104 protein-coding genes and 1 riboswitch are annotated in these 109,038 nt (G+C 73.3%); of the genes, 31 read left to right on the top strand and 73 right to left on the bottom strand.

Annotation, left to right across the window (positions count from 1 at the left end; translation table 11 throughout):
• Positions 1-74 precede the first annotated feature (74 nt).
• From lgt to hisI, 14 genes are all read right to left on the bottom strand, one after another.
• Positions 75-1,097: a prolipoprotein diacylglyceryl transferase gene (gene lgt / locus SM793_RS13295; protein ID WP_320438350.1), complete on the bottom strand. Its 1,023-nt coding sequence runs from the start codon at positions 1,095-1,097 to the stop codon at positions 75-77.
• A gap of 199 nt (positions 1,098-1,296) precedes the next feature.
• Positions 1,297-2,160, bottom strand: a complete 864-nt coding sequence (locus tag SM793_RS13290; RefSeq protein ID WP_320438349.1) for a DsbA family protein — start codon at positions 2,158-2,160, stop codon at positions 1,297-1,299.
• A 55-nt stretch (positions 2,161-2,215) separates the two neighbouring features.
• Complete coding sequence (locus SM793_RS13285; protein WP_320438348.1) at positions 2,216-2,707, bottom strand: MauE/DoxX family redox-associated membrane protein; 492 nt, start codon at positions 2,705-2,707, stop codon at positions 2,216-2,218.
• Between the two features lie 94 nt (positions 2,708-2,801).
• Positions 2,802-3,104: a hypothetical protein gene (locus SM793_RS13280; RefSeq protein WP_320438347.1), complete on the bottom strand. Its 303-nt coding sequence runs from the start codon at positions 3,102-3,104 to the stop codon at positions 2,802-2,804.
• Positions 3,105-3,331: 227 nt separating this feature from the next.
• On the bottom strand, positions 3,332-4,141 hold the full coding sequence (gene trpA, locus SM793_RS13275; RefSeq protein ID WP_320438346.1) for a tryptophan synthase subunit alpha: 810 nt from the start codon (positions 4,139-4,141) through the stop codon (positions 3,332-3,334).
• 2 nt (positions 4,142-4,143) lie between these two features.
• Positions 4,144-5,424, bottom strand: a complete 1,281-nt coding sequence (trpB, locus tag SM793_RS13270; protein WP_320438345.1) for a tryptophan synthase subunit beta — start codon at positions 5,422-5,424, stop codon at positions 4,144-4,146.
• 64 nt (positions 5,425-5,488) lie between these two features.
• The gene (gene trpM, locus SM793_RS36400; RefSeq protein ID WP_413815946.1) at positions 5,489-5,638 is read right to left on the bottom strand and encodes a tryptophan biosynthesis modulator TrpM; all 150 of its coding nucleotides are present in this window, start codon (positions 5,636-5,638) and stop codon (positions 5,489-5,491) included.
• A 10-nt stretch (positions 5,639-5,648) separates the two neighbouring features.
• Complete coding sequence (trpC, locus tag SM793_RS13265) at positions 5,649-6,455, bottom strand: indole-3-glycerol phosphate synthase TrpC (protein WP_320438344.1); 807 nt, start codon at positions 6,453-6,455, stop codon at positions 5,649-5,651.
• Positions 6,456-6,641: 186 nt separating this feature from the next.
• Positions 6,642-7,088: a DUF2752 domain-containing protein gene (locus tag SM793_RS13260; RefSeq protein WP_320438343.1), complete on the bottom strand. Its 447-nt coding sequence runs from the start codon at positions 7,086-7,088 to the stop codon at positions 6,642-6,644.
• 91 nt (positions 7,089-7,179) lie between these two features.
• The gene (locus tag SM793_RS13255) at positions 7,180-7,437 is read right to left on the bottom strand and encodes an HGxxPAAW family protein (protein WP_320438342.1); all 258 of its coding nucleotides are present in this window, start codon (positions 7,435-7,437) and stop codon (positions 7,180-7,182) included.
• Positions 7,438-7,582: 145 nt separating this feature from the next.
• The gene (locus SM793_RS13250) at positions 7,583-8,137 is read right to left on the bottom strand and encodes a TIGR02234 family membrane protein (protein ID WP_413815948.1); all 555 of its coding nucleotides are present in this window, start codon (positions 8,135-8,137) and stop codon (positions 7,583-7,585) included.
• A 101-nt stretch (positions 8,138-8,238) separates the two neighbouring features.
• Complete coding sequence (locus SM793_RS13245; RefSeq protein WP_320438340.1) at positions 8,239-8,685, bottom strand: hypothetical protein; 447 nt, start codon at positions 8,683-8,685, stop codon at positions 8,239-8,241.
• Between the two features lie 66 nt (positions 8,686-8,751).
• Complete coding sequence (locus SM793_RS13240) at positions 8,752-10,266, bottom strand: anthranilate synthase component I (RefSeq protein ID WP_320438339.1); 1,515 nt, start codon at positions 10,264-10,266, stop codon at positions 8,752-8,754.
• 37 nt (positions 10,267-10,303) lie between these two features.
• Positions 10,304-10,675, bottom strand: coding sequence for a phosphoribosyl-AMP cyclohydrolase (gene hisI / locus SM793_RS13235; protein ID WP_320438338.1), 372 nt, complete (start codon positions 10,673-10,675; stop codon positions 10,304-10,306).
• Between the two features lie 200 nt (positions 10,676-10,875).
• Here hisI and SM793_RS13230 point away from each other — a divergent pair, with 200 nt between their 5' ends.
• The 3 genes from SM793_RS13230 (at position 10,876) to SM793_RS13220 (ending at position 13,193) form a co-directional block, all read left to right on the top strand.
• The gene (locus SM793_RS13230; RefSeq protein ID WP_320438337.1) at positions 10,876-11,559 is read left to right on the top strand and encodes a hypothetical protein; all 684 of its coding nucleotides are present in this window, start codon (positions 10,876-10,878) and stop codon (positions 11,557-11,559) included.
• A 30-nt stretch (positions 11,560-11,589) separates the two neighbouring features.
• Entirely contained in the window at positions 11,590-12,237 is a 648-nt protein-coding gene (locus SM793_RS13225) for a TIGR03085 family metal-binding protein (protein ID WP_320438336.1), read from the top strand.
• A gap of 170 nt (positions 12,238-12,407) precedes the next feature.
• Positions 12,408-13,193 (top strand): VOC family protein, encoded by a 786-nt coding sequence (locus SM793_RS13220; protein ID WP_320438335.1) that lies wholly within the window; start codon positions 12,408-12,410, stop codon positions 13,191-13,193.
• Between the two features lie 87 nt (positions 13,194-13,280).
• Here SM793_RS13220 and hisF read toward each other — a convergent pair whose 3' ends face one another.
• From hisF to hisD, 8 genes are all read right to left on the bottom strand, one after another.
• Positions 13,281-14,051, bottom strand: a complete 771-nt coding sequence (hisF, locus tag SM793_RS13215) for an imidazole glycerol phosphate synthase subunit HisF (protein ID WP_320438334.1) — start codon at positions 14,049-14,051, stop codon at positions 13,281-13,283.
• Positions 14,048-14,488, bottom strand: a complete 441-nt coding sequence (locus SM793_RS13210; protein ID WP_320438333.1) for a Rid family hydrolase — start codon at positions 14,486-14,488, stop codon at positions 14,048-14,050. The genes hisF and SM793_RS13210 overlap by 4 nt, the downstream gene beginning before the upstream one ends.
• A complete protein-coding gene (priA, locus tag SM793_RS13205; RefSeq protein WP_320438332.1) occupies positions 14,485-15,210 on the bottom strand; it encodes a bifunctional 1-(5-phosphoribosyl)-5-((5-phosphoribosylamino)methylideneamino)imidazole-4-carboxamide isomerase/phosphoribosylanthranilate isomerase PriA in 726 nt (241 codons plus the stop codon). Before priA ends, SM793_RS13210 begins: the two co-directional genes overlap by 4 nt.
• A 20-nt stretch (positions 15,211-15,230) precedes the next feature.
• Entirely contained in the window at positions 15,231-15,866 is a 636-nt protein-coding gene (hisH, locus tag SM793_RS13200) for an imidazole glycerol phosphate synthase subunit HisH (RefSeq protein WP_320438331.1), read from the bottom strand.
• Between the two features lie 85 nt (positions 15,867-15,951).
• Entirely contained in the window at positions 15,952-16,104 is a 153-nt protein-coding gene (locus SM793_RS13195) for a hypothetical protein (protein WP_320438330.1), read from the bottom strand.
• A complete protein-coding gene (gene hisB / locus SM793_RS13190; protein ID WP_320438329.1) occupies positions 16,101-16,694 on the bottom strand; it encodes an imidazoleglycerol-phosphate dehydratase HisB in 594 nt (197 codons plus the stop codon). Before hisB ends, SM793_RS13195 begins: the two co-directional genes overlap by 4 nt.
• 6 nt (positions 16,695-16,700) lie before the next feature.
• Positions 16,701-17,852 carry a histidinol-phosphate transaminase gene (locus SM793_RS13185; protein ID WP_320438328.1) on the bottom strand — a complete coding sequence of 384 codons (1,152 nt, stop codon included), beginning with the start codon at positions 17,850-17,852 and terminating at the stop codon, positions 16,701-16,703.
• The gene (gene hisD / locus SM793_RS13180) at positions 17,849-19,183 is read right to left on the bottom strand and encodes a histidinol dehydrogenase (RefSeq protein ID WP_320438327.1); all 1,335 of its coding nucleotides are present in this window, start codon (positions 19,181-19,183) and stop codon (positions 17,849-17,851) included. Before hisD ends, SM793_RS13185 begins: the two co-directional genes overlap by 4 nt.
• Positions 19,184-19,276: 93 nt before the next feature.
• On the opposite strand from hisD, the gene SM793_RS13175 reads away from it, so the two are divergent.
• The 3 genes from SM793_RS13175 to ybaK all read left to right on the top strand — a co-directional run bounded on the left by SM793_RS13175 (position 19,277) and on the right by ybaK (position 22,303).
• Entirely contained in the window at positions 19,277-20,857 is a 1,581-nt protein-coding gene (locus SM793_RS13175; protein ID WP_320438326.1) for an oxidoreductase, read from the top strand.
• Positions 20,858-20,987: 130 nt separating this feature from the next.
• Positions 20,988-21,716: an LON peptidase substrate-binding domain-containing protein gene (locus SM793_RS13170; protein WP_320438325.1), complete on the top strand. Its 729-nt coding sequence runs from the start codon at positions 20,988-20,990 to the stop codon at positions 21,714-21,716.
• Between the two features lie 92 nt (positions 21,717-21,808).
• A complete protein-coding gene (gene ybaK, locus SM793_RS13165) occupies positions 21,809-22,303 on the top strand; it encodes a Cys-tRNA(Pro) deacylase (RefSeq protein WP_320438324.1) in 495 nt (164 codons plus the stop codon).
• Positions 22,304-22,319: 16 nt separating this feature from the next.
• Here the strand turns inward: ybaK and SM793_RS13160 are convergent, their stop codons facing one another.
• The 6 genes from SM793_RS13160 to SM793_RS13135 all read right to left on the bottom strand — a co-directional run bounded on the left by SM793_RS13160 (position 22,320) and on the right by SM793_RS13135 (position 28,680).
• Positions 22,320-23,162 (bottom strand): hypothetical protein, encoded by an 843-nt coding sequence (locus tag SM793_RS13160; RefSeq protein ID WP_320438323.1) that lies wholly within the window; start codon positions 23,160-23,162, stop codon positions 22,320-22,322.
• An 86-nt stretch (positions 23,163-23,248) separates the two neighbouring features.
• Positions 23,249-24,061 (bottom strand): ABC transporter permease, encoded by an 813-nt coding sequence (locus SM793_RS13155; protein WP_413815945.1) that lies wholly within the window; start codon positions 24,059-24,061, stop codon positions 23,249-23,251.
• Entirely contained in the window at positions 24,058-25,056 is a 999-nt protein-coding gene (locus tag SM793_RS13150; protein WP_320438322.1) for an ABC transporter ATP-binding protein, read from the bottom strand. Before SM793_RS13150 ends, SM793_RS13155 begins: the two co-directional genes overlap by 4 nt.
• A 79-nt stretch (positions 25,057-25,135) precedes the next feature.
• On the bottom strand, positions 25,136-26,407 hold the full coding sequence (locus tag SM793_RS13145) for an NYN domain-containing protein (protein WP_320438321.1): 1,272 nt from the start codon (positions 26,405-26,407) through the stop codon (positions 25,136-25,138).
• A gap of 240 nt (positions 26,408-26,647) precedes the next feature.
• Entirely contained in the window at positions 26,648-27,694 is a 1,047-nt protein-coding gene (locus tag SM793_RS13140) for an aspartate-semialdehyde dehydrogenase (protein WP_320438320.1), read from the bottom strand.
• Between the two features lie 95 nt (positions 27,695-27,789).
• Positions 27,790-28,680, bottom strand: a complete 891-nt coding sequence (locus tag SM793_RS13135) for a dihydrodipicolinate synthase family protein (RefSeq protein WP_320438319.1) — start codon at positions 28,678-28,680, stop codon at positions 27,790-27,792.
• 72 nt (positions 28,681-28,752) lie between these two features.
• On the opposite strand from SM793_RS13135, the gene SM793_RS13130 reads away from it, so the two are divergent.
• Positions 28,753-29,640: a LysR family transcriptional regulator gene (locus SM793_RS13130; protein ID WP_320438318.1), complete on the top strand. Its 888-nt coding sequence runs from the start codon at positions 28,753-28,755 to the stop codon at positions 29,638-29,640.
• A gap of 56 nt (positions 29,641-29,696) precedes the next feature.
• Here SM793_RS13130 and dnaE read toward each other — a convergent pair whose 3' ends face one another.
• A complete protein-coding gene (gene dnaE, locus SM793_RS13125; RefSeq protein ID WP_320438317.1) occupies positions 29,697-33,254 on the bottom strand; it encodes a DNA polymerase III subunit alpha in 3,558 nt (1,185 codons plus the stop codon).
• Between the two features lie 192 nt (positions 33,255-33,446).
• On the opposite strand from dnaE, the gene SM793_RS13120 reads away from it, so the two are divergent.
• Positions 33,447-34,775, top strand: coding sequence for a DUF2252 domain-containing protein (locus SM793_RS13120; protein WP_320438316.1), 1,329 nt, complete (start codon positions 33,447-33,449; stop codon positions 34,773-34,775).
• On the opposite strand, the gene SM793_RS13115 is transcribed toward SM793_RS13120, so the two are convergent.
• Both SM793_RS13115 and SM793_RS13110 read right to left on the bottom strand, forming a co-directional pair.
• A complete protein-coding gene (locus SM793_RS13115) occupies positions 34,776-35,315 on the bottom strand; it encodes a hypothetical protein (RefSeq protein WP_320438315.1) in 540 nt (179 codons plus the stop codon). It lies immediately after the preceding gene.
• A 122-nt stretch (positions 35,316-35,437) separates the two neighbouring features.
• Positions 35,438-35,866: an ATP-binding protein gene (locus SM793_RS13110; RefSeq protein ID WP_320438314.1), complete on the bottom strand. Its 429-nt coding sequence runs from the start codon at positions 35,864-35,866 to the stop codon at positions 35,438-35,440.
• A gap of 164 nt (positions 35,867-36,030) precedes the next feature.
• Between SM793_RS13110 and SM793_RS13105 the strand changes: the two genes are divergently transcribed.
• A complete protein-coding gene (locus SM793_RS13105) occupies positions 36,031-36,909 on the top strand; it encodes a helix-turn-helix transcriptional regulator (protein WP_320438313.1) in 879 nt (292 codons plus the stop codon).
• Positions 36,906-37,133 carry a DUF397 domain-containing protein gene (locus SM793_RS13100; protein ID WP_320438312.1) on the top strand — a complete coding sequence of 76 codons (228 nt, stop codon included), beginning with the start codon at positions 36,906-36,908 and terminating at the stop codon, positions 37,131-37,133. Before SM793_RS13105 ends, SM793_RS13100 begins: the two co-directional genes overlap by 4 nt.
• Before the next feature lie 78 nt (positions 37,134-37,211).
• Here SM793_RS13100 and SM793_RS13095 read toward each other — a convergent pair whose 3' ends face one another.
• The 4 genes from SM793_RS13095 to SM793_RS13080 are packed head-to-tail and all read right to left on the bottom strand — an operon-like array spanning position 37,212 to position 39,888.
• Positions 37,212-37,760, bottom strand: a complete 549-nt coding sequence (locus tag SM793_RS13095) for a class IV adenylate cyclase (RefSeq protein WP_320438311.1) — start codon at positions 37,758-37,760, stop codon at positions 37,212-37,214.
• Positions 37,757-38,434 (bottom strand): class I SAM-dependent methyltransferase, encoded by a 678-nt coding sequence (locus tag SM793_RS13090; protein ID WP_320438310.1) that lies wholly within the window; start codon positions 38,432-38,434, stop codon positions 37,757-37,759. The genes SM793_RS13095 and SM793_RS13090 overlap by 4 nt, the downstream gene beginning before the upstream one ends.
• A complete protein-coding gene (locus tag SM793_RS13085; protein ID WP_320438309.1) occupies positions 38,352-38,993 on the bottom strand; it encodes a hypothetical protein in 642 nt (213 codons plus the stop codon). Before SM793_RS13085 ends, SM793_RS13090 begins: the two co-directional genes overlap by 83 nt.
• Positions 38,986-39,888: a radical SAM protein gene (locus SM793_RS13080; protein ID WP_320438308.1), complete on the bottom strand. Its 903-nt coding sequence runs from the start codon at positions 39,886-39,888 to the stop codon at positions 38,986-38,988. Before SM793_RS13080 ends, SM793_RS13085 begins: the two co-directional genes overlap by 8 nt.
• Positions 39,889-40,178: 290 nt before the next feature.
• Between SM793_RS13080 and SM793_RS13075 the strand changes: the two genes are divergently transcribed.
• Together SM793_RS13075 and SM793_RS13070 are read left to right on the top strand one after the other, a co-directional pair.
• A complete protein-coding gene (locus SM793_RS13075) occupies positions 40,179-40,949 on the top strand; it encodes a helix-turn-helix transcriptional regulator (RefSeq protein ID WP_320438307.1) in 771 nt (256 codons plus the stop codon).
• A complete protein-coding gene (locus SM793_RS13070) occupies positions 40,936-41,403 on the top strand; it encodes an NUDIX domain-containing protein (RefSeq protein WP_320438306.1) in 468 nt (155 codons plus the stop codon). Before SM793_RS13075 ends, SM793_RS13070 begins: the two co-directional genes overlap by 14 nt.
• Here the strand turns inward: SM793_RS13070 and SM793_RS13065 are convergent.
• On the bottom strand, positions 41,391-41,954 hold the full coding sequence (locus SM793_RS13065) for an HD domain-containing protein (RefSeq protein WP_320438305.1): 564 nt from the start codon (positions 41,952-41,954) through the stop codon (positions 41,391-41,393). The genes SM793_RS13070 and SM793_RS13065 overlap by 13 nt on opposite strands.
• A gap of 240 nt (positions 41,955-42,194) precedes the next feature.
• Here SM793_RS13065 and aspS point away from each other — a divergent pair, with 240 nt between their 5' ends.
• Positions 42,195-43,502, top strand: coding sequence for an aspartate--tRNA(Asn) ligase (gene aspS, locus SM793_RS13060; RefSeq protein WP_320438304.1), 1,308 nt, complete (start codon positions 42,195-42,197; stop codon positions 43,500-43,502).
• A gap of 76 nt (positions 43,503-43,578) precedes the next feature.
• Here aspS and SM793_RS13055 read toward each other — a convergent pair whose 3' ends face one another.
• A complete protein-coding gene (locus SM793_RS13055) occupies positions 43,579-44,205 on the bottom strand; it encodes a dienelactone hydrolase family protein (RefSeq protein ID WP_413815947.1) in 627 nt (208 codons plus the stop codon).
• Positions 44,206-44,356: 151 nt separating this feature from the next.
• On the opposite strand from SM793_RS13055, the gene SM793_RS13050 reads away from it, so the two are divergent.
• A complete protein-coding gene (locus tag SM793_RS13050; RefSeq protein WP_320438356.1) occupies positions 44,357-45,994 on the top strand; it encodes an alkaline phosphatase D family protein in 1,638 nt (545 codons plus the stop codon).
• Positions 45,995-46,076: 82 nt separating this feature from the next.
• On the opposite strand, the gene SM793_RS13045 is transcribed toward SM793_RS13050, so the two are convergent.
• The 6 genes from SM793_RS13045 to SM793_RS13020 form a co-directional block, all read right to left on the bottom strand.
• Positions 46,077-46,943: an ABC transporter permease gene (locus tag SM793_RS13045; RefSeq protein WP_320438302.1), complete on the bottom strand. Its 867-nt coding sequence runs from the start codon at positions 46,941-46,943 to the stop codon at positions 46,077-46,079.
• Positions 46,940-49,771, bottom strand: coding sequence for an alpha/beta fold hydrolase (locus tag SM793_RS13040; protein ID WP_320438301.1), 2,832 nt, complete (start codon positions 49,769-49,771; stop codon positions 46,940-46,942). The genes SM793_RS13045 and SM793_RS13040 overlap by 4 nt, the downstream gene beginning before the upstream one ends.
• A gap of 99 nt (positions 49,772-49,870) precedes the next feature.
• Positions 49,871-50,332: a GNAT family N-acetyltransferase gene (locus SM793_RS13035; RefSeq protein WP_320438300.1), complete on the bottom strand. Its 462-nt coding sequence runs from the start codon at positions 50,330-50,332 to the stop codon at positions 49,871-49,873.
• Between the two features lie 88 nt (positions 50,333-50,420).
• Entirely contained in the window at positions 50,421-51,359 is a 939-nt protein-coding gene (locus SM793_RS13030; protein ID WP_320438299.1) for an RluA family pseudouridine synthase, read from the bottom strand.
• Positions 51,360-51,440: 81 nt separating this feature from the next.
• Entirely contained in the window at positions 51,441-52,010 is a 570-nt protein-coding gene (lspA, locus tag SM793_RS13025) for a signal peptidase II (RefSeq protein ID WP_320438355.1), read from the bottom strand.
• Positions 52,011-52,427: 417 nt separating this feature from the next.
• The gene (locus tag SM793_RS13020) at positions 52,428-52,937 is read right to left on the bottom strand and encodes a TraR/DksA family transcriptional regulator (protein WP_320438298.1); all 510 of its coding nucleotides are present in this window, start codon (positions 52,935-52,937) and stop codon (positions 52,428-52,430) included.
• Between the two features lie 580 nt (positions 52,938-53,517).
• Here SM793_RS13020 and ileS point away from each other — a divergent pair.
• Positions 53,518-56,649, top strand: coding sequence for an isoleucine--tRNA ligase (ileS, locus tag SM793_RS13015; protein WP_320438297.1), 3,132 nt, complete (start codon positions 53,518-53,520; stop codon positions 56,647-56,649).
• A 157-nt stretch (positions 56,650-56,806) separates the two neighbouring features.
• Here ileS and SM793_RS13010 read toward each other — a convergent pair whose 3' ends face one another.
• The 16 genes from SM793_RS13010 to rsmH form a co-directional block, all read right to left on the bottom strand.
• Positions 56,807-58,189: a DivIVA domain-containing protein gene (locus SM793_RS13010; protein ID WP_320438296.1), complete on the bottom strand. Its 1,383-nt coding sequence runs from the start codon at positions 58,187-58,189 to the stop codon at positions 56,807-56,809.
• Between the two features lie 59 nt (positions 58,190-58,248).
• Positions 58,249-58,530: a YggT family protein gene (locus tag SM793_RS13005; RefSeq protein WP_030301231.1), complete on the bottom strand. Its 282-nt coding sequence runs from the start codon at positions 58,528-58,530 to the stop codon at positions 58,249-58,251.
• Between the two features lie 92 nt (positions 58,531-58,622).
• Entirely contained in the window at positions 58,623-59,225 is a 603-nt protein-coding gene (locus SM793_RS13000; protein WP_320438295.1) for a cell division protein SepF, read from the bottom strand.
• A gap of 227 nt (positions 59,226-59,452) precedes the next feature.
• Entirely contained in the window at positions 59,453-60,259 is an 807-nt protein-coding gene (locus SM793_RS12995; RefSeq protein ID WP_320438294.1) for a YggS family pyridoxal phosphate-dependent enzyme, read from the bottom strand.
• The gene (gene pgeF, locus SM793_RS12990) at positions 60,259-60,990 is read right to left on the bottom strand and encodes a peptidoglycan editing factor PgeF (RefSeq protein WP_320438293.1); all 732 of its coding nucleotides are present in this window, start codon (positions 60,988-60,990) and stop codon (positions 60,259-60,261) included. Before pgeF ends, SM793_RS12995 begins: the two co-directional genes overlap by 1 nt.
• Positions 60,987-62,216 (bottom strand): cell division protein FtsZ, encoded by a 1,230-nt coding sequence (gene ftsZ, locus SM793_RS12985; RefSeq protein ID WP_320438292.1) that lies wholly within the window; start codon positions 62,214-62,216, stop codon positions 60,987-60,989. Before ftsZ ends, pgeF begins: the two co-directional genes overlap by 4 nt.
• Before the next feature lie 410 nt (positions 62,217-62,626).
• Positions 62,627-63,403 carry a cell division protein FtsQ/DivIB gene (locus SM793_RS12980; RefSeq protein ID WP_320438291.1) on the bottom strand — a complete coding sequence of 259 codons (777 nt, stop codon included), beginning with the start codon at positions 63,401-63,403 and terminating at the stop codon, positions 62,627-62,629.
• Complete coding sequence (murG, locus tag SM793_RS12975; RefSeq protein ID WP_320438290.1) at positions 63,396-64,502, bottom strand: undecaprenyldiphospho-muramoylpentapeptide beta-N-acetylglucosaminyltransferase; 1,107 nt, start codon at positions 64,500-64,502, stop codon at positions 63,396-63,398. Before murG ends, SM793_RS12980 begins: the two co-directional genes overlap by 8 nt.
• 6 nt (positions 64,503-64,508) lie before the next feature.
• Positions 64,509-65,885: a putative lipid II flippase FtsW gene (gene ftsW, locus SM793_RS12970; RefSeq protein WP_320438289.1), complete on the bottom strand. Its 1,377-nt coding sequence runs from the start codon at positions 65,883-65,885 to the stop codon at positions 64,509-64,511.
• Between the two features lie 74 nt (positions 65,886-65,959).
• Entirely contained in the window at positions 65,960-67,432 is a 1,473-nt protein-coding gene (murD, locus tag SM793_RS12965; RefSeq protein WP_320438288.1) for a UDP-N-acetylmuramoyl-L-alanine--D-glutamate ligase, read from the bottom strand.
• Positions 67,429-68,490, bottom strand: coding sequence for a phospho-N-acetylmuramoyl-pentapeptide-transferase (mraY, locus tag SM793_RS12960; protein WP_320438287.1), 1,062 nt, complete (start codon positions 68,488-68,490; stop codon positions 67,429-67,431). Before mraY ends, murD begins: the two co-directional genes overlap by 4 nt.
• On the bottom strand, positions 68,490-69,890 hold the full coding sequence (locus SM793_RS12955) for a UDP-N-acetylmuramoyl-tripeptide--D-alanyl-D-alanine ligase (protein ID WP_320438286.1): 1,401 nt from the start codon (positions 69,888-69,890) through the stop codon (positions 68,490-68,492). Before SM793_RS12955 ends, mraY begins: the two co-directional genes overlap by 1 nt.
• A complete protein-coding gene (locus SM793_RS12950; RefSeq protein ID WP_320438285.1) occupies positions 69,887-71,452 on the bottom strand; it encodes a UDP-N-acetylmuramoyl-L-alanyl-D-glutamate--2,6-diaminopimelate ligase in 1,566 nt (521 codons plus the stop codon). The genes SM793_RS12955 and SM793_RS12950 overlap by 4 nt, the downstream gene beginning before the upstream one ends.
• Positions 71,453-71,545: 93 nt before the next feature.
• Positions 71,546-73,882 (bottom strand): peptidoglycan D,D-transpeptidase FtsI family protein, encoded by a 2,337-nt coding sequence (locus tag SM793_RS12945; protein WP_320438284.1) that lies wholly within the window; start codon positions 73,880-73,882, stop codon positions 71,546-71,548.
• Positions 73,879-74,460 carry a cell division protein FtsL gene (locus SM793_RS12940; RefSeq protein WP_413815944.1) on the bottom strand — a complete coding sequence of 194 codons (582 nt, stop codon included), beginning with the start codon at positions 74,458-74,460 and terminating at the stop codon, positions 73,879-73,881. Before SM793_RS12940 ends, SM793_RS12945 begins: the two co-directional genes overlap by 4 nt.
• Before the next feature lie 72 nt (positions 74,461-74,532).
• The gene (rsmH, locus tag SM793_RS12935; protein WP_320438283.1) at positions 74,533-75,507 is read right to left on the bottom strand and encodes a 16S rRNA (cytosine(1402)-N(4))-methyltransferase RsmH; all 975 of its coding nucleotides are present in this window, start codon (positions 75,505-75,507) and stop codon (positions 74,533-74,535) included.
• A 506-nt stretch (positions 75,508-76,013) separates the two neighbouring features.
• Between rsmH and SM793_RS12930 the strand changes: the two genes are divergently transcribed.
• From SM793_RS12930 to SM793_RS12915, 4 genes are all read left to right on the top strand, one after another.
• Positions 76,014-76,556 carry a beta-class carbonic anhydrase gene (locus SM793_RS12930; protein WP_045938197.1) on the top strand — a complete coding sequence of 181 codons (543 nt, stop codon included), beginning with the start codon at positions 76,014-76,016 and terminating at the stop codon, positions 76,554-76,556.
• A 306-nt stretch (positions 76,557-76,862) separates the two neighbouring features.
• Positions 76,863-77,909: an AAA family ATPase gene (locus SM793_RS12925; RefSeq protein WP_413815943.1), complete on the top strand. Its 1,047-nt coding sequence runs from the start codon at positions 76,863-76,865 to the stop codon at positions 77,907-77,909.
• Between the two features lies 1 nt (position 77,910).
• Positions 77,911-79,233 (top strand): DUF58 domain-containing protein, encoded by a 1,323-nt coding sequence (locus SM793_RS12920; RefSeq protein ID WP_320438282.1) that lies wholly within the window; start codon positions 77,911-77,913, stop codon positions 79,231-79,233.
• Complete coding sequence (locus SM793_RS12915) at positions 79,230-81,692, top strand: DUF3488 and transglutaminase-like domain-containing protein (RefSeq protein ID WP_320438281.1); 2,463 nt, start codon at positions 79,230-79,232, stop codon at positions 81,690-81,692. The genes SM793_RS12920 and SM793_RS12915 overlap by 4 nt, the downstream gene beginning before the upstream one ends.
• Before the next feature lie 87 nt (positions 81,693-81,779).
• On the opposite strand, the gene SM793_RS12910 is transcribed toward SM793_RS12915, so the two are convergent.
• From SM793_RS12910 to SM793_RS12900, 3 genes are all read right to left on the bottom strand, one after another.
• Complete coding sequence (locus SM793_RS12910) at positions 81,780-82,172, bottom strand: DUF3040 domain-containing protein (protein WP_320438280.1); 393 nt, start codon at positions 82,170-82,172, stop codon at positions 81,780-81,782.
• Between the two features lie 408 nt (positions 82,173-82,580).
• Positions 82,581-83,333 carry a methyltransferase domain-containing protein gene (locus SM793_RS12905; protein WP_320438279.1) on the bottom strand — a complete coding sequence of 251 codons (753 nt, stop codon included), beginning with the start codon at positions 83,331-83,333 and terminating at the stop codon, positions 82,581-82,583.
• 106 nt (positions 83,334-83,439) lie between these two features.
• Positions 83,440-84,033: an SAV_6107 family HEPN domain-containing protein gene (locus tag SM793_RS12900; RefSeq protein WP_320438278.1), complete on the bottom strand. Its 594-nt coding sequence runs from the start codon at positions 84,031-84,033 to the stop codon at positions 83,440-83,442.
• A 556-nt stretch (positions 84,034-84,589) separates the two neighbouring features.
• On the opposite strand from SM793_RS12900, the gene SM793_RS12895 reads away from it, so the two are divergent.
• A complete protein-coding gene (locus tag SM793_RS12895; protein ID WP_320438277.1) occupies positions 84,590-85,225 on the top strand; it encodes a DUF4126 domain-containing protein in 636 nt (211 codons plus the stop codon).
• A gap of 9 nt (positions 85,226-85,234) precedes the next feature.
• Complete coding sequence (locus SM793_RS12890) at positions 85,235-86,746, top strand: NAD(P)/FAD-dependent oxidoreductase (RefSeq protein WP_320438276.1); 1,512 nt, start codon at positions 85,235-85,237, stop codon at positions 86,744-86,746.
• A gap of 34 nt (positions 86,747-86,780) precedes the next feature.
• Here the strand turns inward: SM793_RS12890 and SM793_RS12885 are convergent, their stop codons facing one another.
• Positions 86,781-87,782 (bottom strand): hypothetical protein, encoded by a 1,002-nt coding sequence (locus SM793_RS12885; RefSeq protein WP_320438275.1) that lies wholly within the window; start codon positions 87,780-87,782, stop codon positions 86,781-86,783.
• 143 nt (positions 87,783-87,925) lie between these two features.
• Positions 87,926-88,840 (bottom strand): methylenetetrahydrofolate reductase [NAD(P)H], encoded by a 915-nt coding sequence (gene metF / locus SM793_RS12880; RefSeq protein ID WP_320438274.1) that lies wholly within the window; start codon positions 88,838-88,840, stop codon positions 87,926-87,928.
• A 219-nt stretch (positions 88,841-89,059) separates the two neighbouring features.
• Here metF and SM793_RS12875 point away from each other — a divergent pair, with 219 nt between their 5' ends.
• Positions 89,060-90,166 carry a polyprenyl synthetase family protein gene (locus SM793_RS12875; RefSeq protein WP_320438273.1) on the top strand — a complete coding sequence of 369 codons (1,107 nt, stop codon included), beginning with the start codon at positions 89,060-89,062 and terminating at the stop codon, positions 90,164-90,166.
• Between the two features lie 111 nt (positions 90,167-90,277).
• Here the strand turns inward: SM793_RS12875 and thiE are convergent, their stop codons facing one another.
• From thiE to SM793_RS12860, 3 genes are read right to left on the bottom strand one after another with little or no spacing between them, the layout of a single operon-like run.
• Positions 90,278-90,922 carry a thiamine phosphate synthase gene (thiE, locus tag SM793_RS12870; protein WP_320438272.1) on the bottom strand — a complete coding sequence of 215 codons (645 nt, stop codon included), beginning with the start codon at positions 90,920-90,922 and terminating at the stop codon, positions 90,278-90,280.
• Positions 90,919-91,284: an Rv2175c family DNA-binding protein gene (locus SM793_RS12865; RefSeq protein ID WP_320438271.1), complete on the bottom strand. Its 366-nt coding sequence runs from the start codon at positions 91,282-91,284 to the stop codon at positions 90,919-90,921. The genes thiE and SM793_RS12865 overlap by 4 nt, the downstream gene beginning before the upstream one ends.
• Before the next feature lie 54 nt (positions 91,285-91,338).
• Positions 91,339-92,565 (bottom strand): FAD-dependent oxidoreductase, encoded by a 1,227-nt coding sequence (locus SM793_RS12860; protein WP_320438270.1) that lies wholly within the window; start codon positions 92,563-92,565, stop codon positions 91,339-91,341.
• Between the two features lie 122 nt (positions 92,566-92,687).
• Positions 92,688-92,800: riboswitch (TPP riboswitch) on the top strand.
• On the opposite strand from SM793_RS12860, the gene thiO reads away from it, so the two are divergent.
• From thiO to pknB, 4 genes are all read left to right on the top strand, one after another.
• Positions 92,795-93,958 carry a glycine oxidase ThiO gene (gene thiO, locus SM793_RS12855; protein ID WP_320438269.1) on the top strand — a complete coding sequence of 388 codons (1,164 nt, stop codon included), beginning with the start codon at positions 92,795-92,797 and terminating at the stop codon, positions 93,956-93,958. (Overlaps the previous riboswitch by 6 nt.)
• Entirely contained in the window at positions 93,955-94,188 is a 234-nt protein-coding gene (gene thiS, locus SM793_RS12850) for a sulfur carrier protein ThiS (protein ID WP_320438268.1), read from the top strand. Before thiO ends, thiS begins: the two co-directional genes overlap by 4 nt.
• Before the next feature lie 3 nt (positions 94,189-94,191).
• Complete coding sequence (locus SM793_RS12845; RefSeq protein ID WP_320438267.1) at positions 94,192-94,989, top strand: thiazole synthase; 798 nt, start codon at positions 94,192-94,194, stop codon at positions 94,987-94,989.
• Between the two features lie 118 nt (positions 94,990-95,107).
• Positions 95,108-96,886, top strand: a complete 1,779-nt coding sequence (gene pknB / locus SM793_RS12840) for a Stk1 family PASTA domain-containing Ser/Thr kinase (RefSeq protein WP_320438352.1) — start codon at positions 95,108-95,110, stop codon at positions 96,884-96,886.
• 75 nt (positions 96,887-96,961) lie between these two features.
• Here pknB and SM793_RS12835 read toward each other — a convergent pair whose 3' ends face one another.
• Complete coding sequence (locus SM793_RS12835) at positions 96,962-97,591, bottom strand: sulfite oxidase-like oxidoreductase (RefSeq protein WP_320438266.1); 630 nt, start codon at positions 97,589-97,591, stop codon at positions 96,962-96,964.
• A 217-nt stretch (positions 97,592-97,808) separates the two neighbouring features.
• On the opposite strand from SM793_RS12835, the gene bfr reads away from it, so the two are divergent.
• Complete coding sequence (bfr, locus tag SM793_RS12830; protein ID WP_045938212.1) at positions 97,809-98,288, top strand: bacterioferritin; 480 nt, start codon at positions 97,809-97,811, stop codon at positions 98,286-98,288.
• A gap of 52 nt (positions 98,289-98,340) precedes the next feature.
• On the opposite strand, the gene SM793_RS12825 is transcribed toward bfr, so the two are convergent.
• Positions 98,341-98,634, bottom strand: coding sequence for a (2Fe-2S)-binding protein (locus tag SM793_RS12825; protein WP_320438265.1), 294 nt, complete (start codon positions 98,632-98,634; stop codon positions 98,341-98,343).
• A 153-nt stretch (positions 98,635-98,787) separates the two neighbouring features.
• Positions 98,788-100,125 (bottom strand): class II 3-deoxy-7-phosphoheptulonate synthase, encoded by a 1,338-nt coding sequence (locus tag SM793_RS12820; RefSeq protein WP_320438264.1) that lies wholly within the window; start codon positions 100,123-100,125, stop codon positions 98,788-98,790.
• 320 nt (positions 100,126-100,445) lie between these two features.
• Here SM793_RS12820 and SM793_RS12815 point away from each other — a divergent pair, with 320 nt between their 5' ends.
• The gene (locus tag SM793_RS12815; RefSeq protein WP_320438263.1) at positions 100,446-102,407 is read left to right on the top strand and encodes an anthranilate synthase family protein; all 1,962 of its coding nucleotides are present in this window, start codon (positions 100,446-100,448) and stop codon (positions 102,405-102,407) included.
• Between the two features lie 57 nt (positions 102,408-102,464).
• Here the strand turns inward: SM793_RS12815 and SM793_RS12810 are convergent, their stop codons facing one another.
• From SM793_RS12810 to SM793_RS12800, 3 genes are read right to left on the bottom strand one after another with little or no spacing between them, the layout of a single operon-like run.
• A complete protein-coding gene (locus tag SM793_RS12810; protein WP_320438262.1) occupies positions 102,465-103,163 on the bottom strand; it encodes a response regulator transcription factor in 699 nt (232 codons plus the stop codon).
• A 25-nt stretch (positions 103,164-103,188) separates the two neighbouring features.
• Complete coding sequence (gene macS / locus SM793_RS12805) at positions 103,189-104,409, bottom strand: MacS family sensor histidine kinase (RefSeq protein ID WP_320438261.1); 1,221 nt, start codon at positions 104,407-104,409, stop codon at positions 103,189-103,191.
• A 37-nt stretch (positions 104,410-104,446) separates the two neighbouring features.
• Positions 104,447-105,274: a lysophospholipid acyltransferase family protein gene (locus SM793_RS12800; protein WP_320438351.1), complete on the bottom strand. Its 828-nt coding sequence runs from the start codon at positions 105,272-105,274 to the stop codon at positions 104,447-104,449.
• A gap of 286 nt (positions 105,275-105,560) precedes the next feature.
• On the opposite strand from SM793_RS12800, the gene SM793_RS12795 reads away from it, so the two are divergent.
• The 3 genes from SM793_RS12795 to SM793_RS12785 form a co-directional block, all read left to right on the top strand.
• Positions 105,561-106,355, top strand: coding sequence for an alpha/beta hydrolase (locus tag SM793_RS12795; protein WP_320438260.1), 795 nt, complete (start codon positions 105,561-105,563; stop codon positions 106,353-106,355).
• A gap of 10 nt (positions 106,356-106,365) precedes the next feature.
• Positions 106,366-107,208 carry a hypothetical protein gene (locus SM793_RS12790; protein WP_320438259.1) on the top strand — a complete coding sequence of 281 codons (843 nt, stop codon included), beginning with the start codon at positions 106,366-106,368 and terminating at the stop codon, positions 107,206-107,208.
• A 342-nt stretch (positions 107,209-107,550) separates the two neighbouring features.
• The coding region (locus tag SM793_RS12785) for a hypothetical protein (RefSeq protein WP_320438258.1) at positions 107,551-109,038 on the top strand (1,488 nt) is incomplete at its 3' end.

Below are 109,038 nucleotides of genomic sequence, written 5' to 3'. Positions count from 1 at the left end.
GGGTGGCCCCAACTTCCGGCGGCCCCCCCCCCCCCGGGGGGGGGGGGGCGGCCGGGGGCCTGGATCGGCGCAGCTCAGGCGGGGTTCCTGACGTCCTTCTCCAACTTGTCGAGCTTCTCGGCGAGGGCGTCCTGGGCCTTCCCGCCCGGAGTCCCACCCGACTTCTCGTCCGGCTCGTCGGCCGTCTTGTCGGCCGACTTACTGGCTGACTCGCCGGCCGCCTTGCCGCCCGCCTCGTCGGCCGACGCCGACGCCCGCTCGTCCGCGTCGGCCATCGGGTCGATGCTCGCCGGGTCCTCGCGGCCGGGGTGCTTCCTCCCGACGATCACGAGGTACGCGACGGCGCCGAGGAAGACGAAGATCGCGACCCAGTCGTTCAGCCGCAGGCCGAAGATGTAGTGCGCGTCGTCGATCCGCAGCCACTCGGTCCAGAACCGGCCCACCGTGTACGCGGCCACGTACAGCGCGAAGGCCCGGCCGTGGCCCAGGGCGAACCGCTTGTCCGCCCAGATCACCAGCGCCGCGACGCCCACGCACCAGAGCGACTCGTAGAGGAAGGTCGGGTGGTAGATCCCGGTGACCACCTCACCGCCCGGCAGCGTCTTCTTGATCTCCAGGCCCCAGGGCAGCGTGGTCTCACGGCCGTAGAGCTCCTGGTTGAACCAGTTGCCCCAGCGGCCCAGCGCCTGGGCGAGCGCGATGCCGGGGGCGATCGCGTCGGCGTAGGCGGGCAGCGGGACACCCCGGCGGCGGGCTCCGATCCAGGCGCCGACCGCGCCCAGCGCGATCGCGCCCCAGATGCCGAGGCCGCCCTCCCAGATCTTGAAGGCGTTCCAGGGGTTCTTCCCCTCGGCGAAGTACAGCTGGTGGTCGGTGATCACGTGGTAGAGCCGGCCGCCGACCAGGCCGAAGGGCACAGCCCAGACGGCGATGTCGCCGACCGTGTGCTTGCCACCACCGCGGGCGACCCAGCGCTTGCTGCCGAGCCAGACGGCCACGACGACACCGAGGATGATGCAGAAGGCGTAGGCGCGCAGCGGGACGGGTCCGATTTCCAGGACGCCCCGCGACGGGCTGGGAATGTAGGCGATATCCATGGCAGCTCCGACGCTACAGGGTCGACGGCCCGTCCAGGACACCCCGGCGGGTCACAGTCGGTGCACAGATCCGTGCACGGACCGGTGCACAGACCGGCGCACGGACCGGTGCACCGATCGGCGCGCGGGCCGGAAGCACGGCCCGCCGCCCCCTCCGGCCGGGGAGGGGGCGGCGGCGGCCGTGGCGCGGGGGCCCGGCTCAGCCGGCCTTCGGCGAGGGGTTGTTGCTCTCCGAGGCGGTGCTGGTGGGAGCCGGCGACTGGCCGTGGGTGCCCGGGGTGCCCAGCGTCTTGCCCTGGTTGGCGGCGTCGACCCACTTCACCAGGTTGGCCGGGGTGATCTCCTCGTTGTTGTACTTCGGGTAGATCGGCTGCCCGTTGAGCAGCACGGTGGGCGTGGACTTGTAGCTCGACTTGTCGAAGTCCTGCTGGACCGCCGACACCCATCCGCCGTACGTGGAGTTGTTGACGCAGGACTCGAAGGCGGGGGTGTCGAGTCCGTTGACCTGCTTGCCGAGACTGATCAGGGTCGCCTTGTCGCCGAAGGCGTCGCTGGTCTCGTCCGGCTGGTTGCGGTAGAGCACGTCGTGGTAGTCGCGGAAGTGCCCGGCGTCCTGGGCGCAGGCCAGCGCGTTGGCGCCGTAGCGGGAGCCCTTGCCCGGCACCGCCCGGTCGATGAACGAGACGATGTGGTAGTTGGTGTAGACCTTGCCCGCGTCCTCCAGCTGGCTAATGGTGGACGCGAACTCCCGCTCGAAGGTGCCGCAGGCGGGGCAGCGCGCGTCCTCGTAGACGGTGAGGACGGCCGGCGAGTTGTCCGAGCCGACCGGGATCACCAGGTTCTTGTCCCCGATCGCGCCGGCCGGGGCGGCGGTGGGGGTCTCCGGCTTGGAGCGCTGGTCCTGCACCACCACGCCGGTGACCACGGCGGCGGCGATCACCGCGAGCGCCACCCCGCCGATGATCAGCTTCTTCTTCTTCCGGCCGCGGGCCTCGTCCGCGGCCCGGTCCGCCAGCATCCGCTCGCGGGCGGTGCGCTTGCCTTCTCGGTTCTTCTCGCTCATCAGCCTTTGGACATTCCAGATTCGGGGGCGGGGGTGCGGTGGGAGGACGGGGCGCTCAGCGCGCCAGCCAGCCGTCCACCGAGAACTTGGTGCGGGGCCACCGGAGCAGCCAGCCGGCCAGCAGCAGGAACCCGGTGTCGCGCAGGATCTCCTGGAGGTACTCGGTCTGCGAGGAGTCGACCGCCCCGCCGCCGCCGAAGCATCCGCAGTCGATCGAGATGCCGCGCGCCCAGGCGGAGGCGATCCCGGCGATGAAGGCGAGCAGCAGCCCCGCCGAGAGCGCCGCGACCAGGCGGGTGCCCAGGCCAACCACCAGCAGCAGCGCGAGCGCCAGCTCCAGGAAGGGCAGTCCGTGGCCGATCGGTTTGACCAGGGCCTCGGGCAGGATCTCGTACGCGCGCACCGCCTGGGCGGCCTCCGCCGGGTCGGCGATCTTCGCCAGCCCCGCCCAGCCCCAGACCACGGCCAGACCCAACCGGGCCGCCGTGCCGATCCACTCCGTCACCGGCCCGGCCATCCGGACCACCCCCTCGGGAAACACCGTCACGCCCTATGAACCGTCGACGGTGACGCCGGGTTCCTCCGGTTTCGCGAGTTAAGCCAAAAGAGTGAACATTGATATCGGTTGACCAGGTTTCACCCTAAGGAGTGACCGGGTCACAGCCGGGCGGCCACCCGAGCTCGTACCGGCCGACCTCGTACCTGCCGGGCTCGTACCGGCTGTCGCCGAGGAGCGCCGGCCGCCCCTGCGGATCCGAGCGGCCGGCCCGCGCCACCGCCTCCATCCGGACCGCCTCGGCGCACACGTACGCGTCCCGCTCGGCCCGCTCCACCCCCCGTTTGGCCAGGGCCGGGACGACCGCCGCCTGCGCCCCGAGCGCGGCGCCGAGGGCCAGCGCGGCCGCGGCCGCCCGTAGCAGCACGGCTCGCTGAAGACCGGGCATCGGCCGACCCCTTCCGCTCGCTCCCGCGCCCCCGGGGGCACGTGGTTCGTGCACTCGTCCCTCCACTCAACGCCGGTCAACCCCTGCTGATGCGCGCGCCCCGCACTGTTCACCCGTTCGGGTCCGACCGGCCGCCCGCACCCGGGGGAACGCCGACGGCCCGCCACCTCCGGAGAGGCGACGGGCCGTCAGTAACGCGACCGTCAGCAGTGCGATCGAAGGAGGGACTAGCCGCGGCGGACGCCCTGCGCGAGTTCGCCGGCCAGCTCGCGGACCGCCGCGAGCGCGGCTTCCTCGTCCCCGTCCGCGTCCAGGATCCGCTGGACGAAGGCCGAACCGACGATGACGCCGTCCGCGAACCCGGCGACCTGGGCCGCCTGCTCACGGGTCGACACGCCGAGGCCGACGCAGACCGGCAGCTCGGTGGTGGCCCTGGTCCGGGCGACCAGGTCCTCGGCCAAGTCGCCGACCTGCGCCCGGCTGCCGGTCACGCCCATCACCGCGGCCGCGTACACGAAACCGCTGCCGGCCGCGGTGACCTCCGCGAGCCGGCGGTCCTTGCTGCTCGGCGCGACCACGAACACGGTGTCCAGACCGTGCTCCTCGGCCGCCTTGCGCCACTCCACGGACTCCTCCACCGGCAGGTCCGGCAGGATGCAGCCCGCCCCGCCGGCCGCGGCCAGGTCGGCGGCGAACCGCGCGACGCCGTACCGGTCCACCGGGTTCCAGTAGGTCATGACCAGCACCGCCGCGGCGGGGTGCGCCGCGGCCACCTCCTGGACGGTGCGCAGCACGTCCTTGATCCGCACCCCGCCCTTCAGTGCGATGTCGTCCGCGGTCTGGATGGTCGGGCCGTCCAGCACCGGGTCCGAGTGCGGCAGGCCGATCTCGACGATGTCGCAGCCGCCCTCGATCAGCGCGCCGACGGCGCGGATGCCGCCGTCCACGGACGGGAAGCCGGCCGGCAGGTAGCCGATCAGCGCGGCGCGGCCCTCCGCCTTGGCGGCGGCCAGGATGCCACTGAGCTTGGAAGTCATGGTCACTTACCCCCGTGGGCGGAGCCGGCGCCCGGCTCGTCGTAGAGGCCGAAGTACTCGGCGGCGGTGTGCATGTCCTTGTCGCCGCGCCCGGACAGCGAGACCAGCACGGTGGCCTCGGGCCCGAGTTCGCGGCCCAGCTCCAGGGCGCCGGCGAGCGCGTGCGCGCTCTCGATGGCCGGGATGATGCCCTCGGTGCGGGACAGCAGGCGCAGCGCCCGCATGGCGGCGTCGTCGGTGACCGGGCGGTACTCGGCCCGGCCGGTGTCCTTCAGCCAGGCGTGCTCGGGGCCGACGCCCGGGTAGTCGAGGCCGGCCGAGATCGAGTGGGACTCGATGGTCTGGCCGTCCTCGTCCTGCAGGACGTACGTCCGGGAGCCGTGCAGCACCCCCGGGTCGCCCTTGGTGAGGGTGGCGGCGTGCCTGGGCGTGTCGGCGCCCTCGCCGGCCGCCTCGCAGCCGATCAGCCGCACCCCGGCGTCCGGGATGAACTCGTGGAAGATGCCCATGGCGTTGGAGCCGCCGCCGACGCAGGCCACGACCGCGTCGGGCAGCCGGCCGGTGCGCTCGAGCACCTGCTGCCGCGCCTCGATCCCGATGACCCGGTGGAAGTCCCGGACCATCATCGGGAACGGGTGCGGACCGGCCACGGTGCCGAACAGGTAGTGGGTGGAGTCGACGTTGGCGACCCAGTCGCGGAACGCCTCGTTGATGGCGTCCTTGAGCGTCCGGCTGCCGGAGGTCACGGACACCACCTCGGCGCCCAGCATCCGCATCCGGGCGACGTTGAGCGCCTGCCGCTGGGTGTCGACCTCGCCCATGTAGATGGTGCAGTCGAAGCCGAACAGGGCGCAGGCGGTGGCGGTGGCCACGCCGTGCTGGCCGGCGCCGGTCTCGGCGATGATCCGGGTCTTGCCCATCCGCCTGGTGAGCAGGGCCTGCCCCAGGACGTTGTTGATCTTGTGCGAGCCGGTGTGGTTGAGGTCCTCGCGCTTGAGCAGGATCCGCGCGCCGCCGGCCTCGGCGGAGAACCGCCGCACATCGGTCAGCGGGCTGGGGCGGCCGGTGTAGTCCTTGAGCAGCGCGTCGAGTTCGGCGGCGAAGGCCGGGTCGGCCTTGGCCTTCTCGTACTCCTCGGCGACCTGCTCCACGGCGGCGACCAGCGCCTCCGGGATGAAACGGCCGCCGTACGCGCCGAAGTAACCGCGCGCGTCGGGCACCTCGGCACCGGGCAGGTGGTCCCGCCCGGACTCTGCGGAGGACTTTTCGGACTTCTCGGACATGGTGGAGTCCCTCGGGATGATGTCGACGGATGTCGACGGATGACGTGACGTCTGCTGGCTGTGCTCAGCCGGACGTCGTACGCCATCGCCTCCCGGGTACCTGTCCGGGCTCGCAGCCGATGACGTACCGCACCCGCCGCCCCAGCACCCGGCGCGCGGGCGCGCGGCAGCCGCGCGGGCGGCAGCCGGGGGCGAGACGGGTGGCGATCTTCATGGCGGCGGGATCAGTCCTTGTGCCGGATCGCCGGGTGGGCGCCGGCCGCGACCAGGTCGGCCACGGCGGCCCGCGGGTCCTTGCCGGTCACCAGGGACTCGCCGACCAGGACCGCGTCCGCGCCCAGGTTGGCGTAGGAGATCACGTCCAGCGGACCGCGCACCCCGGACTCGGCGATCTTGACGACGCCGTCCGGAATGGCGTGGACGACATTGCCGAAGGTGTTGCGGTCCACCTCGAGGGTCTTGAGGTTGCGGGCGTTGACGCCGATGATCCGCGCCCCGGCGTCCACCGCGCGCTTGATCTCCTCCTCGTCGTGCACCTCCACCAGCGGCGTGAGGCCGATCGACTCGGCGCGCTCGATCAGCGACACCAGGGCCGGCTGGTCGAGAGCCGCGACGATCAGCAGCGCGAGGTCGGCGCCGTGCGCGCGGGCCTCCCACAGCTGGTAGGCGGTGACGATGAAGTCCTTGCGGAGCAACGGGGTGTCCACGGCGGCGCGGACGGCGTCCAGGTCCGCCAGCGAGCCGCCGAAGCGGCGCTGCTCGGTCAGCACGCTGATCGCGGCGGCACCGCCGGCCGCGTAGTCGGTCGCCAGGGAGGCCGGGTCGGCGATCGTGGCCAGCGCGCCCTTGGACGGGCTGGAGCGCTTGACCTCGCAGATCACCCGGATGCCGTCACCGCGCAGCGCGGCCACGCCGTCCTTGGCGTCCGGGGCCTTGGCGGCGAGCTCCTTGAGCTGGTCCAGCGGGACCCGGGCCTGTCGCTCGGCGAGGTCCTCGCGGACCCCTTCGACGATCGAGTCGAGCACACTCACTCGGGCGCCCCCATCATGATTTGCCGGTACTACTGGCGAGGAGCCGGCGACCAATGGGCCCCCGGCCCTCCGATGGTATCGGCACGGGGGGGCGCGCAGCGCATCCGCCCGGCGCGCGTCTCGTGGTACGGACACCGCGCGGGGGCTGCGGCCTGCGCCTTCACCGTTCCCCCGCCGCTTCCCGGCTCAGACCGACGGCGGGGCCAGACCGGCACCGACCGGCAGATTGCGGACCACCGTGAAGACCAGGACGAACAGCGCCACCAGCACCCAGCGCCGGGACCCGAGCGCGAGCCGGGGCCCGGGCAGGCCGCGCGACGCCGCCCAGAGCCAGCGCGCCCAGAGCACCGCCAGCACCGCGAACAGCAGCACCGCCACCGCGTTGTCGTGCAGGGCGCCGTTGAAGTCCCCGTGGGTCAGCGCGTGCACACAGCGCAGCCCGCCGCAGCCCGGGCACCACCAGCCGGTGGCCGCGAGGAAGGGGCAGTCCGGATAGTGCCCGGGACTGTTCGGGTCCACCGCGGCGATGTACCCGGCGGGGACGGCCACGGCGACCGCGGCGGCCAGCGGCGGAACCAGCCGGCGGGGGCCGGACGGCCGGGCGGCGGCGGTGGGAGCGGGGGCGGCGTTCACGCCCATGATTGTGCCCCTCCCGGCGGCCGGGCGGGAGAAACGAAACGGCGGGCCTGCCGCCCGCCGTTCACGTGAGGAGGTCCGGCCGGGTTCAGGCCGGGCTGGCGGCCAGCGCCGCCTGCTCCTCCGGGGTGTAGACGTGGGCGCTGGGCTGCGCGCCCATGCCCGCCATCGCCATGGCCTTGCCGACCACGCCGCCCAGGACCACGACCGCCAGGCCGCCCCAGACCAGCAGCACCGAAGGCAGGATCATCGCGACACCCGCGATGGCGAAGCCGATGAAGGAGATCGTCACGCCGGTCCAGGCGGCGACGGTGTGGCCGCTGGCGGCCTTCGTTCCTGCAGACATCAGATGGTGCTCCTACGCTCTCGGGGCCCCGGCCGGGCCTGCGGGCCCCTGGCGGGTTGACGCCTCCATTGTGCCGGGCCGTACACCGGCGGCCCAAAGCGGGTGGCGGGTCTATCGCGTCACAGTGCGACCGGGTCCGCCCGGCTCACCGGGCGGTCGGGTCCTCGCCCCGGTCCAGTGCCTTCCACAGGTCCGCCGGGGTCTCGGCCGCCGTCGCCCGCCGGACCGGCGCCCGGCCGGTCGGCGCCTCGTACCGGCTGCCCATGGCCGGCCAGCCGCGCCCGTACCGGACGGTCAGGAACCCGGCCAGCGCCAGCAGCAGCCCGCCCAGCAGCGCCACCCACGGCCAGGCGGTGTGCCCGACCCCGGTCGCGGCGGAACCGGTCAGCGCCAGCTTGCGGGCCGCCTCGGCGTCCAGCGCCGCGGTGTCCCCCGCGCCCACCGCGGCGGCCACGGCGGCGCCCAACCCGGCCAGCACCGTCAGCGCCCCGACCGCGAGCCGGCCTACGCCGCGCGCCGCGAACACCGCGACCGCCGCCGCCAGGGCCACCAGGGCCAGCCCGGCGGGCAGTTCGGAGATCCTGCCGCCGGTCACGGACACCTCCAGGGTGCCGGCCAGGCCCTCGGCCCAGACCCGCCCGGCGGCGGTCAGCACCAGCACCGCGCCCAGCGCGGTGAGCAGCAGCATCACCGCGAGCATGCGCCGCCCGGCCCGTGCGGCGGGCGCGGATGCGGCGGCGGGGTCGGCGGACACGGCGTCGGTACGGGCTTCAGCGCTCACCGGACCAGTGTCCCCCGCCCTCACCCCGCCGCCGCACCCGGGGTCGGCGGCTCGACCGGGAAGTCGCCCGTCTCCAGCACCAGCGTCCCCTCCTCCAGCGGCAGGAAGAGATCGTTCCCGAACGGCACCCGCTCCGCCTCCCGGTACCCCACCCCCGGCAGCGGCCGGCTGTGCACGGTGCAGACCGCCTCCCCCGGGTCCACCAGGACGTACAGCGGGACCCGCGCGTCCGCGTGGGTGCGGTGGCCCCCGGTCGGCCCGGGCACCGGCGCGACCTCCAGCACCACCAGCGCGTCCCCGGTCCGGTACCGTCCGGCGGCGTCCGACGAGGCCCCGGGGGCCAGCACCAGGAGCCTGGTTGCCGGCCCGTCCTCGCTCACCACCGAGCGCACCCCGCCGTGGCCGCCGGACTGCCGCAGCAGCTGCTCCCTGGCGGCGGCCACGATCCGCCGCTGCACGTCAGGCATGCTGTCGTCCCTTCCGCTGCGGCGGCCCCGCGACGTGCGCGGGGCCCAGGGCCCACGCCCTACGGCCTACGGCCTACGCAGCGTATTCGCGGTGGCGACCGCGCGCAGGACGGCGGCGGCCTTGTTGCGGCATTCGGTGTCCTCGCCGTGCGGGTCGGAGTCAGCCACCACGCCGGCGCCGGCCTGGACGTACGCCGTGCCGTCGCGCAGCACCGCGGTGCGGATCGCGATCGCGGTGTCCGAGTCCCCCGCGAAGTCCAGGTAGCCGACGCAGCCGCCGTACAGGCCGCGGCGGGTGGGCTCCAGTTCCTCGATGATCCGCATCGCCCGCGGCTTGGGCGCGCCGGAGAGCGTGCCGGCCGGGAAGCACGCGGTCAGCACGTCGAAGGCGGTCCGCCCCTCGGCGACCTTGCCGGTCACCGTGGAGACGATGTGCATGACGTGGCTGTAGCGCTCGATCTGCATGAAGTCGACCACCTCGACGCTGCCCGGCTCGCAGACCCGCCCGAGGTCGTTGCGGCCGAGGTCCACCAGCATCAGGTGCTCGGCCCGCTCCTTGGGGTCGGCGAGGAGTTCGGCGGCCAGCCCGGCGTCCTCGTGCGGGGTGGCGCCGCGGTGCCGGGTGCCGGCGATCGGGTGCAGCATCGCCTCGCCGTCGGTGACCTTGACCAGCGCCTCCGGGCTGGAGCCGACCACGTCGAAGCCGCCCTCGGCGCCCCCGTCCGGGCCGGGGAAGCGGAACAGGTACATGTACGGGCTGGGGTTGGTGGTGCGCAGCACCCGGTAGACGTCCAGCGCGGAGGCCGGGCAGGGCGCCTCGAAGCGCTGCGAGGGGACCACCTGGAACGCCTCGCCGGCCCGGATCCGCTCCTTGATCTCCTCCACCGCGGCCCGGTAGGGCGCCCCGCCGAACGGTGAGCGGACCTCGCCGGGGCCGGTCGGGGTGAAGGTGGCCAGGCCCGGGTCGACCGGCTTCAGCAGGTCGGCCTCCATCCGGTCGAGCCGGGCGACGGCGTCCGCGTGGGCCTCGTCCACCCCGCTCTCCAGGTCGTTGTGGTTGACCGCGTTGGCGATCAGCAGCACGGTGCCGTCGACGTGGTCGAGCACGGCGAGGTCGGTGGCGAGCAGCAGGGTGAGCTCGGGCAGCCGCAGGTCGTCCGGGTTGAGGTCGGGCAGCTTCTCCAGGCGCCGTACGACGTCGTAGCCGAGGTAGCCGACCAGGCCGCCGGTGAGCGGCGGCAGGCCGTCGTCGGGGTGCCGCGGGGTGTGAAGGGTCCGCAGCGCGGCGCGCAGCACCTCCAGCGGGTTGCCGGTGGTGGGGATGCCGACCGGCGGGGCGCCGAGCCAGCGGGCGTCGCCGTCCGGGCCGGTGGTCAGGGTCGCGGCGCTGCGGACCCCGACGAAGGAGTAGCGCGACCAGCTGCGGCCCTGTTCGGCGGACTCCAGCAGGAAGGTGCCGGGGCGCTCGGCGGCGAGGCCGCGGTAGAGGCCGATCGGGGTGAGGCCGTCCGCGAGGAGCCTGCGGGTGACCGGGATGACCCGGGTGTCGACGGCGAGCTTGCGGAAGGCTTCGAGGTCCATGCGGGCGGCACCTTACGGGGAGGGCGGAGCGGGCGGTTCAGCCGAGCGGGAGCACGTCGGCGTCGAAGCAGGTGCGGTCGCCGGTGTGGCAGGCCGCGCCGGTCTGGTCGACCTTGACCAGCAGGGTGTCGCCGTCGCAGTCCAGCGCGACCGACTTGACCAGTTGGACGTGGCCGGAGGTGTCGCCCTTCACCCAGTACTCGTGGCGGCTGCGGCTCCAGTAGGTGCAGCGGCCGGTGGTGAGGGTGCGGTGCAGCGCCTCGTCGTCCATCCAGCCCAGCATCAGCACCTCACCGGTGTCGTACTGCTGCGCGACGGCCGGGACCAGCCCGTCCGCGGTCCGCTTGAGCCGGGCGGCGATCTCGGGGGCCAGGGCGGTGGAGCCGGGAGCGGCGGGTGTGGTGGACATGGGGCCATTGTGACAGCCCGGTCCGGCCGCCAGGGTCGCCGCCCGGCTCGCGGCCGTGCCGGTGAGCGGCAGGTGAGCGGCCCGGGAGCGGCACGTGAGCGGGGGCGCGGGGCGCGGCGTCCGACCGGGAGGACCATCCGATCGAACGAGTTGTGCCAACCGCCTGCCGGGTGGCCCCGCTCTGCGCCATTCTCGTGCTCATGACCTCCGAGCAGCACTCCGCCGAGCCCGCCGAGCCGCCCGGCCGCGACCGGTCCGCGGCCGACCGTCCCGGCGGCGACCGTCCCGGCGGCGACCGTCCCGGCGGCGGTCGCCCCGGCGACGACGACGCCCGGCCGTCCCGGGGCCTGCGGGTCGGCGTCGCGGCGGTGCTGGTGCTGCTGCTCGCGGTGGTCGCCACGGTCCTGCTGTGGCCGGGGGACGACCCGGCCCCCGCGCCGCCCCCGCCCTCCCCCACCGCGACGCCCACCCCGACACCCACCCCCACGCCGACCCCGACCCCGACACCCACCCCGACGCCGACCAAGGTGGTCCCGTACAGCTTCTTCACCGTCGGCACCTGCCTGGACCACCCGCAGCTGAGCCGGACGGTCACCAAGCCGGAGGCCCGTCCCTGCGAGGGGAAGCACGACGGCGAGGCGATCGCCGACCAGCTGCTCCCCGACGGGCTGACCGGCGACTACGCGGTCGCCAACGCGATGCGGGACGGCTGCAAGGACGTCCAGGCCGCCGCCGAGGCCCGGCAGGGCGGCGGCGGGCCGTACTACAGCTATTCGGTGGGCCCGAGCTACGCGTTCTACCAGCAGGGCTGGCGCGACTACACCTGCGTCCTGACGGCGGGCAACCGGCCGGACACCGGCAAGCTCACCGGGCGCCTGCGCTGACTCCCCGTCGGCACTCGTAGGGTGGGCCGCATGTCTAACCACGCTCTCGCCGAGCGCCACCGTCTGGCCGAACTGCTGACCGCCGCCGGGCCGGACGCGCCCACCCTCTGCGCCGGGTGGTCCACCCGGGACCTCGCCGCCCACCTGGTGATCCGCGAGCGGCGGCCGGACGCCGCCGCCGGCATCCGGGGCGGCCCGCTGGCCGGCTGGACCCACCGGGTGCAGGAGTCCTACGCCGGGCGGCCGTACGAGGAGCTGGTCCGGATGTTCCGCGCCGGGCCGCCCCCGTTCTCCCTGTTCTCCCTGCCCGGCGCGGACGAGGCGGCCAACACCGTCGAGTACTACGTGCACGCCGAGGACGTCGCCCGGGCCGGCGACGACCCGGTGCCGACGGCGGTGCCGGCCGGCCGGGCCGAGGCGCTCTGGCGCCGGCTGTCGCTGCCCGCCCGGATGGAGGCCGGCCGCCGCTCCCCGGTGCGGCTGGAACTGTGCCACCCCGACGGCCGGAGCCTGGCCGTCGGCCCGGCCGGCCCGTCGACGGTGCGGATCACCGGCGAGCCCGGCGAGCTGGTGCTGCTCGCCTTCGGCCGGGGCGCCCGCGCCCGGGTCGAGGTCGACGGCCCGCACGACGCCGTCGAGGCCCTGCGGCACGCCCTCCCGCTCCCCGAGCGCGGGTAGCGCGGGTAGCGCCGGGAGCGCCGGGAGCGCCGCCGGATCCCGCCCCGGCTGCGGATGTCGGTGGCGGGGTGCAGACTCGCAGGTGGCCGGGAGGGGCGCCGCCGGGCCCACGGTGGCGGCCGTCCGGCCCCTGCCCGTCGTTACCGTCTCCCTCGAAGGGACGCGACACCATGCTCACCACCGACTTCCCGGCCGGCTCCCCCTGCTGGGTCGACCTCGGCAGCCCCGACCCGGCCGCCGCCGCCGCGTTCTACGGGGCGGTGTTCGGCTGGACCTTCCGGTCGGCCGGCCCGGAGGCCGGCGGCTACGGCTTCCTCCAACTGGACGGCCGGACGGTCGCCGCCGTCGGCCCGCTCACCGAGGACGGCGCGCACTCCGCCTGGACGACGTACTTCCGCGCACCGGACGCCGAGGCCGCCGCCGCGGCCGTCGAGCGGGCCGGCGGCACCGTCCGGGTCCCGGCCTTCGACGTGATGGACGCCGGGCGGATGGCCCAGCTGACCGACCCCCAGGGCGCGGAGTTCGCGGTCTGGCAGCCGGGCGCCGTCACCGGCCTGGACGCCGTGTCCGAGGACGGCGCGCTGATCTGGGTCGAGCTGCACACCGGCTCCGTGGACGCCGGCTTCGGCTTCTACCGGACGGTGTTCGGCTGGCGCGAGGAGGACTTCCCGGCGCCCGGCATGACGTACAAGGTGCTCTCCCCGGCCGAGGGCGACCTGCGGGCGACCTCCTTCGGCGGCATCGCCCCGGTGATGGCCGAGTCCCGGCCGCCGTCCTGGACGCCGTACTTCGGCTCCTCCGACGTGGACGCGGTGGTCGCCCGGGCCACCGGCGCCGGGGCGACCGTGCTGATGGGCCCGGAGAGCGTGCCGGACGTCGGCCGGATCGCCTGGCTGGCCGACCCGTTCGGCGCCACGTTCGCCCTGATCAAGGGCGAGCCGCCGAAGGACGCCTGACGGGTGCCGCACCCGGCCCGGCGCGCGACCGCTCGGCCGCGCGCCGGGCCGGGCAGCGCCATGCCGGGCGAGTGCCGGGCCGCGCGGTCAGCGGACCGGGTGCCCGGCCTCCCGCAGCGCGTCCTTGACCTCGCCGATCCGCAGGTCCCCGAAGTGGAAGACGCTGGCGGCCAGCACCGCGTCCGCGCCGGCCTCCACCGCGGGGGCGAAGTCGGCGAGCTTCCCGGCGCCGCCGGAGGCGATCACCGGGACGGACACGGCCGCGCGGACGGACCGGATCAGCTCCAGGTCGTAGCCGTCCTTGGTGCCGTCGGCGTCCATCGAGTTGAGCAGGATCTCGCCGGCGCCCAGCTCGGCGGCGCGGCCGGCCCACTCCACGGCGTCCAGGCCGGTGCCCTCGCGTCCGCCGTGGGTGGTGACCTCGAAGCCGGAGGCGGTCTCGGTGCCCTCGGCGCAGCGGCGGGCGTCCACCGACAGCACCAGCACCTGGCGGCCGAACCGCCGGGCGATCTCGCGGACCAGCTCGGGGCGGGCGATGGCGGCGGTGTTGACGCCGACCTTGTCGGCGCCGGCCCGCAGCAGCTTGTCGACGTCCTCGACGGCGCGGATGCCGCCGCCGACGGTGAGCGGGATGAACACCTGCTCGGCGGTGCGGCGGACCACGTCGTAGGTGGTCTCGCGGTCGCCGGAGGACGCCGTGATGTCGAGGAAGGTCAGCTCGTCGGCGCCCTCGGCGTCGTAGAGCCTGGCCATCTCGACCGGGTCCCCGGCGTCCCGCAGGTTCTGGAAGTTGACGCCCTTGACCACACGGCCGGCGTCGACGTCCAGACAGGGGATGACACGTACTGCGAGGGTCACGGCTGCTTGCCTTCCAGAGCTTCCAGGGTGGCGGCGAGCCCGGCGCGGTGGGCGTCGAGTTCGACCTCGACGAGCAGCCGCGAGTCGACCAGGCTCTGCACCACCACGACGGTGGCGACCGGGCGCACGGTCCCGAAGAGTTCCTGGTGGGCGCGGCCCGCCGCGTCGATGTCACGGGAGTGGGTGAGGTGCACCCGGGTGCGGACCACGTCGTCCGCCGTCAGACCGTACGCGGCCAGGGCCTCCAGCGCGTTGCCGAAGGCGGCCCGCACCTGCTCGTAGGGGTCGCCCTCGCCCTGCAGCACACCGTCCACCACCGGCCTGGCGCCGGCGACGTGGACGTGGTCCCCGGCGGCGACCGCCTGCGACACGCCGAGGATGTCCTCCCAGGCGGAGAACCCGCCGACCCGGCCGCGCGCGATCCGACGTTCCGTCATCCCGAAACCGCCTCCAAAGCCTCTCCGAGGGTGAACTTCTGCTCGTAGAGTGCCTTGCCGACGATCGCGCCCTCGACTCCCTCGCCGACCAGGCCGGCGATGGCGACCAGGTCGTCCAGCGAGGAGACCCCGCCGGAGGCGACCACCGGACGGTCGGTGGCGGCGCACACATCGCGCAGCAGCTGGAGGTTGGGGCCGGTCAGGGTGCCGTCCCGGTTGACGTCCGTGACCACGTAGCGGGCGCAGCCCTCGGCGTCCAGGCGGGCCAGCACCTCGAAGAGCTGGCCGCCCTCGCTGGTCCAGCCCCGGCCGCGCAGGGTGGTACCGACCACGTCCAGGCCGACGGCGATCCGGTCGCCGTGCTCGGCGATGACCTTGGCGACCCACTCCGGGCTCTCCAGGGCGGCGGTGCCGAGGTTGACCCGGGTGCAGCCGGTGGCGAGGGCGGCGGCCAGCGAGGCGTCGTCACGGATGCCGCCGGACAGCTCGACCTTGATGTCGAGGGTCTCGGTGATCCCGCGGACCAGCTCGCGGTTGGAGCCGGTGCCGAAGGCGGCGTCGAGGTCGACCAGGTGCAGCCACTCGGCGCCTGCGCTCTGCCAGGCGAGGGCGGCGGCGAGCGGCTCGCCGAAGGAGGTCTCGGTGCCGGAGGCGCCCTTGACCAGGCGGACGGCCTGCCCGTCCCGGACGTCGACGGCGGGCAGCAGTTCGAGGCGGCTCATGAGGTACACGTCTTCCGTGGTCAGAGGGTGTTGACCCAGTTGGTCAGCAGGGCGGCGCCGGCGTCGCCGGACTTCTCGGGGTGGAACTGGGTGGCCCAGAGCGGGCCGTTCTCGATGGCCGCCACGAACGGCTGCCCGTGCGTGGCCCAGGTGACCAGCGGCGGGTTGATCCGCGCGCTGTGCGTCTCCAGTTCCCAGTGGCGCACCCCGTAGGAGTGGACGAAGTAGAAGCGGGCGTCCGCGTCCAGGCCGGCGAACATCCGGTTGCCCTCGGGGGCGTCCACGGTGTTCCAGCCCATGTGCGGCACGACCGGGGCCTCCAGCGGCTCCACCGTGCCCGGCCACTCGTCGCAGCCGGCGGTCTCCACCCCGTGCTCGACGCCCTTCTCGAAGAGGATCTGCATGCCCACGCAGATGCCCATGACCGGTCGGCCGCCGGCCAGCCGGCGCCCGACGATCCAGTCCCCGCGGACCGACTTCAGCCCGCGCATGCAGGCTTCGAAGGCGCCGACGCCGGGGACGAGCAGGCCGTCGGCGTCCATCGCGGCCTGGTAGTCGGAGGTGACGGTGACGTTGGCGCCGGTCCGCTCCAGGGCGCGCTGCGCCGAGCGGAGGTTGCCGGAGCCGTAGTCGAGCACCACGACGTTCTTGCCCATGTTCAGGTGTCCAGTCTTTCGTTCGCCGAGCGGTTACAGGCGCCGGTCACAGGCTCCGGTCGCGGGCGGCGGTCACAGGCGCCGGTCACAGGCGCATCAGGCCGGCGCCCAGGCACATGACCGAGCCCAGCGCGAGGACGACGATGACGCCCTTCGCCTGCTTCTGCTTCCAGAACGAGATCACCCCGCCGGCCAGGAAGAGCCCGACGAAGATGAGGATCATCGCGGTGTTGCTCACAGTGCGCCCTTGGTCGACGGGAGGATGCCGACCGCGCGCGGGTCGCGCTCGGAGGCGTAGCGCAGGGCCCGGGCCAGCGCCTTGAACTGGCACTCCACGATGTGGTGGGCGTTGCGCCCGTAGGGCACGTGGACGTGCAGGGCGATCCGGGCCTGGGCCACGAAGGACTCCAGGATGTGCCGGGTCATGGTGGTGTCGTAGGCGCCGATCATCGGCGCCATCTGCTCCGGCTCGGTGTGCACCAGGTAGGGGCGGCCGGAGAGGTCGACGGTCACCTGGGCGAGCGACTCGTCCAGCGGGACGGTGCAGTTGCCGAAGCGGTAGATGCCGACCTTGTCGCCGAGCGCCTGCCGGAAGGCGGCGCCGAGCGCGAGGGCGGTGTCCTCGATGGTGTGGTGGCTGTCGATGTGGAGATCGCCGTCGGTCTTCACGGTCAGGTCGAAGAGGCCGTGGCGCCCGAGCTGGTCGAGCATGTGATCGTAGAAGCCGACGCCCGTGGAGATGTCGGTCTTGCCGGTGCCGTCCAGGTCTATCTCGACCAGGACGGACGTCTCCTTGGTGGTGCGCTCGACGCGTCCGATACGGGTCATACGGGGTTACAGCTCCTGACTGGCTGCGCGCGCGGAGCGCGGACGATCAAGGGTGGCGGCGGGCGACGGGAGGGCTGTGGCGACGGCGGCCAGGAAGGCGTCGTTCTCGGCGGGGGTGCCGGCGGTGACGCGCAGCCACCCGGGGACGCCGTTGTCCCGGACCAGGACGCCGCGGTCGAGGATGGCCCGCCAGACGGCGTGGGTGTCGGCGAAGCGGCCGAACTGGACGAAGTTGGCGTCCGAGTCGGTCACCTCGAGTCCGAGTCCGCGCAGGGCCCCGACCAGCCGGTCGCGCTCGTCCTTGAGCCGGCCGACGTAGCCGAGCAGGGTGTCGGTGTGCTCCAGGCAGGCCAGCGCGGTCGCCTGGGTGACGGCCGACAGGTGGTACGGCAGGCGTACCAGCTGGACCGCGTCCACCACCGCCGGGTCGGCGGCCAGGTAGCCCAGGCGCAGCCCGGCCGCGCCGAAGGCCTTGGACATGGTGCGGGTGACCACCAGGTTGGGGCGGCCCTCGAGCAGCGGCAGCAGCGAGTCGCGGTGCGAGAACTCGACGTACGCCTCGTCGACCACCACCAGGCTGGGCCGGGCGGCCTGCGCGGCCTCGTACAGCCGCAGCACGGTGTCGGCGGCGACGGCGGTGCCGGTCGGGTTGTTCGGCGAGCAGACGAACAGCACGTGCGGCCGGTGCTCGGCGATCGCCGCGACGGCGGCGTCCGGGTCGATGGTGAAGTCGTCGTCACGCGGGCCGGAGATCCAGCCGGTGCCGGTGCCCCGGGAGATCAGGGCGTGCATCGAGTACGAGGGCTCGAAGCCGAGCGCGGTGCGGCCGGGGCCGCCGAAGGTCTGGAGCAGCTGCTGGAGCACCTCGTTGGAGCCGTTGGCGGCCCAGACGTTCTCCCGGGCGACGGCGAAGCCGGTGGTCCGGGTCAGGTAGCCGGCCAGGCCCTCGCGCAGCTCGACCGCGTCCCGGTCGGGGTAGCGGTTGAGGTGGCGGGCGGCCTCGGCGACCCGCTCGGCGATCCGGGCGACCAGCTCCTCGGGGAGCGGGTACGGGTTCTCGTTGGTGTTCAGCTGGACCGGGACGTCGAGCTGCGGGGCGCCGTAGGGCGACTGGCCGCGCAGCTCGTCCCGGACGGGGAGGTCGTTGATCGTGGTCACGTGCCGGGAACCGTCCACTCGCTCTGCCAATTGTGTTCGTCTCCGACGAAGCGTGCCTTGATCGCGTCGCCGTGACCGGGCAGGTCCTCGGCGTCCGCCAGGGTGACCACGTGCGCGGCGATGCCGGCCAGCGCCTCGCGGTCGTACTCGACGACCTGCACGCCGCGCAGGAAGGTCTGCACGGACAGGCCCGCGGAGTGGCAGGCGCAGCCGCCGGTGGGCAGCACGTGGTTGGAGCCGGCCGCGTAGTCGCCGAGCGAGACCGGGGTGTACCGGCCGATGAAGATCGCGCCCGCGTTGCGGACCTTCGCGGCGACCGCGTGCGGGTCCCGGGTCTGGATCTCCAGGTGCTCGGCCGCGTAGGCGTTGACGACCGCCAGGCCCTGCTCCAGGTCGTCGACCAGGATGAGGCCGGACTGCCGGCCGCCGAGGGCCTCGGCCACCCGCTCGCCGTGCTTGGTCCTGGCGACCTGGGTCTTCAGCTCGGCCTCGACCGCGTCGGCGAGCGCCACCGAGGCGGTGACCAGCACCGAGCCCGAGGTCGGGCCGTGCTCGGCCTGGCTGATCAGGTCGGCGGCGACCTCCGCCGGGTCGGCGCTGTCGTCGGCGAGGACGGCGATCTCGGTCGGTCCGGCCTCGGAGTCGATGCCGATCCGGCCCGCGAAGTAGCGCTTGGCGGCGGCCACGTAGATGTTGCCGGGGCCGGTGACCATGTTCACCGGCTCGCACTCCTCGGTGCCGAGCGCGAACATCGCGACCGCCTGGGCGCCGCCGACCGCGTACACCTCGGTGACGCCGAGCAGCGCGCACGCGGCCAGGATCGTCGGGTGCACCCGGCCGCCGAAGGCCTTCTGCGGCGGCGAGGTCACCGCGATCCCGGCGACGCCAGCCTCCTGGGCCGGCACCACGTTCATCACTACGGAGGACGGGTAGACGGCCAGACCGCCCGGAACGTACAGCCCGACCCGGTCCACCGGCACCCAGCGCTGGGTCACCGTGCCGCCGGGCACCACCTGGGTGGTGTGCCCCTCGCGGCGCTGGTCGGCGTGGACCAGCCGGGCCCGGCGGATCGACTCCTCCAGTGCGGCGCGCACCTTCGGCTCCAGCTCCGCGAGGGCCTCGGCGAGCTGCTCGGCCGGGACCCGGGTGGACTCCAGCCGCACGCCGTCGAAGCGTTCGGTGATCTCGATCAGCGCCGCGACACCGCGATGGTGCACGTCCTCGGCGATCGGGCGCACCTTCTCCAGGGCGGCCGCGACGTCGAAGTCGGCACGGGGCAGCAGTCCGCGCGGGTCGTCGAGCGAGCCGCGCAGATCGATTCGAGAGATCACGCCTCCCAGTGTAAGGAGTGGCCGGAACCCGCGATCCCGCATTTCAGTCCGTGATACGAAGGGCGAGACGACCGGGGGACACGGGGGGACGGCATGGCGGAGCGGATACCGGACGGCTGGACGGCGGCCGAGCAGGCACTGTGGCAGGCGTTCCGGCACGGCCGGACCCTCGATCTGCGCACCGGCGAGGCCGCGGCGGACGACCCCTTCGGCGAGGCCGTCTGGGACGCCCGGCGGACGGTCCGGGCCGAGGTGCTCTCCCGGCTGCTGCTGGACGGGCCCGCTCCCGTACCCGGACGGGTCGCCTCGCTGAAACTGACCGGCGCGCTGGTCACCGGGCCGCTGCGGCTGGCCGGCGGCACGATCGGGCACTACGTCGAGCTCCACGACTGCCGGTTCGACCAGAAGATCCTGATGTCCGAGGCCGAGGCCGGCACCCTGCGCTTCATCAACTGCCTGGTCCCCCGGCTGGAGGCCTCCCGGCTGGTGACCTCCGGCGACCTGCACCTGGCCCGCTGCCGAATACGCCAGGGGGTCCGGCTCACGGATGCCCGGATCGGCACCGACCTGCTGCTCAACCAGGCCGTCCTGGGCGGCGACCGGTTCGGCCGGGCGCTGTCCGCCGACGGCATCGCGGTGAACCAGGACTGCGAGGCCGACCGGCTCACCACGGACGGCGAGGTCAGCCTGCGCACCGCCCGGATCGGCGGCCGGCTCTCGCTGCGCGGCGCCCAGCTGCACGCCGTCCCGGGCAACCGCAACGCCCTCAACGCCGTCCGGCTCACCGTCGGCCACACGCTGTACCTGAGCGGCTCGGCCGACGGCGGCTGGTACGGGTCGCAGACCTACTACGGCTCCGGGTACGGCGAGGTGCCGCCGCCGGACTCGCCGAGCACGCCGTTCCGCGCCTTCGGCCAGGTGCGGCTGTCCGACGGCCGGTTCGAGAACGCCTGCCTGCTCTCCGACGCCGAGTTCCACCTCGACGAGGGCGACGAGGTCACCCTGCGCCGGATCCAGACCCCGGAGCTGCGCTTCACCTGCCGCTTCCCGGCCGGCGGCACGGTCTCGCTGTCCCGGGCCCGGATCGGCAACCTGGTCGACGCGCCCGGCTCCTGGCCGCGGGGCGGCACGATCGGCCTCACCGGCTTCACCTACGAGTGCCTGCGCCCGGCCGTGCCGTTCCCCGCCCACCAGCGGATCGCCTGGCTGGAGGGCGCCACGGTGGAGTTCCAGCCCGAGTCCTACGAGCAGCTCGCCGCCGCGCTGCGGCGCGACGGCGCCGACGACGACGCGCGCGAGGTGCTCCACGCCAAGCAGCGCCGCCGCCGGCAGACCCTGCCGCTGCCGGCCCGGATCTGGGGCCGGGTCCAGGACGCGACCGTCGGCTACGGCTACCGGCCCGGGCGGGCCGCGCTCTGGCTGCTGCTCGCCTGGGCGCTCGGCAGCCTCTACTTCGCGACCCACGCGCTCCAGCCGCTGAAGGCCGACGAGCGGCCGCACTGGAACCCGGTGCTGTACGCGCTCGGCCAGCTGCTGCCGGTCGTCGACCTCGGCCAGGGCGGCTGGAACCCCGGCGGGGCCTCCCAGTGGGTCTCGGCGAGCCTGGTCGTGATCGGGTGGGTGCTCGCCACCACCGTCGCCGCCGGCGCCAGCCGGATGCTCCAGCGCGGATAGCCGCGAACGGCCGGCCCGGGACCGCCGCGGCCGGCCACGGACAGCTGGGGACAGCTACGAACAGCTACGGACGCGCTCCCGCGGACAACCCCGGAGCGCTCGCACCGCCCGGGGAACTACGCTGTCCGCCGTGACAGAACGGCTGCCGCTCTTCCCGCTGAACAACGTGCTCTACCCGGGCCTGGTCATGCCCCTGAACGTCTTCGAGGAGCGCTACCGCCGTCTCGTCGCCGATCTGCTCGACGGGCCCGAGGACCGGCCGCGCCGCTTCGGCGTGCTCGCCATCAAGGACGGCCGCGAGGTCGCCCCGGTCCGCCCCGACGACGGACCGGCCGGACCGCTGGACGGCCTCGGCACCGCCACCGGCGACCCGCTGGAGGCGCTGTACCACATCGGCTGTGTCGCGGACGTCACCTCCGCCCAGCCGCAGCCCGACGGCCGCTACGAGCTGCTGGTCACCGGTACCACCCGGTTCCGGCTGCGCTCGGTCGACGTCGGCGGCCCCTACCTGGTGGGCGAGGCCGAACCGATCGAGGAGCGCACCGGTGAGGGCTCCGGGGCCCTGGCCGCCGAGGTCGAGCGCGCCTTCCGCACCTACCAGCGGCGGCTCGCCGGCGCCCGGGAGGCCAGCACCGTCGGCCGCCCGGAGCTGCCCGACGACCCGCAGGTGCTGTCCTACCTGGTCGCGGCCGCGGCCGTGCTGGAGGTACCGCTCAAGCAGCGGCTGCTCGCCAGCCCGGACAACGCCCAGCGGCTGCGGGCCGAACTCGAGCTGCTGCGCCGCGAGAGCGCGGTGCTCGGCTGGCTGCCCTCGCTGCCCGCCGTCAACCTGACCCGCCAGTCCTTCAGCCCGAACTGACCCGGCCCCGAACGAACCGGCCCGGCCGACTCAGCCCGGCCGACCCACCCTGACCGACTCAACCTGACCGACCCAGCCCGACCGGAGGCCCCGTGGCCGCGAAACCGAAGAAGGGCGGCCGGGGCACACCCGCGACGGTCGCCCTGGAGACCGCCGACGTGCCGTTCACGGTGCACGCCTACGCGCACGACCCGGCGGCCGCCTCGTACGGGGAGGAGGCCGCCGAAGCGCTCGGGGTGACCGCCGACCGGGTCTTCAAGACCTTGGTCGCCGACGTCGACGGCGTCCTCACCGTGGCCGTGGTCCCGGTCTCCGGGCAACTGGACCTCAAGGCACTGGCCGCGGCGGTCGGCGGCAAGCGCGCCGCGATGGCCGATCCGGCCGCCGCCGAGCGGAGCAGCGGCTACGTCCGGGGCGGCATCTCCCCGCTCGGCCAGCGCCGGGCGCTGCGCACGGTCGTCGACGAGAGCGCGCTCGGCCATCCGACCGTCTACGTCTCCGCGGGCCGCCGGGGCCTGGAGGTCGAACTCTCCCCCGCGCACCTGGTCGCCCTGACCGGGGCCCGCACGGCCCCCATCGGCCGCTGACGGACCGCGCGGCCGGTCAGCCCTCCCGCCGGTCCTCCCGCCGGTCCTCCCAGCGGTCCTGCGGCCGGTCCTCCGGCCAGTCCGGCCGCCGGTCCTCCGGCGGGGCGGCCGGGTACCCGGCCGGAAGGCCCGCGCCCGCGCCCGGGACCGGCGGCCCCGGGACCCAGTACGGCGGCGGGTCCTCCTCGCGCTTGCCGAACGCCGCCGACAGCGCCAGCAGCAACACCATGGCGGCCATCGGCCAGGCCAGCACCGCGCCGTACGCCCCGAGGTCGATGTCCGCCGAGAAGTGCCCACCGTTGCCGACCCGCCGCGCCTGGGCCACCAGGTCCCCGCTCGGCCCGAGCCAGCGTCCGAGCCCCCAGGCGCCGACCGAGGCCAGCAGTCCGCCGACCGCCAGTCCGACCGCCACCGCGATCCCGCCGCCCCGCTTCCGGGTGAACAGGAACGCGCCCAGCGCGGTCAGGAGGCCCGCCCCCAGGCCGAGCAGCACGAAGACGCTGTCGGCCCCGGCCCGCTGCTCGCCCTCCGGGTCGGCGTAGAGGATCTTGTTGCCGTCCACCACCAGCGGCACCTTGGGCGCCAGCCAGACCCACAGCGCGCCCATCACGACCCCGAGCACCAGACAGGCCAGCACCGTGGCCGCCCCGACCCTCAGCTCGGGCAGCAGCCGCTGCGCGAGGGGCTCGACCGGCCGGTCCTTCCCGGCCGTCACGTCCACCCCGGGCGGGAGCCCGTACGGCTCGGACGCGGGCCCGGGCGCGGCGTACGGATCGCGGTCGGCGGCGTACGGGGCGGGCACGGCATCGGTGACACCGTCGGCGCGCGCGGGATCCGGAGGTGTGTTCGGTACGGTCACGCCCCCATCGTTTCACGCTCACGACCGCCGGGGCCCGGCCACCCACCGAACCACGGGCCCGACGGCCGGCGTCGCCCGGGAGATCTCTAGCGCCGGGTCGCCCGCCGGTACGCCCAGGTGGCCACGGCCAGCGAGACCACGCCCGCTCCCGCGCACACCCCGAGGTCCGCGACCACCGTCGCCCAGTCGGGGTCCGGCCGGAACGTCCGGGCGAACGCCTCCACCGCGTAGGTGGACGGCAGCAGGTCGCGCAGCCACAGCACCGGCTGCGGCAGGTGGTCGACCGGCAGGACGCCGAGCAGCAGCGCCGCCGACATGCCGAGCTGCCCCAGCATGGTGGCGATCTCCTGGCGGGGCGCGAGCAGCCCGCAGGCCGCGCCGAGCCCGGCCAGCGCCGCCCCGGCCAGTGGCACCACGGCGAGCAGCACCCACAGCTGCCCCACCGGCAGCCCGAACATGACCGCGCCCGCGGCGGCCGTGACCAGCGACCCCGGCAGGGTGAACGAGGCGAACGCGGCGGCCGTGCCGAGCACCACCGAGGCGGCCGGCACCGGCAGCGTCGCGTAGTGGTCCAGGCCCCCGCCGGCCCGCAGCCGCCCGAAGTACTGGGCCAGCAGGTTGAGCGCCACGAAGGCGACCACCAGCACGCTGGAGCCGGCCACCACGTAGCGGGCGGCCGAGGTCTGCCCGGAGTCGACGACGCCCCGCATCATCACCAGGATGCCGAGCGACTGGAAGGTGGCCACGAACAGCAGCGGGATCCGCGCCACCCTGGCCCGGGCGAGCTGCGCCCGGTAGACGGCCGCGAGGGCGGGCAGCAGCCGGGCGGCGGGGGCGAGCGGGGCGGGTCCGTCGGCCGCGGCCGGGGTGGTCCGCGGCGGTGCCGAGAGCAGCGTCACTTGGCCAGTCCTCCGTGGCGGCCGCCCAGTTTGAGGTAAGCGTCCTCAAGGCTCGGGGTGGCCAGGGTGAAGTCGTCCAGGGCGGCGAACGCCGGGCCGGTGGTGACGGCCGAGACCAGTTCGCGGGCCTGCTCGGGGGTGGTGCGGACGGTCCAGCGGCGGCCGGTGCGCTCGGCCCGCTCGGCCAGCGCCGCCACGGCGGGGACGCCCAGCGGCGCCTCGTCGCGCCAGACCAGGTCGAGCCGGACGTCGCCGTCGACCAGCGCCTTGAGCCCGCCGGGGGTGTCGCAGGCGATCACCCGGCCCTCGTCGATCACGGCGACCCGGTCCAGCACGGTCTCCGCCTCGATCACGTTGTGGGTGACCAGCAGCACGGTGGCGGAGCGTTCGGCCCGGCGGCGCTCGACCGCCGACCAGACGGCCCGCCGGGCGACCGGGTCCATGCCGGTGGTCGGCTCGTCGAGGACGAGCAGCGGCCGGTCGCCGACCAGGGTGGCGGCGAAGCAGGCGAGTCGGCGCTGACCGCCGGAGAGCTTGGCGAGCGGGCGGTGGGCGAGCGGTTCCAGGCCCAGTTCGGTGATCACCGCGTCCGTCGCCGCCCGGGCCTCGGCCCGGCGTAGGCCGCGCAGCCGTCCGGTGGTCTCGGCCGCGAGGGAGACGGTCAGCTCGTCGAGCGCGGTGGACTCCTGGCCGAGGTAGCCGAGCAGCCGGGCGGCGCGTTCGGGGTGCCGGACCACGTCGTGGCCGAGGATCTCGATGCTGCCGGAGTCGGGCCGCAGCAGGCCGGTGAGCTGGCGGACCAGGGTGGACTTGCCCGCGCCGTTGGGTCCGAGCAGGCCGAAGATCTCGCCCTGCCGGACGGTCAGGCTGATGCCGTCATTGGCCCGGACCGTCTCGGCGGCGCCGCCGCGCCCGGCGCGGTACGTCCGGACCAGGTCCCGTACGGCGCAGCACGGCGCGCTGTCCTGGGGTGCCCGCCCGGCCGACTCGCTCACGACCGAAGACTCTACGCGGTGCGACCGGCGAACCGGACAACGGGGCCCGTTCCGTCCCGGTCCCCGCCGCCTGCCGGGGTCAGTCGTCGACCACGACCAGGTTTCCGCCGGGGACCCGGGTGGCGAGTTCCTTCCAGAATCCGGCCCGGATCGCGTACCGGTCGTGCTCGTCGATCTGGTCGTCCTTGTGCGCGAGCAGCCCGAACCGGGCGGCGTAGCGCAGCAGCTCGCCGTCGACCCGGTGCGGGATCCGGGGGTAGTCGGGCCACAGGACGGTGAGCCGTTCGACGTCGCCGGCCCGGGTGGTCCAGCGGCGGGCGAAGACCTGGCCCACCTCGTGGGCGTCGCCGCCGATGGAGGTGATGTCCTCCTCGCGGTCGGCCCAGCGCTGCTCGGCCGTGGTGAGCTGGGCGAGGGTGGGCAGGCCGTCGCCGGCGGTGGCGGCGGGTTCCTGGGCGGGGCGCTCGATCCAGCCCCGGTCGGAGGACCAGCGCAGCACCGGGCCGCTCTGGTGGCGGTCGACGGCGGTGGCCTGCCGGTCGGCGCTGCGTCCGGCGAGGTCCTTGGGGGTGGGGACGACCTTGAGCCCGCCGGCGGTGGCCGGCTGGGGGCGTCCGTCGACGGCCGGGCCGGCGGCGGCCGAGGCGGCGACGGCCGCGGCGGGCGCCCCGGCGGCGGGACGGCCGGGCACCGGCTCGGCGGGCAGCGGGCCCGGCAGTCCGGTCGGGGGCCCGGCGGGCGGGGCGGCGAGGATCTTGGCGATGTCGTGCCGGGCGCCGGGGGCCGGGAAGACGCTGGAGGTGTCGCGCAGGCTGAACGGTCCTTCGATCCACTCGCGGTCCAGCACCCGGCGTTCGTCGGCCTCGCCGACCAGGTCCTCGGACTGGTTGAAGTCGCCGTCGGCGGCCTGGAGCGCCCACAGGTGGACGACGACGCCGTGCTCCTTGGCGGACATCATGCCGGGCAGCAGGTCCCCGTCGCCGGTGATCAGCACGACGTCGGCGCAGGCCCGGTTGCGGGCGAGTTCGGAGAGTTCGGCGTGCATCGCGGCGTCGACGCCCTTCTGCACCCAGCGCCCCTCGGCCCGGGTGAGCGCGCCGAGCCGGACGGTGACCCGGGGCAGTACCCGCAGCCGCCGGTGCTCGGGCATCGGGCGGCGCTCGGGCGCGGCGTCGAACCAGTAGATCCGCAGCAGCGGGAGGCCGGTCTCGGCCTCGGCGCGTTCGCGCAGGGCGGCGATCAGCGCGATGTGGTCGACGGTGACCTTGGAGCGGGACGGGTCACCGGCGAGCAGGCTGGCGGCGGCGCCCAGCAGGTATCCGGCATCCACGAGGACGACACAGCGGTCCATCGCGCACCTCTTTCCGCTCGCCCTCGGGTGGGGCTCCGCCGGGCCGACGGTGCCGGGGGTGGGCGCGGTCCGCCCGGCGCCCGGGCGGGGTGGGGTGAGGGGGTGCCCGCAGCCGCCCGATCGTTGGGTCACCTTTTCCCACTGACCCGCCCGCCGAACCTCGGGCTCCGCCGCTGTCCCGCGACAGGCCGAAGGGCCCCGTCCGGTCGTGGACGGAGCCCTTCGGCGCGATGCGGCAGGTCAGCCCCTGAGCTCGGCGGCGACCAGCTCGGCCAGCTGGACGGCGTTGAGCGCGGCGCCCTTGCGCAGGTTGTCGTTGGAGATGAACAGCGACAGGCCGTTCTCGACCGTCTCGTCGACCCGGATCCGGCCGACGTAGCTCGGGTCCTGGCCGGCGGCCTGGAGCGGGGTGGGGATCTCGCTCAGCTCGACGCCGGGGGCGCCGGTGAGCAGCTCGACCGCGCGCTCGGGGCTGATCGGGCGCTCGAAGCGGGCGTTGATCTGCAGCGAGTGGCCGGAGAAGACGGGGACCCGCACGCAGGTGCCGGCCACCTTGAGGTCGGGGATGCCGAGGATCTTGCGGCTCTCGTGGCGGAGCTTCTGCTCCTCGTCGGTCTCGTTGGAGCCGTCCTCGACGATCGAGCCGGCCAGCGGGACGACGTTGAAGGCGATCGGGCGCCGGTAGACCTTGGGCTCGGGGAACTCGACCGAGGAGCCGTCGTGGGCGAGCGCGGCGGCGCCGTCGACGACCTTGGCCGCCTGCTCCTGGAGTTCGGCCACGCCGGCCACGCCGCTGCCGGAGACGGCCTGGTAGGTGGAGACGACCAGGGCGGCGAGGCCGGCCTCGTCGTGCAACGGGCGCAGCACCGGCATGGCGGCCATGGTGGTGCAGTTCGGGTTGGCGACGATGCCCTTGGGGCGGTCGGCGACGGCCTGCGGGTTGACCTCGGAGACGACCAGCGGGACCTCGGGGTCGCGGCGCCAGGCGGAGGAGTTGTCGATGACGACGGCGCCCGCGGCGGCGGCCTTGGGGGCGAGCTCCTTGGAGGTGGAGCCGCCGGCGGAGAAGATCACGATGTCCAGGCCGGTGTAGTCGGCCGTGGCCGCGTCCTCGACGGTGATCTCGGTGCCCTGCCAGGGCAGGGTGCGGCCGGCCGAGCGGGCCGAGGCGAACAGCCGCAGCTGCTCCACCGGGCCGACGCCGCCCGGGAGGTCCGCGCGCTGCGCCAGGATCTCGCGGACCACGCCGCCGACCTGACCGGTGGCCCCGACAATGCCGATCTTCATCCGTCTACTCCTCTTGATGTCGCCGTTCACGGCCGCACTCCGCCCATCATGCCTTGTCACGGGCTTCGGACGGCCGGATATTCCACCCTGTGGTCTCAGTGGTCCAGACCACTGAGGAGTTCCAGCGCCCGCTCGACCTCCGCCGGCCCCGCCGGCAGCAGCGGCAGCCGCACGTCCGGCGTCGGGATCCGCCCCTGCGCGTGCAGCACCCCCTTGACCACCGCCGGGTTCGGCGCCGCGAAGGCCGCCGCCGCCAGCCCGGCCAGCCGGTGGCCCAGCGCCCGGGCCCGCGCCGCGCCCCCGGCCCGCCACGCCCCGGCCAGCTCGACCCAGCGCGCGGTGGCCAGGTGGGCGGAGGCCAGGATGCCGCCGGCCGCGCCCAGCGCGAGCAGCGGCGCGAGCACCGCGTCGTCCCCGCCCAGCACCGAGAACCCGGCCGGAGCGGCGGCCAGCAGCTCCACCGCCGCCTGGTCCACCCCGCCGGTCGCGTACTTCACACCCACCACCCCGGGCAGCGCGGCCAGTTCCAGCAGCGCGGCGCCCGACAGCTCCTGCCCGGTCCGGTACGGGATGTGGTAGATCACCAGCGGCACCGGACTGGCCTCGGCCAGCGCCCGGAAGTGCGCCACCGTCCCGGCCTCGCCCGGCCGGACGAAGGACGGCACGGTGACCAGCGCGCCCGCCACCCCCGGCACCCGCGCGGCCAGCCCGGCCAGCTCCTCGGCGGCCGCGGCGGTGCCGGTCCCGCCCGCGCCGACCAGCAGCGGCACGCCCCTGGCGGCGCAGACCCCGGCGCAGACCCCGGCCACCGCCCGCCGCTCGTCCGCGGTCAGCGCGGCCGGCTCGCCGGTGGTGCCGAGCGCGACCAGGCCGGCCGCGCCCTCGTCCAGCAGCGAGCCGGCCAGCTTCTCCAGCGCGTCCAGCGCCACCGAGCCGTCGGCCGCGAACGGGGTGACCAGGGGGACGAGAATGCCCGTGAGTTCCATGGCCACGATCCTGCGGCCGGGCGATCCCCCGGGTCCAGTTCATGTTTCCGACGCTTCTCGTAAGCTGGGCCGATGCTCGACGTCCGACGCCTGCGCCTGCTGCGCGAACTCGCCCACCTCGGCACCATCGCCGCCGTCGCCGAGGCGCTCAGCTTCAGCGCCTCGGCGGTGTCCCAGCAGCTGTCCGTGCTGGAGAAGGAGGCCGGTGTGCCCCTGCTCGAACGCACCGGCCGCCGGGTCGTCCTCACCCCCGCCGGCCGCAACCTGGTCCGGCACGCCGAGGCCGTGCTCGAACGGCTGGAGCAGGCGGGCGCCGAACTCGCCCACGCCCGCGAGGGCCTGGCCGGGCCGCTGCGGATCGGCACCTACCCGTCGGCCGCCCGCGCGATCGTCCCGGCCGTACTCGCCGAACTGGCCGGCTGGCACCCGGGGCTGGAGCCGATGGTCACCGAGGTCGACCCGGCCGAGGTCGCGGCGGCGCTGCGGGCCGGCGAACTGGACGTCGCGCTGGTGCACGAGTACGACCTGGTCCCGGCCGACCCGGAACCCGGCCTGGCGACGACCCGGCCCGTCTTCACCGAACCGATGTACCTCGCCGCCCGCGCCCCCGGCACCGTCGCCGACCAGCGCGCCGAACCGTGGATCGTCTCCCCGCCGGGCACCCTGTGCCACAGCATGGCCGTCCGGGCCTGCGAGAGCGCCGGCTTCGCGCCCCGGATCCGCCACCGGATCGACGACTTCGCCACCGTGCTCGCCCTGGTGGCGGCCGGTCAGGGCGTGGCGCTGGTCCCCCACCTCGGCATCGACCGGCCCCCGCCCGGGGTCGTCCTCACCCGGCTGCCGATGTACCGCCGCACCCGCGCCGCCTTCCGCGCCGGGGCCGGGGCCCACCCGGCGGTCTCCGCCTTCGTCTCCGCCCTGCACACCGCCGTCCCGGCCCCGCTGCGCAACTCCGCCTGAGCCGGGGCCGCCCGGCCCGGGCGCCCCAGCAGCGGGACTCAGCCCCGACCGCGGCGTCAGCCCGCCGCGCCGCCCGTCCCGTTGGCGGCCAGACAGCTCGGCCCGAGCAGCTGCTTGAGGTCGCCGAACAGCGCCGGGTCCGACTTCACCCGGTGCCGGTCCAGCCGCAGCACCGTCGTCCGGTGCTGCTCCTCCAGCCGGACCCGGACCTCCGTCGTCCCCCGGTGGCTGCTCAGCACCTCGCCGAGCCGCGCCACCAGCGGCGGCGTCACCTTGCCGTCCGGGATGATGATGACGATCGGCGCCTCGGCGTGCGCGTTCGACAGGTCGGGGGCGGACAGCTCCATCCCCATCAACCGCGGCACGTCCTCCCGCTTGTCCACCTTGCCCCGGACGAACACCACCGCGTCCTCGACCAGTTGCGAGGACACCAGCTGGTAGCTGGCCGGGAAGAACATGCAGTCGATCGAGCCCGCGAGGTCCTCGACCGTCGCGATCGCCCAGGCGTTGCCCTGCTTGGTCATCTTCCGCTGGAGGCCCGAGATGATGCCGCCGATGGTGACGATCGCCCCGTCCGGCCGCTCGGCGAGCTCCGCCACCGCGCAGTCCGCCTTCTCCGCGAGCACGTGCTCGATGCCGTGCAGCGGGTGCGAGGAGACGTACAGGCCCAGCATCTCCCGCTCCTGGGCGAGCAGGAAGGACTTCTCCCACTCCTCCTCGGAGAAGACGACGTCCAGCCCGAAGGTCGGCTCGTCGCTGGTCGCGTCGCCGCCGAAGAGGTCGAACTGCCCCTCCGCCTCCTTGCGCTTGATGCCCACCACGTTGTCGATCATCGGCTCGAACTCCGCGCTCAGGCCCTTGCGCGTGTGCCCGAGCGAGTCGAAGGAGCCGGCCTTGATCAGCGATTCGACGGTCCGCTTGTTGCAGACCACCGACTCCACCTTGTCCAGGAAGTCCGGGAAGGAGGCGAACTTCCCCTTGGCCTTCCTGGTCCGGATCATCGACTCCACGACCGGGCCGCCGACGTTGCGGATGGCGGTCAGACCGAACCGCACCGTGGTGTTCCCGTGCGGGGTGAAGTCCGCGTCCGACTCGTTGACGTCCGGCGGCAGGACGTTGATGCCCATCTTGCGGCACTCGTTGAGGTAGACCGCCGACTTGTCCTTGTCGTCCTTGACCGAGGTGAGCAGACCCGACATGTACTCGGCCGGGTAGTTGGCCTTGAGGTACGCCGTCCAGTACGAGACCAGCCCGTACCCCGCCGTGTGCGCCTTGTTGAACGCGTAGCCGGAGAAGGGGACGAGGACGTCCCACACCGCCTGGATCGCCGCGTCCGAGTAGCCGCGCTCCCGGCAGCCCTTCCGGAACGGGCCGAACTCCGCCTCCAGGATCTCCTTCTTCTTCTTGCCCATCGCGCGGCGCAGCAGGTCGGCCTGGCCGAGCGAGTAGCCGGCCAGGATCTGCGCCGCCTTCTGCACCTGCTCCTGGTAGACGATCAGGCCGTAGGTGGGCCGGAGCACCTCCTCCAGGGGGGCCTCCAACTCCGGGTGGATCGGGGTGATCTCCTGCTGGCCGTTCTTGCGCAGCGCGTAGTTCGTATGTGAGTTGACGCCCATCGGGCCCGGCCGGTAGAGCGCCAGTACGGCGGAGATGTCCTCGAAGTTGTCGGGCTTCATCAGCCGCAGCAGCGAGCGCATCGGACCGCCGTCGAGCTGGAAGACGCCGAGCGTGTCGCCCCGGGCCAGCAGTTCGTAGGTCGGCTTGTCGTCCAGGGGCAGCTCCAGGAGGTTGATCCTGATGCCCTTGTTCTTCTCGATCGCCTTGACGGCGTCGTCCATGATCGTCAGGTTGCGCAGGCCGAGGAAGTCCATCTTGAGAAGGCCGAGGCCCTCACAGGTGGGGTAGTCGAACTGCGTGATGGTGACGCCGTCGGTGTGCCGGGTCCAGACCGGGATGTGGTCGGTCAGCGGCTCGGCGGACATGATGACGCCGGCCGCGTGCACACCGGGCTGGCGGATCAGGCCCTCGATGCCGCGCGCGGTGTCGATCACCTTGCGCACATCGGGGTCGTTCTCGTACAGCCCGCGGATCTCGCCCGCCTCGCTGTAGCGCGGGTGGCTGCTGTCCGTGATGCCGGACAGCGGGATGCCCTTGCCCATGACGTCCGGCGGCATCGCCTTGGTGATCCGGTCGCCCATCGCGTAGGGGTAGCCGAGGACCCGCGAGGAGTCCTTGATGGCGGCCTTCGCCTTGATGGTGCCGTAGGTGACGATCATGGCGACCTTGTCGGATCCCCACTTCTCGGTCACGTACCGGATCACGTCACCGCGCCGGCGCTCGTCGAAGTCGATGTCGACATCGGGCATGGAGATGCGCTCGGGGTTGAGGAAGCGCTCGAAGATCAGACCGTGCGGGATCGGGTCGAGGTCGGTGATGCCCATGGCGTACGCGACCAGCGAGCCGGCCGCCGAACCGCGGCCGGGGCCCACCGCGATGCCCTGCCCCTTCGCCCACATGATGAAGTCCGCGACGACGAGGAAGTACGCCGGGAACCCCATCTGGACGATGGTGTCCATCTCGTACTCGGCGAGCTTCCGGTGCTCCTCGTCGTACCCGTTCGGGAAGCGCCACTCCATGCCCTGCCAGACCTGCGACCTGAAGAACTCCGCCTCCGACTCGAAGCCCTCCGGGATCGGGAAGCGCGGCATCAGATTGCGGAACTCGAACATGCCCGCGGTGTCGACCCGCGAGGCCACCAGCAGCTGGCTGTTGCGGCAGCCCTCCTGCCAGGCGTCCGACTGGTCCAGCGCGTACATCTCGGCGGCCGACTTGATGTAGTAGCCGGTGCCGTCGAACCGGAAGCGGTCCGGGTCGGAGAGGTTCTTGCCGGTCTGCACGCAGAGCAGCAGGTCGTGGGCGCCCGCGTCGGCCTCGGTGGTGTAGTGCGAGTCGTTGGTGACCACCGGCGGGATGCCGAGCTTGCGCCCGATCTCGATCAGCCCGTCCCGGACCCGCTTCTCGATGTCGAGACCGTGGTCCATCAGCTCCAGGAAGTAGTTCTCCTTGCCGAAGATCTCCTGGTACTCGCCGGCCGACCGGAGCGCCTCGTCGAACTGCCCGAGGCGCAGCCTGGTCTGCACCTCGCCGGACGGGCAGCCGGTGGTCGCCATCAGGCCGCCGGACAGCTCGGAGATCAGCTCCTTGTCCATCCGCGGCCACTTGACCAGCCAGCCCTCGGAGTACGAGCGCGAGGTCAGCTTGAAGAGGTTGTGCAGGCCCTCCTTGTTCCGGGCCCAGATCGTCTTGTGGGTGTAGGCACCGGACGCCGAGACGTCGTCCTTCTTCTGGTGCGGCTGGCCCCACAGAATGCGCTTGGTGTTCGAACGGGACTCCGGGGCGACGTACGCCTCGATCCCGATCACCGGGGTGATGCCCGCGCCGGTGGCCTGCTTGTGGAACTCCGCGGCGCCGTACATGTTGCCGTGGTCGGTCATCGCGACATGGGTCTGCCCGAGCCGCTCGACCTCCTTGAACATCTGCTTCAGCCGGGCTGCGCCGTCCAGCATCGAGTACTCGGTGTGGACGTGCAGGTGTGCGAACGGCTGATCGCTCAAGGCGGGGCCTCCGTAGGCTCGTACTGGCAGCTGGGGGAGCCGGCGAACGCGCAGGTCACAGAGGATGCCCGGAAACAATTGCGGCCCGAGCCACTCACCGGGCCCGGACCACCACTCACACGTTCACGCCCCTACTCTAGCCTCCTGGGGCAGCTCAGTTCCCGGCCACCCGCCGAGCCCGAAGGATCCCGAATGTCGCAACCGCCGCCCCCCGCCACCGACCGCGCCGAGGCCGTCCTCGGCGTCTTCGACACGGCCTTCGGCGACCTCCTCGCCCAAGACCCGGCGGCCTTCCGCGTGAAGTTCCGCAAGATGGCCGCCTCCGCGTTCGCCTTCTACCGGGGCACCGCCGCCCTCTACTACGCGGACCTCACCACCGCCCCGTTCGATTCCTTCGGCGCGTCCTTCCTCGACGACCGCACCAGCCGGGTCTGGATCCACGGCGACCTCCACGCGGAGAACTTCGGCACCTACCTCAACGCCGAGGGCCGGCTCGTCTTCAACGTCAACGACTTCGACGAGGCCTACGTCGGCGCCTTCACCTGGGACGTCCAGCGCCTCGCCGCCTCGCTCGCCCTGATCGGCTACGCCAAGGCCCTGTCGGACACGACCATCACCGGACTGGTCACCGCCTTCGCCGAGGCGTACCGGGCCCGGATCGCCGCCCACGTCACCTCCGGCGACGCCGACCCGTACACCCTGGACACCGCCACCGGCCCGGTCCTCGCCACCCTCCGGCAGGCCCGGCTGCGGACCCGGGTCTCCCTGCTCGACGGCGACACGGTGGTCGAGGACTTCGACCGCCGCTTCCGCCTCGGCGGCGGCGCGTTCGAGCTGGACGAGCCCACCAAAGCCGAGGTCCTCGCCGCCTTCGAGGACTACCTGTCGACCCTCCCGCCCTCCACCCGGGTCAGCCCCACCGCCCTGCGGGTCAAGGACGTGGTCGGCCGCCGCGGCATCGGCATCGGCTCGGCGGGCCTCCCCTCCTACAACGTCCTCCTCGAAGGGCACACCGACGCCCTCGAGAACGACGTGATCATCTACATGAAGCAGGGCCAGACCCCGGCCGTCTCACGCCACGTGACGGACCCCGCCATCGCCGGCTACTTCGAGCACGAGGGCCACCGCACGGTCATCTCCCAGCGCGCCCTCCAGTCCCACAGCGACCCCTGGCTCGGCTACACGACGCTGCGCGGCCGCGGCCAGCTGGTCGCCGAGGTCTCCCCGTACGCGACCGACCTCGACTGGCGGGATCTCAACGAACTCCCCGACCTGCTCGCCGTCACCCGCTACCTGGGCCGCGCCACCGCCACCATGCACGCGGCCGCGGATGAATCGTCCAGCGGCCACACCCTGGTCCCGTTCTCCACCGAGCACGCGATCCACGAGGCCATCACCCGCGACGAGGCGGGCTTCACGCAGATGCTCGTCGACTTCGCCCACGCGTACGGCGCCCGGGCCCGCGCCGACCACCAGCTCTTCGTCGATCTCTACCGCAACGGCCGCATCCCGGGCCTCTGATCACCCCTGGGTCAGGGCCGCCAACCGCCCCCGCGCGGCGGCCCTGACCTTCTCCGCCTCCAACTCGTTCTCCGCCAAGTACCTCAATCTCTCCCGCACCTCCACCCCGTCCCGAGTTCGCTCCACCCCCAGCAGCCGCGCGTCCTCCTCACAGTCCCAAAGACACTCCACGTAGATGCCGTCCAACCCCGCCGGTTCGATGGCCGCCAACGCCTCCAGATACCCCACCCGCTCGTGCGAGTGCGGCGTCCACAACCAGAACCGCCGCAGCAGCGACACCGCGCCCCTGGCCTCCGCCCCGTACGTCGCCAGCGCCCGCGCCGTACGCACCGGCCCGCACCACCGCTTCTCCACCCACTCCCGCTCCAACCGCTCCACCAACGCCGCGACGTCCCCCTCCACCTCGACGTCCTCCTCGTGCCGCCGCCCGTCCACCACCTCGGGCAGGTCACCCCCTACCCCGGCATCCCGCACCAACCGCGCCAGATACACCGCCCGCTGATCCGCGTCGTCCCACCGCCAGTCCCAGCGAGCACACATCTCGACCACCTCGGCCGTCCCCCGCGGATCCTCCGCCACCATCCGCGCCCCCAGCCCCCGCCCCCGCTGCACCAGCCCGACCAACGACCCCGCCGGCGCATACCGCCCATCACTCATCCTCGTCACACCCCCATCCTCCCCCGCCCCGGATTTCCCACCTCCACCAGCGCGCAGACCACCTTCCCCTCCGCCAACGGCTCCCACCACCAGCACCGCGCCAACTGCCGCACCATGACAAGCCCCCGCCCGTGCTCCCCGGGCTCCCGCACCACCCGCCGCCCGAAGAACCCCGGGTGCGCATCACTGACCCGAATCACCACCGCGCCCGCCTCGGCCACCTGAATCCCGACACCGACGACCAGCCCACCGGCGTGCGAGACCGCGTTGGTCACCAACTCGGTGACCACCAACTCCACCTCGAACGAGTCGGCGAGCTCAATACCCCAGGCCCTGATCTCCACCAACGCTCTGTGCCGCACGTAGCCGACAGCCTCCTCCCGCGAGGGGACGACCCATGAGACCTGTCGAGGTTCGGTCTTGATGGACAGCACCGGATGCCTCCTATGAGATCGCACACCGACACGTGCCGCGACGATGCCCTCACGTATCGCTACCTCCGGCAGCATGCCCTCGGACTCTGGAAGTGGGCAATATTCCCGCCCAATTTTCCCCCATTCGAGTTGCCCGAGGGTCTCCAGGTGGCACACTGCTGCCCATGGCATGGAAGAGGAACCCGGCACCGCCCTCGGTGTACCGACGCCAGCTCTCCGCTCGCTTCAAGGAGTTGAGAGCACAGGCCGGACTGACGCTGACCGAGGTGTCCGCCGTGGTGGAGGTCAGCCAGGGCTCGCTGAGCCGCATCGAGAACGGCGACCGTGGGACAACCCCGGTACTCGCGAAGGCGCTTCTGGACTGCTACGGCATAACCGACCCGGCAGCCCGCGAGGACATCCTCGACCTGGTCCGCGCCGACGCGGCGCAGCGGCAACCGTGGTGGAGGAAGTACTCCGCCGTCATCAACACCACGAAGTACGGCGGCTACCTGGCCCTGGAGTCCAGCGCCTCTTCCTTGCTCACCTACGAATCCGAACTGATCCCCGGGCTGCTCCAGACCGAGGAATATGCCCGCCACGTGCTGACTGTCATGCGTTTCGATCTGGAGCCGCCCCAGGTCGAAGAGCTGGTCAAGGTGAGAATGACGCGCCACGGCCTGCTCACGGGCGAGCAGGCCGTCAAGCTCTGGGCTGTCATCGACGAGGCAGCCATTCGTCGACTCGCTGAGACTCCCGAGCTTCTGCGCGGCCAACTGCAACACCTGCTGGACATGGGTGCGCGGACCAACATCACCGTGCAGCTCCTCCCGTTCAGCGCCGGCCTTCACCCCGGCCTGGACGGCCCCTTCGTCATCATGAGCTTCCCCGAGCCCAATCCGGATGTCGTGTGGGTCGAGAATGGACCCAACTCGGTCTACTTCGAGGGCTCCAAGGATGTGAAGCTCTACACCGAGGTCTTCGATCACCTCCGGGCCCGCGCCCTCGGACCGCCCGAAACCCATACCCACCTGCACGAGTTGCTCAAGGAGACGCGAAAGTGATCAACAAGCCCGACCCTGCCGAACTCGACTTCTCCGACGTCTCCTGGGAGAAGTCCCCGTTCAGCGGTGGCGGCGACAACTGCGTCGAGTTCGGCGTGATAGGCCAGTTCATCGCCATCCGCGACTCCAAGACCCCGACGCAGACCCCACTCGTCTACACCCGCGCCGAAATCGGCGCCCTCCTCGACGGCGCGAAGTCCGGCGCCTTCGACCACCTGCGCTGAGGCTCCCAACGGGCACGAATTCGGCCGCCTTCGTCGCACACGACGAAGGCGGCCGGAAGCCTGCGCTGTGTCGAGCCGCTACTCGTCCGCAAAGAGAAGCGTCGACTCGGCGAGGATGTCGCGACCTGCCTCGCTCTTGTAGATCTCATCGACGCTACCGAACCGGGCTTCGGAGTAGTCGAGTTCGAGCAGGGTCGCGGCCTGGCGGACGGACGCCTCGTCGGGGCCTTCGATCTCCACGAAGGTGGGGAGGTCGGGCCAGGTGTCGAAGTCGAACGCGACCTCGCCCAGGTGCCACTCCTCACGGTAGTTCTCCTGATAACGGACCTCCCGCAGTCCGAGGCTGCGCAAGATCTCGGCCATGGCCGGCAGATCGGTGACCTCGGTCTCGATCTCGGTGGTGCCGTCGATCGTGGTGGAGTCGGTGACCTGCTTGAGCGTCAGTGTGGAGCGGGTGCCCTCGTCGCGCAGACGGACCCATGCGCCGCCGTCGAGTGCGTCGTTCTCGAAGATCTTCCTGGTGAGCAGGGTCCGGGGGAACGCCTGGACGGCTCCCAGGGCGGTCAAGCGCGCCTGAAGGTCGGATACGTCGACGGCGAGGAACTTGGCCTCGTACTCGTGCTTCATGAGTTCTTCTTCTCGTGTAGGTGAGGGGGGCCGGGCGTGCGGGCTGCGAGAAGCAGTCCCATCCGGTGGGTGTGGTCCCTGAGCCGGCCGAGGTGGGCCCGCTCGGTGAACTCCGCCGTCCGCAGCGTCAACAACAGGTGCCAGGCGCTGATGAAGTGGCGGCTGAGCTTCTCAGGTGACGTGTAGTGCTCGACCAGGTGGTGGCGCGGCTCCACCGGCATCATGAACTCCGCGCCGAACAGGCCGCCGGGGCGCACCAGGAGCTGCATGCGGGCGACGAATTCGGCGAGCGGGCGGTGGTGGTTGGCGCTGTAGTGCCAGGAGCAACTGGTCCAGACTGCGTCGCAGAGCCTGTCGAGCGGCTCGGAATCGAGGAAGTCCTCCTCGACGACTTGGACCCGGTCGTAGAGCCCTTCGATCTTGAGACGGTCGATCAGGCCCATTGCTCGGGCAATGACGAAGCCAGGCAGGCGGACCTCGCCGCCGTGAAGTGCGAGCGGGTCGCGTTCGACGGCGATGACGCGGTAGCCGGCGGCGGCCAGCGGAAGGACGAACTTGCCGTCGCTCGCGCCGATGACCGCGACGGTGGCGTCAGGGGGTGCGTGCTCCTTCAGGGCCGCGAGGAACTGGGGGAAGAAGGTGAGGGTGTGCTCCCATAGGCTCTGCGTCTGCACGGCGATGGGCTCCTTGCGTGTCGGTGGCCAGGATGGCCCGGACGACCTGATCCGGCTCAAGGCCAGTGGTGTCCACCCGGTGCATCGAGAACTGCGCGTAGGCGGCGGCGATCCGCCCCGCGGCGTCCTCACCGAGGGCGTCCCACCGGGAGGTCGGCTTGTCCCGCTCGGCAAGGCGGCGCAGACGCTCCTCCTCCGTGCAGAACAGCTGGTATGTGACAGGGTGGGGCAGGTCCGGCGGCAGTGTGACGCTGAGGCGCGCTCCGAGGGCGTGGTGGTTGACCAGACACCGGGCAAGGAAGCTCTCCACGACGACCGGGGTACCGGCGGCGAGGTGGCGCTGTATCTCATCGACAGCGGTGAAGAGCGCGGAGAGATAGAAGCTCATCCGGGCCTCGACGTTGTCCCGCAGGTCGATCTCGCGCCGCAGGGGTTGGTAGAAGAGCGGCACGGTGGGGACGAGGACTGCCTCGCGGACTGCGGCAAGCATCGGCGCGACGGTCGACTTGCCGGTGCCGCGGAGCCCTTCGATGCTCTCGAACAGCGGGCGGTCAGACACGGGCGTACACCACATCCGGCACAGCGAGGGTGAGCTCGTCGGTCGCGGACGGTCGGTGGACGATGTGGCCGGCGAGCTTGTCGTACCAGAAGGCGTGCGAGTCCTTGCCGACGGCCTTGCAGGACATGGTGAGCGCACCGCGCGGGTCGGCCTCGATCCGCTCGATCTCCCGCGGTCCGCCGACGGGAGCGCAGACCTCCGGGGCGCCGTCCTCGGACAGGTCCTCGTCGACGATCACCTCGATCGCGAGCTTCGCACCCTTCAGCTGTTCGCGTAGGCGGGCGTAGACGGCGGGCTCGGTCACGAGCAGCTCGGGATGGTCGACCGCATTGCCGACCGGACGCATGCAGTGGAGCTTCAACTGCCGGGCGCCGAAGTCCTGGAGGGTTCGAGCCAGCGGCAGCACCTCGTCGAAATTGCGGGCGGTCACCGTCATGGTGGCCCCTGTGGCGATGCCGAGCTCCCGCGCCAGGTCGAGCACGCTCAGCGCGCCCTGGTAACTACCGAACTTTCGGATGTGGTCGTTGGTCGCCCCGATGCCCTCCAGCGACACCCTCAGCAGGTCGAGGTAAGGGGCGATCTCCGTGAGCCGGCGCTCGATGCGGTAGCCGTTGGTGCAGATCTCGACCTGCAGACCGAGCTCCTGTTTGGCGTAGCGGACGACCTGCGTCAGGTCCTTGTAGACGAACGGCTCGCCGCCGAGCAGGGTGACGGCCTCGGTTCCGTACTGGTCATGCATGAGAGTGAGAAGGTCGATGGCTTCCTCTGCGGAGAACGCGTCGGCGTGCTTGAGACGCTCGCCGTGGAAGCAGTGCAGGCACTCGAAGTTGCAGCGGTACAGCAGCTGCAGGTAGAGCATCCGGATCCGCTGGATCCCGGTCACTTCGCCGATCATGTGGGTCTCCGTCGGTCGGGTATCTGGTTGGTGACCTGATGGTGGCGGGGAGTGTCGGGACCGCGGCACCGCATCCCGGGACGGTTCCAGGACGTCCTGGGACGTTTTCAGTGCGTCGCGAACGACCGCAGGAGTGCCAGAAGACCTACGCTGTCCGCCAGATCCGGCAGCACGGTACTCGCGCCGGCGGCGACGAGGTCGGCCTGGCTGTCGACCCCCGTGGCCACGCTCTCCCGAACGTCCCGCGACGTCCTTGCGAACCCGGGCACGCCTCGGCTTGTATTGGATCCGTGAACGAGCGACTCCGCTCCGTACTCGCCCAACGAGGTGTCTCCCCCGAGTCCCTCGCCGCCACGTGCGAAGTGGACCCCAAAACCGTAGGCCGTTGGCTCGGCGGGCGCGTGCCGCATCCTCGACACCGCTTCGCTGCCGCCCAGCACTTACGAGTGGAGGAGACTTTCCTCTGGCCTGTGCCGCAGCCCCGGTCAGGCCGACCGGACACGGTCGGCATCGAGCTGGTCGGTACCTATGCCAACCGGGCGAGCGTGCCCGGGGAGGTGTGGCTGTCCCTGCTCCAGAAGGCCGAGACACAGATCGACGTGCTCGTGTTCTCCGGGACGTTCTTCGCCCAGACCAATCCGCACGTTGCCGGGATGCTCGCGGAACGGGCCGCCGCCGGCGTTCACGTCCGTCTCTGCTTCGGAGACCCGAACGGCCGGGCCGCCGCTGTCCGGGGCCGCGAGGAGGGCATCGGCGACTCCCTGGCCGCGAAGATCCGGGCCTCGCTCACCTACTACCGGAGCCTGTCGACAAAGGCCGGCTGCGAGGTGCGCCTCCACGACACCACGCTCTACAACTCACTGTTCCGCTACGACAGCGATCTCCTGGTCAACCCGCACGTGTGGGGTCAGCCCGCGAGCGCCAATCCCCTGCTCCACCTCAAGAGACTCGACTCCACGGGCTGGTTCGACAACTACGCTCAGAGCTTCGAAGCCGTCTGGGACAGCGCAAAGCCCTGGACGCCCGAACCGGAGAGGACCACCACGCATGGGCAGGACTGAGTACCTCAACGACCCCGACGCCCCGAAGGCCAACACCCTGATCCCCGCCAGCAACCTCCTCGTGGTCGACGACAGCGGTGCCATCCTGCTGCAGCGCCGTCGCGACACCGGCCAGTGGGCGCTGCCGGGTGGAGCGCAGGACATCGGCGAGACCGCCGCCCAGTGCGCGGTGCGCGAATGCCTGGAGGAAACCGGCGTCATCGCCGAGGTGACCGGCTTCCTGGGCGTCTACACCAACCCGCACCACATCGTCGCCTACTCCGACGGCGAGATCCGCCAGCAGTACGAGAACACCTACATCGGCCGCTCTGTCGGCGGCGAGCCCACGATCAACGACGAGGCCGACGGCGTCCGCTGGATCCAGCCCGCCGACCTCGACCGGTATGACATTCACCCCAGCATGCGCCAACAGATCGGCGACTACCTCGCCGGCACCTACCCCTACCTCGGCTGAGCAGCCAGCGCCGCCTCCATCTGCGCAACCGCCGCGAAGATCTGCGGCGTCGCTCGGCGGATGAATCGCCCCACCACACTGTCCGCACCGTAACGGCCGACGATCTCCGTCACCCTCGCCTCCGCGGCCGTCGGCTCTCCATCGGGCGTGGTCGTCATGTCGCACCACACCAACGCATCCACCAGAAGCCCGTTCTCCAGAACGGGAAACTCAAGTTCAAGTGGTTCTCGCATCCCTCGCTCCTCAGCCTCCAGAAGCGCGAACGAGTGGTTCGCCACCAACCGAACAAGCCGATCGTCAGCGCCATGGACATCACGGAGGAACCGAGCTCCGTCCAGTGGATGAAAGCCCGTCATCGCGAGCCGCGGGGCGTAACCCACATCATGAAGCACCGCAGCCGAGGCCAGCAGCTCCACTTGGCCCTCCAGGACCGGGGCGAGGTGCAGAGCCCGCCGGGCAACCCCTTTCGAGTGCGCCCATCGTCGAGGAAGCGAAAGGGCGAGCTCGTGCTCGGCGACCGACCGTGCCCACGCGGAAAGAGCTGACTCCATGGGCAGGCCATTCCCCCGGCCCCGGCGATCAACCCGCACGAATGCGTCCGAAGCCCGCTACGCCCCAGCAATCCGGCCTGGCGGATATTTGCCAAGTCCAGCCTCACTTGATCACGCACCGCTTAATCCGGAGGCACCGGCGCGACCCCTCCGGCTATGGTGACGCCAGTCCCCGGGCGGCCGTCTACCGCCCGACCCAGTGGCGCGACCAACGCGCCCGCAACCAGGGAGTTGCCGACCATGACGCGTACCCTCGTCGCAGACCTTCCCAGCCACCTCGACGAGACGGTCACCGTCTACGGCTGGATCAACACCCTCCGCCTCCAGCGGCGCATGCAGTTCGTGCTGGTCCGCGACCACACCGGTCTCGTCCAGGTCACCCACGCCCGGGGCGGCGAGGGCGACGGGATCGAGGCGGCCTTCGAGAGCGTCACCACCGAGTCCGCCGTGAAGATCACCGGCAGGGTCGTCGGCAACCCCCACGTCAAGCTCGGCGGTCTGGAGGTGGTCCCCGAGCGCGTCGAGGTCGTGTCGCCGGCCGATCCGAAGCTGCCCATCGACGAGAACACCGCCCTGGACCAGCGCCTCGACTGGCGCTTCCTCGACGTCCGCAGGCCCTCGCAGCAGCTCGTGTTCGCCGTCCAGACCACCGTCGAGCAGGCCATGCGCGAGGTCACCGCCGAGGAGGGCTTCACCGAACTCCACACCCCGAAGCTCATGGGCACTGCCTCCGAGTCCGGGGCCGAGGTCTTCAAGGTCGGCTACTTCGACCGCACCGCCTACCTCGCCCAGTCCCCGCAGTTCTACAAGCAGATGGCCATCGCGGGCGGCATCGACAAGGTCTTCGAGATCGGCCCCGTCTTCCGTGCCGAACCGTCCTTCACCTCCCGCCACGCCACCGAGTTCACCGGCGTGGACGCCGAACTCGCCTGGATCGACGGCGTCGAGGACGTCATGGCCTTCGAGGAACGCCTCCTCCGGCGCGTCCTCCAGCGGGTCGCGGAGCGCCACGGCGACGCCGTCGCCGAGCACTTCGGCGCCCGGGTCGTCGTCCCCGAGGCGCCGTTCCCCCGTATCACGATGGCCGACGCCCTCGCCAGGCTCCGGGCCACCGGCTGGGACCCCGAGGGCGTCAAGGAGGACCTCGACCCCGAGGGCGAGCGCAGGCTCTCCGCGCTCGTCGCCGGGGAGACCGGGCACGAGTTCGTGTTCGTCACCCGCTTCCCCGCCTCCGTCCGCCCGTTCTACCACCTGCGGCCCGAGGACGACCCCACCGTCACCGAGTCCTTCGACCTGCTCTGGAAAGGCGTCGAGATCACCACCGGCGCCCAGCGCGAGCACCGTTACGAGCGCCTCGTCGCCCAGGCCCGCGAGAAGGGCATGGCCACCGGGCCGCTCGCCGGCTATCTCGACTGCTTCCGCTTCGGGACCCCGCCCCACGGCGGCCTCGGCCTCGGTCTCGGCAGGCTGCTGATGCTCCTGCTCGACGTCCCCAGCATCCGCGAGGTCACGTTCCTGTTCCGCGGCCCGCACCGGCTGGAGCCGTGAGAGCAGGGAAGGCCCGTTCCGGCCCCCTGCGCGGGAAGTCGGCCACGCCGACTTCCCGCGCAACAGGAGCCACGGACTAGGCGGCGTCCAGCTCCGCCAGGAAGTCCAGGGCGACCGCCCACGCCTGCTCCGCCGCCTCGGCGTCGTAGTCCGGCAGCTCGGGGTCGGTGAACAGGTGGCCGGCGCCGCGGTAGCGGTGCACCTCCACGTCCGCACCGGCCCTGCGCATCCCCAGGTACCAGGCGTTCAGCCAGTCCTCCGACTCGAACGGGTCCGGCTCGGCCACGTGCAGCTGGACGGGGATCGCGGTGGCCGCGTCCTCGCGGATGTCCGAGGTGCCGTGCAGGAGCAGCAGGCCGAGGGCCTTCTCGTCGGCGAGCGCGAGGTTCTGGGCGAGCGAGCCGCCGAGCGAGAGGCCGGCGTAGACGAGCGGTGTCCCGGTGCCCAGCAGCGGAGCCGCGGCCCCGACGGCCCGGCGCAGCAGCTCGTCGCTGCCGATCTCCTCCTTGTGGGCCATGGCCTCCTCGACGTCGTCGAAGGTCCGCCCCTCGAAGAAGTCGGGGGTGTGCACGGTGTGCCCGGCGGCGCGCAGCCGGTCGGCGGCAACCTGGACGGCGGGGCGCAGGCCGTACACGGAGTGGAGGAACAGGACGTGTGCCACGGGCGGGACTTCCTTGCGACGGGGGCCGGAACAGCCTCCCATCATCGCGCATGTCCGCCGGGTGGCCGCGCGCACCCGGCGGGGTGGCGGGACGTCACGTCGCGGTGAAGCGGCGACGAACAGTCAGTTCAGCATATGGAACACTGCATTACCCACCGGTAGCCTGTCCGCCGTGACTGACCTTGTCAATGACATGACCGCCGCCCGCCCCCACCGACGCCAGGTGCTCAAGGCCACCGCCGCCGTCGCGGGCGCCGCCGCCCTGCCGCTCGCCCTCGGCGCCGCCGCCGCCCAGGCCGCCACCGCCCCGCAGTTCCTCCACGGCGTCGCCTCGGGCGACCCGCTGCCCGACGGCATCCTGCTCTGGACCCGGGTCACCCCCGCCCCCGAGGCCGTGCCCGGCTCCGGCCTGGGCGCCGGCACCGAGGTCCGCTGGGAACTCGCCGCCGACAAGGGCTTCGCCCGGATAGCCGCGAGCGGCACCGTGACCAGCGACGCCACCACCGACCACACCGTCAAGGTGGACGTCCGCGGCCTCACCCCGGACACCGCCTACTGGTACCGCTTCACCGCCGGCGCCGTGGCCTCCCCGGTCGGCCGCACCCACACCACCCCGGCCGCCGACGCCGCCCTCGACCGGCTCCGCTTCGGCGTGGCCTCCTGCGCCAACTGGGAGGCCGGCTACTTCTCGGCCTACCGCCACCTCGCCGCCCGCGGCGACCTCGACGCCTTCCTCTTCCTCGGCGACTACATCTACGAGTACAAGAGCGGCGAGTTCTGCGCCCGCGGCTCCGTGGTCCGCCCGCACGCCCCCGCCCACGAGATCCTCAGCCTCGCCGACTACCGCACCCGGCACGGCCGCTACAAGACGGACGAGGACCTCCAGGCGCTGCACGCACAGGTCCCGACCATCGCGATCTGGGACGACCACGAGTTCGCCAACGACGCCTGGTCCGGCGGCGCCGAGAACCACACCCCGGGCACCGAGGGCGACTGGACGGCCCGGATGGCCGCCGCCAAGCAGGCCTACTTCGAGTGGATGCCGGTCCGCCCGTCCATCGCCGGCACCACCTACCGCCGCCTGCGCTACGGCAAGCTCGCCGACCTGCACCTGATGGACCAGCGCTCGTTCCGCTCCCAGCAGGTCAAGGTCGGCAACGGCGACGTCGACTCGGCCGACCGCACCCTCACCGGCCGCGCCCAGATGGACTGGCTGAAGTCCGGCCTCGCCGCCTCCGACACCACCTGGCGCCTGATCGGCAACGAGGTGATGATCTCCCCGGTCGCCCTCTTCTCGCTGCCGGACTACCTGCTGCGCCCGCTGGCCAAGCTGCTCGGCCTGCCCGGCGAGGGCCTGGCGGTCAACACCGACCAGTGGGACGGCTACACCCACGACCGCCGCGAGCTGCTCGGCCACCTGAAGTCGAACGGCATCACCAACACCGTCTTCCTGACCGGCGACATCCACTCGGCCTGGGCCTCGGACGTCCCCGAGGAGGCCGCCACCTACCCGCTGTCGGGCAGCGTCGCCACCGAGTTCGTGGTCACCTCGGTCACCTCGGACAACATCGACGACTTCCTCAAGGTCGCGCCGCAGACCCTCTCGCTGGTCGCCGCCGCCGCGATCAAGGGCGCCAACCGCCACGTCCAGTGGGTCGACCTCGACTCCCACGGCTACGGCGTCCTGGAGGTCACCCCGGCCCAGACCCAGATGGACTACTACGTCCTCTCCGACCGGACCCGCAAGGACGCCACCACCAAGTGGTCGCGCTCCTACCGCACCAAGTCCGGCACCCAGCAGATCGAGCGGGTCTACTCCCCCGTCAAGTAGCCCCCGCCGGAGGACCCCGCCCGCCGTCCCCCGGCGGGCGGGGCCACCTCCCGCACGACCTCCCGCACGACCTCCCGCACGGCTACGACACCACGTCCTTGCGCGCGAAGCCCCGGAACGCGAGCGCCAGCAGCACCACCGCGTAGGACAGCGACAGCGAGACCCCCTGCACCATCCCGCCCCACTCCATCCGCGGCTGCAGGGCGTCCGCCCAGGCGTACTGCCAGTGCGCAGGCAGCCACGCCCGCAGGTCGCCGAGGGCGGTGATGGCGTCCAGCACCCCGGTGACGATGGAGGCGAACACCGCCCCGCCGACCGCCCCCAGCGGCGCGTCCGTGGCCGTGGAGAGCCAGAACGCGAGCGCGGCGATCACGACCTCGCTCAGGAACACGAACGCCACCGCGACCGCCAGCCGGGGCAGCGCCTCGCCGGCGGTCAGGCTCGCCCCGGCCGGCAGCCGCAGGTCGCCCCAGCCGTACGCCGCCGTGCCGACCGCCAGCCCGACCAGCGGCAGCAGCAGCACGGCCGCCGCCGAGAACAGCAGCCCGACCAGGAACTTGCGCATCAGCAGCCGCGCCCTCGGCACCGGCGCGGCCAGCAGGTACCGCAGCGAGGACCAGCTGGCCTCCGAGGCCACCGTGTCCCCGCAGAACAGCGCGACCGGGATCACCAGCATGAAGCCGGTGCCCATGAAGAGCATGGTGGCCGCGAAGTTCGGCCCGGACGAGGTCGCGAGCTCGATGAACGTGGTCCGGTCGGTCCGCCCCGGCGTCCCGGCCACCGCGAACGCCGCCAGCACGACCAGCGGCATCGCCGCCAGCACCCCGCCGATCACCATCGTGCGGCGCCGCCGCAGCTGGCGGACCACCTCGACCCGGAACGGCAGCGTCCGCCCGGGCCGGTAGCCGGCCGCGTGATCGGCCGACACCTCAGCAACCGCGGCACTCACGCCGTACCTCCGATCAGCGACAGGAACGCGTCCTCCAGCCGGCGCTGCGGCCCGGCCGACTCCACCGGCACCCCGAGCCGCACCAGCTCGGCCAGCAGCCGGCTCGCCGCCATGCCGTCCAGCCGGACCAGCAGTCCGCCCTCCACGGCCTCCGCCGTGTCGACCCCGTCCAGCGCGGCGACCTTGTCGGCCGCCGCCGCCAGCTCCACCGCGCTGTACGAGGCCCCGGTGCCGATCAGCAGCTGCGAGCCCGCGCCGATGATCTCCGCGACCGCGCCCGTGGTGACCAGCCGGCCCCGGTCCATCACCACCAGGTCGGTACAGCTCTGCTCGACCTCGGCCAGCAGGTGGCTGGAGACGATGACGGTCCGCCCGGCCGCCGCGTACCGGATCATCACTTCGCGCATCTCCCGGATCTGCGGCGGGTCGAGCCCGTTGGTCGGCTCGTCGAGGATCAGCAGGTCCGGCAGCCCGAGCATGGCCTGGGCGATCGCCAGCCGCTGCCGCATGCCCTGCGAGTAGGTGCGCACCGCCCGGTCCAGCGCCTCGCCGAGCCCGGCGATCGCGAGCGCCTCGTCCAGATGGGCGTCCGCCCCCGGACGGCCGGTGGCCTGCCAGTAGAGCCGCAGATTGGCCCGCCCGGTGAGGTGCGGCAGGAAACCCGCGCCCTCGACGAAGGCGCCGACCCGGGAGAGCACGGGTGCCCCCGGCCGGATCAGGTGGCCGAAGATCCTGATCTCGCCGGCGTCCGGCCGGATCAGCCCCATCAGCATCCGCAGCGTGGTGGTCTTGCCGGCGCCGTTGGGGCCGAGCAGGCCGAGCACCTGCCCCCGTTCCACCCGGAAGCCCAGGTCACGGACGGCGTACCGGTCGGCGGCGCCCTTGTAGCGCTTGCTCAGACCGGTGATCACCAGCGGCACCCCGGCGAGCGCCGGGTCGTACGCGGGTCCGTGCGCGCGCCGCCCGGCCCTGGCCGCCCGCAGCCTGGGCACCAGCACCAGCCCGGCGGCCAGCGCGAGCGCGACCAGCGGCAGCATCCAGGTCCGGGACGGCAGCGGCGCGGCGTCGGTGACCAGCCCGTCGACGGTGGGCAGGGTGACCGGCCCGGTGACAGCCGCCCGGTAGGTGGCGGGCTCGACGGGCGAGGCGTACGCGAGGTCGGTGGCGGCGAGCACCAGCCGCAGCCGGTGCCCGGCGTCGAAGGTGTGGTCGACGGTGGGCAGCGCCACGGTGACGCTCCGGCCGTCGGGGGCGTCCGCCCCGGTCACCCGCAGCGGGGCGGACAGCTGCTGCGGCAGGCTCTGCCTGCCGTCGGGGGCGACGTCGTACAGCTTGGCGAAGAGCACCGCGTCCGGCCGGTCGGCCCGGACCCGGACCGGCACGGTCGGCTGCCCGGTCAGATGGACCGAGGAGTCCAGCGGCGCCGACTCGAAGGCGGCGAACTGGCCGGGGAAGTCCAGCCCGAGGCCGGCGCCCAGCGCGGACGCCTGGCCGAGCAGGCCGCCGAGGCCCGGCAGGGCGGAGATGTTGGACGGCGCGCCGCCGGGCGGGTTGGCGAAGGCCTGCTCGGGTTCACCGTCCGGGGCCTTCAACTCGAACTGCCGCGAGCCGGTGCCACCGAGGCCGGGGTAGCTGTCGGCGGTGGCGCCGCGCAGCACCGCCTGGAAGCCGGTCGAGTCGACTCCGCCGGTCCGGGTGACCCGGAACGCCGCGCCGGTGTCGCCCCCGCCGTCGCCCGCGCCCCCGTCCCCCCGCAGATAGCGGTCGAACCAGGCCGTGACCCGGTCGTCCACCCGGTCACTGGTGTCGGTCGCGCCGTCGTGCCCGCCCGCGAACCAGTCGACCGCCACCGGAGCGCCGTTGGCGGCCACCGCCCGGGCGATCGCGTCGCCCTGGTCGAGCGGGAACAGCGAGTCCTGCTGGCCCTGGACCACCAGCGTGGGCACCTTGAGCCGGTCCGCGACCGAGGAGGGGCTGGACCGGTCGAGCAGGGCCACAGCCTCCGGGTCGGCGTGCCCGGCGGTCGCCACCCGGTCGTACATCCGGCACAGCTCGTCCAGGAACCGCCCGCAGCCGACCTGCCCGCCGCCCTGCTCGGGAGCGAGGGCCGGACGCGCCGCGCCGCCGGACGGGCCGAGTTCGCCCACCGAACCGGTGGTGAAGAAGATCCCGGACCACAGCTTCTTGAACACGCCGTCGACCGCGCCCGAGCCGCGCACCCCCTGCGGGAACAGCGCGTCGGCCAGGTTCCACCAGGTGATCGCACTGGCCACGGCGTCGATCCGCCGGTCGTACGCGGAGCCGAGCAGCGCCACCGCACCGCCGTAGGACGCGCCGGTGATGCCCACCCGGGGGTCGCCGGGCCCGTCCAACCGCACCTCGGGGCGCTGCGCCAGCCAGTCGACCAGGTGCTTGACGTCCTCGACCTCGCGGTCCGGCGCGTTCAGCCCGATCTTGCCGCCGGAGCGCCCGAAGCCGCGCGCCGACCAGGTCAGCACCGCGTACCCCTGCCGGGCGAGCTTCCGGGCGCGCTCCCGCTCGCCCTCCTTGGAGCCGCCGAAGCCGTGCCCGAGCAGGACGGCGGGGCGCGGGCCGCTGCCGGTGGTGAAGAAGGAGGTGTCGAGCTGGACGATCTGCGTGCTGCCGGGGGTCTCGGCCATCGCGAGGAACCGGTCCTCCTGGCGGACGGGCTGTTCGCCCCCGGCGGCGACGGCCCCGGCCACCCCCACCGCGACGACGGCCACAAGGGCCACCGCCCCGGCCACCAGTCTCCGTCCGGCGACCGTCCCACGGCCTCGCCACCGGCGCCACGCCCCACCGAGCTCCATGGGCGTGATCGTAGCCGCCCCCGGAGTAGGCGTCCGATAAGAACACCGGCCCCCGGGAGAGCTCCCGGGGGCCCGCTCCCCGCCTGTCGCCCCCCGGCGCTACAGCACCCGGATCATCGTCCGGTGCGGAATCCCGGCGTCGTCGTACACCGGTCCCTCCGCCGCGTACCCGAGGCGCTCGTAGAACCCGAGGGCCTGCACCTGGGCGTGCAGCTCCATCTCGCGCGCCCCGCGCGCCTGCCCCGCGGCCTCGACGGCCCGCACCAGCTCGGCGCCGAGCCCGGTCCCCCGGGCCGTCTTCAGCACGGCGAGCCGGCCGAGCAGCACCCGGCCGCCGACCCCGCCGGTGATCCCGAGCGCCTGTTCCCCGAAGATCAGCCGCGCCGTGCCGACGGGCTCACCCTCCGGCCCTACCGCCAGCAGGTGCTCCGAGGTGGGGTCGAGGTCGTCCCACTCCTCCTCCTCGGCGATCCCCTGCTCGACGATGAAGACCTCCCGCCGGACCTCGTGCACCAGCGCGAGGTCCGCCTCTCCCCGCGCGACCCGGATCGTCACCGTCATCCCGGCTCTCCTCAGCTCTGCTACTCGGCTCTGCGACTCGGAGCCCCGATCCAGGGCTCCGATCCAGGCTCCGGCTCAGCTCTCCGGCTCAGCTCTCCGACGCGATGATGTCCAGCGCCTTCCGCAGGTCCGCGGGGTACTCGCTGGAGAACTGCACCCACTCGCCGTCCGACGGGTGCTCGAAGCCGAGCGAGACGGCGTGCAGCCACTGCCGGGTCAGCCCGAGCCGCTTGGCGAGGGTCGGGTCGGCCCCGTAGGTGATGTCGCCGACGCAGGGGTGGCGCAGGGCGGACATGTGCACCCGGATCTGGTGGGTCCGGCCGGTCTCCAGCTTGATGTCCATCAGCGAGGCGGCCCGGTAGGCCTCGATGAGGTCGTAGTGGGTGACGGACGGCTTGCCCTCTCGGGTGACGGCCCACTTCCAGTCCGCGCTGGGGTGGCGCCCGATCGGCGCGTCCACGGTGCCGCTGAGCGGGTCCGGGTGGCCCTGGACGAGCGTGTGGTACTTCTTCTCGGTCACCCGGTCGTGGAACTGCCGCTTGAGGTCGGTGTAGGCGCGCTCCGACTTGGCCACCACCATCAGCCCGGAGGTGCCGACGTCGAGCCGGTGCACGACGCCCTGGCGCTCGGCGGCGCCGGAGGTCGAGATCCGGTAGCCGGCCGCGGCCAGCCCGCCGATCACGGTGGGGCCGGTCCAGCCCGGGCTCGGGTGGGCGGCGACGCCGACCGGCTTGTCGACGAGCACGATGTCGTCGTCGTCGTGGACGATGCGCATGCCGTCGACCGGTTCGGCGACGATCTGCACCGGCGCGGCGGGGGCGGGGATCTCGACCTCCAGCCAGGAGCCGGCGGTGACCCGGTCCGACTTGCCGGCGGCGGCGCCGTCGAGCGTCACCTTGCCCTCGGCGGCCAGCTCGGCGGCCTTGGTCCGGGAGAAGCCGAACATCCGGGCGAGGGCGGCGTCGAGGCGTTCGCCCTCCAGGCCGTCGGGAACAGGGAGGCTTCGGGTCTGCGCTGCGGTACTCACCCGTACGAGTATGCCGGACGCGGGGGCTCCCGCCCGCGCCGTGCCCGGCGGCGAGCGGCGGCCGTCCCCGCCCCGCCCGCCCTACTCGCCCTTGTCCGCCTGCTCGCCCTTGTCCGCCTGCTGGTGCACGGTGCCGTCCGGGTTGCTGCCCCGGAAGGAGAGCAGGACGACCAGGATCCCGCCGCAGACGATCGCCGAGTCCGCGAGGTTGAACACCGCGAAGTGCTGGACGGAGATGAAGTCGACCACGTGCCCGCGGAAGACGCCGGGCGAGCGGAACAGCCGGTCGGTCAGGTTGCCGAGCGCGCCGCCGAGCAGCAGGCCGAGCGCGATCGCCCAGGGGAGGCTGTACAGCCGCCGGGCGATCCGCCAGATCACCACGATGACGGCCGAGGCGATCATGGTGAAGACGACGGTCAGCGCCTGCCCCATGCCGAAGGCGGCGCCGGAGTTGCGGATCACCTGGAAGGTCATCACATCGCCGATCACCTTGATCGCCGAGTGGTTCTCCAGCCTGGCCACGACCAGCAGCTTGCTGCCGAAGTCGACCAGGAAGGCGAGCAGCGCGACGACCAGGAGCACGCCGATCCGCCTGCGCCCCTTCGGCTCCTCCGCCTCGGTCGGCCCGGCCGGCCCGACCGGGGCCGGCATCGGGATCGGCGCCGGGGCAGTGGCCGTCCCGGGGGCCTCCAACCGGACCGGAGCCCCGTCACCGGGCCCGGCCACGTTGTCCGGTCCTGCCACGTTGACCGGTCCTGCCACGTTGACCGGTCCTGCCACGTCGCCCGGCCCGCCTACGTCGTCCGGCCCTGCCACGTCACCGGGACCGGGCCCGGCCAGGTCTCCGGCCGGGGCCACGACGTCGGCGGGCGTGGGGACGGAGTCGTCCCGCGTCTGGGGGGAACCTTGCGTACTGATGATCCGCTCCGCTGCCGTGACGTGGGGGGCCGATGGGCCGGTGGAAAACCCGATCTCCGACGGATCATCCGACGGATCAGGCGACGTTACGGGGTCGAGCCTACGGCAAGCCCGACCCCGCCCGTCGTCCCGGTCGACCGCCCGGAGCGGTCAGCGGCGTTCCTGCTTGGCCTTGCACTGGACGCACAGCGTCGCCCGCGGGAAGGCCTGCATCCGCGCCTTGCCGATGGCCTGGCCGCAGGACTCGCAGGTGCCGAATCCGACACCCTCCAGCCGGACCAGCGCGTGCTCGGTCTGGGCGAGGCTGTCGCGGGCGTTGTTGGCCAGCGCCACCTCGCTCTCGCGCGAGATGTTCTTCGTACCGGCGTCCACCTGGTCGTCGCCGGCCCCGTCGTTGGAGTCCCGCATCAGACCGGTGATGGCCGCCTCGGCCAGGTCGATCTCCTGCTGGAGCCGCTCGAGCTCGTTGATCAGCTCGGCGTGCAGCTCGCGCACCTCCTCGGAGGTCCACGGGTCCTCGCCGGGACGGACCGGCAGCTCGGCCGGGTCGACCGACTCGGCACCGCCGGGGCGGGCGGTGGCCCCGACCGGGGTCCGGGTGCGGCCGGGGGCCACGAGAGTGGTGTCGGTGGTGTTCTTGCGCCGTGCGGTAGTGGTCACGGTCCCCTCCCCTGGATCGCCTGCCACGGCCTTGCGTGCCCGCGTGGTGGCGGTACCCGCGACGGTTGTCTTCTCAGCCATGGCTTCGACCCCATCTACGAACGAATCGAGCCGCCGGTTCCCGGCGGCCTCCAGTGCCGGAACGATAATCCCGATCAAAAATGGTCACAACATGACATACCGACGCCTCACCATGATCCCACCCAGCCAGCCGCCACACGCGACACGCCCGCCGCGCCGAACAGAGTTGTGCCCCCCGCCCCGGCGCGCCGAAACCGACTTGCGACGGCCGATACACTGGGCCTGCAAGGCGCAGATGGGGACGAGTACCGCAGTACGCAGCCACCAGCGACCCGGGGACGGTGCGAGCCCGGGGGTGTGCACCGCGCGAAGATCACCCCGGAGCCGCCGGAAGAACGGTCCGCGATCCCCTTCGCCGGTCCGCTAGACCCGGCAGCAAGCCCAAACAAGAGGGCCGTGGAGAGCATCGCGGCCAAGGAGGGTGGTACCGCGGGGCGGCATGCCGTCTCGTCCCTCCGTCGGATCCCGTCCATGCATCCGCCGGAGGTAGACGCCCGTTATGGCCAGCTCCTACAACCCCGTCCCCGCGCAGGTCGACCTGCCCGCCCTCGAACACCGGATCCTGTCGTTCTGGCAGGACAACAAGGTCTTCCAGCGCAGCCTGGAGCAGTCCGAGGGCCGCCCCGAGTGGGTCTTCTACGAGGGCCCGCCGACCGCCAACGGCATGCCCGGTGCCCACCACATCGAGGCCCGCGTCTTCAAGGACGTCTTCCCCCGGTACCGGACGATGAAGGGCTACCACGTCGCCCGCAAGGCCGGCTGGGACTGTCACGGCCTCCCGGTCGAGCTCGCCGTCGAGAAGGAGCTCGGCTTCTCCGGCAAGCAGGACATCGAGGCGTACGGCATCGCCGAGTTCAACGCCAAGTGCCGCGAGTCGGTGACCCGCCACACCGACGCCTTCGTCGAACTCACCAACCGGATGGGGTACTGGGTCGACCTCGACCAGGCCTACCGCACCATGGACCCGTCCTATGTGCAGTCCGTCTGGTGGTCGCTCAAGCAGATCTTCGACAAGGGCCTGCTGGTCCAGGACCACCGGGTCGCCCCCTGGTGCCCGCGCTGCGGCACCGGCCTCTCCGACCACGAGCTGGCCCAGGGCTACGAGACCGTCGTCGACCCGTCGGTCTTCGTCCGCTTCCCGCTGACCAGCGGCCCGCTGGCCGACCGGGCCGCGCTGCTGGTCTGGACCACCACCCCGTGGACCCTGGTCTCCAACACCGCCGCCGCCGTCCACCCCGAGGTCACCTATGTGGTGGCCACCGACGGCACCGAGCAGCTGGTGGTCGCCGAGCCGCTGCTGGCCAAGGCCCTCGGTGAGGGTTGGGAGCCGACCGGCGAGTCCTTCACCGGCGCCGAGATGGAGCGCTGGGGCTACCGCCGCCCGTTCGACCTGGTCGAGATCGAGAACGCGCACTACGTCCTCAACGCCGAGTACGTCACCACCGAGGACGGCACCGGCATCGTCCACCAGTCGCCCGCCTTCGGCGCCGACGACCTCGCGACCTGCCGCAAGTACGGCCTGCCGGTGGTCAACCCGGTGCTGGCCGACGGCACCTTCGAGCCCGGCGTCCCGCTGGTCGGCGGCCAGTTCTTCAAGAAGGCCGACGAGGCCCTGGTCGCCGACCTCAAGGAGCGCGGCCTGCTCTTCCGCCACCTCCCCTACGAGCACAGCTACCCGCACTGCTGGCGCTGCCACACCGCGCTGCTGTACTACGCACAGCCGTCCTGGTACATCCGCACCACCGCGGTCAAGGACGCGATGATCCGGGAGAACGAGGCCACCAACTGGTTCCCGGACAACGTCAAGCACGGCCGCTTCGGCGACTGGCTGAACAACAACATCGACTGGGCGCTCAGCCGCAACCGCTACTGGGGCACCCCGCTGCCGATCTGGCGCTGCGAGGAGAACCACCTCACCTGCGTCGGCTCGCTGGCCGAGCTGTCCGAGCTCACCGGCACCGACCAGGCCGGCCTCGACCCGCACCGCCCGTACATCGACGAGGTCACCTTCGACTGCCGCGAGTGCGGCGGCACCTCGACCCGCGTGCCGGAGGTCATCGACGCCTGGTACGACTCGGGGTCGATGCCCTTCGCCCAGTACGGCTACCCGTACCAGAACAAGGAGCTGTTCGAGAAGCGCTACCCGGCGCAGTTCATCTCCGAGGCGATCGACCAGACCCGCGGCTGGTTCTACACCCTGATGGCCGTCGGCACCCTGGTCTTCGACAAGAGCTCGTACGAGAACGTCGTCTGCCTGGGCCACATCCTGGCCGAGGACGGCCGCAAGATGTCCAAGCACCTGGGCAACATCCTGCAGCCGATCCCGCTCATGGACCAGCACGGCGCCGACGCCGTCCGCTGGTTCATGGCCGCCGGCGGCTCGCCCTGGTCGGCCCGCCGGGTCGGCCACGGCACGATCCAGGAGGTGGTCCGCAAGACCCTCCTCACCTTCTGGAACACCGTCGCCTTCCAGGCCCTGTACGCCCGCACCTCCGGCTGGGCGCCGTCCGCGGGCGACCCGGCGCCGGCCGACCGCCCGCAGCTGGACCGCTGGGTGCTCTCCGAGCTGAACACCCTGGTCCGCGAGGTCGACGCGGCCTTCGAGGCCTACGACACCCAGCGCGCCGGCAAGCTGCTCTCCGGCTTCGTCGACGACCTCTCCAACTGGTACGTCCGCCGCGGCCGCCGCCGCTTCTGGCAGGGCGACGCCGCCGCGCTCGCCACCCTGCACGAGGCGCTGGAGACCGTCACCCGGCTGATGGCCCCGCTCACCCCGTTCATCACCGAGCAGGTCTGGCAGGACCTGGTGGTCCCGGTCGTTCCGGACGCCCCCGGCTCGGTCCACCTGGCCTCCTGGCCGGTGGCGGACGAGTCGCTGATCGACACCGACCTCTCCCGCCACATGGCGCTGGTCCGCCGGCTGGTCGAGCTGGGCCGGGCCACCCGCGCCGAGTCGGGCGTGAAGACCCGCCAGCCGCTGTCCCGCGCGCTGGTCGCCGCCCAGGGCTGGGACGAGCTGCCCGAGGACCTGCGCGCGCAGATCGCCGAGGAGCTCAACGTCTCCACCCTGGAGTCGCTCGCGAACGTCGGCGGCTCGCTGGTCGACACCACCGCCAAGGCCAACTTCCGTGCGCTGGGCAAGCGTTTCGGCAAGGGCGTGCAGGACGTCGCCAAGGCGGTCGCCGCCGCGGACGCCGCCCGGCTCGCCGCCGAGCTGCGCGCCGGGGGCACCACCTCGGTCGAGCTGGACGGCGAGACGGTGGCCCTGTCCCCGGACGAGGTGATCATCACCGAGACCCCGCGCGAGGGCTGGGCCGTCGCCAACGAGTCCGGCGCCACCGTCGCGCTGGACCTCGCGATCACCCCCGAGCTCAAGCGCCTCGGCGTGGCCCGGGACGCGATCCGGCAGATCCAGGAGGCCCGCAAGAACTCCGGCCTGGACGTCGCCGACCGGATCGTCCTGCGCTGGCGGGCGACCGACGACGAGACCGCCGAGGCCATCGCCGAGCACGGTGCGCTGGTCGCCGAGGAGGTGCTCGCCACCGACTTCGCCGCCGGCGCCGCCGACTGGCAGTCCGACACCTTCGCCGACGAGTCCCTCGGCCTCGCCTTCCAGCTGCGCAAGGCCTGACCCGACCCCGGAGCCGCCGTCGCCCACCGGGCGGCGGCGGCTCCGCCGTTCCCGTCCCCCGCACAGAACAAGCGCCACCCCTACCCGCACGCACGAAAGCGCCCCCTCCCCGACCCCGAAGGGCCGAGAAGGGGGCGCCTGTGCCGACGGCTACCGCTTAGTTGTCGCCGTCCTCGTCGATCAGGAAGCCCCGCATCGGAGCCGGCGCCTGCTGCATCGGCTGCATCGGCTGCGGCGGCTGCGGCCGGACCGCGGCCATCGGCTGGGTCATCCCGGCCGGCTGCATCTGCGGCGCACCCGAGTTGCCACCGGCCGACCCGCCGAAGCTCGGCGCACCGCCGTTCCCGCCGAAGGCGCTCTGCCCACCGAAGGACGGCTGGCCGCCGAACGACTGCTGGCTGCCGCCGAAGCTCGGCGACGGACTGCTCATCGCGCTCGCACCGGCCGGAGCCATCGACGAGGGGGCCGGCGGCAGCGAGGCGGTGGCCGGGATCCGCGGCGGCGCGAGCGAGTCGTCCGCCTGCGACTCCAGCTGGCGCAGCTGGGTCTCCAGGTAGGACTTCAGGCGCGTCCGGTACTCACGCTCGAACGCGCGCAGGTCCTCGACCTTGCGCTCCAGCGTGGCGCGGGCGGACTCCAGCGAGCCCATCGCGACGCGGTGCTTCTCCTGCGCGTCCCGCTCCAGCGCGTCGGCCTTGGCACGGGCGTCCCGCTCCAGGCCCTCGGCACGGCTGCGGGCCTCGCCGACGATCTTGTTGGCCTCGGAACGGGCCTCGGAGATCGCCTGGTCCGCGGTCTGCTGGGCGAGCGCCAGCACCCGGGCGGCGCTGTCGCCACCGGGGCTCTGCTGCTGCTGCTGCATCGGGGCGCCCATCGGGCCGCCCATCTGCTGCGGGCCGCCCATGGGGCCGCCCATCTGCTGCATCTGCTGCTGGCCCATGCCCTGGCCCATCGGGTTGCCCATGCCCTGCGGGCCGCCGGGGCCGCCCATCGGCTGGAGCATCTGACCGCCCATCGGCTGGACCAGCTGCTGCTGGCCGCCCATGGTCTGGCCCATCTGCTGCTGCTGGCCGGGGCCGCCCATCGGACCGCCCTGGCCGACGGGCAGCTGCGGGGCGCCGGACGGCAGGCCGAGCGGCTGGTTGCCCATCTGCTGCTGCTGTTGTTGTTGCTGCTGCTGCTGCTGCTGCTGCTGGCCGGGGCCCATCTGCTGCTGCTGCTGCGGACCGCCCGGGCCCATCTGCTGCTGGCCGGGGCCACCCTGCTGGCCGGGAACCGGCGGGCCGGATATGGCGGCCGGCACCGGGGCGCCGGGGCGCGCGTCCTGCGGCGGCTCCTTGCGCATGTTGGCCTGGTTCTGCGCGGCGGCCCGGGTCGCGGCGGCCAGCTTGGCGCGCAGGTCCTCGTTCTCGCGGAGGAGACGGGTCAGCTCCGCCTCGACCTCGTCGAGGAAGGCATCGACCTCGTCCTCGTCATAGCCTTCGCGCAGGCGGACGGTCGTGAACTGCTTGTTCCGAACGTCCTCGGGGGACAATGGCATCTCTTCACCTCAACGTGATCGTCGGCACACCGGCATCCTGTCGCATCGCTCACCTACGACTAGGGCCGCACAAGCGAGATCAGGACATACACAATGATCATCAGTACGAAGAAGGACAGGTCGAGCGCCACGCCCCCGAGACGCAACGGCGGAATGAACCGCCGCAGAAGCTTGAGCGGCGGATCCGTGACAGTGTACGTGGCCTCCAGGACCAGGACCATGGCCTTGCCGGGCCGCCACGAACGCGCGAACTGGAAGACCCAGTCCATCACCAGCCGCACGAGCAGGAACACCAGGAAGACGGTCAGTGCGTAATAGAGCACCGCCCACACGATCTCCATCGCGCTTCCCTCTCCCCGGTTGTCGGCCCTCGGGCCGCTCGTCTGTCACTGACTCACTGTCGATCAGATCCACACGTAAAGTCGTGGTCGGGTCAGCTCTGGTTGAAGAACCCACCCTCGGCGATCCGAGCCTTGTCCTCCGCCGTGACATCGACGTTAGCAGGCGACAGGAGGAACACCTTCTGCGTCACGCGCTCGATACTGCCGTGCAGACCGAAGACGAGTCCAGCGGCGAAGTCTACGAGCCGCTTGGCATCGGTGTCGTCCATCTCCGTCAGATTCATGATCACAGGAGTCCCGCCACGGAACTGTTCCCCGATGGTACGGGCCTCGTTGTAGGTCCTCGGGTGCAGCGTGGTGATGCGGTAGGGCTCTCGTTCGTTCACTACCTTGGGCATGATCACCGGGGCGCTCTTCTCCAGGTTGTGGCGGCGTTCGGGTGTGATGGACGACACTGGTGCCATCCTCGGGGTCTCCTGACGAATCGGGACCGCGGCCGGCACCGGCTGCGGGGTGATGGAGGAGACCGGCGCGGGCGGCGGGGAGGCCGGCCGCGGAATGTCCTCGGTGCGTCCGGTCCGGATCGGCTCGGGATCGGCGTCGTAGTCGTCGTCGGGGTCGTACCCCTGGCCGTCGTACGTCTCGTCCTCCACGAGGCCGAGGTAGACCGCCATCTTGCGCATTGCGCCGGCCATGCTCCTGTCTCCTCCGCTTGTGGTGGACCGACTCCGTCCCGACGGCCGGGCCGAACGGCCCCGTCCGCGGATTCCGCGGTCCGCCCACGACGCTTCGTCAGGCCGACGGCCAGTCAGAGTTCGTGGATGAGGGCCGCGGAGCTGCGATCCACGGTTGGCTAGCGCTCCGATAAGCTGCTAGCTTCTGTCCTATTTTGTCCTGCAGTCTGATCTACTACCCGGTGACGTTACCTGAGGGGTGACCGCACTCCGAGTACCGCCGTTCCGACGCGCACATGTGTCGCTCCGGCGGCAATGGCCTGCTCCAGGTCGCCGCTCATCCCTGCCGAGACCATGGTGGCAGCCGGATGGGCCGCTCGTACGGCGGTTGCGATTTCCGCCAGCCGATCGAAGGCCGCGGCCGGATCGCCGGCCAGCGGACCCGCGAGCGGAGCGACCGTCATCACACCGTCCATGCGCAGTCCGGGCGTGTCGGCGATCGCGTCGGCCAGCGCGAGGACCTCCTCGGGGGCGACCCCGGCGCGGTGCTCGCCCTCGCCGGCCTCCTTGTCCAGCGCCACCTGCACCAGGCAGCCCAGGTCGGCGCGTCCGGCCTTGGCGACCGCGGCGCCGAGGGACTCCACCAGCCGCCCCCGGTCCACCGAGTGGACGTAGTCGGCGTACCGGACGACCGAGCGGACCTTGTTGGTCTGCAGCTGGCCGACGAAGTGCCAGTCAAGAGGAAGGTTTCTGCACTGCTCCGCCTTGGGTGCGGCGTCCTGGTCGCGGTTCTCCGCGACATCGGTGGCGCCCAGACCGGCCAGCAGCGCGGTGTCCTCGGCGGGATAGGTCTTGGTGACCACGATCAGCCGGACCTCGTCGCGGGCCCGCCCGGCGGCGGCGCAGGCGTCGGCGATCCGCCGCTCGACGACCTCCAGGTTGGTGCCGAGCTCCTCGTAGCGGGCCCGCTGGCCCTCCGTCAGCGCGTCCAGCCAGGACTTGTCCAGGAATCGGGCGGAATCGCCCGGGAACGGTCCGAAGATGTCATTCGTCATCAGTGTGAAGAGCCCAACCAGACGTAGCTCGCGAGCCGGCCCGTGCGCTGCTCGCGCCGATAGGAGTAGTGGTCGGCGGATTCGAGGGTGCAGACCGGTGACAGCACCGGCCCGTTGACGCCCGCGGCGGCCAGCTGGGCCGCGACTCCCGCCGGCACGTCCAGGGCCGGGGTACCCCAGGAGGTCACCGCGTGGGCCGCGGGCACCCGCCCGGCGACCTCGGCCCGGAGCTGCGCGGGCACCTCGTAGCAGCGGCCGCAGACCGCGGGTCCGGTGGCGGCGGCGATCCGCGCGGGTTCGGCGCCGAGCGCCACCATCGCCCCGACCACCGCCGGGACCACTCCGGCCGCGAGACCGGGCCGTCCGGCGTGCGCCGCGCCGACCACTCCCGCGACCGGGTCCGCCAGCAGCACCGGGGTGCAGTCCGCGGTCAGCACCGCGAGCGCCAGCGGCCGGTCGGTGACCACGGCGTCGACCGCCGGGGCCTCCCCCGCCGGCTGGCGCTCCGTCACCACGGCGACGTCCGCCCCGTGCACCTGGTTCATCCACACCACGTCGGCCGGGTCGAGGCCGAGCTCGCGGGCCGCGATCGCCCGGTTCTCCAGGACGGCCGCCGGGTCGTCCCCCACCGCGCCGCCGAGGTTCAGCTCCCCGTACGGCGAAGTGCTCACCCCGCCCCACCGGGTGGTGAAGGCGAAGTGAGCACCGTCGCGGACCGCGTGGTCGATCACTTAAGGAAGTCCGGCACGTCGAGTTCCTCGGCCTGGCTCTCCACGAACGGCTGCCGGGCCGGCTGCACCTGCGGCGGCACCGGGGCGGCCGTGGTGGTGGCCGGCGACTCGGCCGAACGGGACGAGGAGGCGCCGTCGCCGTCCGAACGGGAGGTCACCGAGCCGATGCCGCCGTACGCGGGCCGGCCGGACGGGCGCTCGGGGGTGCCCGAGGAGGCCGGCGGGTTGGCCGGGGTCGCGCTCGCCTTGACCACCGGGTCGCGGACGATCGCCGGCGGCTGACCGCCGTCGAAGCCCGCCGCGATGACGGTGACCCGGACCTCGTCGCCCAGGGCGTCGTCGATGACGGCACCGAAGATGATGTTGGCCTCGGGGTGGGCCGCCTCGCTGACCAGCTGGGCGGACTCGTTGATCTCGAACAGGCCGAGGTCGGAGCCGCCGGAGATGGACAGCAGCACGCCGCGGGCGCCGTCGATCGAGGCCTCCAGCAGCGGCGAGGAGATCGCCATCACGGCGGCCGCCTTGGCACGGTCCTCACCGCGGGCCGAGCCGATGCCCATGAGCGCCGAACCGGCGTCCGACATGACGGACTTGACGTCGGCGAAGTCGAGGTTGATCAGGCCCGGGGTGGTGATCAGGTCGGTGATCCCCTGGACGCCGGAGAGCAGCACCTGGTCGGCGGAGCGGAACGCGTCCAGCACGCTGACCTGGCGGTCCGAGATGGACAGCAGCCGGTCGTTGGGGATGACGATGAGGGTGTCGACCTCCTCGCGCAGGGAGGCGATGCCGTCCTCGGCCTGGTTGGCGCGCCGCCGGCCCTCGAAGGTGAACGGACGGGTGACCACGCCGATGGTCAGCGCGCCCAGCGAGCGGGCGATGTTGGCGACCACCGGCGCGCCGCCCGTGCCGGTGCCGCCGCCCTCGCCGGCGGTGACGAAGACCATGTCGGCCCCCTTGAGGACCTCCTCGATCTCCTCGCGGTGGTCCTCGGCGGCCTTCCGGCCGACCTCGGGGTTGGCGCCGGCGCCGAGGCCCCGGGTGAGTTCACGGCCCACATCGAGCTTGACGTCGGCGTCGCTCATGAGGAGGGCCTGCGCATCGGTGTTGATCGCGATGAACTCGACGCCCTTGAGACCGACCTCGATCATCCGGTTGATGGCGTTGACACCACCGCCGCCGATACCGACGACCTTGATGACTGCGAGGTAGTTCTGCGGTGCTGCCACGTCGAAGGCCTCTCGCCTCGAATTTCCAGGTCGGCCCGAATGCCCGATCAGGGCCGGACCGACGGATGTCGATGGGTAGGGAGCCTGGTTCCTGACGTAATGTCCGAAATGCCGACCGCCGACCCCAACCCTAAACTTGACCTTTAGGGTTAGTGCTGTGCCTCTGTCAGATCACCAGGGAACACAGTCTGGTGAGACAGGACACTAGGTGGCTCCGGCCACGTGTTTCAACGAACACGCCGAGCTTCCCTTTTTCTTTTGAGCCTATGTGATCATCGACCGGCGGATGACACCGGGGTGACCACCAAGGGTCGAGCCGACACGAACCCGCGTCAACCCCGCCCGCAGCCCGCCGCCTTCGTTCCGACGACGCGCTCCGCGCAACACCCTTGCGCACAGAACCTACCGGATCATCCGGACACCGCAGGCGCGCCCGGAGCGCTCACGTCGAAGTTCGTACCCTTCTGACGCAGCAGCGCCACCAGCACCCGGGCTTTGCGATCCGTCTGCTCGGGACTCCCCCAACGCACCGTCGCACCCCCGGCCAGCTGCAGCTGGATGTCGTCGTACGAATGCACCAGAACGGCCCCGGCCCGCTGGCGGACCTCCTCCGGCAGCCCGGCGGCCACCGCCACCGCGCCCTCCACCAGCTGCGCGCGGCCGATCACCGACTCGGTGTCCAGCGCCTGCTGGCTGAGCCTCAGCTCCACCACCGGGACCCCGGACGGGGCGGCCGGCTCGGTGGCGAAGCTCACTCCGGCGGCGTCGACCTGGGTGAAGCGACCGTCCTCGCCCTTCACCGCCGCGACCGCCGTGCGCTGGGTGACCTTCACCCGAAGGGTGTTCGGCCAGCCCCGCCAGACCTCCGCCGCGGCCACCCGGGGGATCGCCGCCACCCGCGCGCGGGCGTCGTCGAGGTCCACCCGGGCCAGCGGCCCCGAACCGACCCCGCCGATCGCCGTCCTGACCTCGTCGGCCGTCAGCCGCTCGTCCTGGAGGCCCTGCACCGCGACGGAGCGCACCTCCAGCACCGAGGAGAGGAAGACCAGCCAGGACAGCACCCCGAACAGCAGTGCGACCAGAGCGCCCAGCACCACCACACCCCGCCGGGAGAGCCGAAGCCGAGGAGCGTGCTCCTCGGCTTCGAACTCCTCGTCCAGGGGGTCGGCGAGCCGGGCGTCAGCCACGACGGCGGCCGCCCCGAGCGGCCTCGATGGCCTCGTAGACCATGCCGACGAGCAGCTCGTCGGCGTCCCGGCGGCCGAACTCGGCGGCCGAACGGCTCATGTCCCACAGCCGCTGCGGGTCCGTCAGCACCGGCAGTACGTTCTGCAGCACCCAGTCCGGGGTCAGCTCGGCGTCGTCCACCAGCAGGCCGCCGCCGGCCTTCACCATCGGCTGCGCGTTCAGCCGCTGCTCGCCGTTGCCGATCGGCAGCGGCACGAAGGCGGCCGGCAGGCCGACCGCGGCCAGCTCGGCCACCGTCATGGCGCCGGCCCGGCAGAGCATCATGTCGGCCGCCGCGTAGGCGAGGTCCATCCGGTCCAGGTAGGGCACCGCGCGGTACGGCGGCATCCCCGGGATGTCGTCCACCTGGGGCAGCTCGTTCTTCGGGCCGACCGCGTGCAGGATCTGCACCCCGTACTGCTGGAGCCGGGGGGCGATCGCGGTGATCGTCTCGTTCAGCCGGCGGGCGCCCTGCGAGCCGCCGGTGACCAGCAGGGTGGGCAGCCGCTGGTCGAGGCCGAAGTAGTGCCGCGCCTCCGGGCGGGCCGCGTTCCGGTCCAGGGTCGCGATCGTCCGGCGCAGCGGGATGCCGATGTACCGGGAGTCGCGCAGCTTGCTGTCCGGCGTGGAGACGGCGACGAAGTCGCTGTACCGGGCGCCGATCTTGTTGGCCAGGCCGGGCCGGGCGTTGGCCTCGTGCACCACGATCGGCACCCCGGCCCGCTTGGCGGCCAGATAGGCGGGCATCGCGACATAGCCGCCGAAGCCGACCACGGCGTCCGCCTTCACCCGCTCGATGATCTCCTGGGCCGCCCGGACGGTGCCGCGCAGCCGGCCCGGTACGGTGATCAGCTCGGGGGTGGGCTTGCGGGGCAGCGGGACGGCCGGGATCAGCTCCAGGTGGTAGCCGCGCTCGGGGACCAACCGGGTCTCCAGGCCGCGCTCGGTGCCGAGGGCGGTGATCCCGACGGACGGGTCGTGCCTGCGGAGGGCGTCCGCGAGGGCCATGGCCGGCTCGATGTGACCGGCGGTCCCCCCGCCGGCGAGTACGACATGCACCGAAATTCACCGCTCCCTGCGTGCCGGTCCTGGGACCGGGCGCGCTGTGGTTCGTCGTCGTGGCAGCACCCGGGCCAGCTGTTTCCTGATCCGGGAGTTCTTGCTCCGGGCGGCCAGGGCCGCCTTCGCGCCCGAGCTGCTGCGTGCCAGGCAGAGCAGCACCCCGATCGCGGACATGGCCGACAGCATGGCGGAACCGCCGTAGGAGAACAGCGGGAGCGGGACGCCCGCGATGGGCAGCAGTCCCAGCGCCGACCCCAGGTTGATCACGGCCTGAGCCATGATCCAGGTGGTGGCGGCCCCCGCGGCGTACCTGACGAAGGGATCCCTCGTACCGATGGCCACACGGATACCCGCGTAGCCTAGTGCCGCGAAGAGGCCGATCACCGACAGCGTCCCCACCAGACCCAGTTCCTCGCCGGTGGTGGCGAAGATGAAGTCGGTGTGCGCCTCCGGCAGCTGGCCCCATTTCTCGACGCCGGCGCCGAGTCCGGAGCCGAACAGGCCGCCGAGGCCGAACGAGTAGACGCCGTGCAGGGCCTGGAAGCAGGCGCCGGCCGGGTCGAGCTTGGTCACCCCGATGCAGGAGAGCCGCTCGGCCCGGTGCGGGACGGTGACGACCAGCGCGGTGCAGACCACCACGGCCACCCCGAGGGTGGCGACGAACAGCCGCAGCGGCGCTCCGACCATCCACAGCAGTCCGAACAGCATGGCCACCAGGATCATCGTGGTGCCCATGTCGCCGCCGAGCATGATCAGCACGATCAGCAGCAGGGTGCCGGGCACCAGCGGGATCAGCAGGTGCTTCCACTCGCCGAGGGTGCCTGTCCGGTGCTTGCGGGCGAGCAGGTCGGCACCCCAGAGCACGAGGGCGAGCTTGGCGAACTCGGAGGGCTGGAACTGGAACACGCCGAAATCCAGCCAGTTCCGGTTGCCGTTGACCTCCATGCCGATGCCGGGGATCGCCACCAGCACCATGGCCCCGATCACCGCGAGCATCACCGGGTAGACGATCACCCGCAGCACGGCCACCGGGACGAGGGCGAAGCCGAGCAGCAGCGCGAAGCCGAGCACCACGGCGAGCAGCTGCTTGTAGAAGTAGAACTGGGTGGAGCGGTGCTGGCCCAGCGCGAGGATCTGCGAGGCCGAGAAGACCATCATCAGACCGAGCACGACCAGCAGCAGCACCGTGCCGGCGATCAGCAGGTACGGCGTCAGCGGCCGGTCCAGGGTGTACCGCGCGCGGGCCCGGAAGGCCTGCACCCGGGCCAGCGGACCGGCCGACTTGTAGGCGGTGGTGGTGGCCGAGATCACCCGCAGGGACTCGGCCGGGCGGCCCTTGTCCGGCGCGCCCGAAGCACCCGCCCTGCCGCTCGCGGCCACAACGCTCCCCTTTTTTCGTGCCTCGTCGGCCTCCGGCCGGGCGCGGCGACGGCGGCCGGAGGCCGTCCGTCCCGCTACTGGTCCCGGTCCGCCAGCTCCCGGACGGACGCGGCGAAGAGGTCTCCGCGCTCGCCGTAGTTGGTGAACATGTCCATCGAGGCACAGGCCGGGGCCAACAGCACCGTGTCACCCGTTCGGGCGAGCGAAGCGGCCGCGCGGACCACCTCGGTCATCGCCACCGCGCCAGTCTGGCCCTCGGCCGCCTCGATCACCGGGACATCCGGCGCGTGTCGCGCCAGCGCCTCCCGGATCAGCGCGCGGTCCTCGCCGATCAGCACGACGGCCCGCAGCCGCTCGGCCGCGCCTTGGACCAGGTCGTCGAAGGCCGCGCCCTTGGCCAGGCCGCCGGCGATCCAGACCACCGGCCGGTACGCGGCCAGCGAGGCCGCGGCGGCGTGGGTGTTGGTCGCCTTGGAGTCGTCGATCCAGGTGACCCCGCCGACCACCGCGACCTCGGCGATCCGGTGCGCGTCCGGGCGGAAGGCCCGCAGGCCCTCGCGGACCGCCTTCGGCTCCACACCGTAGGCGCGGGCCAGCGCGGCGGCGGCCAGCGCGTTGGCGATGTTGTGCGGGGCCGGCGGGCTGACGTCCTCGACCGAGCCGAGCTCGGCGGCGTTCTTGGCCCGGTCGGACACGAACGCCCGGTCCACCAGCAGGCCGTCGACGACCCCGAGGTTCGACAGGCCGGGCGCCCCGAGGCCGAAGCCGATGGCCCGGCAGCCCTCCTCGACGTCGGCCTCGCGGACCAGCGCCTCGGTGGCCGGGTCGGCCAGGTTGTACACGCAGGCGACGGTGTTGCCCTGGTAGATCCGGCCCTTGTCGGCGGCGTACGCCTCCATCGAGCCGTGCCAGTCCAGGTGGTCGGGGGCCAGGTTGAGCACGGCCGCCGAGTGCGGGCTCAGCGAGGGCGCCCAGTGCAGCTGGTAGCTGGAGAGCTCGACGGCGAGCACGTCGTACGGCTCCTCGGCGAGCACCGCGTCCAGCACCGGGACGCCGACGTTGCCGACGGCGGCGGTGCGCCGGCCCGCGGCGGTCAGGATCGAGGCGAGCATCTGGACGGTGGTGGTCTTGCCGTTGGTGCCGGTGACGGCCAGCCAGGGGGCCGGCTCGCCGGTGGCGGGGTGCGGCTTGCGCAGCCTCCAGGCCAGCTCGACGTCGCCCCAGATGTCGAGGCCGGCCCGGTCGGCGGCCTCGAACAGCGGGCTGCTCGGCGGCCAGCCGGGCGAGGTGACGACCAGCCGGGTGCCCTCGGGCAGGGTGTCGCCGTCGCCGAGGCGGACGGTGACGCCGAGCGCCTCCAGCTCGGCCGCGCGGGCCTTCGGCCCTTCGCCGGAGCCGCCGTCGACGACCGTGACCAGGGCGCCGAGGCCGTGCAGGACCCGGGCGGCGCTGATGCCGGAGACGCCGAGCCCGGCGACGGTGACCGGCAGGCCGGGCCAGTCGGGCAGGCCGGGGGCCGGGCGCCCGGACCGGTCGGAGTCGGTCATCCGGTCACCCATCCCGCGTAGAAGAGGCCGAGGCCGACGGCCACGCACAGGCCCTGGATGATCCAGAACCGGACCACGACCAGGACCTCGCTCCAGCCCTTGAGTTCGAAGTGGTGCTGCAGCGGGGCCATCTTGAAGACGCGCTTGCCGGTCATCCGGAACGAGCCGACCTGGATGATCACCGAGAGGGTGATGATCACGAAGAGGCCGCCCAGCAGGACGAGCAGGATCTCGGTGCGCGAGCAGATCGCCAGACCGGCCAGCGCGCCGCCGAGGGCCAGCGAGCCGGTGTCGCCCATGAAGATCTTGGCGGGCGAGGTGTTCCACCAGAGGAAGCCGAAGCAGGAGCCCATCAGGGCGGCGGCGACCACCGCGAGGTCCAGCGGGTCGCGGACGTCGTAGCAGTTGGCGGTGGCCGAGGAGACGTAGGCGCAGCTCTGGCCGTACTCCCAGACGCCGATGAAGGTGTAGGCGCCGAAGGCCATCACCGAGGCGCCGGTGGCCAGGCCGTCCAGACCGTCCGTCAGGTTGACGCCGTTGGAGGCCGCGGCGATCAGGAAGTACGCGAAGATGACGAACAGGACGGGGCCGACGGCCCACTCGAAGTCCCGGACGAAGGAGAGGTGCTCCGAGGCCGGGGTACGGCCGGCGTTGTCGGGGAACTGCAGCGCCAGCACCGCGAACGCCAGGCCGACGATGGACTGGCCGGCCAGCTTGGCCTTGGCCCGCAGACCCAGGGAGCGGCGCTTGACGACCTTGATGTAGTCGTCGAGGAAGCCGACCAGGCCCAGACCGGTCGTCAGGAACAGCACCAGCAGGCCGGAGGCGGTCGGGCTCTCGCGCGTTATCGCCTTGGTGGCGAAGTAGGCGATCAGGGTCGCCAGGATGAACGCGATGCCGCCCATCGTGGGCGTGCCCTTTTTGCTGTGGTGCGCCTTGGGGCCGTCGTCGCGGATGTACTGGCCGTAGCCCTGCCGGGCGAGCAGCTTGATCAGCGCGGGGGTGCCGGCCAGCGACAGGATCAGGCCGATCATGCCGGAGAAGAGGATCTGCTTCATTACTCGGCCGCACCGTCCGCGAGGAGGGCCTCGGCCACCTTCTCCAGCCCCACCGAACGGGACGCCTTCACCAGCACCACATCCCCCGGCCGAAGCTGACTGCGCAGCAGTTCGACCGCCGCGTCCGCGTCGGACACCAGCACCGACTCCTCACCCCACGAACCTTCGTTCCTCGCGCCCAGTTCCATGCAGGCCGCCTCGCGTCCGCCGACCGCCACCAGCTTGGTGACGTCGAGCCGGACCGCGAGCCGCCCGATGGCGTCGTGCTCGGCCAGGCTGTCCTCGCCGAGCTCCCGCATCTCGCCGAGCACCGCCCAGGTGCGGCGGCGCTCCGGGCCGCGCCCCCCCATCGAGATCAGCGCCCGCAGCGCGGCCCGCATCGAGTCGGGGTTCGCGTTGTAGGCGTCGTTGACGACGGTGACACCATCGGCCCGGTCGACGACCTCCATGCGCCAGCGGGACAGCGCACCCGCCTCGCTCAGCGCTTCGGCGGTGTCGTCGACGGTCATCCCGAGTTCCATCGCCACCGCTGCGGCGGCGAGGGCGTTCGAGACGTGGTGCTCACCGTACAGGCGCAGCTGCACGGGTGCGGAACCGGCCGGGGTGCTCAGCGTGAACGATGGACGTCCGGTGGAGTCGAGGCGAACATCCTGTGCCCGGACCCCGGCCTCGGCGGACTCGCCGAAGTACACCACCCGGGCCTTCGTCCGGGAGGCCATGGCGCGCACCAGGCGGTCGTCCGCGTTGAGGATCGCGACGCCGTCGGCGGGCAGGGCCTCGACCAGCTCGCCCTTGGCCTCCGCGATCGCCTCCTGGGAGCCGAACTCGCCGACGTGGGCGGTGCCGACGTTGAGCACCAGGCCGATCCGGGGCGGGGTGATCGAGGTGAGGTACTCGATGTCGCCCTTGTGCCGGGCGCCCATCTCCAGCACCAGGTGCCGGGTGGTGTCCTCGACCCGCAGGGCGGTCATCGGGTGGCCGATCTCGTTGTTGAGCGAGCCCGGCGGGTAGACGGTGTCGCCCAGGCGCTGGAGCAGCTGGGCGACGAGGTCCTTGGTGCTGGTCTTGCCGGCCGAGCCGGTCAGCGCGACCACGGCGGCGTCGGCGCGGCCGACCACGGCGCGGGCGAGCTTGCCGAGCGCGTCCACCACGCTGTCGACCAGGACGGTCGGGCCGCCGACCGGGCGGGAGGCCAGCACCGCGACGGCGCCGGCCGCGAGCGCCCGGTCCGCGTAGTCGTGGCCGTCCACGTGCTCGCCGGCGAAGGCCGCGAAGAGCCCGCCGGGGCGGACCTTGCGGGAGTCGACCTCGACCGGGGCGGTCACCAGGGCGTCCGGGTCGGCGTCGGCCAGGGTTCCCCCGACTGCGGCGGCCACCTCGGCGAGGGTCAGTGCGATCACTGCTGCTCTACTCCTCGGGTGCCCCGGGCGGCCGTGGTCCGCGCGATGGATTCGCGCAGCACCTCCCGGTCGTCGAAGGGGCGGATCTCGTCTCGTACGTACTGGCCGAGCTCGTGGCCCTTGCCGGCCACCAGCACGGTGTCGCCGGCCTGGGCCCGGGCGACCGCAAGCTCGATCGCCTCGGCGCGGTCCGGCACGACCAGGACGGCGCCGCGCTCGGCCTCGGGCACCTCGGCGGCGCCGTTCAGCATGGTGGCGAGGATCGCCAGCGGGTCCTCGCTGCGCGGGTTGTCGCTGGTCAGCACGGCGGTGTCGGCGAGCCGGGCGGCGATGCCGCCCATCGGGGCGCGCTTGTGCGGGTCGCGGTCGCCGCCGCAGCCGACCACCACGTGCAGCCGGCCCTTGGTGACCTCGCGCAGCGAGGCGAGGACGGCCTTCAGGGCGTCCGGCTTGTGGGCGTAGTCGACCACCGCGACGTACGGCTGTCCGGCGTCCACCCGCTCCAGCCGGCCGGGCACCCCGGGGACGGCGGCGACACCGGCCACGGCCGACTCCAGCGGGAGTCCGGCGGTGGCCAGCAGCACGATCGCGGCCAGCGCGTTGGCGACGTTGAAGGGGCCGGGCAGCGGGACGGCGGCGTCCGCCTCGACGCCGCCGGGGCCGAGCACCCGGAAGGTCGAGCCGACCGGGCCGAGCTGGACGTCCACCGCGCGCCAGTCCGCCTCCGGGGCGCCGGTGGCGGAGAAGGTGGCGACCGGGATCTTCGCCTCGGCGGCGAGCCGGCGGCCGTAGGCGTCGTCCAGGTTGACCACGCCGGAGCGGGACTTGCCGGGCTGGAAGAGCCTGGCCTTCGCCTGGAAGTAGTCCTCCATGTCCGGGTGGAAGTCGAGGTGCTCGGGGGTCAGGTTGTTGAACAGCGCGACGTCGTAGACCACACCGTCGGTGCGGCCGTAGACCAGGGCGTGGCTGGAGACCTCCATGGTCACCGCGTCGGCGCCGCGCTCCCCCATCACGGCGAGGATCGCGTGCAGGTCGGTGGCCTCGGGGGTGGTGCGCTCGCTCTTGATCCGCTCGTCCCCGACCCGCATCTCCACGGTCCCGATCACCCCGGGGTGGCGCCCGGCGCCGCGCAGGCCGCCCTCGACCAGGTAGGAGGTGGTGGTCTTGCCGTTGGTGCCCGTGAGTCCGATCATCAGCAGCCGCTCGGAGGGGCGGTCGTAGACGGCTGCGGCGAGCTCGCCCATCCGGGCCCGGGGCCGGTCGACGACCAGCAGCGGCAGACCGGTGCCGGCCGCCAGCTCGGCTCCCGCCGGGTCGGTGAGCACCGCGACGGCGCCGGCCGCGGCGGCCTGTCCGGCGAAGGCCGCGCCGTGGTGGTTGGCTCCCGGGAACGCCACGTAGAGGTCGCCGGGGCGGACCTCGCGGGCGTTGTGGGTGACGCCGGTGACCTCGGGCCCCTCCACGGGGTCCAGGCCCAGCGATCGGGCGACCTCGGCGAGCGTCCGGGCGCCGGTCCGCGCGGGGCGGGGCGGGCTCACGGTGATTTGATCGGGTTTCGGCACGGCGGAGAGGCTATCCGCCGAAGGGTGTCCAGGGCCAAACCGGCCCTCTCGCGCACCGGCGGCCGCACCCGCCCGGTCGTTGTCCATGGTCGATCACGGCTTCCACTCGACGGGCAGGTTGGGCGCCTCGCTCCCGCTCGGCGGGACCTGGAGGGTCTTGAGGGTGAACTCCATCACCTGCTTGAACACCGGGCCGCAGAGCTGGCCGCCGAAGTGGCCGTTGACCGGGTCCTGGATCACGCAGGAGACGGTGACCCGGGGCTGGTCGGCCGGCGCGAAGCCGATGAAGGAGGCGGTGTACCCGCGGTACCCGCCGACCTTCGGGTCCACCCGGTTGGCGGTGCCGGTCTTGCCGGCGACCCGGTAGCCCGGGATCGCGGCCTTGCCACCGGTGCCCTGCTCGTCGGAGACGACCGACTCCAGCATCTCGGTGAGGGTCTTCGCGGTCTGCTCGCTCACCACCCGGGACTGCGCGCCCTCCGGGGCCGGGGAGTACTTGCCGTCCGGCGCGGTAGTGCCCTGGACCACGCTGGGCGCCACCCGCACACCGCCGTTGGCGATGGTGGAGAACACCGAGGTCGCCTGGAGCGCGTTGACCGACAGGCCCTGGCCGAACGGGATGGTGTACTGCTTGGACGCCTTCCAGTCCTCCGGCTTGTCGAGCAGTCCGGCGGTCTCGCCGGGGAAGGCCAGACCGGTCTGCTGGCCGATGCCGAACTTCCGCAGGTAGTCGTGGAGGACCCGGTTGGCCTCGGGCTGGGTGGCGCCGAGGGTCTGGGCGGCCTCGATGGTGCCGATGTTGGAGGACTTGGCGAGCACTCCGGCCAGGGTCAGGTACCAGGTGTCGTGCTCGACGTCGTCCTTGAACGCCACGTCGCCGCGCACCAGCGGGTACGGCACGGTGACCTTGGTGTCCCAGGTGGCCTTGCCGGTGTCCAGGACGGCCGCCATGGTCATCAGCTTGGCGGTGGAGCCGGGTTCGTAGGCGTCCTGGAGGGCCGCGTTGCCGAGCTGCGAGTTCTTGGCCGTGCTCAGATCGTTCGGGTTGAAGCCGGGCGAGGTCGCCATGGCCAGCACCTGGCCGTTCCTGACGTCCTGGACGATCACATAGCCCTTCTCCGCCCCGGCGTTGGCGACCTGGTCGGTGATGGCCCGCTGGGCGGCCCACTGGATGTCCCGGTTGACGGTCAGCCGCAGGTCGGTGCCGGGCACGGCGGGCTCCAGCGAGCCCCCGGCGGTGGGCACCAGCCGGCCGCCCGCCTGGGCGTAGCTGCTGTGGCCCTCCTTGCCGGCCAGCTGCTTCTGGTACTGCTGCTCCAGGCCGCCCGCGCCCTCGCCCTCGGCGTTGACGAAGCCCACCAGGTTCGCGGCCAGCCCGTCGGAGGGGTAGACCCGCTTCTGGGTGTCCCGGTTGAAGACGCCGGCCAGCGGGTTGACGCACTCGTTGTCGACCCTGGTCCGGCCGCCCTCGTCGACGGACTTGTTCAGCAGCCGCTTCTGGGCCTGGCAGGCGCGCGAGCCGGCCTGCTTCTCCAGGCTGGACTTGAGGTCGGTGATCTGGTTCTTGACGTCCGGGGTCTGCTGGGCGGCGAGCCGCTTGTAGCGGGTCTTCGGTGTGCGCAGGTCGGTGGCGAGCTTTTCCTTGGGCACGCCGAGGATCGGCGCCAGCAGCGCGGCGGCCTGCTCGGGGGCGTCGGGGAGGCCGGTCGCCCCGGGGGTGAACATCGCCGGGTCGGCGGTGATGTCGTAGGCGTCCACGGTGGTGGCCAGCGCGACGCCGTCGGAGGACGTTATCGAGCCGCGCTCGGCGGTGATCGGGATGTTCAGGTAGCGGTTGGTGTTGGCGTCGGAGGCCAGCGCGTCCGAGTCCAGCAGCTGGAGCTGGACCAGTCGTCCGGCGAAGACCGAGAACACCACCGACAGCACAACGGTGATCACCCGCAGCCGGCGGCGCGGATCGGCCAGCCGGATCCCCCGGGAGGCCGGACGGCGCTGCGGGGGGCGGCGGCGCGGCGGCGCGCCGGCCGGCGGGCGCCCCTCGGCGCGGCGCTGCTGCGGGGGGCGTACCCCGCGCGCGGCCGGGCGGACCGTCGCGGCCGACGGCTGCCCGGCGCGCGCGGGGCGGCCCTCGGCGGACTGCGGACGGGGCCGGCCGCCCCTGGCCGGCTGGTCCTTGGGGGACTGCCCGCGCGTGCCCCGGCCCTTGGCGGCCGACGGGTCGGGCGGCTGCGCCCTGGGAGGTCGGGGCTTGGACGGCTGGGGCTTGGACGGCTGGGGCTTCGCGGGCTGCGGCTCGGGGCTGCGGGCCCGCCCGGCGGCCGGCGGCTTGCCGCCGGACTGTCCGCGCGCGGCGCCCGGGCGCGGCGCGGCGCCCTTGATCGTCCGGCGCCCGCCGGCGCCGCCGCCGGAGGGCTGACGGGGCGTGCTCATCGGGCGCCACCCCCGCCCGTGGCCGGGCCCGGCCCGGCCGGGCCGGGGTTGACCTGCACGGTGACGTCCCCGCCGGTGCCCGGCACGGTCGACGGCGCCGGGGTGGCGGCCGGCCCGGGCGCGGCCGGCGAGAGCTGCGCACTCGGCTGGGCGGCCGGCTGGCCCGGCGCGGGCTGCTTCCCGGGCCACGGTTCCACGGTGGACCGTTTCACCGGCGGGCTGTCCTGGGCCGGCTTGGGCGTGCCGACCACCGCGCCGCCGTTCGGCAGGTCGAGGAAGGCCAGCCCGCCGGCCGGCACCATGCCCAGCTCGACGGCCCGGCGCGCCAGCGCGTCCGGCGCGGAGTTCTGGTCGATCTGGTGCTGGAGCCCCTGCTGCTCGTCGGTCAGCACGGTGGTCTGCCGGTTCAGCCGCGACAGCTCGAAGGAGCCCTCGTTGAGCGCGGTGTTCAGGGCGAGCAGCCCGAGCAGCCCCGCCCCGAGCAGCAGCACCACCAGCACCGCGAACGGCGTCCGCCCCCGTACCGACCGGCCCGGGCGCACGGTGATCCGCGCCCTGCCGCCCTGCCCGGGGAGCACCCGGCTCCCCGCCCCGCCTCCGGCCACCGGCCCCACTGCCTTCCTCCGCCCTTCGGACCGCCCCGGTTCCGGTCAGCCCCGGGTGCTTCGGTCCCTGATCCTCTCCGCCACCCGCAGCCGCACGGGTGCGGCACGCCGGTTCTCCTCGATCTCCTCCTCGGTGGCCTGCTCGGCACCGCGGGTGATCAGCTTGAGCCAGGGCTGGTGCTCCTCGGGGACGAACGGGAGCCCCCGCGGCGCGGTGCTGGTCGCGCCCGCCGCGAGGTACTGCTTGACCAGGCGGTCCTCCAGCGACTGGTAGGACATCACGACGATCCGTCCGCCGAGCGCCAGCACGTCCAGCGCCCCGGGGATCGCCCGGTCCAGGACCTCCAGTTCGCCGTTGACCTCGATCCGCAGCGCCTGGAAGGTCCGCTTGGCCGGATTGCCGCCGGTCCGGCGGGTGGCGGCCGGGATGGCGTTCCGCACCAGATCGACCAGACGCGCGCTGGTGGTGAACGGTTCCTTCTCGCGCTCCCGGAGGATGACCGAGGCGATCTTCCCGGCGAACCGCTCCTCGCCGTACACCTTGAGGATCCGGGCCAGCTGGCCGTGGCTGTAGGTGTTGAGCACCTCGGCCGCGCTGATCCCGCGGGTCTGGTCCATCCGCATGTCCAGCGGCGCGTCCTGCGCGTACGCGAAGCCCCGGTCGGCCTCGTCCAGCTGCATCGAGGAGACGCCGAGGTCGAACAGGATGCCGTCGGCCCTCGGGATGTCCAGGCGGTCCAGCACCTCGGGGATCTCGTCGTAGACCGCGTGCACCAGGGTGGCCCGGTCGCCGAAGCGGGCCAGCCGCTCGCCGGAGAGCTTGAGGGCAGCCGGGTCGCGGTCCACCGCGACCAGCCGGACGTCCGGGAACTGGGTGAGCAGCGCCTCGCTGTGTCCGCCGAGGCCGAGCGTGGCGTCCACGACCACCGCGCCGGGCCGGGAGATCGCCGGGGCGAGCGCGTCCATGCACCGCTGCAGCATCACCGGGACGTGTTTGGGACCCGGGTCGTTGGTGGTCATGCGCTGTGGCGCCCTTCCTCGGTGCGAAAGCCGCCCGACGTCCGGGGAGCCCCGCCCATTCTGTCCCACGGGGAGGTGGAGCCGTCGCACGGGCCGGGCCGCGCGGCCCGTGGTCCCCGCCCGCTCCTGGGGAAGGCCGTGCCCGCCCGGCGCCGGGGAAGGTGCGCCAGGTGGTACGGGGAGCGGGTGGAGGCCGCGGGCCGCGTCGGTCGCGCACGGCCGAAAAGGCCCGGTTGACGGGCCTCGGCGGGTGTGCTCCACTGCGCCGCAACTCTATCGCGCGCGCCCCTCCAGTCAATGGTCCGCTCCGGCGCACCACCCGGGCGGCGGTACGGATCACCGCAGGTCGCGAGGGTGCTCGTGGCACATGCCGGCCGCCGGGCCCCGACCTGGCGGACGACGGGCGCCCCCACGGACGACGTTGTGGATATGCCCTCGGTCACAAGCGCCCGCTCTGTAGCAATCAGCCCCACCACGACCGGGTAAATCGCACTAACGTCTTCTCCATGACAGTGACCCCCGACCGGCCCACGCCGACCGCCGCTGCCGATTCCGCCACCCCGACCATCATCGACCGCTTCGTCGCCTCCAACCGCGACTACGCGGTGACCTTCCGGGACGGCGGCATGGACGCCCGCCCCGTGCAGAAGATCGCCGTGGTGGCCTGTATGGACGCCCGCCTCGACCTGTTCGCCGCCCTCGGCCTCGAACTCGGCGACGCCCACGTCATCCGCAACGCGGGCGGCGTGGTCACGGACGACACCATCCGCTCCCTCACCATCAGCCAGCGCGCCCTCGGCACCCGCTCGGTCGCGCTGATCCACCACACCGGCTGCGGCCTGCTCGGCCTCACCGAGGACTTCCGGCGCGAGCTGGAGCTGGAGGTCGGCCAGCGCCCGCAGTGGGCGGTCGAGGCCTTCGTGGACCTCGACGGCGACGTCCGGCAGTCCATGCAGCGGGTCCGCACCTCCCCGTTCCTGCTGCACACCGACGACGTGCGCGGCTTCGTGTTCGACGTCCACACCGGCCTTCTGCGCGAGATCGACTGATCCCTGCCCGCCCGACCGGCCCGGCCAACGGCGTCCGGGCCGCCGGACACCCCCCGCCCGGCGCCGGGGAAACCGGCGGGCGGCGCCTCCCGGAGGCGGGCGGACGGGAACAGGGTGACTTCCTCCGCCGCGCAGGGGAGAATGCGCCTGCCGGTCTGACCCCGAACCACCTGGGGCGGCCTGCCGCAGGCCGTATCCCGGCACCGGCTCCCCCACACGGAACCGCGACCGGAGAGGCCGCGTCCAGCATGGGGTGGGGGCCGGGCTCGGACGGAGCCGGTCGTTGGTGTGCCAGGGAGCGTACGGGTGACGAGCTACAGCGATCAGGCCGGTCTCGACGGTCGTGCGGGAGGCGACCAGGAGGCGGCGGAACACCGCCCGATCGGTCTGCCGGAACTCGCCGCCGTCGTCGACCGGATCCGGGCCAACATCGAGAGCGTGATCGAGGGCAAGCCGGAGGCCGTCGGGATCGCGCTGACCGTCCTGCTCGCCGAGGGCCACCTGCTGCTGGAGGACGTGCCCGGCGTCGGCAAGACCATGCTGGCCAAGGCGCTCGCCCGCTCGGTCGACTGCACCGTGCGGCGGATCCAGTTCACCCCGGACCTGCTGCCCTCGGACGTCACCGGCACCAACATCTTCGACCAGCAGCAGCGCGACTTCGAGTTCCGGCCCGGCGCGATCTTCGCCCAGATCGTGGTCGGCGACGAGATCAACCGCGCCTCGCCGAAGACCCAGTCGGCGCTGCTGGAGTCGATGGAGGAGCGCCAGGTCACCATCGACGGCACCAGCTACCAGCTGCCCTCGCCGTTCATGGTGGTCGCCACCCAGAACCCGGTGGAGATGGAGGGCACCTACCCCCTCCCGGAGGCCCAGCGGGACCGCTTCATGGCCCGGATCTCGATGGGCTACCCGAGCCCCGAGGCCGAGTTCGCCATGCTCGACGTGCACGCCGGCGCCAGCCCGCTGGACGACCTCCAGCCGGTCGCCCACGCCGCCGACATCCTCAAGCTGATCGACCTCGTCCGCACCGTGCACGTCGCCGACCCGGTCCGCCGCTACGCCGTCGACCTGGTCGGCGCCACCCGCAACAGCCACGAGCTGCGCCTCGGCGCCTCCCCCCGGGCCACCCTGCACCTGGTGCGGGCCGCCCGCGCCGCCGCCGCCCTCGACGGCCGCGACTACGTCACCCCGGACGACATCCAGCGCCTCGCCGTGCCGGTACTCGCCCACCGTCTGATGCCGACCGCCGAGACGCAGCTCAGCCGCCGCACCTCCGAGCAGATCGTCACCGACCTGGTCGCCCGACTGCCGCTGCCGCGCCCGCAGGGCGGCGCGGCCGTCCGGAGGGCCTGAGGTGGGCCCGTCCGACGAACCGTCGGGCCTGCGCGCCGGCCTGCGCGGCCTCACCACCCGGGGGCGCTCCTTCCTCGCCGCCGGACTGACCGCGGTGGTCTGCTCCTACCTGCTCGGCCAGGACGCGCTGCTGCGGGTCGGGGTACTGCTCGCCGCGCTGCCGCTGGCCGCCGCGCTGCTGCTGGCCAACACCCGCTACCGGGTCGCCAGCGGCCGCCGGCTCAACCCGCACCGTTCGGTCGCCGGCCAGGAGGCCCGGGTGCACCTGCGGGTGGACAACGTCTCCCGGGTACCCACCGGCCTGCTGCTGCTGGAGGACAAGGTCCCGTACGTGCTCGGGCCCCGGCCCCGGTTCGTGCTGGACCGGGTCGAACCGCGCGGCCACCGCGAGGTCTCCTACCGGGTCCGCTCCGACCTGCGCGGCCGCTACCCGCTCGGCCCGCTCCAGCTGCGGCTCTCCGACCCGTTCGGGATGTGCGAGCTGAACCGCTCCTTCGCCGCCTCCGACGTGCTCACCGTCGTCCCGCAGGTGCTGCCGCTGCCGCAGGTGCGGCTCACCGGCGAGTGGGCCGGGCAGGGCGAGAGCCGCACCCGCTCGCTCGCCCTGGCCGGCGACGACGACGTCATCCTGCGCGAGTACCGGTCCGGCGACGACCTGCGCCGGGTGCACTGGAAGTCCACCGCCCGCTACGGCGAGCTGATGGTCCGGCGCGAGGAGCAGCCCCGCAGGGCCCGCGCCACCGTGCTGCTGGACACCCGCGAGACCGGCCACCGGGGCAGCGGCCCGGCCTCCTCCTTCGAGTGGGCCGTCGCCTGCGCCGCCTCGGTCTCCGTCCACCTGCTGGAGCGCGGCTACCAGACCCGCCTGCTCACCGACATCGGCCACGCCGTCCCCGGCCTCGAGGGGGACGGCGGCCACACCGCCGCCGACACCTCCGGGGTGATCCTGGACGCGCTCGCCGTCGTCGACCTCTCCGACGGCGCCGGGCTCTCCCGCGCCGAGGAGCCGCTGCGGGCCGGCGGCGAGGGCCTGCTGGTGGCCGTCCTCGGTGAACTCGACGAGGAGCAGACCGCCCGGCTCGCCCGGCTGCGCGGCCGGACCGGCGGCGCCGTCGTCCTCCTGCTCGACACCGGCACCTGGGCGGGCCTGCGCATGCTCGCCCCCGACACCGGCGGCGAGGAGTTCCGCGACCGGGCCCGCCGGCTGCGCGAGGCAGGCTGGACGGTGCTGACCGTCCGCGCCGGCGACTCCCTTCCCGACCTCTGGCGCGCCGCCGACCGGCCCGAGTCGTCCGCCCCCTACCGAGAAGAGGCCGGCGCGTGACCACCCGGGCCAAACTGACCGTGTACTCGGCGCTGGCCACCGCCCTGGCCGCGCTGTGCCTCACCCCGCTGCTGACCACCAAGGGCTGGATCACCCACGCCTTCCTGGTGGTCGCGGTGGTCGCGGCGGTCGGCGCCGGGCTGCGGCGCACGCCGTTCTACCGGTGGACCGTCCCGGCCGGACAGCTGCTGGCGCTGTCCCTCCTGCTGCTGCTCGGCTTCGCCTCCTCGGTCGCGGTCTTCGGCGGCCTGGTGCCCGGCCCCGAGTCGGTCCGGCTGCTCGGGCGGACCCTCTCCCAGGGGCTCCACGACGTCCGTGACTACGCCATCCCCGCCCCGCCCAGCCCCGGGCTGCGGCTCATCCTGGTCGGCTCGGTCGGTCTGATCGCCGTCGTGGTGGACACCGTCGCGGTCACCTACCGGCGCTCGGCCCTGGCCGGGCTGCCGCTGCTCGCGCTCTACTCGATCGGCAACGGCCTGGCCGGGGACGACGGCAACTGGCTCTGGTTCGCCACCGCCGCCGCCGGCTATCTGGTGCTGCTCTTCGCCGAGGGCCAGGACCGGGTCTCCCGCTGGGGCCGGGTCTTCCGCGGCTCCGAGCGGGACGGCGAGGGGAGCGGCACGCTCGGCCGGAGCGGCCAGCAGGTCGGCGTCCTGGCGCTGGCGCTCGCCCTGCTGCTTCCGGTCTTCCTGCCGCGCTGGGACTCCGGCCTGGTGCACACCGGCACGGGCACCGGTGCCCGTGCCGGCGGCGCGGTCAGCAGCCTGGACCCGCTGATCACCCTGACCGGCGCGATCCCCAAGCCGCGCAACGTCGAACTGTTCAGCTACAAGTCCGACAGCCCGGCCGCCGACTCCACCTATCTGCGCACCGGTTCGCTGGACGTCTTCGACGGCAGCAGCTGGAAGCGCGGCTCGTCCGCCACCGTGCCGTTCACCGGCACCTTCCCCGCCCCCGAGGGGCTGGGCAGCATCGACCTGGCCGAGCAGTTGAAGGCCGAGGTCCGGATCGGCCCCCAGCTGGACGACGCCTGGCTGCCGATGCCCTACCCGGCGGTCGGCCTCACCCTCCGCGACAACTCCGCCTGGCAGCTCGACCCGGTCACCTCCAGCCTCCTGCCCGCCAGGGAGAAGGCGATCAAGGGCCTCAACTACACGGTCACCGCACTGGACGTCCGGCCGACCGCGACCGTCCTGCGCACCGTGCCGACCGCGCCCGAGCGGATCCGCGACCAGTACCTCGTGGTGCCGCGCGACCTGCCGCCGGTGGTCCGGGACACCGCCCTGCGGGTCACCGGGAAGGCGAGGACCGGGTACGACAAGGCGGTCGCCCTGCGCGACTGGTTCACCGGCCCCGACTTCACCTACGACGCCACCACCAGGACCGACAGCGGCAGCGACGCGATGAAGGACTTCCTGGAGCGCCGCCGCGGCTTCTGCGTCCACTTCGCGTCGACCATGGCCGTGATGGCCCGCACCCTGGGCGTCCCGGCCCGGGTCGCGCTCGGCTTCACCCCCGGCAACACCAAGGGCAACAACGTCTACGCGGTGACCGACGCGATGTACCACGCCTGGCCCGAGCTGTACTTCGAGGGCTACGGCTGGCTGCGCTTCGAGCCCACCCCGACCCGCGGCGTCCAGCCCGACTACTCGGACCCGGTCTCCTCCCCGGCCACCCAGCCGACCACCCAGCCGAGCGTCGAGCCGCAGGCCAGCGCGCCGGTCCAGCTGCCGTCCGCCAACCCGGACTGCGACGCGAAGCTGCGCCGGACCGGCGACTGCGGGGAGCGGCGCGACAGCGCCGGGGGCGCCGGCGAGGAATCCTGGCTGCTCTCCGGGAAGGTCCTGGCCGGCCTGGCCGCGACCGCGCTGGTGCTGCTCCTGCTGCTCACCCCGATGGTCTGGCGGGCCCGGCTGCGCCGGCGCCGGCTGGGCGGGGGCGGGCGGCGGCGCCCCGGCGGGCCGGGACCGGTCCCGCTCACCGACGCGCAGGTGCTGGCCGCCTGGGACGAACTGGTCGACTCCGCCTGGGACCTCGGCATCCCGCCGGACGACTCGCGCACCCCGCGCGCCGCCGCCCGCCGGATCGCCGACGCCGCCGAGCTGGACGAAGGCGCGACGGCGGCCGCCGGACGGGTGGCGCTGGCCACCGAACGCGTGCTCTACGCCCGTTCCGCGGAGGTCGGGGAACCGCTGGCGGCCGACGTCAGGGCCGCCAGGAACGGCCTGCGGGCGCACGCCGGACGGCGCGGCCGGATCAGGGCGCTGCTGCTGCCGGCCTCCTCCGCGCAGTTGCGGTGGCGGATCTCGGAAGCCCTGCTGACCGCCCGGCTGGCGGTCGGCGGCCGGTTCGCCCGGACGGTCGGCGCGGTCACCGGGCCGGTCCGCCGGCTGGCCACCCGCCGGCCCGGCCGGAGTGGCCGGAGCGGCCGCGGCGGGACCGGTGGCACCGGGTCCTGAACCGGGCCCGGACGTACGGAGGGCGGGCAGTCGGTCGACTGCCCGCCCTCCGTACGTCCGTACCGGCGGTGGTACGGACCTCAGGTCTCAGAATCCGCCACCGGCCTGCTCGTCGCGCCGGCGCTGCCAGCGCTGCTCCACCCGGTCCATCATCCCGGCCTTGCGGCGCGGCACGGCGGCCGGACCGGGAGGCTGCGCCTGCCCGGCGGGACCGCGGCGCCAGCCCGTCACGGCGAAGACGGCGCATCCGAGCATCACCAGGAAGCCGACCACACTGACCCAGATCTGGTTGGGTACGACCATGCCGCCCATCAGCAGGCCGATACCGACCACGAAGCCGCCGACGGCGAGATAGACCCGTCGCCGGGTGTAGGTGCGCAGACCGGTTCCCTCCAGCGCCGTAGCGAATTTGGGATCTTCGGCGTAGAGCGCTCGCTCCATCTGGTCGAGCAGTCGCTGCTCGTGCTCCGAGAGCGGCACGGAGTCCTCCTACTCGTCGGTCGCGGGTGCGACCGGTCCGCCGCCCCGGTCGGGGTGGCAAGTCCAATCAGCCTTCAGAACACGCGGTCGGACGCCTGTGCGGGGGCCCGGGCCCGTGTCGTCCATATGCCCCGAGCATCCGGCGGTCATGCTTTCCGGCTTTACCCAGATCATACGGTCCACGGGCTCTCGACGGAGTGGTCGACCACGCCTGGGCCCGGCCGCTCCGGCGGCTCCTCGCCGCACCACACTCAACGCGGCGGGGGCCGGACTAGTGCCCGATCCGATGGAATCGGTCCGGACCTGGGGAGATCCCGAGGAGAAGGCGGGGGGACGGGCGGGGGACGCGCCGTCGGTCCGTCGGCGAACGGTGGGGGATCCGTCGGCGAACGGCGGCGGTCCGCCCGGTCAGCCCAGGGTGGCCAGCAGGTGGAGCTGGGTGGCCACGGCGTGGAAGGCCGGCTGCCCGGCGGCGGCCTCCTCCAGCTTGAGCAGCGCCTCCATCGCGCCGGGCTCGGTGTCCACCAGGACGCCGGGGACGAGGTCCGCGAAGACCCGGACGCCGTGCACCGACTCGACTCGCAGGCCGGCCCCGACCGCCAGCCGGTCCAGTTCCTCGCCGGTGAAGCGGCGCGGCATCGGGTCCTGCTCGCCCCAGCGGCCGTCGGCGGCGCCGAGCACCGCGCGGGCCTCGGCGAAGTGGCCGCCGAGCGCCCGGGCGAGCACCGCGCCGTTGCGGTTGGCGGCCAGCAGGCTGACGAAGCCGCCCCGGCGCAGGGTGCCGGCCAGGCTGCCGAGCGCCTCCGCCGGGTCGTCCACGACCTCCAGCACGCCGTGGCAGAGCACCGCGTCGACGGTGCCCGGCGTCACCAGCTCGGGGAGCGTCTGGGTGTCGCCCTGGACGGCGCGGACCAGATCGGTCACGCCGGCCTCGGCCGCCCGGCGCTCCAGTGCGAACAGCGCGTCGGGGCTCGGGTCGACCACGGTGACGCGGTGGCCCAGCCGGGCCACCGGCACGGCGAAGTTGCCGGTGCCGCCACCGGTGTCGACCACGTCGAGCACCGGCTGGTCCAGCTCGGCCACCCGCTTCTCCAGGGCGGCCCGCACCACCTCCCACACCACGGCGGTACGCAGGGCGCTGCGGGGACGCGTCGGGTACAAGGCGAGGCTCCTTGGCACGTGCAGGGTCGATCAGGTTGTCTCCAACCTTAGACCGACCGCTCCCCCTGCCCTTCCCCCCGCCCCGTCCCGATCGGCACCGCTCCGGTCAACCGGCCTCCCGGGTGCCGGCGTCCGGGCCGCTCCCCCCGCCCGCACTCCGCCCGCCCGCGGCGTCCCCGCCCTCGCCGTCCAGCGGCAGCCGCGGGGCGGGCGGAACGGCCCGCAGGCCGAGCAGGCGCTCGACCAGCCGGAGGAACAGGGCGGAGTTGCGGATCAGGTCGTCGGCGTCACGGGCCGAGGCCGCGCCCGTGATGCCCGCCTCGGCGGCGGCCCTGCGGCGCGCGCCCGCGGCGAAGTACGGCGCCCACTCGGCGAGCTCCGGCGCCACCTCGGGCAGGACCTCCCAGGCGCTGCGGATCGCCCGGCGGCGGCGCTCGCTCTTCTCCGGGCGGCCGCGCACGGCGAGCACCGCCGCCACCGTGCGCAGCGCCGCGAGGTGCGCGGCGGCGTACCGCTCCAGCGGGTCGTCCGCCAGGGAGCGGGCGCGGTCGAGGGTGCGGTGGGCCTCGGCCAACAGGTCGAGTCCGGCGGGCGGGGCGGCGAGGCGGCGCAGCACCGGGTCGGCCCCGGTGGCGTCCCCGGGTCGGTGGGCGGCGGAGTGGAGGCGGGCGGTGACGTGCTCAGGGTGACTGATGGTCATGGTCTCCCCCGTTCCGAGGCAGCGCGCGGGCCGGGTGGTCCGTGCTCCTCCATCGTGAACGGCACCACTGACAATTCGGCCCGGCGGCGATTCGGCCCGGTGACGATCCGGCCCGGTGGCGGCCCGGCCGCGCCCGCCGGACGCCGAAGCGCCGTCCCCCACGGACGGCGCTTCGGAACTCCCGGTCCCCCCGGAGGTGCCGGTCCCCCCTGACCCGCACCGCCGCCCCGTGCCGGCGGTGCGCGGTCTCCGACCGGCTCCGGGGCGGACACCCCCTCGACACGCGTCCGCCGGTCCCCCGTGACCGCCGGACGCCGATCGTCCGCCCCCCGGGCCGGCGGCGCCCGACGCGCCGCGGTCCCGGTGCCACCACTGTGACGTCTCCGCAGGTCGCGGGGCATCCGTGCAGGTACTCAATCGCCCGTCTGAGTATCCGTACTCAGATCGGCGGGGCGGGAACCGCGGGCCCCGGCCGCGGCGTCCCGGTACGGTACGGCGAGGCCGGACCGAAGACCGGACCGGACCGGACCACGAGCAGGAAACGGACGGGGAACCGATGACGATCGTCCCGCTGATCTTCACCAGCGGACTGGCGAGCGGGATCAACGCGTACGCGGTGGTCCTGCTGCTCGGCCTGCTGGGCCGGTTCGGCGGGGCCGACTCGGTGCCGCCGGCCCTGGAGCGCACCGATGTGCTGATCGCGGCCACCGTGCTCTTCCTGCTGGAGGCGGTGGCCGACAAGATCCCGTACGTGGACACCGTCTGGGACGCCGTCCACACCGTGATCCGCCCGATCGCCGGCGCCACCGTCGGCGCGCTGATCGCCGCCGCCGCCACCGACCCGGGTTCGCTGGGCGAGGTCGCGGCGGGCGCGATGGGCGGCACGACGGCCCTGGTCAGCCATCTGGTGAAGGCCTCGCTCCGGATGGCGGTGAACACCTCGCCCGAGCCGGCCAGCAACATCGTGGTCTCGCTGGCCGAGGACTTCTCGGTGGCGGGCCTGGTCACCCTGGCGATCTTCCACCCCTGGCTGGCCGCCTCGATCTCCGCCGTGCTGCTGCTGGTCGGCCTGCTGCTGGTGTGGTTCGCGGTCAACCGGATCCGCGCCTTCCGCGCCCGCCGCCGCGAACGCCGCGCCGCCCGCGCCGCCGCCGGACGCCCGGTGGCGGAGGAGGTCCCGTACCGCGCCTAGGATCGAGCCATGGCACGGATCGTCATCATCGGCGCAGGAATGAGCGGCCTCGCGGTGGCCTCGCGGCTGGCGACCCTCGGGCACAAGGTGACGGTCTGCGAGGCACGCGACACCTACGGCGGGATGGTCGGCCGCTACGAGCGGGACGGCTTCGCCTTCGACACCGGCCCCGGCCTGCTCACCCTGCCCGCCGTCTACCGCGACCTCGCGCTGAAGACCGGGCGCGAGCCGCTGGAGGAGCTGGTGCGGCTGCGCCCGGTCGATCCGGAGAGCCGGCACCTGTTCCCCGACGGCACGGCGGTCTCCCTCCCCAACGCCTCCCGGGGCGGGGTGGTCCAGGCCCTGGACGAGGCTTTCGGCCCCGGCGCCGGGGAGCGGTGGGCCACCGTGCTCAACCACGGCCGCACGGTCTGGGAGGCGACCCGCCGCCCGCTGCTGGAGGAGCCGCTGCCGGCCGACCCCACGGCGCTGCACACCGATCCGTACCCGGTGCCGGGCGCGGCCCCGGCCCGGCGCGGCCTGTTCGGCCGGCGGCGCGGCCCGCGCCGGTGGACGCTCGCCGACGTCGCCGCGGAGGAACTCGGCGGCCACCCCGGGCTGACCGCCCTGCTGCACGAGCACGCGCTGCGGTTCGGCCTCGATCCGCGCACCGCCCCCGCCGGGGCCACCGTGCTGCCGTACATGGAGCAGTCCTTCGGCGTCTGGTACGTCGAGGGCGGCCTGCGTGCCCTGGCCGACGCCTTCTTCCGCCGCTGCGAGCAGCGCAAGGTGGAGTTCCGGTTCGGGACGCCGGTCGCCCGGGTGGTCGTCGAGGACGGCCGGGTGACCGGCGTGCAGACCAAGGGCGACCGGATCGACGCCGACCTGGTGGTCTCCTCGATCGACGCGCGGGTGCTGCACACCCAGTGGATGGGCCCGGCCGAGAGTTCGGACGAGTGGCCCGCCTCGGCGTCCCGGCTGCACGGCGTCCCCGGGCGGGTCGCGATGCTGTTGGCGCTGCGCGGCGAACGCCCGGCGGGCACCGCGCACCGCACGGTCGTGCACGCCGCCGACCCGGCCGCCGAGTTGGCGGGGGTGTTCGACGGGGCGGTGCCGATGGACGGCCGACCGACCGTCCAGGTGCTGCGGCCTGACGACCCCTCGCTGCACCCGGCGGGCCACGAGGCCGTGGTGCTGACCGCGACCACTCCGTCGCTCGACTTCGACTGGGGCGTTCCCGGTGTCCCGGAGGCCTTCGCCGACCGGATGCTCGACCAGGTCGACGCGGCCGGGCTGGGCCTGCGCGAGCGGATGCTCTGGCGGGTGGTCCGCACCCCGGAGCACACCGAGCGCGAGACCGGCTCCTTCTTCGGCTCCGTCCCGCCGCCGGCCCTGGCCGGCCTCGACGGCGACCTCCTCCAGGCCCCGAACGAGGACCACCCGGGCCTCTACCTCACCGGCGGCGGCGCCCACCCCGGCGGCGGGCTGGCCCGGGTCGGCATGTCGGCCTGCATCGTGGCCAACCTCATCGGCCCGGCCTGAGCCGCCCCACCGGCGCCGGGCGGGAGGGAGCGGCCTAGCCCTGGTGCTGCTGCCAGGTGGGCTGCTGCTGGTAGCCGTACTGGTCGTACTGCGGCTGCTGGGGGATGCCGGTGGCGTGCTGCTGGTCGGGCTGCTGCTGGGCCTGCCACTGCTGCTGCTGTTGCTGGTGCTGCTGGTCGTAGCCGTACTGGCCGGCGTGCTGCTGCCCCGGGTCGTGCTGCGGGTCGTGCTGCTGCTCGTGCGGCTGGGGCTGCTGCTGGTAGGCCGCGTAGGGGTCCGGCTGCTGCTGGTAGCCGCCGTACGGGTCCTGCTGCTGGTAGCCGCCGTAGCCCTGGTCGTAGCCGAACACCGGCTGCTGCTGGGCCTGCCACTGCTGCTGCTGTTGCTGTTGCTGCTGCTGGTCGTAGCCGTACTGGCCGGTGTGCTGCTGCGCCGGGTCGTAGCCGCCCTGGTACGCCTCCGCGTAGGCGTCCTGCTGGGGCGCCGCCTGGACGTTCTCGACCGCGTGGAGCACCTCGGTCTGCTGCTGCTCGTAGTAGGCGGCGGCGTAGACCCCGTCGGCGGCCAGTTCCTGCATCTGGAAGGCGGCGGTCTGCTCGACGGGTGCCTCCTCCGGCGTCCGGGGCGTGCTGTCCGCGACCGGTCCGGCCTCCTCGACGGCGCCGACCTCGCCGACCCGCTCCGCCGCGGCCACGGTCGCGACGGCCACCGCGCCGCCACCGGTGATCGCGCCGAGCAGCGGCACCTTGGCGAGCGGCCCGGGCAGGCTCCCGTCCGCGCGGCGCAGCGACCAGCCGCCCGCGTAGCCGCGCTTGACCGAGAGCGTCACGAAGGTCTGGCCGACCGCGAACATCGCGGCGCCCCCGCCGATCACCGGGACCGAGCCCATCGCCATGCCGCCGGCCACCGCGAGGAAGCCGACCAGGGCCAGGCCGCGCCAGTGCAGCGGGGCCCGGTTCTGGAACAGCAGCTCGGCGACCAGCCAGAGCGCCACCACCGCCAACGCGGCGTACAGCAGCAGGTATCCGATCCCCATCCCGCCCGCTACCTCCAGTCGCGTGCCCGCGCCCGCCGCGCGTGTGCCGCGACTGTACCCGTTCAACGGCCCGGGTACCGCATCGCGTTCCCACCCGTCGGGCGTACCGGGAAGGGCGCCCCGAAGGGTCGGAAGCGCGCAGCTCAGCGCTGGTGCAGACCGAGGTTCTGGTAGATCTCCAGGGTCGCGGTCGAGTGGTTCAGGGTGATGAAGTGCAGGCCGGGGGCACCCTCGGCGAGCAGCCGCTCGGACATCGCGGTGGCGTGCTCCATCCCGACCTCGCGCAGCGCCACCGGGTCGTCGATGACCGCGCGCAGCCCGGCCTCCAGCTCGGCCGGGAAGGGCGCGCCGCTCAGCTGGGGGAACCGCTCCAGCTGCCGGGCGTTGGTGACCGGCATGATCTCCGGGATGATCGGCGTCTCGCAGCCGGCGGCCGTCACCCGGTCGCGCAGCCGCAGGTAGTCGTCGACCTCGAAGAACATCTGGGTGATGGCGTAGTCGGCCCCGGAGCGGATCTTCGCGACGAAGTGCCGGATGTCCTCGTCCCAGTCGGTCGACCTCGGGTGCATGTTGGGCGAGGCCGCCACTCCGACGCAGAAGTCGCCGATGCCCTTGATCAGCTCGACCAGCTCGTACGCGTAGGTGACGCCCTCCGGGTGGCTGACCCACTCGCCCATCGGGTCGCCGGGCGGGTCGCCGCGCACCGCGAGGACGTTCCGGACGCCCTGGTCGGCGTACTGGCCGATGATGTTGCGCAGTTCCGCGACCGAGTGGTCGACGGCGGTCAGGTGGGCGACCGGGGTGAGCGTGGTCTCGGTGGCGATCCGGCCGACCATGTTCACCGTGCGCTCCCGCGAGGAGCCGCCGGCGCCGTAGGTCATGCAGACGAAGTTGGGGTCGAGCGGTTCGAGCCGCCGGATGGCGTCCCAGAGCCTCTGCTCGCCGACCTCGGTGCGTGGCGGCATGAACTCGAAGGAGAAGGACCGCTTTCCGGCCGCCAGCAGGTCGCGGACGGTCTGTGCGCGGTCCGGTCTGGTCGAAGCGATACCGAGTGCCATGGTGGCAGGTTAGCCGTCGGCGGAAGGGCGCGGACAACTCCGTCCCATGTTCTGAGACGCCGGATGGACCAACGGCGAACCCCGGACGGACGGCGCCGGTGCCCGGTGCGACGCCCGCGTGAACAGCGCCTCGCCCGCCCGGCCGAAACTCGCCCGTACGGCTGTTCTCCTCCGCCCCGGATACCCTTGCTGCACCCCAGCTACCTCCGGAGCCCCATCGTGACCTCGTCCAGCCTGCGGCCGGCCAACCCCATTGACATGGAGGACGTGCGCGAGCGCGTCAACGCCGCCCTCGTCGGCTTCATGGACGGCCAGTCGGCCCTGCTCAGCAAGGTCTCGCCGCAGCTGGACCCGGTCACCGACGCGCTGCGCGACTTCCTGCTGGACGGCGGCAAGCGGCTCCGCCCGGCCTTCTGCTACTGGGGCTGGCGCGGCGCCGGAGGCCCGGCGAAGAGCGAGGGGATCACCCGGGCGGCGGCGGCGCTGGAACTGCTTCAGGCCAGCGCCCTGGTCCACGACGACCTCATGGACCGCAGCGACACCCGGCGCGGCCTGCCCTCCGTGCACCGCCGCTTCGAGGCCCTGCACCGCGCCCGGGGGTGGCGCGGCGACCGCGAGCAGTACGGCGCCTCGGCCGCGGTGCTGCTCGGCGACCTGCTGCTGATCTGGTGCGACGAGCTGTTCCTGAACTCCGGCCTGGACCCGGACGCGGTGCTGGCCGCCAAGCCGATGTTCGACCTGATGCGCACCGAGGTCATGGTGGGCCAGTACCTGGACGTGCTGGAGCCGGTCGCCGGGGACTCCACCGACGGCGGCGCGCTGGAGCGGGCGCAGACCGTCCTGCACTACAAATCGGCCAAGTACACGATCGAGCGGCCGCTCCAGGTCGGCGCGCTGCTCGCGGGTGCCGGGACCGGGCTGGTGGAGGCGTACGGGGCGTTCGGCCTGCCGCTGGGCGAGGCGTTCCAGCTGCGGGACGACCTGCTCGGCGTGTTCGGCGACCCGGCGGTCACCGGCAAGCCGGCCGGCGACGACCTGCGCGAGGGCAAGCGGACGCTGCTGGTCGCGCACGCCATGCGGGGGCTGCCGGCCGCCGAGGCCCGCCGGCTGGACGAGCGGCTGGGCGCTCCCGACCTGACGCCCGCCGAGGTCGCCGGGCTGCGCGAGCTGGTGGCCCGCAGCGGGGCGCCGGAACGGGTGGAGCAGCGGATCGACGAGCTGCTGCGCCGGTCGCTGCGGGCGCTGGAGGCGGCCCCGCTGGCGGACGGGCAGGCCCGGGCGGCCCTGCTGGCGCTGGCCGAGGCCGCCACCGTCCGCAAGTACTGAGCCGGACGACGACGGCCCCGAACGACGTCGAGGACCTCGAAGACCTCCAAGACCTCGGAAGGCCCAGCGGATCCAGGCCCCGGAAGCCCCGGGAGTCGCCGGAGTCCGGGGTCAGACGGCGCGCAGCCGCCGGGCGAACTCGGCGGCCGCCGCGCCCGGGTCCTCGGCCGCGGTGATGGCCCGGACGACCACCACCCGGCGGGCCCCGGCGGCCAGCACCTCGTCCAGGTTGCCGAGGTCGATGCCGCCGATGGCGAACCAAGGCCGCCCGGTGGACAGCTTCGCCGCGTACTCGACCAGGCCGAGGCCCGGCGCGAAGCGGCCCGGCTTGGTCGGGGTCGGCCAGACCGGACCGGTGCAGAAGTAGTCGACGCCCGGCTCGACGGCCGCCGCGTCCACCTCCGCCTCGGCGTGGCAGGAGCGCCCGATCAGCACGTCCTCACCGAGGATCGCGCGGGCGGCCGGCACCGGCAGGTCGTCCTGCCCGAGGTGCAGCACGTCCGGGCCGGCCGCGTGGGCGACATCGGCCCGGTCGTTGACCGCGAGCAGCTTGCCGTGCCGGCGGCAGGCGTCGGCGAAGACCTCCAGCGCGGCCAGCTCCTGCTTGGCCTCCAGGCCCTTGTCCCGGAGCTGGACGATGTCCACGCCGCCGGCCAGCGCCGCGTCCAGGAACCCGGCCAGGTCGCCCTGCTCGCGCCGGGCGTCGGTGCACAGGTACAGCCGGGCCTCGGCGAGTCGTCCGCGCCGGTCCGTCACCACGCCATCGCCTGGGCCCGCCGCTTGACCTCGGTGGCCCGGTTCTCGCAGAGCGCCTGCACCGGGGTGCCGGGCAGCGACGGGTCCTCGGTGAACATCCACACCAGGATCTCGTCGTCCTTGAAGCCGCTGTCGCGCAGCACCGTCACCGTGCCGATCAGGTGCTTCACCGGGCCGGTGTCGTCGATGAACGCCGCCGGGACCTGCAGCGACTTGTTGGGGCCGCGGCGGACGGCGATCAGCTCACCCTTCTTGACCATGTTGCGGATCTCGGTGATCACCACACCCCACCGCTCGGAGATGTCGGGCAGGTAGAGCCACGCGGGGACCAGGGATTCAATCTTGGCTTCGATCTCACTCACCCCTCCAGACTGCCACCTCCGCGGCCCCCCGCGCACCAATCGGCCTCCCGGCGGCTACCCGGCGAGCGCGGACTTCAGCGGAACGGCCGGGTCGGCCGCCCGGGCCGGGTCCAGTACGGCGCCGCGCTCGACCAGTCGCCTGCCCTGGGTCAGGTCGCGCGGCCGGTCCACCGCGAGCAGCGCCCGCAGGACGCCGCCGCGCAGCCACAGCACCGACCATTCGGCGTCGTCCGGCGAGCCGCGCCACAGCAGTTCGTCGTCCGCGGCGTGCCGTCCGGCGTACTGCACCATCCGCCCGAACTGCTCCGACCAGAAGTACTGCACCGGGTCGTACGGCGGTGCGTCCGCTCCGAGCAGGGAGACGGCGGCGGCCTCGCCGGACCGCAGCGCGTGGTCCCAGTGCTGGACGGTCAGCCGGGTGCCGGAACGCGCCGACGGGTAGCCGACGCAGTCTCCGGCCGCGAGGACGCCCGGCACGGTGGTGCGCAGCCGCTCGTCCACCAGGACGGCGCCCGCCGGGTCCAGCGCGACGCCGGTGCCGGCCAGCCAGCCGGTGGCCGGGCGGGCTCCGATGCCGACCACGACCTCGTCCGCGGGCAGCCGCGAGCCGTCGGCGAGCAGCACCGCGCCCGGTTCGACGGCGGCCACACCGGTGCCGCAGCGCAGTTCGATCCCGGCCTGCGCGTACCAGGCGGCCATCGCCCGGCCGACCTCGGTGGGCAGCGCGCCGGGGACGGGCGCCGGCCCGGCCTCGACCACGGTCACCCGGCAGCCGGCCGCCCGGGCGGCGGTGGCCACCTCGGCGCCGATCCAGCCCGCCCCGACGAGCACCAGGCGCAGGCCGGGGCGGAGCAGGTCGCGCAGCGCCAGCGCGTCGTCCAGGGTGTGCAGCAGGTGGGCCCGCTCGGCGCCGGGCAGGACACGCGGTTCGGAGCCGGTGGCGATCACCAGCGCGTCGTACCGGACGTCCCCGGCGTCGGTGTGCAGCGTGCCGGCCCCGCCGGGGCCGCCGGGGGTGAGCCCGGTGGCGCGGCGGCCGGTGAGCAGTTCGACGTCGAGCTGCCCGAAGTCGAGGTCGAGGGCGGTGCTGTCGGCCTTGCCGAGCAGGACGTCCTTGGAGAGCGGCGGCCGGTCGTAGGGCGCGTGCGGCTCCTCGCCGACCAGTGTGATCCGCCCCTCCCAGCCGTCCCGCCGCAGCACCGCGGCGCACTGCGCCCCGGCCAGCCCGGCGCCGACCACGACCACCCGGTCCGTCTGTCCCGTCCCGCTCGACTCAGCCACGTCCGTCACTGTACTGAGCCCGGTCGCAGGCCCTCGGACCTAGGACCCGTCTTCGAACCCGCGCCTGCGGTCCGGCCGCTCGCGGGCACCTTCAGCGGCCCGACCCCCCGGAGTTAAGGTGGGAGCACCATCACGGGAGCCCGGCGAACCGGGCTGAGAGGCGGGCTGGCACGGCCCGCGACCGTCCGAACCTGATCCGGGTCATACCGGCGAAGGGAGAGCAGCGACTTTGACACGCTTGGCATCGGGCGACCGCGCCGAGGTGCTGGTGGTCGGCGGCGGGATCATCGGGCTGGTGGTCGCCTGGCAGGCGGCCCGGCGGGGCCTCGGGGTCACCGTGCTGGACCCGGCCCCCGGCGGCGGCGCCGCCCAGGTCGCGGCGGGCATGCTCGCCCCGGTCACCGAACTCCAGTACGGCGAGGAGCCCCTGCTCCGCCTCGGCATGGCCTCCAACGCGCGCTGGGCGGCCTTCGCCGCCGAACTCACCGAGGCGAGCGGCGGCCTGGACACCGGCTACCGGCAGTGCGGCACCCTCGCCGTCGCCCTGGACTCCGACGACCGCGAGGAACTGCGCGAACTGCACGCCTTCCACCGGCGGCTCGGCCTGGACTCGCAGTGGCTCACCGGCCGCGAGGCCCGGCGGCTGGAGCCGATGCTCGCTCCCGGCGTACGCGGCGGACTGCACGTCACCGACGACCACCAGGTGGACGGCCGCAGGCTGGCCGCCGCCCTGGTCCGGGCCTGCGAGCGGGCCGGCGCGGTACTGCGCCGCGCCGAGGCCGCCGAGCTGCTGGTCGAGGGCGGCCGGGCGGCCGGCGTCCGGCTCGCCGACGGCACGGCCCTCACCGCCGGGCAGGTCGTGCTCGCGGCCGGCTCGCGCAGCCACCTGCTGGCCGGTCTGCCCCCCGGCGTGCTGCCGGCGATCCGCCCGGTCAAGGGCCAGGTGCTGCGGCTGCGGGTGCCGGCCGCCTACCGGCCGTTCCTGTCCCGCAACGTCCGCGCCGTCGTCCGCGGCGGCCACATCTACCTGGTGCCGCGCGCCGACGGAGAACTGGTGATCGGCGCGACCACCGAGGAGCAGGGCCACGACACCACGGTCACCGCCGGCGGCGTCTACGAGCTGCTGCGCGACGCGCACGAGCTGGTGCCCGGCATCACCGAACTGCCGCTGGTGGAGACCGGCGCCGGGCTGCGGCCCGGCTCGCCGGACAACGCGCCGCTGCTCGGCCCGACCGCCCTGCCCGGCCTGGTCGCCGCGACCGGCCACTACCGCAACGGCGTGCTGCTGACGCCCGTCACCGGCGACCTCCTCGCCGAGTACCTGGCCACCGGCGACCTGCCGGAGCTCGCCCGCCCGTTCTCCCCCCACCGATTCACGAAGGTCCCGGCATGAGCCCCCGCACCAGCGAGATCCCCCCGAACCTCCGGCTGAGCGTCAACGGCGAGCCGCGCGAGGTACCCGCCTCGACCACCCTGGCCGAGGTGGTCGCCACCCTCAGCGAGGCCCACTCCGGGGTCGCCGCCGCCCTCAACGAGACCGTGGTGCCGCGCACCCGGTGGCCGCTCACCGCGCTGTCCGCGGGTGACCGGATCGAAATCCTCACCGCCGTCCAGGGGGGCTGACCGATGGCCGACGACCTTCTCACCATCGCCGGGGCGTCCTTCTCCTCCCGGCTGATCATGGGCACCGGCGGCGCCCCCAGCCTGGAGGTCCTGGAGCAGGCCCTCCAGGTGTCCGGCACCCAGCTGACCACGGTGGCGATGCGCCGGGTCGACGCCGCCACCCAGGGCTCGGTGCTCGACGTCCTGACCCGCAACGGCATCCGCGTCCTGCCCAACACGGCGGGCTGCTTCACCGCCGGCGAGGCCGTGCTGACCGCCCGGCTGGCCCGCGAGGCGCTCGGCACCGACTGGGTGAAGCTCGAGGTGATCGCCGACGAGCGGACCCTGCTGCCGGACCCGATCGAGCTGCTGGACGCCGCCGAGACCCTGGTCGACGACGGCTTCACGGTGCTGCCGTACACCAACGACGACCCGGTGCTGGCCCGCAAGCTGGAGGACGTCGGCTGCGCGGCGATCATGCCGCTGGGCTCGCCGATCGGCTCCGGCCTGGGCATCCGCAATCCGCACAACTTCCAGCTGATCGTGGAGGGCGCCGGGGTCCCGGTGATCCTGGACGCGGGCGCCGGCACCGCCTCGGACGTCGCGCTGGCGATGGAGCTGGGCTGCGCCGCGGTGATGCTGGCCTCCGCGGTCACCCGGGCCCAGGAGCCGGTGCTGATGGCCGACGCGATGCGGCACGCCGCCGAGGCCGGCCGGCTCGCGTACCGGGCCGGCCGGATCCCGCGCCGCTTCCACGCCGAGGCCTCCTCCGCGATGGCCGGCCGCGCGGCCCTGGACACCCGCGAGCGGCCGGCGTTCTAGCGGCTGTCCGACTGCGGTCGCACGTCGGTCCGGTGTCACAGACCGGGCACAGTGCGGCTCCGGGGGCGGTGTCCCCCGGAGCCGCCGACCGCCCCCGCACTAGACTCGCCGGGTGGACATGGCTTTGCGCGACCCCCTGATCGGTGCCCTGCTCGACGGCCGGTACCGGGTCGAGCGGCGGATCGCCGCCGGCGGGATGTCCACCGTGTACCGGGGCACCGACACCCGGCTCGACCGGGTCGTCGCACTCAAGGTGATGCACCCCTCGCTGGCCGGGGACACCGCGTTCACCACCCGTTTCATCCGCGAGGCCAAGGCCGTCGCCCGGCTCGCCCACCCCAACGTGGTCAACGTCTTCGACCAGGGGGCGGACGGCGGCCATGTCTTCCTCGCCATGGAGTACGTGCCCGGACGCACCCTGCGCGACCTGCTGAACGACCGCGGCGCGCTCTCCATCCGGGCCGCGCTGGACATCCTGGAGCCGGTGCTCGCCGCGCTCGGTGCCGCCCACCGGGCCGGGCTGGTGCACCGCGACGTCAAGCCCGAGAACGTCCTGATCACCGACGACGGCCTGGTCAAGGTCGCCGACTTCGGCCTGGTCAGGGTGCTGGACGCCGCCGACGGCGCGGCCTCCTCCAGCACCTCGACCACCGACACCGTGCTCGGCACCGTCTCCTACCTGGCGCCCGAACAGATCCACCCCGGCGCCGAGACCGACCGGCGGGTGGACGTCTACGCGGCCGGCATCCTGCTGTACGAGATGCTCACCGGCGCCCGTCCGCACACCGGCGAGAACCCGGTCCAGGTGATGTACCGGCATCTGCACGAGGACGTCCCGCCGCCGTCCGCGACCGTGCCCGGTGTGGTGCCCGAACTGGACGCGATAGTGGCCGGGGCCTGCGCCCGCGACCGCGACCTGCGCCCGTACGACGCGGTGGAACTGCTCGCCGCGCTCCAGCGGGTCCGCCGCGGGCTCACCCCGGCCCAGCTGGACGCCGAGCCGCCCGCCTCCACCCGCCCCAGCCCCCGGTACCCGACCGGCGAGGCGACCTCGGTCCTCACCCCGGTGGCCCCGGTGGCCCCGGTCGAGCGCACCAGCGTGCTGGACGTGCCCCCGGACGTCATGGAGCAGTTGCTCACCGAGCCCCGTCCGTACGACGAGCCGCCGCCGGTCCGGACACGCCGCGCCCGCCGGTCCGGGTCCACCCGACGGCGGCTGCCGCGCAAGCCGCTGATCTGGGCGGCCGTGCTCACCGCCCTGGTGCTGCTGGTCGGCGGGGCGACGTACGCGATCTCGGGCGCCGTGTACGGCACGGTGCCGGGCGTGCTCGGCAAGGACCGGGCCGAGGCGGAGCGGATCCTCGACGCCGCCGGCATGCACGGGCGGATCACCGAGGTCTACAGCGAGTCCGTCCCGGCCGGCCAGGTGGTCGCGGCCGACCCGGGGGTCGGCACCCGGTCCCGGAAGAGCGACATCGTGACGCTCACCGTCTCGCGCGGGCCGAAACGGATCGCCGTACCGGACCTGGCCGGCAAGCCGTCCGCGCAGGCCGCCTCGACGCTGGAGGGGGTGCGGCTGGCGGCCGGCACGGTGACCACGACGTTCAGCGACACCGTGCCGGAGGGCTCGGTGATCAGCAGCTCGCCCGCCGCCGGGGAGCAGGTGGCGGAGAACACCCCGGTGGCGCTGGTGGTCAGCAAGGGCATGGTGGCGGTCCCGGACGTGACCGGGATGAGCAAGGAGGCCGCGGAGAAGGCGCTCCAGGCGGCCGGGTTCGCCATGCAGAGCAGCGGGGTCAACCTGTTCGGCACCGGCAAGGTGACCGGTCAGTCCCCGTCGGCCGGTGAGCGCAGGCCGCAGCGCACCGTGGTGACGGTCACCTTCCCGTTCTTCTAGGAGTCACCCCGACCGGACGCCCTTCGAGGAGTCGCCCCGATCGGACCCCGCCGGCGCCGGGCCGGACGCCGCGCCCTAGCGGAGCGGGCCGTCCCCCGGCTCCTCCTGGTGGGAGTACCGCTGCTCGCGCCACGGATCGGCCCGGTTGTGGTAGCCGCGCTCCTCCCAGAAGCCGCGCCGGTCGGCCCGCATGTACTCGACCGCCCGGACCCATTTGGGCCCCTTCCAGGCGTACAGCCGGGGGACGACCAGTCGGACCGGGAAGCCGTGCTCGGCGGTGATCGTCTCGCCGTTGCGGTGGGTGGCGAGCAGGGTGTCGGGGGCGGCGAAGTCCGCGAGCCGCAGATTGGCGCTGTAGCCGTACTCGGCCCAGACCATGACGTGGGTGACGTCCCGGTCCGGCGGTACCAGGTCGAGCAGCAGGCCCGCGGCCACCCCGGTCCAGTCACTGTCGAGCACCGAGAAGCGGGTGACGCAGTGCAGGTCGGCCCGGACGGTGGTGCGGGGCAGGGCGTTGAAGCCGTCGAAGTCCCAGCTGTGCTTCTCGGCCGAGGCGGTGGCGCCGAACACCTGGAGATCCCAGGTCAGGGGCTTGAACCGGGGTACCGGTCCGTAGTGCAGGGCGGGCCAGCCGCGTTGGACCCGCTGGCCCGGCGGGAGTCGGGGGTCAGACGGCGACGACGGTTCTTGTTCGGACTGACCCATGGATCCATGGTGACAGACGGCGGGCGGCGGGCCGCGCGCGCCCCTTTGCCACCTCGCACGCCCCGCTCGTACGGCTCAAGATCCTGGCAAATCGGATATTCCGACACATGTCCTAGTGAGTGTGAACTTACTGGAATTTCTTCCCGTACCGGTGCCAGGATGCGTGCAGCCGGAGGGTAACGGCCGTGTCCCGCACGCAGAGCAGGAAGGCAACGCCATGAAGGGCGACACCGAGGTCATCGAGTTCCTCAACGAACAGCTCACCGCCGAGCTGACCGCCATCAACCAGTACTTCCTGCACGCCAAGATGCAGGAGAACTTCGGCTGGACGAAGCTCGCCAAGTACACCCGGCACGAGTCCTTCGACGAGATGAAGCACGCCGAGGTGCTCACCGACCGGATCCTCTTCCTCGACGGGCTGCCCAACTACCAGCGGCTGTTCCACGTCCGGATCGGCCAGACGGTCAAGGAGATGTTCGAGGCGGACCGGCAGGTCGAGGTGGAGGCGATCGACCGGCTCAAGCGCGGGATCGTGGTGATGCGCGCCAAGAACGACGTCACCTCGGCGAACATCTTCGAATCGATCCTGGCGGACGAGGAGCACCACATCGACTACCTCGACACCCAGCTCGAACTGCTGGAGAAGCTCGGGGAGGCGCTCTACCTCGCGCAGCTGATCGAGCAGCCGGAGTCCTGACCGGGGCCGGAGCCCCGAGCGGGACCGGGTGCCGTGACCCGCGGGCCGGGGCTCAGGCGACGCGCAGCACCGCCACCGGCGCTGCCGACGACGCCACCGGCGCCGGTGCCGGGTCCGACTCGGACTCGGCACCCGGGTCGGCCAGCCCCAGCTTGGCGGCCAGCCGGACGGTCGGGCAGGGCCGGGCACCGTACTCGCCGAGCAGGGCCTGGATGCGCCGGACACAGGAGCCGCAGTCGGTGCCGGCCTTGCAGCCCTTGGCGATCCGGCGCGGGGTGTCGGCCCCCGCGTCGATCGCCCGCTTCACCTGGTCCTCGGTAACCGCATGGCACATGCACACGTACATCGCGGACTCTCCCGGGCGCGAACGAGTGGATCTTGACTAAGGCTTGCCTTAGTTCACTAAGCCTCACCTTACCTGTCGATCCGGGCACGCAAAAGCCTCTCCGGCCGGGGAAAACCCCAGGCCGGAGAGGCTTCGCTCACATTCGGGACGGTGTCAGCTGGTGCCGCGGTACATCTCGGCGACCAGGAACGCCAGGTCCAGCGACTGGCTACGGTTGAGCCGCGGGTCGCAGGCCGTCTCGTAGCGCTGGTGCAGGTCGTCGACCATCACCTCGTCGCCGCCGCCGACGCACTCGGTGACGTCGTCGCCGGTCAGCTCCACGTGGATGCCGCCCGGGTGGGTGCCGAGCGCCCGGTGCACCTCGAAGAAGCCCTTGACCTCGTCGAGCACGTCGTCGAAGCGGCGGGTCTTGTGACCACTGGACGCCTCGAAGGTGTTGCCGTGCATCGGGTCGCAGATCCAGACCGGCTGCGCGCCCGAGGCGGTGACCTTCTCCACCAGGGTCGGCAGGGCGTCGCGGACCTTGCCCGCGCCCATCCGGGTGATGAAGGTGAGCCGGCCGGGCTCGCGCTCCGGGTCCAGCTTCTCGATCAGGGTGAGCGCCTCGTCGACCGTGGTGGTCGGGCCGAGCTTCACACCGATCGGGTTGCGGATCCTGGAGGCGAACTCGATGTGCGCGTGGTCCAGCTGGCGGGTGCGCTCGCCGATCCACACCATGTGGCCGGAGACGTCGTACAGCTCGCCGGTGCGCGAGTCCACCCGGGTCAGCGCGGTCTCGTAGTCCAGGACCAGCGCCTCGTGGGACGAGAAGAACTCGACCGTCCGGAACTCCTCCGGCGCGACACCGCAGGCGTTCATGAACGCCAGCGCGTTGTCGATCTCACGGGCCAGCTGCTCGTAGCGCTGACCGGCCGGCGAGTTGCGCACGAAGTCCTGGTTCCAGGCGTGCACCTGGCGCAGGTCCGCGTAGCCGCCGGTGGTGAAGGCACGCACCAGGTTGAGCGTCGCGGCGGACGCGTTGTACATCCGCTTCAGCCGCTCCGGGTCCGGGATCCGGGACTCGGGGGTGAACTCGAAGCCGTTCACCGAGTCGCCCCGGTAGACCGGCAGGGTCACGCCGTCGCGGGTCTCGGTCGACTTCGAGCGCGGCTTGGAGTACTGCCCGGCGATCCGGCCGACCTTCACCACCGGCACCGAGGCCGCGTAGGTGAGCACGGCCGCCATCTGCAGCAGGGTCTTGAGCTTGTTGCGGATGTGCTCCGCCGACACGCCGTCGAAGGCCTCGGCACAGTCACCGCCCTGCAGCAGGAACGCCTCACCACGGGCCACGGCACCGAGTCGGGCGCGCAGCTGGTCGCACTCGCCGGCGAAGACGAGCGGCGGATACGAGGCGAGGTCCGCAAGGGTCTTGCGCAGAGCCTCTTGGTCCGGCCATTCGGGCTGCTGCGCCGCGGGCAGGGTTTGCCAGGTGTGGGGATTCGTCACGGTCACGCGGTCAAGGCTACGGGGTGGGGCAACCGAATTGTGACCACTGCCCGAGGGATGAGACACCTTGCGGACACTTGCGGACAATCGGGTGACGGGCCTCACGGCCGCCCGGGGATCCGCTACGCTCGGTCCCGTGAACACGCCGCACACCCGATCCTGGTGGTGGGCCTACCCTCCGGGTGGCCCACAGTCAGCGCGTTCCTAGACGCACACGACGGCCGCCCCCCGGGGCGGCCGTCGGCGTTCCACCAGCCGGTCGGCAGCCTCCCGGAGCGGAAACCCACCCCGCCGCAGAAGCCATCCCCGGAAGGAACGCCGCCACCGTGACCAGTGCCGCCGACCTGCTCGCCCGCCTCACCGCCGCCGACGCACCGGCCTTCGCCCTGCTGCACCGCCGCACGCCCCGCACCGCACCGGACACCGTCGAGATCCTGCTCGGCACCGTCGGCAGCCACGACCGGCTGGCCGACCTGCCGGTCCGCCACGGCGTCCCCGCCGACGGCCCCGTCCACGACCTGCTGGCCCTCGTCCCCTACCGGCAGATCCGCGAACGCGGCTTCGAGGCCCACGACGACGGCACCCCGCTGCGGGCCCTCTCGGTCACCGAGCAGTACGCCCTGCCGCTGGCCGAGGTCACCGCCGCGCTGCCGCGGCTGCCGGTCGCCCTGGCCGACGGCGGCTTCGACATCGACGACGCCGAGTACGCCGCGATCGTCCGCCGGGTGATCGAGGACGAGATCGGCCGCGGCGAGGGCGCCAACTTCGTCATCCGCCGCGACTTCACCGCGACGCTCGAGGCCCCCGGCGGAGCCGGTGCGGGCGGATGCCCGCCCGCGCTGGCCCTGACCCTGTTCCGGCGGCTGCTGGAACAGGAACGCGGCGCCTACTGGACCTTCCTGGTGCACACCGGCGACCGGGTGCTCGTCGGCGCCTCCCCCGAGGTGCACGTCCGGCAGAGCGGCGGGACGGTCGTGATGAACCCGATCTCCGGCACCTACCGCTATCCCGCCGCCGGCTCCGACCTGGACTCGCTGATCTCCTTCCTCCACGACCCCAAGGAGCTGGAGGAGCTGACCATGGTGGTCGACGAGGAACTCAAGATGATGTGCACCGTCGGCGACCTCGGCGGCCAGGTGCTCGGCCCCCGGCTCAAGGAGATGTCCCACCTCGCGCACACCGAGTACGAGCTGCGCGGACGCACCTCGCTGGACGTCCGCGAGGTGCTGAAGGAGACCATGTTCGCCGCCACCGTCACCGGCAGCCCGGTGCAGAACGCCACCCGGGTGGTCAAGCGGTACGAGCGCGGCGGCCGCGGCTACTACTCCGGCGCGCTCGCCCTGATCGGCCGCTCGGCCAGCGGCGGCCAGCTGCTGGACTCCCCGATCTGCATCCGCACCGCCGACATCGACCCGGCCACCGGCCGGCTCGCCGTCCGGGTCGGTGCCACCCTCGTCCGCCACTCCGACCCGGAGAGCGAGGTCGCCGAGACCCACGCCAAGGCCGCCGGGGTGCTCACCGCGATCGGCGCCCGCCCGGCCCCCGCCCGGACGGCCGGCCGCAACAGCCCGCGGCTCGCCGACAACCACCGCGTCCAGGCCGCGCTGGACGCCCGCCGGGCCGGCCTCGCCCCGTTCTGGCTGCGGATGCAGCAGCCGGCCCGGATCACGGAGGAGCTGGAGACCCTCGTCGTCGACGGCGAGGACACCTTCACCGCGATGCTCGGCCACCTGCTGACCTCGCTCGGCCACCGGGTCACGGTGGCCCGGTTCGACGAGCCGGGCCTGCGCGAGCGGGTCGCCGCCCACCCCGGCGCGCTGGTGCTCGGCCCCGGCCCGGGCGACCCGGCCGCCGACGACGACCCCAAGATGGCCGTGCTGCGCCCGATCGTCACCGACGCGCTGGCCGCCGTCCGGGCCGGCCGCCGCACCGCCCCGCTGCTCGCCGTCTGCCTCAGCCACCAGCTGCTGTCCGGCGCGCTCGGGCTGCCGCTGGTCCGCAAGGCGGTGCCGTACCAGGGCGCACAGGAGAGCGTGGACCTCTTCGGCGAGCAGCGGACGGTCGGCTTCTACAACACCTTCACGGCGCGCTGCACCGACGCCGACGCCGCCGGGCTGGCCGCCGCGGGCGTGGAGGTGGCCCGGGACCCGCTGACCGGGGACGTGCACGCGCTGCGCGGACCGGGCTTCGCCGGGCTGCAGTTCCACCCCGAGTCGGTACTCACCAGGGACGGGGTGGAGATCGTCGCCGGGCTGCTGCGCGGAGCGGTGGCCGGCGTCCCGCGCTGAGCCGCGGCGGCCTCCGAGGACGGACCGGGCGGGGTGTCCGCACACCCCGCCCGGGCGTCACACCGCGTCGTCCAGCCCCTGCTCGATCGCGAACCTGACCAGCTCGACCCGGTTGTGCAGCTGGAGCTTGCCCAGGGTGTTCTGGACGTGGTTCTGCACCGTGCGGTGGGAGAGCACCAGCCGATCGGCGATCTGCTTGTACGACAGCCCCTTGGCGACCATCCGCAGCACCTCGGTCTCCCGGGCGGTCAGCTGCGGGACGACCGGCGCGGCCGGGGCGGGCGGCTCGGCCGCCAGCCGGCGGAACTCGCCGAGCACCAGCCCGGCCAGGCCGGGGGTGAACACCGCGTCGCCGACGGCGGTGCGGCGCACCGCGTCCAGCAGTTCCTCCCGCCCGGCCGACTTGACCAGGTAGCCGGTCGCACCCGACTTCACCGCCTCCAGCACGTCCGCGTGCTCACCGCTCGCGGACAGCACCAGGACCCGCGCCGACGGGTCGTGCCCGACCACCTGGCGGCAGACCTCGGCGCCGGACAGGCCGGGCAGGTTGAGGTCGAGCACCACGACCTGCGGGGAGCAGGCGCGGGCCCGGCGGACGGCCTCCTCGCCGTCCCCGGCGGTGGCCACCACGTCCAGCCCGGCCTCGGCGAGGTCACGGGAGACGGCGTCGCGCCACATCGGGTGGTCGTCCACCACCATCACCCGCACCGGCCGGCCGACGGCCGCCTGCTGATCGGTCGACAGGTCGGTGGTCATACGCGGAACCCTTTCGCGGGAGGTGTCACAGGAGGCCGGCCGGAGTGCCGGACGCGGCGCGCGGGACCCTGAGCTCCACCTCGACGCCCTCCCCGGGCGCCGAGTACAGCTCCGCGGTGCCGCCGAGGTCCAGCAGCCGGCCCCGGATCGACTGGGAGACGCCGAGCCGCCCGGCCCGCTCCGCCTCGCCGAGCCGCCCGGGTGCGAAGCCGGGACCGTCGTCGCGGACCGAGACGGTGACGGCCTCCGGCTCGTCCTCGACCAGGATCCAGGCCCGCGCCCCGGGCCCGGCGTGCCGGCGGACATTGTCCACCGCGGCGCCGACGGCGGCGGCCAGCTCGGCGGCGGTCCGCCCGGGCAGCAGCACCGGGGTGCCGGGGGCCGAGACGGTCACCCGCTCGTCCGTGTAAGGGGTGAGCAGGGTGCGGACGTCCTGCGGCTGCTCCGGGGCGCGCTGCTGGGGCAGCGGTCCGCCGCTCATCAGCGCGCGCAGGGCGCGCTCCTGCTCGCCGGCCAGCCGCCCCAGCTCGGTGAGGTCGGCGCCGCCGGCCGGGGCCCCGGTGCCCCGGCGCTGGACGAGCGCGAGCACCTGCAGCACCCCGTCGTGGATGTCCCGGGAGAGCCGCTCCCGCTCCCGGGTCGCCGCCTCGATCTGGAGCGCCCGGGTGAGCGTCGCCTCACTGGCCCGGGCCAGTTCGATCACATAGCCGATCGCGCAGCCGGCCACCATCAGCAGCACGATGTTGTGGAGGTTGTCGCCGGTCGCGCCGCCGTGGCCGAGGATGTTGGCCACCCCGATCACCGAGCCGGCCGCCGCCGCCCAGCGCCAGCCGCCCCGGCCGGCGAAGCCGAGCACGGTGCCGGCCGCCCAGATGGTGGGCAGGGTCGGGGCGCCGTCGCTGATCCGGGACGGGTCGTCGACCAGGCCGCTCATCACGATGCCGGTGACCACGAGCGTGAGATCGGTGGCGAGGACGTACCAGGTGCAGCGCAGCGGGCCGGAGAAGGCCCGGGTGGAGGCGAGCGTCCAGAGGGTGAGCGCGCCGAGGTAGATCCAGCCCGCGACGGGGTGCAGGAACTCCAGGTAGGAGTCGAAGTAGCGGAGCAGCGCGTAGCACAGGGCCAGCACCCGGAAGAAGGAGATCGCCCGCCAGAGCGGCAGTTCGACGGACATGCCGCCCGCCGCCACCGCCGCGCCGACCGTGCCCGGTCGCGCCGCCGCCCCGGCTCTGCCGCCGTCCGTCATCCCCGTCGCCCTCCCCCGGCGCAGGGTCGGCCCCGTCTCAGGCCGACCCGGTGTCCTTCTGCTGCTCCTGCTCGGCCTTCTCCAGCTTCTCCGCCTCGGCCTTCTCCAGCCTCTCCGCCTCGGCCTTCTCGGCCTTGGCGGCGGCCTGCTCGGCCTTCTGCACGGCCTTGCGCTCGGCGTCGGCCTTCTTCTTGTCGTCGGCCAGCTGCCGCTTGGCGGCGGTCGCGTAGATGTCCACGTACTCCTGGCCGGACAGCCGCATGATCTCGTACATCACCTCGTCCGTCACCGAACGGAGGATGAAGCGGTCGTTCTCCATGCCGTGGTAGCGGGAGAAGTCCAGCGGGCGGCCGATCCGGATGCCCGGGCGGATGCCGAAGTTCGGGACCACCTGGCCGGGCGGCTGCACCTTCTCGGTGTCGATCATCGCGACCGGGATGACCGGCGCGCCGGTGGCCAGGGCGACGCGGGCCAGGCCGCCGACCTTGCCCCGGTAGAGCTTGCCGTCGGGCGAGCGGGTGCCCTCCGGGTAGACGCCGAACAGCTCGCCCCGGTCCAGCACGGCGATCGCCGAGCGGATCGCCGCCTCCCCGGCGCCGCGCACGCCCGAGCGGTCGACCGGGAGCTGGCCGACGCCCTTGAAGAAGGCGGCGGTCAGCCGGCCCTTGATGCCCGGCGTGGTGAAGTACTCGGCCTTGGCGATGAAGGTCACCCGGCGCTTGATCAGCGCGGGGAAGAAGAAGGAGTCCGAGAACGAGAGGTGGTTGCTCGCGATGATCGCGGCACCCTCGGTGGGGATGTTCTCCTCACCCTCGATCCACGGCCGGAAGAAGATCCGAAGCAGTGGCGCGACGATCATCTTCATCAGTCGGTAGAACAACCCGGGCCTCCTGTATTGCGGACCGGTCGATCCTAATGCCCTTCGGCGTCCGTCCGTGCCCCGCCCCGCCCCGGCGGGGTGTTCCGGGGGCGGGGCGGCCCGGTGGCCGGCGGGGGTGTACGGGGCGGGCGGGCACGTGGGACGATGCGAATTCCGCAGCCTCCGGTGCCGGCCGGTCCCCGGACGCCCCCGCACGTCCAGCGCGTACCGCTCGCACCAGCGCCACCTCCAGCGCCACCCTCCAGCGTCCTCGCCCGCGAAGGAGCCCGCCATGTCGCTGCTGCCCGGCGCCGAACCGTACCGCCACCGGGGCGGGCCGGTGGGCGTCCTGCTCTGCCACGGGTTCACCGGCTCCCCGCAGTCGCTGCGGCCGTGGGCCGAGGACCTGGCCCGGGCCGGGTACACGGTCGGACTGCCGGTGCTGCCGGGCCACGGCACCCGCTGGCAGGACATGCAGCTCACCCGCTGGGAGGACTGGTACGCCGAGGTCGAGCGGGAGTTGCTCGCGCTGGCCGAACAGTGCGAGCGGGTCTTCATCTTCGGGCTGTCGATGGGCGGCGGGCTGGCGCTGCGGCTGGCCTCCGTGCACGGTCCGGGGATCGCCGGGCTGGTGCTGGTCAACCCGTCGGTGCGGTCGGACAACCCCGCGAGTGTCATTCTGCCGGTGCTGCGGCACCTGGTGCCGAGCGTGCCCGGGGTCGCCAACGACATCGCCCGGCCCGGCGCGGACGAGCTGGCCTACGACCGCACCCCGCTGCACGCCGCCTGGTCGCTGGCCCGGCTGTGGAAGGACGTCCAGGCCCGGCTGCCCCGGGTGACCCAGCCGGTGCTGCTGTTCCGCAGCCCGCAGGACCACGTGGTCTCCGCCGCCAACTCCGAGCTGGTGCTGGCCCGGATATCCTCGACCGATGTGACGGAGCGGCTGTGCCAGCGCAGCTACCACGTCGCGACGCTGGACCACGACGCGGGGGAAATATTCGCGGCCGCCCAGGACTTCATCCGACGGTTGGCTCCCGCGCACGCGGCGGGCGTCATCCCGGTGAAATCCGACCACCACCAAGGCTGAAGGGCCGGAAGTGCACGAGAGCAGCACGGCGGGCGGCGAGGACGACGCGCCCCGCGAGGACGGTGCGACCACGGGCGGCGCGCGGCCGGGCGCCGGGCGGGCCGACGGCGAGCAGACGGGCCGGGGCCCGGCCGGGGGCGCGGCGGCCCCGGCGACGGGCGGCGAGGCGACGGCGGCCGGCACGTCCGGGTCGGGCCAGGGACCCGCGTCCGGTCCGGGCTCGGTTTCCGGCTCCGGCCCGGTTTCCGGCGCCGGTGACGCCCCGGTGCCGGGCGAGGGCGGCGGGGCGGCCGAGCCGTCCCGGACGCGGCGCGCGCCCGAGCGCAGCCAGGCCGAGCAGGACGAGATCTTCGCCGCGCTGGTCGCCCAGTTCGACGACCCGGTGGACCTCAACAACCCCGACTGGCCCGAGGTCGAGAACCTCCGGGCACGCGGCGAGCTCAAGGGCTTCAAGGACCCCTCCGGCGCCGACCGGCTCCCCGGCGAGCCCGGCGACCTCTCCGACCTGGCGCCCCAGCCGCGCCCCCGCTCCGGCCGGCCGGTGATGCCGGCCGCCGGCTCCGCCGGGCCGCGCGACTTCGAGCTGTCCGAGGAGACCGACGAGGGCCACTTCGTCCCGCCGGAGCCGCCGCCGCTGCCCGAGGCCGACACCACCGCCAAGTTCGCCTGGCTGGCGGTGCTCGGCGGGCCGGCGCTGCTGCTCTTCGACGCGGTGGTCTGGCGCGAGGTCTCCGGCTGGCCGGCCTGGGTCGGGGTGGCCTCCTTCCTCGGTGGTTTCGCCACCCTGGTGGTCCGGATGAAGGACCGCGACGAGGACGAGCCCGAGGACCCGCACGGCGGCGCCGTCGTCTGACCCCTCCGACTCCCGTGCCCCGGGCCGTGCCCGGGGCTCCGTCCGACGGCCTCCCGGGCACCGCCCGGGAGGCCGTCGGCGTGTCGGCCCGGTGCCGCGGTCACTCCCCGGGGTGGAGTTCGGCGGCCAGTGGGTGCAGCGGCGCCCGGACCTGCCGGGCCACGGCGGGGGGCGAGCCGAAGCTGTGTGCCGACGCCCCGGGACCGGAACGCCCCTCGCGCACGAGGGGGCCGCCGGGGGCGGCGGGTGCGCGGTGCACCCGTGAGGCGACGCCGCCGCCGTGAGGACCTCGGTACGAGGACCACCGGACCAGGGGTCGGCATGACGACGAGGAGACTCGAAGTGGACCGTTTGCCCACGTCCCAGTCCAAGGCCAAGTCCAAATCCGGGCTCAGGTCCGAGTCCAAATCCGGGCTCAGGTCCGAGTCCAGGTCCGGGCTCAGGTCCGGCGCGTGGCCGGGATCCGGTCGGCTAGGCGCTGCGGCGGCCGCCGGCCTGCTGCTCGCCCTCGCGGTCCCCGGAGCGGCACTCGCCGCACCCGGCGACCTCGATCCGGCCTTCGGCACCGGCGGGAGGACGACCACCGACTTCGGCGGCGGGTCCGACGAGGCCCGTGGAGTCGTCGTCCAGGCGGACGGCCGGATCGTCGTGGCCGGCTACGCGGGCGCCGGCGACGACTTCGCCCTGGCCCGGTACAACGCCGACGGCTCGCCGGACACCGGCTTCGGAACCGGCGGCAAGGTGACGACGGACTTCGCCGGCGGCTCGGACGAGGCCCGCGGTCTCGCCCTCCAGGCCGACGGCAGGATCGTGGCGGTCGGGCGCAGCGAGGTGCCCGGGGGCGGCGTCGGCTGGTTCTCGGTGGCCCGGTACAACACCGACGGCTCGCTGGACACCGGCTTCGGAACCGGCGGCAAGGTGATCGTCGACTTCGGCTCCGGCGGCGCCGACGACGCGTTCGGCGCGGCGGTGCAGGGTGACGGGCGGATCGTCGTCGCGGGTCTGACGGGGGGTGACTTCGCGCTGGCCCGGCTCGGTTCCGACGGCACCCTCGACAGCGGCTTCGACTCCGACGGCAAGGTCACCACCGACTTCGACGGCGGTGCCGACGCGGCCCGCGCCGTGGCGGTGCAGGGCGACGGGAGGATCGTCGCCGCCGGATACACCGGCAACGGCGCCGGCAACTACGACTTCGCCCTCGCCCGCTACACCGCGAGCGGCGCCCTCGACACCGGTTTCAGCAGCGACGGCAAGGTCGCCACCACGTTCGGCGGCGTGGAGTTCGCCCACGCGGTGGCCCTGCAGCCCGACGGGAAGATCGTCGCCGCCGGGTACACCGGCAGCGATTTCGCCCTGGCCCGCTACAACAGCGCCGGCAACCTCGACGGCGGCTTCGACACCGACGGCAAGGTCACCACCGACTTCGGCGGCAGCGAGATCGCCTACGGCGTCGCGGTGCAGTCCGGCGGCGCGATCGTCGCCGTCGGCTCCACGGTGTCGGGCGGCGCCAGTGACTTCGCGCTCGCCCGCTACACCGCGAGCGGCGCCCTCGACAGCGGTTTCAGCGGCGACGGCCGGACCACCACCGACTTCGGCGGGGGCTTCGACCAGGCGCTCGGCACCGCCGTCCAGGCGGACGGCCGGATCCTCGCGGCCGGCTTCAGCGACGGCGACGCCGCCCTCGCCCGCTACGACGGCGCGGCCGGCACTCCGGCCGGGGTGGACCTCTCGGTCACCAAGACCGGTCCCGCCACCGTCACCGCCGGCGCCCAGGCGGCGTACACGGTGACGGTCACCAACAACAGCGCCACGGCCGCCACCGGGGTGACG

It is taken from the genome of Kitasatospora purpeofusca (assembly GCF_034043715.1).
Classification (GTDB): domain Bacteria; phylum Actinomycetota; class Actinomycetes; order Streptomycetales; family Streptomycetaceae; genus Kitasatospora; species Kitasatospora purpeofusca_A.
Note: the sequence above shows the minus strand (reverse complement) of the source record. Positions and strands in the feature narration are given on the sequence as shown.

What these genes read in the sequence shown, in the direction of transcription:
- lgt (WP_320438350.1), bottom strand. Translation starts at nt 1,097, where the DNA reads ATGGATATCGCCTACATTCCCAGCCCGTCGCGGGGCGTCCTGGAAATC.
- SM793_RS13290 (WP_320438349.1), bottom strand. Translation starts at nt 2,160, where the DNA reads ATGAGCGAGAAGAACCGAGAAGGCAAGCGCACCGCCCGCGAGCGGATG.
- SM793_RS13280 (WP_320438347.1), bottom strand. Translation starts at nt 3,104, where the DNA reads ATGCCCGGTCTTCAGCGAGCCGTGCTGCTACGGGCGGCCGCGGCCGCG.
- trpA (WP_320438346.1), bottom strand. Translation starts at nt 4,141, where the DNA reads ATGACTTCCAAGCTCAGTGGCATCCTGGCCGCCGCCAAGGCGGAGGGC.
- trpB (WP_320438345.1), bottom strand. Translation starts at nt 5,424, where the DNA reads ATGTCCGAGAAGTCCGAAAAGTCCTCCGCAGAGTCCGGGCGGGACCAC.
- trpM (WP_413815946.1), bottom strand. Translation starts at nt 5,638, where the DNA reads ATGAAGATCGCCACCCGTCTCGCCCCCGGCTGCCGCCCGCGCGGCTGC.
- SM793_RS13255 (WP_320438342.1), bottom strand. Translation starts at nt 7,437, where the DNA reads ATGTCTGCAGGAACGAAGGCCGCCAGCGGCCACACCGTCGCCGCCTGG.
- SM793_RS13250 (WP_413815948.1), bottom strand. Translation starts at nt 8,137, where the DNA reads ATGCTCGCGGTGATGCTGCTGCTCACCGCGCTGGGCGCGGTGCTGGTG.
- SM793_RS13245 (WP_320438340.1), bottom strand. Translation starts at nt 8,685, where the DNA reads ATGCCTGACGTGCAGCGGCGGATCGTGGCCGCCGCCAGGGAGCAGCTG.
- SM793_RS13240 (WP_320438339.1), bottom strand. Translation starts at nt 10,266, where the DNA reads ATGGACCTCGAAGCCTTCCGCAAGCTCGCCGTCGACACCCGGGTCATC.
- hisI (WP_320438338.1), bottom strand. Translation starts at nt 10,675, where the DNA reads ATGTCCACCACACCCGCCGCTCCCGGCTCCACCGCCCTGGCCCCCGAG.
- SM793_RS13230 (WP_320438337.1), top strand. Translation starts at nt 10,876, where the DNA reads ATGACCTCCGAGCAGCACTCCGCCGAGCCCGCCGAGCCGCCCGGCCGC.
- SM793_RS13225 (WP_320438336.1), top strand. Translation starts at nt 11,590, where the DNA reads ATGTCTAACCACGCTCTCGCCGAGCGCCACCGTCTGGCCGAACTGCTG.
- SM793_RS13220 (WP_320438335.1), top strand. Translation starts at nt 12,408, where the DNA reads ATGCTCACCACCGACTTCCCGGCCGGCTCCCCCTGCTGGGTCGACCTC.
- SM793_RS13210 (WP_320438333.1), bottom strand. Translation starts at nt 14,488, where the DNA reads ATGACGGAACGTCGGATCGCGCGCGGCCGGGTCGGCGGGTTCTCCGCC.
- priA (WP_320438332.1), bottom strand. Translation starts at nt 15,210, where the DNA reads ATGAGCCGCCTCGAACTGCTGCCCGCCGTCGACGTCCGGGACGGGCAG.
- hisH (WP_320438331.1), bottom strand. Translation starts at nt 15,866, where the DNA reads ATGGGCAAGAACGTCGTGGTGCTCGACTACGGCTCCGGCAACCTCCGC.
- hisB (WP_320438329.1), bottom strand. Translation starts at nt 16,694, where the DNA reads ATGACCCGTATCGGACGCGTCGAGCGCACCACCAAGGAGACGTCCGTC.
- SM793_RS13175 (WP_320438326.1), top strand. Translation starts at nt 19,277, where the DNA reads ATGGCGGAGCGGATACCGGACGGCTGGACGGCGGCCGAGCAGGCACTG.
- SM793_RS13145 (WP_320438321.1), bottom strand. Translation starts at nt 26,407, where the DNA reads ATGGACCGCTGTGTCGTCCTCGTGGATGCCGGATACCTGCTGGGCGCC.
- SM793_RS13140 (WP_320438320.1), bottom strand. Translation starts at nt 27,694, where the DNA reads ATGAAGATCGGCATTGTCGGGGCCACCGGTCAGGTCGGCGGCGTGGTC.
- SM793_RS13135 (WP_320438319.1), bottom strand. Translation starts at nt 28,680, where the DNA reads ATGGAACTCACGGGCATTCTCGTCCCCCTGGTCACCCCGTTCGCGGCC.
- SM793_RS13130 (WP_320438318.1), top strand. Translation starts at nt 28,753, where the DNA reads ATGCTCGACGTCCGACGCCTGCGCCTGCTGCGCGAACTCGCCCACCTC.
- SM793_RS13120 (WP_320438316.1), top strand. Translation starts at nt 33,447, where the DNA reads ATGTCGCAACCGCCGCCCCCCGCCACCGACCGCGCCGAGGCCGTCCTC.
- SM793_RS13115 (WP_320438315.1), bottom strand. Translation starts at nt 35,315, where the DNA reads ATGTGTGCTCGCTGGGACTGGCGGTGGGACGACGCGGATCAGCGGGCG.
- SM793_RS13105 (WP_320438313.1), top strand. Translation starts at nt 36,031, where the DNA reads ATGGCATGGAAGAGGAACCCGGCACCGCCCTCGGTGTACCGACGCCAG.
- SM793_RS13095 (WP_320438311.1), bottom strand. Translation starts at nt 37,760, where the DNA reads ATGAAGCACGAGTACGAGGCCAAGTTCCTCGCCGTCGACGTATCCGAC.
- SM793_RS13080 (WP_320438308.1), bottom strand. Translation starts at nt 39,888, where the DNA reads ATGATCGGCGAAGTGACCGGGATCCAGCGGATCCGGATGCTCTACCTG.
- SM793_RS13070 (WP_320438306.1), top strand. Translation starts at nt 40,936, where the DNA reads ATGGGCAGGACTGAGTACCTCAACGACCCCGACGCCCCGAAGGCCAAC.
- SM793_RS13065 (WP_320438305.1), bottom strand. Translation starts at nt 41,954, where the DNA reads ATGGAGTCAGCTCTTTCCGCGTGGGCACGGTCGGTCGCCGAGCACGAG.
- aspS (WP_320438304.1), top strand. Translation starts at nt 42,195, where the DNA reads ATGACGCGTACCCTCGTCGCAGACCTTCCCAGCCACCTCGACGAGACG.
- SM793_RS13055 (WP_413815947.1), bottom strand. Translation starts at nt 44,205, where the DNA reads ATGGGAGGCTGTTCCGGCCCCCGTCGCAAGGAAGTCCCGCCCGTGGCA.
- SM793_RS13050 (WP_320438356.1), top strand. Translation starts at nt 44,357, where the DNA reads ATGACCGCCGCCCGCCCCCACCGACGCCAGGTGCTCAAGGCCACCGCC.
- SM793_RS13040 (WP_320438301.1), bottom strand. Translation starts at nt 49,771, where the DNA reads ATGGAGCTCGGTGGGGCGTGGCGCCGGTGGCGAGGCCGTGGGACGGTC.
- SM793_RS13035 (WP_320438300.1), bottom strand. Translation starts at nt 50,332, where the DNA reads ATGACGGTGACGATCCGGGTCGCGCGGGGAGAGGCGGACCTCGCGCTG.
- lspA (WP_320438355.1), bottom strand. Translation starts at nt 52,010, where the DNA reads ATGCCGGCCCCGGTCGGGCCGGCCGGGCCGACCGAGGCGGAGGAGCCG.
- ileS (WP_320438297.1), top strand. Translation starts at nt 53,518, where the DNA reads ATGGCCAGCTCCTACAACCCCGTCCCCGCGCAGGTCGACCTGCCCGCC.
- SM793_RS13010 (WP_320438296.1), bottom strand. Translation starts at nt 58,189, where the DNA reads ATGCCATTGTCCCCCGAGGACGTTCGGAACAAGCAGTTCACGACCGTC.
- SM793_RS13005 (WP_030301231.1), bottom strand. Translation starts at nt 58,530, where the DNA reads ATGGAGATCGTGTGGGCGGTGCTCTATTACGCACTGACCGTCTTCCTG.
- SM793_RS13000 (WP_320438295.1), bottom strand. Translation starts at nt 59,225, where the DNA reads ATGGCCGGCGCAATGCGCAAGATGGCGGTCTACCTCGGCCTCGTGGAG.
- SM793_RS12995 (WP_320438294.1), bottom strand. Translation starts at nt 60,259, where the DNA reads ATGACGAATGACATCTTCGGACCGTTCCCGGGCGATTCCGCCCGATTC.
- murD (WP_320438288.1), bottom strand. Translation starts at nt 67,432, where the DNA reads ATGACCGACTCCGACCGGTCCGGGCGCCCGGCCCCCGGCCTGCCCGAC.
- mraY (WP_320438287.1), bottom strand. Translation starts at nt 68,490, where the DNA reads ATGAAGCAGATCCTCTTCTCCGGCATGATCGGCCTGATCCTGTCGCTG.
- SM793_RS12945 (WP_320438284.1), bottom strand. Translation starts at nt 73,882, where the DNA reads ATGAGCACGCCCCGTCAGCCCTCCGGCGGCGGCGCCGGCGGGCGCCGG.
- rsmH (WP_320438283.1), bottom strand. Translation starts at nt 75,507, where the DNA reads ATGACCACCAACGACCCGGGTCCCAAACACGTCCCGGTGATGCTGCAG.
- SM793_RS12930 (WP_045938197.1), top strand. Translation starts at nt 76,014, where the DNA reads ATGACAGTGACCCCCGACCGGCCCACGCCGACCGCCGCTGCCGATTCC.
- SM793_RS12900 (WP_320438278.1), bottom strand. Translation starts at nt 84,033, where the DNA reads ATGACCATCAGTCACCCTGAGCACGTCACCGCCCGCCTCCACTCCGCC.
- SM793_RS12895 (WP_320438277.1), top strand. Translation starts at nt 84,590, where the DNA reads ATGACGATCGTCCCGCTGATCTTCACCAGCGGACTGGCGAGCGGGATC.
- SM793_RS12890 (WP_320438276.1), top strand. Translation starts at nt 85,235, where the DNA reads ATGGCACGGATCGTCATCATCGGCGCAGGAATGAGCGGCCTCGCGGTG.
- SM793_RS12885 (WP_320438275.1), bottom strand. Translation starts at nt 87,782, where the DNA reads ATGGGGATCGGATACCTGCTGCTGTACGCCGCGTTGGCGGTGGTGGCG.
- metF (WP_320438274.1), bottom strand. Translation starts at nt 88,840, where the DNA reads ATGGCACTCGGTATCGCTTCGACCAGACCGGACCGCGCACAGACCGTC.
- thiS (WP_320438268.1), top strand. Translation starts at nt 93,955, where the DNA reads ATGAGCCCCCGCACCAGCGAGATCCCCCCGAACCTCCGGCTGAGCGTC.
- SM793_RS12845 (WP_320438267.1), top strand. Translation starts at nt 94,192, where the DNA reads ATGGCCGACGACCTTCTCACCATCGCCGGGGCGTCCTTCTCCTCCCGG.
- pknB (WP_320438352.1), top strand. Translation starts at nt 95,108, where the DNA reads ATGGCTTTGCGCGACCCCCTGATCGGTGCCCTGCTCGACGGCCGGTAC.
- SM793_RS12835 (WP_320438266.1), bottom strand. Translation starts at nt 97,591, where the DNA reads ATGGGTCAGTCCGAACAAGAACCGTCGTCGCCGTCTGACCCCCGACTC.
- bfr (WP_045938212.1), top strand. Translation starts at nt 97,809, where the DNA reads ATGAAGGGCGACACCGAGGTCATCGAGTTCCTCAACGAACAGCTCACC.
- SM793_RS12825 (WP_320438265.1), bottom strand. Translation starts at nt 98,634, where the DNA reads ATGTACGTGTGCATGTGCCATGCGGTTACCGAGGACCAGGTGAAGCGG.
- SM793_RS12810 (WP_320438262.1), bottom strand. Translation starts at nt 103,163, where the DNA reads ATGACCACCGACCTGTCGACCGATCAGCAGGCGGCCGTCGGCCGGCCG.
- macS (WP_320438261.1), bottom strand. Translation starts at nt 104,409, where the DNA reads ATGACGGACGGCGGCAGAGCCGGGGCGGCGGCGCGACCGGGCACGGTC.
- SM793_RS12800 (WP_320438351.1), bottom strand. Translation starts at nt 105,274, where the DNA reads ATGAAGATGATCGTCGCGCCACTGCTTCGGATCTTCTTCCGGCCGTGG.
- SM793_RS12795 (WP_320438260.1), top strand. Translation starts at nt 105,561, where the DNA reads ATGTCGCTGCTGCCCGGCGCCGAACCGTACCGCCACCGGGGCGGGCCG.